Raw genomic sequence first — 115,343 nt, 5'->3', positions numbered from 1 at the left:
GTTTGCTAGAGGAATGGGCGATCGGGAAAATTGACCAATAAATAACTTTTGAAATTCCTGGATCGACTAAACGGTTATTAAATAGGAGCAACTAACAATGACTGACTCAGAAATACTTAATTCTGATACCATTAAAACACTAAATACTAGCATATCCGAAGTTACAGTTTACACCGATCGCGCTTTGGTGACGCGGCGCGGCACGGTGGCATTGACGGGAAACGAGCGAGAATTGGCGATCGCCTCTGTACCCGCAACCCTCGAAACAGAGTCAGTCAGGGCCACGGGTGCGGGTACAGTTGCAGTGCGATTGCTGGGAGTGCGAACCGAAACAGTGTTTAGCAGCGAACCTGTGGGCGATCGCACTGCCGAATTAACGCAACAAATTCAGGAATTACAAACCCAAAGACGGGGAATTAACGACAAAATAACCGCCCGAAAAATTCAGCTCAAATTTGTGGAAGGTTTGAGCGAAAAAAGCGTCGGTTTCTTTTCCAGCAGCATCGCCAAACAGCAGGTAGGTTTAAACGAAACTGGCGAATTGCTCAACTTTTTAGGAACTAATTACCTAAAATATGTAAGTGCGATCGCCCAGCACGAAAAACAGCAGCGCGAATTAGACAAGCAAATAGAAGCTTTGCTGCAGCAGTTGCGGCAAGTACAAACTCCCCATTCTCAGCAAAGTTTTAACATCATTGTTGCCATAGAACCCAGTGGCAGCGGCAATTTTGAACTAGAAGTTTCCTATGTAGTCATGGGAGCCCGCTGGACTCCCCTTTACGACTTGCGAGTCAACACTACCAACAACCAAATTAATCTCAATTACTTAGCCGAAGTCAATCAAAATACAGGGGAAGATTGGACGGAAGTAGGGCTGACTTTATCCACAGCAAAACCGGGAATGGGAACTTTGCCACCAAAACTCGAACCCTGGTTTATCGATACTGTTTACCCAAGATCTGCTCAAACCCGAGAACTTATGATGACACGCAGCCGACATCCTGCGGAAGCAGAAATAGCACTAGATTATACAAACTTAGAGTTAGATGAAAGTGGGCCACCTGCTGCTGCCGCACCCCAACTCATAGCAGCTCAAACCGCGACCACACAAGTATCGAAAGAAGGGGGCACCGTCTCATTTCAAGTAGGGGGAAATACCAAGATTCCCAGCGACGCTACACCCCACAAAGTGACGATTTTTAGCGAAAATTATCCGTTTAAACCAGAATATATAGCCGTCCCGCGATTAGTCAGTTTTGCCTATTTGCAAGCAGTTGTTGTGAATCCGCTGACAGGTGCAACTCTTCTGCCCGGTAAAGCAAATATCTTTCGCGACAACACTTTTGTCGGCAGTGTGCATTTAGAAAATGTTTCCCCCGGACAAGAATATAAACTGAATTTAGGAATAGATGAAGGTCTAAAAATAGAGCGGGAATTAGTAGAAAGACAAGTAGATAAAAAACTTATTGGCCAGCAGAGGCGCACGAGTTACGCTTATCGCTTAAATGTGACAAACTTGCATCATGTGCAGGTACACCTGACACTAAAAGAGCAATTGCCAGTCAGCCGTAATGAACAAATTAAAGTGCGATCGACTCTCACTAATCCGAAGATAGTAGCAGGTGAAATGGGACTGCTAGAATGGATAATGTCTCTGCCACCGCAAGCAAAGCAAGAGTTATATTACCAGTTTGTTGTCGAACATCCTCCAGATTTAGCAGTCACGGGTTTAGATATTTAATTAGGATTTACACTCTTAATCTGTAACGCCAGCTACAGCTTATACTAATTATGAAAAATATTGCTACATATCAATTAGAGACGAGCCTCTCTAGGGAAACGGTATTGCCGTGTTCGGCGAGGGGCTTGGCGCATGAAAGATAATTTTTATAAGATTGAAAATTGTAGCAAGATTATTTCCAATTGGTATTACTTATCCAAAATTTGACGCTCTGACTATCAACAAAAAACTACGATGAATTACAACTGGCGAAAAGTCCTGTCTAACGGTATAGTTCCCCCTTCCTCAAAAAAACGCCCCTATTTTTCAACAATTTGTACTCCAGCGATCGCGCCCCTGTTGTTTAGCGTCGTACAAAGCTTTGTCTGCATAGGCTACCAGTGTATCTGGTTGCACTTCCAAGGTGGGTATGAGTGAGGAAATACCCAAACTCACTGTGACGAGATCCTTCACGTCAGACTGTGCATGGGGAATCGCGAGATTGTGAAGTTCTTGCTGAATGTTTTGTGCCACCTTAATCCCTCCTTCTAAATCCGTATTCGGGAGGAGTAACACAAATTCTTCTCCACCGTAACGCGCTGCTAAATCGGTGGGACAACGGACTACTTTTTGTAATATTTGCCCTATTCTAATTAAGCAATCATCCCCAGCCAGATGACCATAGTAGTCGTTGTAGGATTTGAATTTATCAACGTCAAATAAAATTAGAGAAAGTGGCTGGTTTTCTGGCGCTAGGCGTTGCCATTCACTTTGAAGGCGATTGTTGAAACAGCGACGGTTAGCCACCTGAGTCAAACCATCTAGATTTGCCAGTTCTTTTAATTTTTGATTGGCATCTTGGAGTGCCAATTCTATTTGTTTGCGGGCGGTAATATCACGGATAGTAACAGAAAAACCATCTCCTAGCTTGACTGCTACGAAGTAAAACCAGCAAGACTTTCCTGATTCATAGTAAAAATCCTGTTCTAAAGATTCCCCCGTCTCGACAATATTAACGAAGCGATTAAATAGTTCGGGATCAATATTACTGAAAAAGTTTTTTAGTACCAATTTGCCAATTATCTCTTCACAACTGCTTTTAAAAGCTCTAGCAATCACGGGGTTGACGACTAAACACCGAAAATCTTCAATCTCCCCTGTTTCGGTATGACGAACAGCCTGCATTGCCACAATACCATCAAGGGAACTATTCAAAACACTAGCAAGTAAAGCCCTCGATTCATAAAGTACCTCTTCTGCTTCCCGGCGCTTAATGTTTTCTTGTTCCAGAAGCTGTTGCTGCCGTTGAATGATTAACTGATTTTCCAGACGCGCCACTACTTCTTCGATTTGAAATGGTTTGGTGATGTAGTCTATAGCCCCTGAATCAAAGGCGGTTACTTTGTCGAAGACATCATCTAAAGCACTAATGAAAATTACTGGAATGTGGCGGAAATCTGCATCAGCTTTGAGAGTTCTACAGACTTGATAACCATCCATTTCAGGCATCTTAACATCTAAAAGTATCACATCTGGTCGCTTTACCTTCACGGTTTTCAGTGCCATCCGCCCGCTGGTGACGCTGCGAACAGTGTAGCCGATTTTGAGGAGCGCATCGCTTAGTAATTGTAGATTTTCTAGAAGATCGTCTACTAATAGAATGTTACCTTTATTTTCGCTTTTAGAATTAAGATTCATTGCCGGTCGGGGGTTCTAATAAATCAATAATCTGCTCAAAGTTAAATTGACTGGCAAGTTTTGTCAGGGATTTTATCAAACGAGTTTCTGTTTTGGGAATTTCTCCGATAACTTGTAACACCAGGTTGGTATTTGCCTCAAGTGCCGCTGCGTATAGTTGACTAATCCATTCTTGAGTCATACAGCTTAAATCTTCCGATGTCAATGGGATTTTTTCTGTATCATCCAAGACAGGAGATATTGTTTCTGCATAGATATATTTGACTCCTAAATGCTTAGCTAGTGCATCAAAAATACTGTGTTCAATGAAGGGTTTGCGAAGGAAGTCATCACAACCGGCTGAAAGCACGATCGCCTTTTCTTCTTCCAACACACTCGCCGTTAACGCGATTACAGCCGTAGCACTGCCTTTAGTGGTAGATTTGATGTATTTTGTCGCTTCGTAGCCATCCATAACTGGCATCCTCATATCCATCCAGATTAGGTGCGGTTCCCATTCATCCCAAATTGCGATCGCCTCTTGTCCGTTACTAGCTTCTTTCACCTCAAATCCCAAGGGACTCAACAACTTAATTAGTAATTGTCGATTAATAGATTTATCATCGACTGTGAGAATTTTGTAGCTAAGTTGACCGGGCACCAGTCCCAGCACTCTTGGATATTCTCCTGTACTCTTGCTGTTTGTTTCGTGACCAAATTTGGTCTGAATATAAAATTGGAAACTTGTACCTTTTCCTAATTCGCTTTCTACGCAAATATCACCACCCATCAATTGCACAAATTTCCGGCTAATTGCTAAACCTAAACCCGTTCCTTCCTGCATATCTTTTCCAGCTTGAGCTTGACTAAAGGCATCAAATAGTTTGGGCACTTCTGCAGCTGCAATACCCACCCCTGTATCGCGAATACGGAAATGCAAATTAAAAACATCTGTGGTTTCTTGTTCTCCCATAAAGACATTCAAAGTGATTTGACCCTCGGAAGTAAATTTGATGGCATTGCTGAGTAAATTAATTAAAACCTGACGCAGTTTTACTTGATCGGTACAGATATAGCGCGGAACATTTTCTGTTCGCTGGAATACCAAATTCAATCCGGCATTATTAGCCCGCAGATGTAACATATCTTCTAAATCATTCAGCAAGATATGTAGGTCAAAGTCTGTAAGATTAAGGGTAGTTTTACCTGCTTCGATTTTTGATAAATCGAGTACATTATTAATTAACGTTAATAGATAATCACCACTGCGATAGATAATTCCCGCATTCTCGTATTGTTCAGGGGGCATATTTGTGGCGCGTACCATTAATTGCGAAAAGCCGAGAATAGCATTGAGGGGCGATCGCAATTCGTGGCTCATATTGGCAATAAATGTACTTTTGGCTTGATTAGCGGTTTCTGCTTTCACTGCCAACTCTCGCGAAATCTTCTCACTTTCCTGCAAAGCCATAGTACGCTGAATCACTCTTTCTTCTAATTCCGCATTAGCTTGTTGTAATTTTAAAGCCGCTTGACGATTTTCCGAAACAATCGCAGATGTCACCATCGTCGTAAGGGAAAGTACCCCCACAAATAAAAGTAGTAACAAAAGGGAATTACTAGCCAACGCGGCCTTATAAAAAATACCAATTTTATAAGCCGTAGTGATAAAAGCCAAACTACAAATGGCGGTGACTAAAATAGTAGTAACTTTCTGACTAAAACGAAAAACAGACCATAACAGAGGGGGTAAAAGTAAATATTCTACAGGTTGACTCTCAAATAAGGCAAATTTAATGACTATTCCCAAAAGAATAGCAATAATCATAAATTCTCCACTAAGCCAAGACTGCGGGGCAGAAAATTTATTTTTTTTAAAACAACAAATTAACAAGAAAGGTGTAAAAAGTAAGATACCTATACTATCACCAATCCACCAACCCGTGAAAGTTTTTAGAAAGTCAGACTGGGGGACAAGTTTCTGATAAGTGAATGAACAAGTCCCGATCACAGCGTTGGGTAAACTAACTCCCAAAAAACTAACGGCGATAAAAATTACTACATGATTGACTTTATTAAAAGGAAACTTTGTGCGAGTTAACCGTCGAATCACAAATACTGTCAATAAATTCCAAATTGTTACACTAATAGTATTTAAAACAATAGCCCATAAAGTTGGAGATATCGACCAGGTCATGATTAAGGTCGCAATAAATTGACCCATAAAGATACCTAACCAACGAGAATAACCCCACTCCAATAAAGTAGCGAACATCCATCCTGTTCCGGGCCAAACGGGTGAAATATATGGTGGAATAATCGTAAGACTGGACCATTCATGATTCGGGAGCAACCAACAAATCAAAGGATAAACAATAGAAATAATCAGAACTTGAAGCCACCAGTGGGGATTTTTTATTTCTAAACTGAGACCATTTAAGAGGTTAAATAATTGTTTTTTTGCGAGCATTTTTTAGGTATCAACTTGCTTTACAAAAACTCTCAACTATCAATCATGAACCATTAAAGGTTCAATTAAATCTAGAATTTGCTCAAATTGAAATTGACGTGCTAATTTAGTCAGGCTTTTGATTAAAAATAGTTCAGTTTCAGGAATTTCCTCAATTACTTTGATCGCTTTTTCTGTGTTTGCTTCTCACACAGCTTCAGATAAGCCGATCATCCATTCATGGGGCCTTAAGTAGGTCGGCGCTGTAAAACAAGTTGATTTGGTGCAAATATCTAGTCAGCATCAGCTTGCAACAAAGCAAGATTTGTGAATCCCAGCAAGTTTAAGGTAAGTTCAATCGCACTCAAAGAGGCGATCGCACAACTGGGAATCCCATACTTAGCTTTCAAAAATTTACCTGTAATTTGTAAACTGCAAAGCTACCGGATAATCTTCTTGCTTCAAGCGTTGAATCACCAACTGCAAATCATCTTTATCTTTAGCAGAAACCCGCACTGCATCTCCTTGAATCGAACCTTGAATCTTCTTAAATTCATCGCGAATCAATTTAGTAATCTGTTTCGCGATTTCCTGACTGATACCTTTTTTAAGTTTAATTTCTTGACGCACTCGACTGCCGCTAGCAGGTTCAGCTTTGCCGTAATCAAAAATTTTCAAAGATAAATTGCGCTTGGCGGCTTTAGTTTGCAAAACAGTGTGAATGGCATCGAGAGTAAATTCGCTGTCCGTATTGACAGTAATGGATTCAGCGCCCAATTCCACGGTTGTTTTGGTATCTTTCAAGTCGTAGCGGCTTTGAATTTCCCGCACAGTTTGGTCAACAGCGTTAACTAATTCTTGCCGATCGAACTCGCTGACAATATCAAAGGAATAACTAGCAGCCATAAATTAGTAATTGGTAATGGGTAATTGGTAGTTGGTAATGGGTAATTGGTAGTTAGTAGTTGGTAATTAGTCATTAATTAAGCGTCTCTTAACTAATGACTAATGACTAATGACCACTGACTAATAACAATTAACCATTAACAGCCATTAAACTGAAATAGAATAAAGTAGCTGTGCAAGAAGAACTAATCGCAAACATGAGCGATCGCGCCAGCGGCACATTCAGAATATAGAAAACCGAAAACAACAACCGGGCGATCGTAAAAGCGATCGCAGCCCAACCCGCCGGTTCCGAATCTACCCCCGTCACAAAAGCCATCAAAGCCGCCGCTGAAAACAGCATAAACGTCTCAAACGAATTTTGGTGAGCCCAAGTTGCCCGCTGAGCGTAAGCCGGCAACTTATCAAACATAGCGCGGGGGGCTGCTTGGTCATAGCCTAGCTGCAAGCGGGCGAACGCAACCACCAAAAACGGTGCGTAAACCAGCGCAGCAGCAGCAGCAATACAATCAAGCAGAATAACCGACACAGGTAATCCCAACAGCATCATCCGCCTCGCAGTTCAATCAAAATAGAACAGAGTAACTACCTTGCGCTGTTCCTCCGCATCCTGACAAGTTTTCAGCAAAGTGTGGCTTTCGTGAAAAGCAAAACATATCAGTTGCTGGCAGCGAGAAATAATCTCCTGATTGCACATGGCGCTTGCTTCCGGGAGAGACAAGCTATCATTTTTGGGATTTTCTACCAAATGTATCACTTGTTCGAGTTGGTCGCGAGACTCCCGAGGCTGGCGACTCATGCTTTGTGGCAAAATCACCGTCAGCAGATTAGGATCTGCTCGCATTGCCCCCCGAATTGCGGCTGAATTGGTGCCTGTAGCGCCAGAAGTGATGAGCTGATTGCCTCCCAGAACTATGGCGTAGCTCAGCATCTCAATTAGCTGCTGGTGGGTAATAGGAACGTGGCGAGAACCCAAAAGAGCAATCCGCTTGGAGCTGGTTTGCTGGATCGCCGCAAGTTCTTGTAAAAAATCATCTACTCTGGGTAGCTCAATTGATTGACTCAAAGAATTTATTAAATTAAATAAAACTACGTTGTGGATTTTAGCAGACTCACTAGCCATTGCCGCCAAAAAGAAGTTAAGAATTGCTGATTTACGGGTTCAGACTAGAGGATCTGGAGATTTGAGGAAGCCCGAAGGCAGAATGTCTGAAGACATTCGGCAGCCGGAGCTCAAGGTAGAATTCAAGAAAAATTGAGAATTTAAGAATTTTGGCTTTTTATTTATTTAAACAAAAAGTTCTCTCTGCCGAATACCTTCTTCCCTCAGCTCCGGCTCTGTTATTAATGGACTCGATCGCTCAGGCCCAAGGATGCCATCATGCCATCAAGGTCAAAATGTTCTGCCATTAGCTGAGTAACGCATTCCACCTTGATCGGTTCGTGCAGGCGCACGCTGCCAAAGGTGCTGTCGATAATTTCTACCGTGGTTAAGGTATCCAAATCAACAGACAAAACGGGAATTTCCATTTCTTCTGCCCTGCCAATCACTAGGGGAGAAGGAGGCAAGTGGCCTGTCAAAATTAAGCACTGAGTCGAGCTCTCCAGAGCTGCTAGCTGAATGTCCGTGCGATCGCCCCCCGTCACCACCGCCATATTTCTCGCTTTGCGGAAATACTTCAGAGCTGAGCTAACATTCATCGCGCCAATTGTCAAGGTTTCCACCATCAAGTCCAAACGGTCTCGACGGCACAGCACGTCAGCTTTCAATTGGTGCACCAATTCTTTGACGCTGACACTTCGCAGCAAAGCACTTCTCGGCAGCATTCCCAAAACTGGAATACCCGCAGCCTCCAGAAAAGGCCGCACAGTCGCCGTTACCGATTCGAGTTTGTCCGAGGGAACGTCATTAAGTACCACTCCCAGCAACCGCGAACCCAAACGCTGTTTAGCCGACAGCAAATCGTCTATATAAAGATCTATCGGGCGGGCTACCAACAGCACAGAGGCATCAACTGCCTCAGCGACTTGAGCCAAAGACAAGTCAAACAGACTGCCTTCCTCCAAATTAGCTGGGCCTTCTAACAGCACCAAGTCTCCGCTGGGAGCTTGCAAATATTGCGCTAAAGATTGGCGGTAATCTGTCTTGTCTTCTCTCCGCAAACGCTTGTGAACCGTCTCTTCATCCAAATACAGCAGTGTTGACGGCATCTGACTTTCTGAGAGCTTCAGCGTCTCTACCGCGAACCGTACATCTTCGTCCTCGATCCCAGCTCCCTCGGAGCTGAAACAGGTTCCCAGAGGTTTGCCGTAGGCGATGGCCAGTCCTTTTTCCCGGAGTCCGAGTGCCATCCCCAAGGCGATGGCAGACTTGCCGCTGTAAGCTTTTGTGGAACCGATCAGCAAATATTTAGTCAATTTGGGTACGCCTTCAATCCTCAATTTGCACCTGTCTATTTCAATAAATTTAGTTTTTTCTACAGTATTTGTGAACTGCGACTCAATTTGGCAATACTATTATACTCGATTTTGTCGCTTTTGGGCCAATTGTTTTTTTAGTAAAAAAAATATTCACCTGTTCGCAACTCTTTTCTTCCCATTCTTTTTACTTGATTTTGGGAAAGCTGTTTTTAAATTGTTTGTTTTATCCGCCGTTTTTGATAATAATTTATCACCCCTGCTTCCTTTGAAAACCGTTTTGATTGTAAAAATTTTAGCCCGTTATTTTATTACTGAATTTAGATAGTTATACCGACTTTTATAAAATAAAAATAACCAGTATAAGTTGTGATTTCACTAGAAACACCTATTGAGAGGGCTTGGTGAAGTTTTTGTTTGGTATATAGCAATTCTAAATCATTTGTCAATTTCTTACCCCCTCCCCTTCGTAAAGGGAGGGTTGGGCTGGGAAAAAAATACGACTCATTTATGATTGCTATCATACAGGTCTTTTGTAGGAATAAAGCCCGGTGCTTGCCCGATCATTTTTGCATATAATTGAAAATCGATAGGTTGTATTATTAGTTATTAATTATTAGTGCGATCACCCGCGTTCAAACCGAGCGGTGGCACTGCGAGCAATAAGCTGCTTAGGATCGGGCTTCGAGCTTCTAAACAAATAAATTGTCGGGCGGCGTGGGCTCGAATTTCGGCAGCCCAAAGGCTGATTGCGATGCTAGCCCGATCGCAGTTCAAGGGCTGTAGATTGATTTTCCTTGGGCGGATCTACAGCGCTTTCCTCTCAGCTACCGAGTCGCAAAATTTGAACGAAATCGGACGGCGCGATCGCACTGGCTTGCACCCCATTCAGAACAGCCAAGAGTTCGCCAGAATTCGCAATTTTGATTAAGGTTGCGCCATTGCTTTGGCTAATGCTCAGTTGAGCGAAAGTCAAACCGCCCGCTAAACTCACCAAATCTTCCCCTTTCCTGAAGTCGGATATGACATCACTTCCTTGTGCGGGTGTCAAGACAAATAAGTCGCCTCCGCTGCCGCCTAGCAAAGTATCGCTGCCCTCATCGCCAATCAACACGTCGTCGCCAGCACCGCCGACCAAACTGTCACTGTCTTTACCGCCCAAAATCGTATCGTTGCCACCATCACCGTTGATGGTATCGCTGCCTTCATTGCCGAACAGCACGTCATTGCCAGCACCGCCACACACTTGGTCTTGACCGCCAGCAACGCCGATCGGCAGGGGGCTGCCAATATCCCCATACACCGTGTCATCCCCGTCGCCACCGCAGATAGAGTCATTGCCTTGGTCGCCGAACAGTAAGTCGCTGCCCGAGTCGCCAAAAACTACATCGTTGCCCTTGCCGCCGCGCGCAGTATCGTTGCCGTCACCGCCAGAAAGGGTATCAGAGGCATCCTGACCGCAAAGGCTGTCGTTTCCCTTGGCACCCAATAACAAGTCGTTCCCGGCGCTATCGCGGTCAGATTCGCTGTTGGTGCCACCGTAGAGGCTGTCGTTTCCCTCCTCGCCCACAACAGTGTCAGAACCCCGTCCGCCCCAGATCAGGTCGTTATCTTTGCCACCGAAAGCAGCGTCGTTCCCCTGACCGCCGAAGAGGGTGTCGTAGCCGGCTTGACCGTTAAGGTAGTCGTCGCCGGGCCCGCCCAACAGCAAGTCGCGATCGACCTGCAATCCAACAGGAATGTTGCTGATCAATCCGCCAAATAGGTTGTCGTTGCCTGCCAAACCGATCAGAACATCGTCTCCGGCCAAACCGTTGATGCCGTCACCGCCACTGGTGCCAGCGAGGATCTCGTTTGTATCCGCACCAACCAGGTTGTTTTGAACAAGATTGAAACCGTGAAGAGGGCTGATTTCCGGTAAGGTAATTTGCGTGCAAATGCAATCTGCATCTTCAGTTTGCTGCGGGGTTGGGACGGGAGTTGGTTCCGGGAGCGGGGTTGGGATTGGGGTTGGGATTGGGGTGGGGATTGGGGTTGGGGCTGGAGTTGGTGCTGGTGTGGGCGTCGGCGTCGGCACGATAATTGTGGGCGAAAAATTGATGACTGGTGCTGGCGTCGGCGCTGGTGTGGGCGTCGGCACGATAATTGTGGGCGAAAAATTGATGACTGGTGTCGGCGTCGGCGCTGGTGTGGGCGTCGGCACGATAATTGTGGGCGAAAAATTGATGACTGGTGTCGGTGTCGGCGGGGCGATGTCGTTGTCGGCGATGGTGACGCTAACTGGTGCGATCGCCACTGGCAAGTATTCGGCAGCACTGTCGGCGGCAACGCTCGAAAGAATGAACCCGGTGTGCCCTCCTTCCACTATGCTGTCGTCGGTAGCTTTGACGGTGACAGTTTGCGCTGCATTCCAGTTAGCCGGAGTGAAAACGAGCGGCGCGATCGCATCTATTTGACTGCCCGCAGCGAAGTTGACCGTAACGTTAGCTGTCGGCGCTTTTGTCAGTACAATGCTGTAGCTGCCTGCTGAACCTCCTTCTGCTGCATTGGTGCTGTTAGGAGTGACGGCGATGCCGGGGGAGTCGTTATCGATAATTAAGACATCGACTTTGGAAATGCCGATATTGTTGTAAGCCAAATCCGTGCTGCTAGCGCTGGAGGCGATCGTGCTCAGGTGCGTTCCTTCAACAAGAGAGTCGTCGTTTGCTTTGACAGCGGCGATTTGCGGCACGTTCCAGTTGTCAGAGGTGAAGGTGAAGGAGGCGAGCGCTTCTATTTGACTGTCTGTGGCGAAGCTAACTTTAACGTCACTTGAAGGCTGCCCGGTTAATACCGCGGTGTAACTGCCATTGGCACCGCCTTCTGCTGCATAAGTTGTTGTCGGAGAAATTTTTACCCCTGCAGTCGAGGTAGCTGTGTCGTTGTCGGCGATGGTAACGCTGACGGGTGCGATCGCCACTGGCAAGTATTCGGCAGCGCTTCCTGCTGCCACGTTGTGGCTAATTGTGCCACTGTGGCTTCCTTCGACAACAGTGTCGTCGGTTGCTGTCACCGTTACTGTTTGTGGCACATCCCAGTTAGCCGGAGTGAAAACAAGCGGGGCGATCGCATTTATTTGACTGCCCGCAGCGAAGTTGACCGTAACGTTAGCTGTCGGCGCTTTGGTAAGGACAATATTGTAGCTGCCTGCTGCACCGCCTTCTGCTGCATTGGTGCTGTTAGGAGTGACGGCGATGCCGGGGGAGTCGTTATCGATAATCAAGACATCTACTTTGGGGATGCCGATATTGTTGTAAGCCAAATCCGTGCTGCTAGCGCTGGCTGCGATCGTGCTCAGGTGCGTTCCTTCAACAAGAGAGTCGTCGGTTGCTTTGACAGTGGGGGTTTGAGGCAGGTTCCAGTTGTCAGAGGTGAAGGTGAATGAGGCGATCGCTTCTATTTGATTGTCTGTCGCGAAGCTAACTTTAACGTCGCTTTTTGGCTGGCTGTTGAGGGCTACTTGATAGGTGTCGGTTGCGCCGCCTTCGGCGACTATGGTGCTGCCTGTTTGGGTAACAGTCACGCCAGCAGCAGCAGTAGTAGCTGTGTCGTTGTCGGCGATGGTGACGCTAACTGGTGCGATCGCCACTGGCAAGTATTCGGCAGCGCTGTCGGGGGCGACGCTGTGATTGATCGTGCCACTGTGCCCTCCTTCCACTATGCTGTCGTCGGTAGCTTTGACGGTGACAGTTTGCGCTGCATTCCAGTTAGCCGGAGTGAAAACGAGCGGCGCGATCGCATCTATTTGACTGCTCGCAGCGAAGTTGACCGTAACGTTAGCTGTCGGCGCTTTTGTCAGTACAATGCTGTAGCTGCCTGCTGAACCTCCTTCTGCTGCATTGGTGCTGTTAGGAGTGACGGCGATGCCGGGGGAGTCGTTATCGATAATTAAGACATCGACTTTGGAAATGCCGATATTGTTGTAAGCCAAATCCGTGCTGCTAGCGCTGGAGGCGATCGTGCTCAGGTGCGTTCCTTCAACAAGAGAGTCGTCGTTTGCTTTGACAGCGGCGGTTTGCGGCACGTTCCAGTTGTCAGAGGTGAAGGTGAAGGAGGCGATCGCTTCTATTTGACTGTCTGTGGCGAAGCTAACTTTAACGTCGCTGGAAGGCTGCCCGGTTAATACCGCGGTGTAACTGCCATTGGCACCGCCTTCTGCTGCATAAGTTGTTGTCGGAGAAATTTTTACCCCGGCAGTCGAGGTAGCTGTGTCGTTGTCGGCGATGGTGACGCTAACTGGTGCGATCGCCACTGGCAAGTATTCGGCAGCGCTGCCTGCTGCCACGTTGTGGCTAATTGTGCCGCTGTGGCTTCCTTCGACAACAGTGTCGTCGGTTGCTGTCACCGTTACTGTTTGCGGGACATCCCAGTTAGCCGGAGTGAAAACGAGCGGCGCGATCGCATTTATTTGACTGCCCGCAGCGAAGTTGACCGTAACGTTAGCTGTCGGTTGAGTGTTGAGGGAGACTGTGTAACTGTCTGTCGCGCCGCCTTCGGCAGCAGTCGTGCTCGCAGGAGTAATTGTGATGCTGGGCGTATTGGGAGTAGCGACATCGTTATCGGTGATGCTGACTGTTACCGGCGCGATCGTCACGGGCAGATATTCCGCCGCACTGCCGGCGGCGATGCTGTGGTCGATCGTACCCGTGTGCAGTCCTTCGACTAAACTGTCGTCGGTAGCTTTCACCGTGACTATTTGCGGTAGGTTCCAGTTATCTGAGGTGAAAGTAAATGTGGAAATCGAATCGATTTGAATGCCCGTATTAAAGTTGACATTAACAGGCGCAGTCGGTTTGCTCGTTAGCGCTACCTTGTAACTGCCTGTTGCGCCGCCTTCGCCAGCAGTCGTGCTGGTAGGAGTAATTGTGACTCCGGCGGTATCGTTGTCGGTAATTTGGGGAATAACCGAGGCAGTAGCAATCAGGTTGTATTTCGCGTCTGTACTGGTGACTTGGTGGGCGATCGTACTGGGGTGCGTGCCTTGAGCCACAGCATCGTCCACGGCTTGCACATTCACCAGTTGAGGCACGTTCCAGTTGTCGGGAGTAAATTTCAGAGCGATCGGGCTTCCGCCTCCAGCCCCCACGTCGCTTTGGGCGTCTGGGGAGGCGGTGACAGTAACATCGGCCACAGGCTGGCTGGTCAATACCGCGGTATAGCTATCCGAGTTGCCACCTTCGCCGATTTTGGTGGTGCCGCCAGTTTCGGTAATTTTTACCTGTGGCGTGTCGTTGTCGGTAATTGGCAAAGTCAGATTGGCAACAGCAGTGCCGTCCAGCGTCACGGGCACAGCGCCGTCGTAGTTAGCGTCTGCACTGGTGACACTGCCGGTAATCGTGCTGCTGTGAGGGCCTTCGGCTACGGCATCGTTAGCTGCTCGGACAGTGATAGTTTGAGGGACGTTCCAGTTGCTGGGAGTAAAGTTGAAGCTGACGGGGTTTCCAGCACCGGCCCCCAAGTCTGTCTGGGTGTCTGGTTTAAGAGTGAAGATTACCAGTTCGGTGGGCTGGCTTCTGAGCGCTACTCTGTAAGTGTTGGGGCTGCCACCTTCTGCCAGACCGGTGTTTGTAGGCTCTGAGGTGACAACAATGCCTCTGGTATCATTGTCCGCGATCGTCAGGCTGTCTGTATTTGGGGAGCCGATAATGTAGTTGGTGCTCGGAGCGATGGTGAATATGACATTTTCATTGGGGTCAAAAATATTGTCATCAATGGGAGTAATTGTCAGATCGACGCTTGTCTGCCCATCGGGAATAATCACTGTGCCGCTAGTTGGGGTGAAGTTGGTATTAGTACCCGTTGCAGTATAGTCGGTGGTGAAGGTGGCAGACCCCGCTACATTGAAATTGACAGAGAGCTGTCCGTTGCTGTTGGCGGCGCGGGTGATTCTAAAGGTGCCTGGAATCGAACCAGCTTCGGCCGGACTGCCCAGTGGGGAAATGCTGAGGACGGGGAGATTTAATTCATTTGGCGGTAGCGTCCCAAATATGGTGGTTGTGGCATAGCTAGTAGACTGATTACCTTCAAGCGAAAATCTATTTCGCAGGGCAAGGGTCAGGTCGTAGGGGCCTGTGCCAACTGGCAGAGGGTCGACAAATTGATCTGCATCCAGGTCGTCGCCGTATACTGAGTCGTCTAGCGCACCGCCGACGGTCTCAACAATTTTGTCCCGCAAGAGGGGGTATTGCTCGATTTCGTATCTGCCCGGTAAGCCAGTTGACCCCCCTATACCGGTAATCCCCACAAAGGTCACTGGTAGTGCAGGATCGTCTCCGCTGTCAGTTTCAAAGAGAATTTCCTCCGTACCTGAAACACGACGACCGCCAGTGTCTGCAATAGAGCCATCAAATTGCAAGTCGCCGTCAACATAGCGCATTAACTCAAAGTCTACTCTTGTATTTCCAGGGTTTGTAATCCTGTAGGTTTGAGTTAAAAGACTCCCTTTCCTTACCCCATTTACTACTAGGTCTGTAACCGTCTGAGTCAGTACAAAATTAAGACCACCAAAATTGAAGGTGCTTGTAGCAGTGGTTGCGGTTGAATTTGGGTTAAAGACTGGATTGAGTCCCCCTGTATTGCCGATAGAGCCGGTAGTCAGAAAAGTATATCCTCCTGTACCGCCCACCCTCATGGCTACCCCAGACTGAAAAGTGGTGCTCGCGGGTCCTGAGGGACCGAGGGGGTCATAATTCGCATAAGAAGCACCTCCACTGCCATTCACACTGGACCCAAAAGACCCGAAGGCATCTACTCCGACGACTGTAAGGCCTGCATCCCCTGCTGCTGTATTCAAGTCGACTAAGGTAAAGGCATAATTGTTCAGCGTCTCGGCTTGAATAGCTGGATTTATTGCTATTTCACCTGTGGTTGCCTGAAGCAGCCAATCTCCTCCTAAATCTGCACTGCCTGTCAGCGTTGTAGAAGCTGCGATTTTTGCTTTTGTAAGGTGGTTTATTTGCTCCACGAATGCTCGGCCGCGGCCTGCTGCAACACAGCAACCGTAAAGCAAAATCTCTGCTTTCGCACTCAGCGATGCTGCCCATTTTTGCAATTGGCTGGCGTAGCAGTTGAGAGTATCTAAGCTCAATTGAGCTGTGCCTAACTGCAAGCTGCCGGGACTGCCGTGGCAGATGATGTGCAGTGCAGATACCTCCTGACAATCGGCTAGATACTCGCTAATCTGGGCAATACCGTTTTGCTTCGAGTCCAGGATAACTGTTGCGATTCCGGGTTTGACTCCGGCAACTAAGCTTTGGTAATCTGCAACGGCTGTGTCTATAAAAACAATCTCTGAAATTTCTGTGCCCAAAGAGCCGATCGCCTGCTGAGAATCAGCAGGTTTTGCACTACCAGCGGCGACATTTGCTGCGTCTTCAATGGTAAATTGGACCGGGCGATCGCTAATTAAAGAATCTATATAGAGTTCGTGGGTGAGCGGAGTCATAATATACCTCTGGCAAAAATTGGTAGGTTTTCAATTGCGGTTAAGAAATTGTCTCAGAGCACCCCGAACAAAAAAATCAGGACTTATATTAAATCCCTTCGATCGCAACATTACTTAAAATTCTTGCTGAAGACAGGTTGGATTATTTAATCTATTTTCGTAGAAATTAACTCATCCTAATTTAGTTCTCATCCTCACATATCTCAGTAATATTGCTGAGGATCGTTACAAAGATTAATACATGAAAAAAGTTCGGAGTTTGGTGCGGGAAATGTGTCTTGCCTCACATCTTGCACCATGTCCGAAATAGGCTTTTGCGCTTGTTCCACAACAAATACAACAGTTTTCAATGGGATGAAATATAGGTAGGGAGTCACGCAAAGCCTGAGTCCCTACGCGAAATCTGTATCACGCTCAACTGAAAACTGCTGTAGATTTACTTAGCAATGGGGATAAGTGCTGACCCCCAAAGCGATTATTGAGAATGATCCAACAACTCACTTACTATTTCCGCTTCTCAAATAGGGCTGGCGCACCAATCATGTAATGTTGCCGTCGAGGCGTTACACTATTGGTGCGCCAGCTATAGCGCCCGTCAATCGATTTTAGATTTTAGATATTAGATTTTAGATAGAAGAAAGCGACCCCACTGATAAATCCGGGGGCTGGCGATCGGGAGCGAGGAGCTTTTTTCTCGATCCGCGAATCAATCCGGGGGCCCCGGATTAAATTGCTTGATTGTCAATTGCGGACTTTCGGGAGTGCGGCTGCGGTGAAAGTTATTCATCCATTCGCATCAGCTTGCGGTAAAACGTTTTAGAAAAATCCACAGTACGAGTCCGCTGAAAAGTCAGGAGTACCTCAATTAAGCAACTAACAAACTCAGAGCTTTGCATAGTCACTTCGTAGCTGAGTTCAGCATTGCCGTCAAACAACACCCGACAGCGGGTTAAGTCGATCGGCAGCGACGAGATATTCCAACTAGCGACAAACGGCACGCTCTCCCCACCGTCAATTTTTCTTGCCCCCTCCAAGCTTTTGAGCTTGTAGAGGCCAATAGCGTGCGGTAAAAACTTGCGCCTGGGCTCTTGACAGAAAGGCGCGTAGACTTTCACTTCTTTGTCATCGGCTGGCTTGAGTTGAGGAATAGACATATTTCCACCTCAGACAATTATTACTAACAGATAGTTTAGATCCCCAGAAAAAACTAACAGATATTCCTAGTCGATCGCAAGCAAAAGTCAACCAAAATACTCGATGCAGTACCCGTTTACCAGGGTAGTACAAGCACCGAACCCGCTGGTTGTCCTCCCGTCCGCTTTCGACAAAAGTCCAGAAACTGATACAGTAGATGCTTATATCTAAAATCAAAAACTATTGGTGGTTGAATCAAGTAACCTATGCAGGAGAGTTCTTGGCCAGAAAACGACGCTCGCAGCGAGCTTAACTTGGACATCTCTGATTTAGCTCAAGAAGAGCTCAAGAGTTTGACCTCGCACTCGAAGCTCAGCAAAGTATTTGCTATACCAGACATTGGCGACAGGGTGTTTGACGCGGAAACAAAAGCAGAGCTCCCGGTTGCGGTGTCTGTGCCGGGAACTCCTTCTTTTCCTCAAAATCTGTACCGGGGACGCCGCGGAAAAGCTGCCGCAGTGCTGACTGCGATTTGGGCCGGCACGATCGCCCTGCACTTGATTTCTTGGGGTGCGTGGGTAGTGTGGGGGTTGACGGGACTGCTGTGGATGCAAGCATTTCGAGTTTTGTTTGCTTCGCCCAAGCCCGCACTGCCGCCTCTTGCCGATGAAAGTCGAGAGGATTGGCCTTATGTGTCGCTGCTGGTGGCAGCGAAAAATGAGGAAGCGGTGATTGCCCGATTCGTAGAATCCATCTGCAATGTAGATTATCCGATCGACCGCTACGAAGTTTGGGCGATAGACGATCACAGCAGCGACACCACGCCGCTAGTATTGGAACAGCTAACCAAAAAGTACCCCCAGCTCAAAGTATTTCGCAGAGGAGCAAATGCCAGCGGCGGGAAGTCGGGAGCCCTGAATCAAGTGTTACCGCTGACTCGCGGGGAATTTGTGGGAATATTTGATGCCGACGCGACGGTAACGCCAGATTTGCTGCGCCGGGTGCTGCCAGTGTTCCATGGAGAAAAGGTAGGGGCTGTGCAAGTCAGAAAAGCCATCGCCAATGCTGCGGTAAATTTTTGGACTCGTGGCCAAGAAGCAGAAATGGCTCTCGACAGTTTTTTCCAGCAGCAGCGGATTGCGATCGGCGGCATTGGAGAATTGCGCGGTAACGGCCAATTCATGCGTCGCACCGCCTTGGAAAGCTGCGGAGGCTGGAACGAGGAGACGATTACCGACGACCTAGATTTGACGGTGAGGCTGCACCTAAACCGATGGGACATTGAATTTCTCGCTTTCCCAGCCGTGTCAGAAGAAGGAGTCACTAACGCTCGCGCTCTGTGGCACCAGCGCAATCGCTGGGCAGAAGGTGGCTATCAGCGTTATCTTGACTACTGGCGGCTAATTTTGCGGAACCGCATGGGAACTGGGAAAACTTGGGATTTATTTGGATTTTGGGTATCTCAATATTTCTTACCCACAGTAGCGCTACCCGACTTTGTGATGTCAATTGCGCTGCGCCGGATGCCGATCGCCAGTCCCATAACTTTTATGACCCTTACATTGTCGGTAGTGGGAATGTTCGTCGGTTTGCGCCGCACTCGCAAAGATACCAAATTTGACGTAAGGCGAGTTTTTGTCACCTTGCTGCAAACGCTGCGGGGTACTGTGTATATGTTCCACTGGCTGCTGGTAGGGACTGTGACGGCTCGGATTGCGGTACGGCCTAAGCGACTCAAATGGGTCAAAACCGTCCATCAAGGTGCTGCTAATAGCATCAAGTAAACAATTCGCAGAAATATCTAGGCACAGTATCGCCGAACGTCCAAAGATTTTCCGAGGCAAAAAAACACCAACGCTCGCCAAATACCTCGCCGCCATATCCTAAGAGTAAAATTGGGCAATTCCGAGAAAAAAACAATTGGAAATAGCTTAGGTAATAGGTAATCGGCGAGCGGTAATAGCGAATAAGTAATCGGCAATACAAAAGTCTAAAATTAAAAGATAAAAGCGAAAATTTTTAACTTTTAACTTGACAAAAAACCAATTAATATCTATTAATTATGAATTGCCAATTAGGACGAATTGCTTGTTGCCAACTACCCGTCACCCGTAATTGATAATGGATTTGTTAGAGTACCAAGCTAAATCTTTATTTCGCCAGATGGCAATTCCGATTTTGCCGTCGCAGCGGATTGACAATCCCGCCGACCTCAAAGGATTGAAAATTCCCTACCCAGTTGTACTCAAATCGCAAGTGCGGGCTGGGGGACGGGGCAGGGCGGGCGGTATCAAGTTTGTCGAAAATACGATCGATGCAGTAGCTGCCGCTCAAACAATTTTTAATTTGCCGATCGAGGATGAATATCCCCAAGTTCTACTGGCAGAAGCAAAGTACAACGCTGACCAAGAATTGTACTTAGCGGTACTCCTAGACCCCGTAGCCCGCCGCCCGGTGCTTCTGGGATCGAGACAAGGAGGTATGGATGTCGAAGGGTCGATCGAGCAAATGCAGCAAGTTGCCGTAGATCAAGAATTTTCCCCATTCTACGCGAGGCGTCTCACGCTGAAAATGGGATTGCAGGGAGACTTGATTCAATCGGTGAGCACCATTGTCGAAAAAATGTACCGGCTGTTTGTCGAAAAAGATTTAGATTTAGTAGAAATAAATCCTCTCGGCATCAGTCCTACGGGAGAGGTAATGGCTTTAGACGGTAAAGTCACCGCCAACGACGATGCCTTGGGGCGACATCCAGATTTGGCCACACTCTCAGGGAAGAGGCAAAGCAGCGGGTTGGCACGGGAAAGGAGAAGCCCCCATACCTCTGGCGATCGCTCCCATTCCCACTCGAAGGTTCAGCAGTTGCCGGAGTTTGACCCCAAATCTAAATCCCCAATCTCGAATTCCGAATCCCTGCAATTAATCGAACTAGACGGGAATATCGCAATTTTGTGCAACGGAGTGGGCCTGACAATGGCAACTCTAGATGCTGTAACCCACCAAGGAGGAAAACCAGCTAATTTTGTGAATATTGGTTCCCTAGACCGCTACGATGCAGCAAATGCGCTGCGCGATCGCGCGGATTTGGGTCTGGAGTTAGTCGCTCAGGATAAAAGCGTTAAGGTGATACTTGTAAATATTTTGGGCAGCGCCTCCAAGACCGAGGAAATAATCGCTGCAGTAGCCGGCTATTTGGAACGGAAAGCTCGCGCTAACCGCCACATCCAAGTTGTACTCCGGCTGGTAGAGATCGATGCTGATGCTGTTAAAAAGCGTTTGGGACAGTTGCCGGTGCAGCTAGCTAGCACTTTGGATGAGGCCGCGGCCGCTTCTGTATCCTCCGTCAAGTAGTGGCAGTCGATCGGCAAACAACGAGATTTCTGTACAGATGAAGGCCTTCTGCTTTTTACAGATCGAGTGTCAAGTGGGAAAAAATGAATTTAACTCCTGAAAGCAAAGTCCTAGTACAGGGCATTACAGAATCTCCCGCGTCAACCCGCGCCGCCCTGATGATGAAAGCATACGGCACGAATGTAGTCGCCGGTGTTAGTCCCGGTCGGGGGGGGCTGGAAGTGGAGGGAATTCCGATTTTTGATTTGGTAGAACAAGCAGTGGCGGCAGTGGGTCACGTTGACACTGCGGTAATTTTGGTAGACGCTTACTCGGTGCTGGATGCTGCTTTAGAAGCGATCGCCGGAGGAATTCGGCAAATCGCGATCGTTACTGGGGGAGTGCCTCCTCTGGATATGGTGCACTTAGTCAGAAAAGCAGAAGCCACCGAAACTTTGGTAATCGGGCCCAACAGTCCGGGGATTATTGTACCCGACAAACTGCTGCTGGGAACTCACCCCAAGGAATTTTACACTCCCGGCCCGGTGGGAGTGATCAGCCGCAGCAGCACTTTGACTTACGAAGTTGCCCTAGAACTAACGGAGGCTGGGTTGGGACAGTCGATGGCGGTTTGTATTGGCTGCGATGCGATTGTGGGTTCTTCTTTTATGCAGTGGCTGCAAATTTTGGACGAAGACGACAGTACCGAAGCGATGGTTTTGGTGGGGGAAGTTGGCGGGTGGAGTGAACAAGCTGCTGCTTCTTACATCGCTTCGGCGATCGACAAACCCGTGGTTGCTTATCTGGCCGGCCGCTACGCTCCCAAGGGGCCGTCTTTGGGCCACGCCGGCATCCTGATCAGTTCTCGGGCGGCTGCCCAAAAAGCCTTTGGAGTTACGGCCCCAAACAAAATGGCTGCCTTTGAAGAGGCGGACATACCTGTGGCGGCTCGACCTTCAGAGATTCCTAAGTTGCTCAAAAAATTGCTAAAGAAAAATTGATTGCTTTGGGAGTTTTCACAAAAGTCCTAACCCTTTTGGGGGTTGGGATAGGGGTAGGGCGGGGGCGGGTTTGGTCTCAAAAGTGTCAATAGAATGCCACAACAGCCGTTTCAACCCGCCTTTAGGACACATTTATGATTTTCTTACCAAAGCCCTCTGACCGGCGTCACCGGCTGCGGTGCGGGTGCTGGCAAGGGGGCGGCGCGGCGCGGCGCTGGAGGCGGAGTTGTTGGCTGTACGCTGCGGCGAGGTTCGATCGGAGTTTCGGTGCGAGTTGTCGATCTCGTCACATCTTGAAGCAGGCTTCGCAGAGTTCCAGCTATACTCTGAACTTTCCCAACAGCGGTGCGAAGGCTGGCAACATCTACGTAAACCTCGTTGAGAGGATACTTTTTCAGGATTTCCAGCAGCGATACCTTACCGTCATCCCCCGATGCCAGGATCACCGCTGCCCGCAAAGCTTTCCCGCTTTCTGTGCGGCGCTGAGTCCGAATGGCTTGACCGATGTCGTCAGTGATTTTTTCTCCTGGGGTGCTGTAAACTACCCTCGCCAGATTAGCAGGCTTTAAACCAATTTCTAAACCCATGAACCCCCGCAGTATTTGCGCGTCCATTTTGGAGAACCGGATAATTTGTTGGAGGGTTGGCGTGGTCGTGCCGTCTTTAGCAAAGTCTTCTAAGTCGCTGACATTGATGGCTTGTCTGATCGGGCCCAAGGTGAGAACCACTTTTTCTGCCCCTAATGCTCTACTGCTGCTAGATAATATGCTCCCGCTTGCTCCTAAAAATAGGACAATCCCGAGCGATACAAATTTTGTTAATTTCATATTCACCGCTACATTAAAATTATTTTTTCTAGATTTGTACATTTTTGTACATTATAGATGCAGCCGTTATATTCTACAAGGTCGCCCGTATAATTTGTGCCCGCGTCACACCCACAATCTCGACCGAGACTTTTTCTCGCTCTTGACTTTAAAAATAAGTAACGACATCTGCCGAAATCTTTTCGCTTATATTCCTTCTGTCTTCTACCTTCTACATCTCCAGCCTTCTACATCAGAGTGTCTTCCGCCTTCAACATAAGTACCTTATAAAAATTATAGGAACTGCCCTCACGGGAGGACTTTGTTAATTGCAGAAACATAATGGGTCGATTACTTCTTCTTTCTCTCTTAGGCAACTAAATCCCTCTTCCTTCTTCCCTCCTTCTTACTTCTTCCCTCTTCCTTCTTCCCTCTTCCTCTTCCCTCTTCCCTCTTCCTCTTCCCTCTTCCCTCTTCCTTCTTGCTTCTTCCCTCTTCCTTCTTCCTTCTGCTATATGCTGAAAACCAAGCGCAAATCCAAGAAATCCAAACACAAGCCCAGCGAAAAAACAACAGCACTCAGCAAAAAAGAAGTAGCTGCACAAAAACGCAAAATTTCAGAAAAGCGCAATGAATTGGTGCAGGCGATCGCCATAAGCTGCTTAGTCACCGTTGCTCTCAGCATCCCCCTGTTGTTCGTAGCCGGCCCTAAGATTGCTATTGCAGGAGGCGCAGCCGCAGCCATCTTGCTGCTTTCCTACAAATACCCCCGTCAAGCTTTGTGGACTTTTCTAATTTACCTGCCTTTGAGTGGTACAATTACTTACGCAATTGGCGGCGGAAATGCTGCATTTCAAGTAGCCAAAGATGCTTTCTACATACCAGCCCTCATCGCCCTAATTCAAAGCTGCAAAAAGAAACAGTTGCGCCTGTTCATTCCCAAACAAATGCTTTCTACCTTCAGCATCCTGTTGATGATGGCAATGCTGACTTTAATTTTTGTCAACGGGGAGATGCAGCTCAACCCTAGGGCGGGCGACAAACCAATTCTGCAAGGAATTCTCGGATTAAAAGTATTGATAGGTTACATACCGCTGATTGCTTGTACCTATTATCTGCTCCGCACTAAGAAGGATTTGGTATTTTTTAGTCGAATGCACATCGTTTTGGCTATCGTTTGCTGCCTTCTCGGTTTGATTCAGTACCTGTTGCTGCAAAGTGGAAAGTGTGCAGGAACCAGAGGAATGACCGGAGCCGAATTATATAAAGCAACGCTGGAAGCTAGATGTTTTGTCGGCGGTTCTTTGGTGTTCAGTCCAGAAGTCAAGATGGTCCGCTTGCCGGGAACTTTTGTCGCGCCTTGGCAGTGGGCGTGGTTTTTAATTTCTAATGCTTTTTTAACCTTTGCCTCTGCCTTTTGCGACCCTTCATTCTGGTGGCGAGTTATCGGTTTATTTGGCATGGCGTTAGTATTTGCCAATGCAGTTATTTCCGGTCAAAGAGCTGCTTTAGTTATGGTTCCCCTGGCTACGGCAATCCTGCTAGTTCTCACCGGTCAATTAGTTAATTTAAAACGATTTATTCCCATTGGTGCCGGACTGGCGATTCTGCTGTTTGTCGGTGCAGCTATTAACCCGGGAATTATCGAGCAGCGGTGGGAGAGTTTTGTTAGGCGCTGGAATGCTGCACCGCCCCAGCAGTTTCTCTTTAATCAGTTCGAGCAGAGCAACAATTTTATCATTGACAGACCTTTCGGTAGAGGTGTGGGACGAGCCACTAATTCAACGCGAATATTTGGTGCCACGCAGCTAATTGAAACTTTCCAACCTAAGTTGATATACGAACTCGGTTATCCGGGAATGATTAGTTTTCAGCTCATGCTTTTACACTTAGCTTTTCTAACTTTTAGAGCTTACAGATCAGTCAAGGACAAAAGTTTGCGGAGTTACGGAGCTAGTTTTTGGGTGTTTGTTGCATTTATTACGATCAATACTCAATACTATCCGCTGGATGTAGATCCAGTGTCCGTGTATTATTGGGTTTTAGCTGGGGCGATTTTAAAGTTGCCCAAAATTGATAAACAGGTGCAGGATGAAAAACACCAGGAAGTTGAGTCAAATGAATTGCAAGTTCACCAGCCATTAAAGGAGAAAAAAATTATTGCATCTTCCCCAATTTGAGAATAGTTTTGAGTGTTGAGTTTGGTGGATTCTTTCTTGTTCAGTAACCAGCTTTCGCTCCAAGGCGGTGCAAAGATAGCCCACCGTTATGGGTTTATCTGTGCTAAAACCCACCCCTACAGCATATTGTTGCTCTTAACTTTATTGCGGTTGCCAAACCGGATGGCTAGCATTCAAATCCTGGTCGTTTGTCAATTTATTCAAGGCCGAACCATCGCGATTAATTACATACAAGTTGCTTTTTTCTCCTTGGATTTCGTTAAATATAAAAGCGATTTGCTGGCTGTCACTAGACCAAGCTAATTCGGAAATTCCCGACGGTTTTAGCCGGGTAGCTAGTTGATTTAGCTGGTTCCCGTCAGCATTGATTGTGTAGAGTTTTTGATTATTGAACTCTCCGGCGACGAAACCCATAAATTGGCCATCCGGCGACCACGAAAGTTCATCGTAGTTTCTGGGTTGTTGGGTGAGGTTCTTGGCTGTTTCCCGGTTAATGTCTAGCAGGTAGATATCTTGCTGTTCACCTGCTGAATCGCCGGGTTTATTATAATAGTAAGCAATGCGGCTGCTGTCTGGAGACCAAAATAGTTTGACGTTGTAAACCTCATTTTGCGGATTGTTAGTCAAATTTTTGAGGTTGGTTCCATCGGCATTAATTGTGTAAATTTGCTGTTTCGGATAAGCGCCGAACAGGAAAGCAATTTTTGTGCGATCTGGCGACCAAACAAGTTGACTGCCGCCAGATATATATTCGCCGGGACTTTTAGTTAGTTTGGTCATTCCCGAACCGTCGGCATTCATTTTGTAAATATTTTTATCTTTGACAAATGCTACTTGCTGACCGTCCGGAGAAAGGTAAAATTCCGATGAAATTTCCGTTTGAGGCGGCTCTCCTCCTACTTCCAATTCCCTAACTAATTTAGTTCCTTTAATGCCAGAACTGTCGCTTATATAAAGTGATTGGCTACCGGGAGCATCAGAGGTAAAACCGTCGCATGAACGGGCAAAAACAAGTTTCTGGCTGTTGGAAAACCAAGCTATTTCAAAATTAGGTGCTTTGCAACCACCCTCAGCAAACTGTTTAGTTAGTCGAGAACCGTCAGCATTGACTGTATAAATGTCGGTATCGCCACTCACGAAAGCCAGTCGCTGACCGTTGGGCGACCACACTAGGGGAGCGCTAACATCTATATTAGGTGTAAGTTTGCGGCGAGCGGAACTGGTAGCATTGACCGCAAATAAATTGGATCTGGGCTCGCTGCCGCGCATCTGGAGGGCGGTAAACGCTAGTATCCTTGGTTTTTGGGTTGCGGTTGGGGGAGGGCTGTGAAGGCTCAAAAACAAGCTGATTAAGAGTGTTAGGGAGATGAGGGCGATCGAACTAAGTCGCAATAATTTATTCAAAAGCATTTTGTCAATATCATCTCCTTACTTTTAAATTTTCACAGTCTTCAGTCCTCATATCTCCGACTTCTTAAAGTCCTGCGGGGATATGGCAAATTCTAATTCCAAGCTATTACCAATGCCCAATTCGCAATGCCCGATTCAAAGTGTTTGTCTGTCGATATGTCTCGATAGCCTCAAACTCTGTTTAATTCTGCCAATAATTAGCTCGAACATTTTTTTGCGGGACGGATTCTTGCTGCTGGGCGGCATCCCTAACTCGCAACACATCAAGTTCAAGTCAGTTGCACTCATTGCCAACAACTTTTGCCTCACCTCTTCTTCATTACCCTTCTTAGCTTGTAAACGCAGTTCTTCATAAACTTCTAGAACATTTCTCGCCGATAAATTAGCAGGTTTATTAACATCAGCACTACTGGAAATATCCGAACTTTTTGAGCCAGCAGAAATCACTCCCCGCTTGACTTGAGTTTCAAGCCTGGTTAATTTTCTAGAAACGTCCCGCAAGATTTCCTTAAGTTCGCCAATTTCCTCAACTAACCCCCCGCTTTCTTGTTCGGAAGCAGCCAAAATTTCTTTTTTACTCATTTCAGATACTCCTCACACTCGCGCCATAGTTTTTCAAATTCTCTAACTAATTCTCGCGGCAGTTCTCCCTCATTAATCGCCCGTTTTAGCCCGACGCTTTCGCGAATAGTCGATTCTAAAAATCTAACTTCTATGTTATTATCTTTTGATATCTCATCGCAAAGTCTCTTTACTTCTCTCATGTAAAACTGAACTTCATTTGTCAGCAATCCTCCATAGGTTTTAGCTTTATTCATAAAGACTGCTATCTTGGGAAACGGATAAGGCTCAATCCGCTTCTGAAGCGAGTTTAAAACTAAACTCAATCCCCTAGAACCAAAATAATCGGGATTGACGGGAATTAATATTAAGTCGCAGCAAGAGAGTACGCTGTAGGTGAGGAGACTGAAGGAAGGCGAACAGTCAAAAAGCATCAAGTCGTATTTGGGGAGATTGGGAGAGTTGGCGATTTTGCCGATGAATCTGCGGATGAAGTCTTTAACACTTTTTCCCTCAAATCCATCGATATCTAACCAATACAATTCTTCAACTGAAGGGACAAAATGCAACTGTTCGTCAATCTGATAAATGGTCTCGAAACCAACTGGAAATTTAAAATTCTGTCCGGCTTTTTTAAAGACTTCTAGAGCGTCGTAAATTGTAAGTCTATGCTTGAGAGATTTTTCGTACCACTTACCAAACTTGTCATCTAAATGACCTGTATTTTCGTTAAGTCCGATCGCCTCTGTGAGCGACATTTGCGGATCTAAGTCTAACATCAAGACTTCTAAGTCTGTTCCTTGGGATATAATATTTCCCAGACTCCAAGTGACGGTGGTCTTTCCGACACCGCCTTTGAAGTTGATTACGGCTATTGATTTAGGACTCATGGCTGGCTTTGTTTGGATTTTGCTCAAATATAAATTAAAACATATTGTGGCAATTAGTCGATCGCGCGATCCGGCATCAGCCCGCTCTGCCAATTGACAGAAAAGGCCGACTATGATATAGAAATCAATAATAAAATAAATAGCCCATTCTGTAAAACCAACTGAGTTATTTGCAAATTATTCTGATATCAACCATATAGATTATAGCCAATTAGTTAGATGGGAATTTTGCAACCGCAGATATTAGCGGATGAACACAGATGGACGCTGATGGTGTTTTATCTGCGTTTATTTGCGGTTAAAAAACATTCTTATTGTTTCGGGTTGCTATGGATATATAAAGATGCTGAAAGAATTGGACTCCCAGCAAAAGATTACTTAAAAAAGCCATGTACTTTGGATAATATATAATTTTTTTAAGATCGGGCAGGTTTTTTGCCATAAAAAATAAGGTGCGCAATACGCACCCTACAATATGTTTTGCCTATAAAATGTAAGGTGCTATTCGGCGCACCCTACAATTTGTTTTAGCGTTTTACCAACTTCTTAGAAACCTTCCGCAAGCGAATTGATTTCGGTGTTACTTCCACCAATTCATCCGGGCCGATGTACTCCAAAGCGCGCTCCAAACTCATATCGACTGGTGCTTGCAATTGCGCCAATTCTTCACCGCCAGATGCGCGGTGGTTTGTCAACTGCTTCGACTTGCAGATATTCAGCTCCATGTCATCATCTCGGTTGTTTTCTCCGATAATCATCCCTCTGTAAACCTTTGTTCCAGGGGTAATGAAAAATACGCCGCGGTCTTCAGCATTTTTCAGTGAATAAGTAGTTGCAACTCCTTCTTCAAAGGAAATCAATACTCCGTTGCGACGGGCGACAATTTCTCCGCCGAGGGGGCGATAGTCGAGGAAGCTGTGGTTCATAATTCCAGCGCCGCGAGTCAAGCGCATAAACTCGCCTCGGAACCCGATCAAACCGCGGGCGGGAACTGAAAATTCTACTTGCGTGCGGCCCGTGCTGCTGACGTGCATATCTTGCATTTCTGCTTTCCGCTGACCGAGGCGTTCGATGCAGCCGCCGACTGCTTCTTCGGGTACGTCTAACACCAAACATTCAAAGGGTTCGCAGGGACGACCGCCGATTTCGCGGAAGATTACTTGCGGCTGGGATACTTGGAATTCGTATCCTTCGCGACGCATATTTTCGATCAGGATTCCGAGGTGGAGTTCGCCACGGCCGGATACGAGGAATTTGTCGGGAGATTCGGTTTCTTCGACGCGCAAGGCGACGTTGGTTTGGAGTTCTCGCATTAGCCGATCGCGAATTTGCCGAGATGTTACCAAACTACCTTCTTGACCGCAGAACGGCGAATCGTTCACAGAGAAAGTCATCTGCAAAGTTGGTTCGTCTACTTTGATTAAAGGCAGCGCTTGCGGGTCGTTGGGACAGGTAATTGTCTCGCCAATATACGCATCAGCAAAACCAGCAACGGCGACAAGATTACCAGCAGAAGATTCTGGGATATCAATCCGCTTCAGGCCTTCAAAGCCCATCAATTTGGTAATTTTTGATTTGACAATCGCGCCGCTTTCGGTGATTAAGACTGCTTGTTGACCGATTCTAATCGTGCCGTTGTGGATGCGGCCGATGACGATGCGACCGACGTATTCTGAGTAATCTAAGGTGGTTACTTGCAGTTGTAGTGGCTTGTTGGGGTCGCCGACGGGGGGTGGTACGTGGTCGAGGATTTCTTCAAAGAGGGGCTTCATATCTACCCCTTCGTCTTCGAGGTGTTTTTTGGCGTAACCGCTTAAGCCGGAACCGAAGAGATAGGGAAATTCGCACTGATCGTCGTCAGCACCTAGTTCGAGGAACAGATCCAAAACTTTATCGACGGCTTTGTGGGGGTCGGCTCGCTCGCGATCGATCTTATTGACAAAGACGATCGGGCGCAGTCCTTTTTCTAAGGCTTTTTTGAGCACGAAGCGGGTTTGCGGCATCGGGCCTTCGTTGGCGTCTACGATCAGCAGACAGCCGTCAACCATGCCGAGAACTCGTTCGACTTCTCCGCCGAAGTCCGCGTGTCCGGGGGTATCGACGATGTTGATCAGGGTTTCTCCGTACCTGACGGCGGTGTTTTTGGAAAGGATGGTAATGCCACGTTCGCGCTCGATGTCGTTGGAGTCCATGACGCAATCTGGGATTTCTTCCCCTTCGCGGAAGATCCCGGACTGTCTGAGGAGAGCGTCCACAAGGGTGGTTTTGCCGTGATCGACGTGAGCAATGATGGCGACGTTGCGAATGGGAAGACTCATAATGCGTCTGGAACGTTAAACGGATCTAACTAAAGATTTCTTAATAATTGTAGCGCATGGAGTCAAGGGCCGATCGGGCGCGGCTTTAAGATTGGAGTGCGATCGTGGCTAGAATCAAGATTATGGAAGCGCAATCCAGGGAAATGGAGCGTTACACCCCGCCTGACGGCAGAGTTTTTTTCGATCGGTGATCTTGAGTTGGCCCAGGTGAAGAAGGTTGGATACGGGGCGATCGCCGATATTAAGATGAGGGTGCAAGTACGATCGACTTTATGGAAGTACAACCGAGGGAAATTAGACGTTATATTACCTCAGACGGTAGAAATCCTTTCGCAGAGTGGCTTAGTTCCCTGCGAGATTTGAGTGCGGTAGTTAAAATTGAGCAAAGGCTTGACCGAGTTCGCTTAGGGAATTTAGGAAACAGCAAGTCTGTTGGGTAAGGAGTCTGCGAATTAAAAATTGATTTTGGGCCGGGGTATCGCGTGTACTTCGGACAATTGGGGTCAACAATAGTTCTTCTTCTCTGCGGTGGGGATAAAAGCACTCAAGAATCAAGATATCCGCAAAGCGTATGAGTATTGGAAAGAATATGGAGAACGCGAAAATGCCAACCAGCGATAGTTACCAGGGCTATCTGATAGAAGCGCTCAAGGATAAAATACACGCTGCGGCTTATTTAACAGCGCATTTGGAAGACGAAGAGCTTGAACCTGGTTTGCTGGAACTCGCACTTAGCAATGTATTTGAGGCTCTTGGCGAACCAAATATGTCTGCTGAGGATGCTAAAGTGCATTTGGAAAAATTAGATGTTTTGTTGTCGGGAGAAGGAAGTGCGACAATTTATGCTTTAGCCCATTGGCTGAATGCTCTGGGATTGAAGTTAACAGTTGCGGTTCATGAAGGGGAGAAAGCGGAAGACGAAGGTTCTGTTGGTGCTGCTGAGTTGACCAAAGTTGGTAATATTTGATTTGGGGTGATCGAGCCTTAAGCTACTAATTAGACCTTAACGGCGCTCGAACCGCGATCGCTAAAGGAAGTAGCCGATCGCTCCGGGGTATCCTACAATACTGTTAAAACTTATGCCCGATCGCCCGGTATGGTAATGGCTGACATCGGTGCTCTGCTAAAATTGGCCCGGACGTTTGATGTCTCGATCGAAGAATTCTGGGATTTTGTGGAACAGTAACAAATTACACTTAAAATAAACCAGCGCTACCAGCGCCAACCAGTTCTGCCTCGCAGGGACGATCGACTGTGGGCCCAAGCAACAGATGCGAGAGTTGGCGGATGGGACGGGGCGAAGTCTGAAAGAGATGATATATTCTCAGCGGCAATTGTAGCTGTTCGATCGCCCATATCGGTCTACAATTTTTAACGTTGAGCCTTATTGAAGTGCAGGAGTGGAGCTGGCTTGGATAACGCTAGTCTGTCAAGAAAACCCCCGCAAGCCTCGGAGCTTGTCGCCGACGAAATTCCCGAAGCAGTGCGAGACCACCCATACCCAGAAGCAGGGCAGAGTCAGTCCAAGAAAAAAGGGCTGATTTGGAAACTGCTAGGGTTGGCCGCACTAGCCTGTGGGGTCAGCATCTGGCTGCACCTCAACTTTAACTTGTTCCCAGCCACCAGTCAGGCAGAGCAAACTCAACAAAACTCAGCGCCGACAAGTTCCGCGTCTCCGTCTGTCGCGAGTCCAGCTAGCACCCCTAAAGTCCCCACAACCCCAGACAACCTCCTGGGACACTTGCCGTACCCAGAAGCACCAGCCAAAGACTTGGTAGGCGTCACCTCCGACGGTAGCGTCAAACTCCGCACCTCAGCAGCAGCAAAATATCAAGAAATGGCCAACGCCGCCGCCGCATCAGGCATCTACTTCGCTCCCATATCCGGCTTTCGCTCCCTGGAAGACCAACAGCACGTATTTTTTGACGTGAAAGCCGAACGCAGGCAAAACGCCAGCAAGAGAGCCGAAGTCAGCGCCCCTCCAGGTTACAGCGAACACCACACAGGTTACGCGATCGACATCGGCGACGGCAGCGCCCCGGATACCAACCTCAGCCCCAGTTTTGAAAATACCCAAGCATTCAAGTGGTTAGAAGCCAACGCCGTGGCCTTCAGTTTTGAGATGTCCTTCCCCAAAAACAATCGCCAAGGCGTCAGTTATGAGCCTTGGCATTGGCGGTTTGTCGGCGACAAGCAAAGCCTCGAAACTTTCTACAAAGCTCATTCCATGAAAAAGTAGAGGCAAGAAGGAAGAAGGAAGAGGGAAGAAGGAAGATTTTCCACATCTCCGGCTTTGCCACTCTCCCACTCTCCCACTGCCCCACTCTACCCAATCTCCCCTTCCCCCACTTCCCCCCACTCCGTTGAGCCAAACTCGTGATTGCAATCTATCCAGGCAGCTTTGACCCCATTACCTTCGGTCACGCAGACATTATCGAGCGGGGATCTAAACTGTTTGACCGGGTAATTGTTACGGTAGTCAGAAACCCCAGCAAAACCCCTCTCTTCACCGTAGAGGAACGGATCGAGCAGATCCTGCGCTCTACCCAACACTTGCCAAATGTAGAAGTAGACAGTTTTGAGGGTTTGACAGTAAACTATGCTAAGATTCGACAAGCCAAAGTGCTGCTGCGGGGGCTCCGGGTACTAACAGATTTTGAAATGGAACTCCAGATGGCCCACACCAATAAAACCCTTCTGGGCGAAATTGAAACAGTTTTTTTGGCAACTTCTAACGAGTACAGCTTTTTAAGTAGTAGTGTAGTTAAAGAAATAGCCAAGTTTGGTGGCTCCGTAGATCATCTTGTTCCGAAACACGTCGCCCTAGATATTTACAAATGTTACGCCAGCAGGAACCAACTCGCATCGAACCCGACAGTACCGGACGCGGCACTGAGAACGAATCGCCTCAGAACACATCCGCCTTCGGAGACCCCACCCGAACCGCAGGAGTAGACATCCAGCGGGAATTGAATCGGCTTGAGGAAATTGTTCTCGACAGTCCACGAATTCCCATGACCAGACGCACTCTGGTGGATGAAGAACAGTTGCTCGATCAGTTAGACTTGGTGAGGCTAAATTTGCCCATCGCTTTTCAGGAAGCCGAGACGATCATTCGGCACAAGGACGACTTGCTTCAAGAGGCGGAACTTTACGCTCAGGAAGTGATAGAAGCAGCAGAACAGAGAGCAGCAGAAATTTTAAACGATATGGGCCTGCTGCAGCAGGCGAAGATAGAGGCAGATCAGTTGCGGCAGCAAGTTTTGCTCGACTGTGAGGCAATTCAGCAGGCCACGCTGGCGGAAGTCGAACAAATTCGCTACCAGGCCCAAGAGGAATTGGAAGAGATGAGAGTCAGGGCGATGGCTGAATGCGAGGAAATTCAAAACGGAGCCGACGATTATGCCGACCAAGTGCTGGATAATATCGAGCACAAGTTGAGCGATATGCTGCGCGTGATCCGCAACGGGCGCGATCAGTTGGATAGTGTTTCTACGTCGCACATCCATCACAACAACGGTTAGCCCACAGTGAACTCATTTGTTGAACATTTCTAAAAGTCTACCTAATTTAGGTAGATTTTTTTTCGCATTTTATCTAGCTAGCATTTGGGAATATTACCTGATAAGTGGAGTTAATTCGGAGACATGGTTTCTCGGATCGTTTTTTAAACTATCTGCTCAAGGATACGCAATTTTGTTCGTATTATCGATCCTCGCATTTTCTAAGAGTATCGCACTTCCCAGTAGAGCATCGGGGTTAGTCAAAATATTGGCTGCTTATTCATTCTCTATATATCTCCTGGATTCGACAGTAGTGAAATATGTGTTGTTAGTGTTTTATAAGTTTATTGACGCGGTAAATCCCCTATTGAAGCTCGGCTTTTTAGTTACGGGACTTTGTTAGGTTGTTGGGCAATTATTTACCTGTTGGAAAAACTTTTTCCCAAAAATTACAGGCAGTACATTTTGGGAGTTTAATCAAATTTGGTGTTTCAGCGGATGTCTTCATAAAACTGCTTGAGATACCTTGGAGAAACGCCAAAACCCCACAAAAAACCAATCGAAAGATAGATCGCAATAGCTTTAAATTCGCCCCAATTCGCAACTCGCCGATCGCTACTTTCCACTACCCGATTGACTAACTTAAGTTTCCCCCGGCGCACTAACTTCAAACACAAATCCGCTTCCTCCATAATTGGCAGCGCAGCATCAAAACCCTCGCATTCCCAAAAATCGGTACGGCGACAAAAAATAACTTGGTCGCCAAACAGCAGGCGCAATCCTTGGACAAATAAATGAGGTCGAAATAACAGCGGCGCGTAATAAGTTTTCAGGTAATTGTGGAGGGAAAAACCCCATCTTGTTTGCTGCGAACCAGTCATCAGGGAGATAAACCCGCCGCCCACAATTTTGGCATCGGACAATGTTTTATGGATGACTGCTACAATGTCATCGGGAACTAAAGTATCGGCGTGCAGAAAGCACAGAATTTCACCGGTGGCGACTTGAGCACCTAAGTTCATTTGCAGGGATCGTCCCGCTATACTGCTAGAAATAACGCGGGTGGCGGCGGAAAGTGCGATCGTCACTGTTTCGTCTTGACTGCCGCCGTCTACCACCAACACTTCCCAAGCGGGAGGATTAAGAATGCTGAGTTGGCGGAGGGTGCGTTGCAGACAAGTCGCTTCGTTAAGGGCTGGGATGATAATAGAAACGCGATCCATCTTGTTGAAATTTGTGCCAGAGCTATTATAATAAAAAACTGGGGAGATTCACAACTAACGATAAAATAGAACTTACGCGCGCTGATTCAGGAACCTGGTGTCTGCCTGCGAATTTGCCACGAAACCTCGGGTTTTTTTACAAAAATTAGGTGTATTGGCGTCCTATAAAATCCCGCAAATGTGCAATCGCCATATATATTTTCCACTAATCAGGACTGAGAAAATCGTGCAGAAAACAGAAGTAAAAAATGATTTAGGATTTTATGAGGAAAATGCCGATAATTGGTGGGACGAAAATGCTAAAATTTATGCTTTATACCATCTAAACAAACCCAGATTTGAGTTTTTCGACAGACACGCGACTAATTGGCAAGGGCTGAAAACCTTAGATGTCGGGTGCGGCGGCGGCTTTTCTTGCGAGTTTATGGCCGAGAGAGGCGCTATTGTTTCTGGAATAGATCGATCGGAAAAATGTATTGTAGCAGCTCAAAATCACGCAGTTACCAGCGGTTTTGAGATTGACTACAGGCAAGGTTTTGCCGAAAATATGCCCTACGACGACAATACCTTTGATGTTGTCATCTGCGTGGATGTTTTGGAACACGTGGCCGATTACAAAAAAGTTGTGTCTGAGGTACACAGGATTCTGAAGCCTGGGGGACTGTTCTTTTTTGATACAATCAACCGAACTTTTTCCTCGCAAATTGTGATGATTGGGCTGATGGAAAATATTTTGCAGGAGATTAGGCGGGGCGTTCACGATTGGGAAAAATTTATTACCCCGGAGGAACTATCTGTGGTAATGCAGGATATTGGTTTTGGCAATATTCAAATTAAAGGTTTTGATATGTTTGGCGAAATTGGCGCTATGTTAGCCGCAATGCACGGGTTTTGGGAAGATTTTACACGCGGAAAGCAGGTGTTTCCTTCGGCGGGTATTTTCAAACAAGTATCTCAAACTCTAACATCTAATCTAGCTAACTATATGGATTACAAAAAGTCTGGGTTGTTTAAAATCAAAATTAATGAGGATCAGTCGATTATGTATGTTGGCGTTGGGGCGAAGAATTAGTCAGTTAATTGTTCACTGTTGTCATTTGGGGCGAGTTTGAGACGGATTTTTGCGATCGACAAATTCGGCTAAAACCCGCCTCTATTGCATTTTTTAGGGTACGCACGCAGCGGTAAACCTTATCCTGTTGAGTGCAATACACATATTCCGTAGGCACGGTGCCGTATCCTTACTGTATTGCGGGCAATTGAGAATTGCTATATTGGCGATCGCACGACAAACCTAAGCCTGGGCTGAGGGATACTGAGTATCGATCTAATTTTAATGACTCGCCCCAACTCCTAAAATAGCGATCTAGCAAGCATATATACTTAAATGTGAGGGCGAACACAGTGGCACCGTCCCTACCGATTCACAATTTATCAAGAATTATGCCAGCAAGTTTTCTCCCAAAATCGATCGCACAACTCACAGAATCTACCTCAATAGCCTTAGCCCAAAGCATTCAACGAGAGGCAATTACAACTCCCCTATCTTCTGACCCAATTGCCACAACCTACGTGCGCCAAGGCAGCGGCAACACACCAATTTTGCTAATTCATGGCTTCGACAGTTCCTTGTTTGAATTCCGCCGCCTGTTGCCGCTGCTGGCTGCCAAAAATGAAACTTGGGCCGTTGATTTGTTGGGTTTTGGCTTTACAGAAAGGCCGGCAGGTTTGGCATTCAGCGCGAGGGCAATTGAAAGTCACCTTTACTATTTTTGGAAAACGCTAATTTCGCAGCCTGTAATCTTAGTCGGTGCTTCAATGGGAGGTGCAGCAGCAATTGATTTCACTCTCAATTATCCCGAAGCTGTAAAACAATTAGTGTTAATAGATAGTGCAGGTTTTGCCATCAGTTCTAATAAGGGAAAGTTTTTAATTCCTCCTTTAGGATATCTGGCAACTTCATTTTTACGCAATCCCAAAATTCGCCAGCGAATTAGCGTCAATGCTTATTTCGATAAAAATTTGGCTTCTCTAGACGCTCAAACTTGTGCCGCTTTACACTTGGAAATGCCCAACTGGAATCAAGCTTTAATTGCGTTTACCAAAAGCGGCGGTTACGGTGGTTTTGGGGAAAAATTATCACAAATTCCGCAACAGACGCTGATTTTGTGGGGGAAACAAGACCGGATTTTGGGGACGGCGGATGCTGAAAAGTTTGCAAGGGCGATCGCCAATTCTCAACTAATTTGGATACCCGATTGCGGGCACGTTCCCCACTTAGAAAAGCCACAGACTACCGCCCAGCATATTTTAGAATTCATCACAAAAAGCGGACTCACGCAAAAAAATTAAACCTAGGGTGCGCTGTGGCGCACCTTACATATATGGTTTCCCTGGCAGATTTGGTATAGTTTGAGGCCAAATAGACAGGTTTCAAACTTTCGGCAAATACTTTTGTACTATCGTCCATCCTGTGAGCAACACAGTCACAAATCCCCCAAACAAGGCCAAATTAGTACCGATGTGGAGGGGACGGGCCCAAGGATGTTTAGGACCAATTTGCAGCCCGCTTCCAACAGAAACCAACACCAAAGCGACAACAGCTAACCCCGCCGGTAAATGAGCCGAGTGACCCAAATTGCCGTAGTATCCTAGCGTACCGACTACACCAATTCCCAGCAGTAAAATTACCAAAGTTGCCATCCCCGCACCAGTGGCTAAATGAAAGGGACGCAGCCATTTTGGGCGCGGTTGTTTGGTACTCCTAGCGGCAAACATCCACGTTCCAGTAACGGCCAGCAACAGGTAAGCCAACAGGGAAACACCCATTGACCAAGCCGCTATTTTCCACAACCACAAGAAAGAAGGCAGATTCATCCGTTGCATCCCTAATTAGGATTTTCCACAAAATGTTTCTTTCCGATTTTACCTGGATTTGAAAGCAAAAATGAATTATTTTGAGAGAAAGTGCGATCGGACTATCCACAGATGGCATCAGTCTTGCCTGGAAGTCAAACGCACTTTCTCCGATACTCAGCTTAATTTACGCTAGAGATTTGTCGCTGCCATTTTTAGGAGCCACCTTCCCATTTTAGATTGGTGGTTTTGCTGTCCATGAAAGGCATTTTATAAAACCCTAATTTTTGTTCTAAGATTAATCGGAAAAAAGGCAAACCTTCAATCAAATATCTTTTCCACAACCTTCTCGGTTCACTTAACAGTCGGTACGCCCATTCTATGCCGACTTCGCTCATCCATTTGGGAGCTCTTGCTTTGCAACCAGCTTCAAAATCAATGGTTGCACCTACGGCTAAGAATATTTTGACGTGTGTTAATTTGCTCTTGTATTTAATCAACCACTTCTCTTGCTTGGGAGCTCCCACTCCTATAGCGAGAACTGTAGCTCCTGATTTATTTATCTCGTCAATTATTTTTTCACATTCTTCTTCATTTTTTTCAAAGCCAAAAGAAGGAGAAAGTGCTTCAACTACTATTTCTCTTCCAATTTTTTGGTTAATTTTTTCCTGGGCTTTCCTAGCAATACCTTCAGCAGCTCCTAGCAAAAATATTTTAATCTTCTCGTTATCTTTGTGATACATATAAAATGCAGGGAACAAATCAGAACCAGAAATTTTTTCTTTGAGAGGAGTACCCAAAAACTTGGAGGCATACATCAATATTTGACTGTCGCAGACTCTATAAGTAGATGTATTGTAAGCTTCATAGAAGTCGCGGTCATACTGCAACTTAATCAAGTGGTCTACATTGGGTGTAAATACGACACCACCTTCGCAGTCGAGTTTTTCAAACAACTCTGTGATTGACAAGTTATCTATCGAGACATTCAATAAATTAACTGTTTTCATTTATGATGCCCTTCCCGCTTTATATTAAACTACAACTCAAACTATTATCACCCACAATACAGTTTCGTGTTTTAACTACCTGGGTGCTTCAGTGAACATACTTTTATCAGTATATCCTCCTACACCCTGCCTGTCTAGTGAGTATTTTTAAAGATTATGTAAAGAATCAGCTCGTTTTAGAAAAAGTGTATAAACCCCATTTTTAAGTTTATAACTCGCTACACAGTTTCAAGAAAAAAGCCACCCCGTGCTAATACTTGTTGAAGCATTGCAAATGAATGTAAAAAAGAGTTTATGAGATTAAAATTTTAACCTAGTGAGAATTATCTCGCCACTTCTGAACTGGATTTCATCCAAAAGTGGTAGATTTTTTAGTTGTTGTCTCCAGGAGTGGCAAGATAGTGTCAAGCTTGAAGTGAAGCAGCGATCGCATTTCCGAAAATCATCCTGATTTTTGGTGAACCAGCGACTGTCTTTTTGGTGGGGAACTGGTTTTCTTGGCCTTAAGACTTTCTGGAGCTTTTAAGACCAGACCTGATATTCCTCCTGCAATCAGCGCAAAAATCGGGTTAGTCATAGCATTCAAAACACAGTCAAACACGTACATAGTTAAGGCTATTCCCAGGGTGGCGGCAGGTGCTACTTTAGGATTAGACCAGGTTCTGGCGGGATATTTGAATACGGCAAAGACGATAACAGGAAGTAACATGGAAGAAAATAAACTAACTAAACCGACTGCACCGTTGACGCCAAATGCAATAATCCATAAGCTGTCGGTAACTGAGATATCATCACCGTATTCGTTATACACGCGGTTTCCGCCCGAATCTCCCCAGCCAAACATAAATCTTTGCCGCGCCTTTTCCCCCAAGATCTCTTCATTGTCAAATCTAAACTTCAAAGAGGCGGCTCGTTCTTCGCCAAATACTTGATTGATGAATCCAATCACGTCTTTGCTCGAAAATTGACCCGATGCAGCCACATACAGATAAAACACTATATATCCAATTATAAATAGCAATGGCAAAGAGGTGCGAAAAAACTTGGCAGAGTATAATACTAGCAACGCCATTACAAATAAACTGTAGGCGCCAGTTGAACGGCACAGGAAAAAAGCGATAGTTGATATAATTGCTAAAGTCTTGATGTTACGGCCCATAAACTTTTTAAGCGTCCCAGTTTGCCACAGCCAAACAGCAATTAAGGCGGCTGTCATCATCCACAGGCCCACCATCAAACCGTGCTGCATAAACACTACTGGTCTCCACCCCCCCAAACGCCTTGCTTGACCCCAGTCGTCAAAGGCATTGACGCCGTAAATCATTTGGTGGAGAATTGGGCCCCTAACTCCTTCAACTAAAGTAAAAGGAATGTAGGCTAACCCACCTGCAAAAATTCCGATCGCCAATTGTCGCAGCCCGTCTAAATTGCCCACATACAAGCGTCCTAAAAAATAAGGCAGACCCCAAGTAACGATTTGGTTGATAGTCGGAGAAATCGGGCTGCCGCCATTACTAACTTGTGAAACAATTGGACACAAACAGTAAATTACCATTGGCACGTCCAGCCAACCGGGCTTAAAAGATGTGAGGCGCGCAGTATCGTAGATCAGAGTCCCCAGCAAAATGCCGTAGCAAGCTGCAGAGATTTTGGTATACGGTGGCAATGAGGGGATGGGATAAGAAGCTTGCGGTAAAAAAAGCCACGCTGCCACAAAACTTATAATTACTGCCCGTTGAGCCGGAAACCTCACAAACAGGTAAAAAACGACTGGAATAAAGCCGAACATAGCAAGTGGGATTAATGCAACCATAGGTATTTTTTGGCAGTAAAATTATAGAAAGACAACTCAAATTGCCCGATAAAATTTCTCGTTTAAACGATCGCCCCACCCCAATCTTTTACATCAACCTCAATTTTACGTCTTGTTCGTTAATTGTACCTAACGTTCCAAAGCAGTGTACAGTGCCGCCTCGAAGAGATTAGTTGCATCCTCCCAAGTATAATTTATCACCCTTTCCAAAGCAGTCTCGGACATTGCGCGCCATTCGGCATCAGACAACTGACAAATCTGTTCGATCGCTTTTGCCATATTCTCTGGATCTTCTGGCTTGACAAGTATGCCACCCCCGCCAGCAAGTAGTTCCGGAGCCGCACCAGCAGGAGTGCCAGTGACTGGAGTGCCGCAAACCATAGTTTCTAAAATTGGCAAGCCGAAGCCTTCGGATCTGCTGGAAAACACCCAAGCATCGCATTTGCTGTAAAAATCTGTTAGTTGGTCTTGAGTAGGTTCTTTATTATACTCAGTACCCTCACGCAGCAAATTGGGATGAGAACTATCGTGGCCGGAACCAAATGCAACTAAACGAAGGTTAGGAATTTTTTTAGCAGCTATAGAGAAAGGTTTTAGCGCAATATCGCAGCCTTTCCAAGGAGTTGTAGTATAGTACAGCTCGACTGTGGGAACTAATTGCTTGCCTGGGCATCGGGGCTGCTTCCCTCGCGACAGGGGGTTGTAAAACTGTTTGGTGTCCACCGTAGGAGGGACGAGAGATACAGACAAATCGCCGTATTCATTCCGAGCTATGTCGGCTAGCCACTGGGCTACAGCGATTTTGTGCATCGGCAGCCGCCAAGTTGCCTCTAATCGACCTTTTGGTACGTAGTCAAAAGCCTCATAATGTTGCAGCAAAAAATATACTTTCGTTCCTTTCCTCGGAGAGAGTTTTGCCACCCACTCGGCAGTTTTCCACCAAGTAGCCATGACAATATCGGCATCAGGTACGTCAAGGTCAGTAATTGGACGGTTGGTTTCGATAACTCGACTTTCGACATCCACCTTGTCAAAGTTAAACTTTTGTGTTTAGGAGCGGACTGCCAACCCCTACCCCTCAGCAGCGATCGCAATTGTTGGATTAAAGTCGGTTGCGACAGGGGCATAGAGACAATAAATATTTTGTATCCTCTCTTTTGCAGCAGTTTTGTGTAGATAGATAACACCCTGATGCCACCTTTAAGACTAAGGATAGGCAGGACAAAAGTAATTTTCCTGAATAGATGCTGAAGATTGATACTGGTTAAAACTCCTCCTTATCCTTAAAGCAAGTTGGCACTTACCAGCCTTTGTTTGGCTTTTCTGCGGGGTGCGGATCTGTGCTGGAGGCGATCGTAACTCGATAGTCGAGCCGATCGATCTTACTTTGTCGTCAGGGACTTTTCCCATTTACAAATTGGCAGATGTTTGACGACTAGACAAGTTTAAACTGTAACGGAGCCAGCCTTAAAACCTCCGTTGCACTCTTGTTCAGATTTTGGCCGAGCAATTTATAACCAGTATTCCTTCCTCGCTGCGCTCAGAATTCGTGTCGAGACTGCTGCGTAGAAAACAGGACACGGGCAATTTATTTTACTTGTGGCAGAAGCACTCCACCAAAGGATATTGAGTTTCTGCCCAGAAATCCGGCGCCGAAAACGCGGGTAGCGCCGAATTTCAAATTGCAGCAGTTAGCCAACCGGAATTTTTCCATAGGGAGAAAACGAAACTATCTTAACGTCGCGCTGTTTAGATTTGTCTATAGCAACTTTCAAGCCCGCTTCAAAATGATCCGTGGCATCTTCCCACGTATAATTGTTCACCTTGGCATAGGCGGCTTCAGACATGGCTTGCCACTTGGAATTTCGCAACTGACAGATAGACTCTATGGCTTTTGCCATTTCTTGGGGATCTTCAGGTCTTACAAGTATGCCAGTACCCCCGCTCAAAATTTCAGGAGCAGCGCCTGCTGGGGTACTGATGACGGGAGTGCGGCACGCCATTGCTTCGATAATAGGCAAGCCGAAGCCTTCTGAGCGGCTCGCCAGCAGCCATGCATCGCATTTACTGTAATAGTCTTTGATTTTGTCTTGGTCGGGTTGAATTACATACTCGGCATTTGCCGGTAGTGGCAATTCCGGGGATGGGGCCTCTGTACCGAAGGCAACCAGACGCAGGTTGGGGATCTTTTCGGCGGCTAGGGAAAAAGCTTTGAGGGCGATGTCAGTTCCTTTCCAGTAGACTGTAGAGTACATTAGACCAACTGTAGGAACCGATTGTTTGTTGCGAGGACAGGCGTAAAATTGCTTCGTGTCCACGGTAGGAGGAGCTAAGGAAACTTGACGATCGCCATATTTAGTCCTAGCTAGCTCAACTAACCACTCAGAAATCGTAATTTTGTGCATGGGCAGCATCCAAGTTGCTTCTACTCTTCCTTGAGGTAGATAGTCAAAAATTTCGTGGTGCTGGATAAAATAAGCTTTTGCTCCTTTGCTAGGAGATAGTTTAGCTACCCACTCGGCGGTTTCCCACCAGGTTGCAACTACTACGTCAGCGTCAGGTACATCTTTGTCTTCTACCGGGCGGTAGCGATCGGTAATTTTGTGTTCTACACCTAAGTTATCGAAAAATGAGGGTTCGTTTTCAGGTGGGGAAATCCAACCCCCTCCCCGCAGCAGCGACTTGACTTGCTGGCGCATACTCGGCTGGGGAGGGGCTACAGAGATGACGAACACGGAGTGTCCTCGCTTTCTCAAAAGTTCTGCGAAAATAGATATTACTCGTATTCCACCAGTTAGAGACAGAGTAGGAAGAACAAAGGTGATTTTCATTTTTAAGTCCCGCTTAAGACTTGGAATCGCATTCGGCACTGCTACCAGCACTGATGTTAGAGCCCAAAAGGAAAGAGGGGCGGGTGAATATTAATTACCGCTTTCCTGGTGTTTACATAGAATCCAACCGACCGACTGTTCGCAACACCCCAATATCTATCTGCCAAAACTTCACTGTCGTTGCATTGATAATAAAGATTGATGCGATCGCGAAACAGTTCCTAGAGGGATAATTTGCAGGGAAGCGCAATTTCATCCTGAAGATAGATACCTCATGAAATAGTAGCTTTTCTCGCGACAAACACCAAGCTAGACAACACCGTATGTTAAAGATTACATCATTTAGTCTCAAACAGACAAGGATGTACGGTAAACCGAATGTCACCCAAATTTTAAGGTGGAATAAAGGTAACATTTGGAACAATATTCAGTAGATTGACATCGCCTTTGGCAAAATTTTATACTGAATTAAAGAGGGAGATTCTTACCGTGAGAATGTTGAGTCCTCCATCGCTGGAATAGATATAAACATCCATCGGTAGGTGGGATTTTTTGGTAACAGTCCTCTAGGTATTGCTTGACACAATATCCTATTTGGTCAGGATTCAGACATGGTAGTTTTCTCAGATACCAGCAGGGGCGCGATCGCGCGAATCACCGTCGTGGACGTGCGAATGAGGAAATAAAGCCTGTTTTTCAAGCGATATCTCTCGCCCTCACTTGTCGTATGTTCGTGTAAAAACCCGGTTGATGCGTCCGCTGTTTGAAAAAATAGGTTTCCCAATCCTGCTACAGAACATAGAGTTTCACCGATATAAATTTAATTAGCTGCCTGAGTTTTAAATTTGTTAATAAAAGGCGATCGCCGGAAAAATTTACCAAAAGAGACTGCCACTGCGGGGCAGAGTATATGTAGCGTTACTGACCAATTCCTGTCTAAGTAATTACCGTAACAATAATTCAGCAGCAAATTATCAAATGACCCTATAAAGATCAAAGGAATACTCAAGGTGGATCTGCCTATATCGTACAAACCTTGACTCCTAAGCAGTAGCAGCAACTTCGTGGTATGTATCAAACGATTTCGCGTACAAAAAATTTCATGTTATGAAAGCATCATTTTTCCTAAGTTTGCAATTCCGGATGACAATCGGTGTACTCTTGGGGGCTCGGCCACCGATGCTGATAGCGATATGTTGGCCAGTTTTCATGCAGCTAAAATTATGCGATCGCCAGCAAAACAAAACTTTGAATTTAAACCAGATACCTTAATGGAAAGCATCTGCCGGTGGGAAGATATAAACGTTCGATTATTGCACACCATCAGTCAAGAACCCAGTACAATCAGCATGAATGCCAGCAAACAGTTGTCGCTGCTAGTTGGCATGAAGCGCAGCTACAGCCACAAATACCTTGCAAAAGCTTACAATTTATCAGGGTGTACGATGCCTGCGGCAGTGGCACGCCATCCGGATGATGGGGGGAGAGATTAATCTAGAGAGTGAGTTGGGCCCAACGTCAAATTTTACTGTACAATTGCCAGGAATAGTCGCTGAAAAAGCAGCTAGTTAAAGAGGATTTTCCAACCAATACTTGCCAGGGCAAAATCTGCGATCGCGTGGCTGATATAACTAGGCCAAAGCGAACGGTAAGTCAGATAAGACTGAGACCAAATTATCCCGGCGGTGAAGACAGCTAAGGAACCTAAGAGAACAGCCTGCCAGTCGCTGTAAGCTGCTATTACAAAAATGTGGTGGATCGTGAAAAATAGCGAACTCAGAAATATTGCTTTTGTTCCCGGTATGAGAATTTGGCATTTGTTGCAGACAAACCACCGCCAAGTAAATTCTTCAATCAGCGAGTTAACCAGCACAAAATATGCTTCTACAATCAAGTAAATATTACGGCTGGTAATACCTAATTGGTACGATTTTTCTTTAGCAACTACAGGATCGATCCACTGCTGCCCAAAAAGGCTATAGATACCCACAATCACCGCAAACATGAATATTCCCCAAATAGATCCAGCCAGCAATTCTTGGCGCTTGGGTAGGGAGAAACTCAGCTTTTTGCGATCGACAAAAACAGACCACGCGATCGGAAAAACCAGCAACCAAACTTGACACAAGACTGACAGTGTTTGTCCCCAGCTTCCAGGGGCAATATACAAGCCTGCTATGATACCAATACTAGCAGCAGGGACAAGTAGTGTTAGAGCCAATAGTGCTTTTTTGCGATCGCCCATATCCAGCATTTTGCACGCTTCATTGGAAAATTGGATTAAGATCAAAGGTAAAATCTTGGTCACTGCAGACAGGCGCTACCACTTTCAAAAAACCAGGTAACTGTAGGGCGGTGATCCAAACCTTTATGCAGTTATTCATTCTCCATTTTTCAATCTAAAATTTAAAATGGTATGAGTTTTGTGTCGCTTATAAAAGTGGTGCTTATTTGTGGCATCGAAAAATATGCAGTTGCATAAAATTGAAGACTCCGCCGTTAAAGGAGTTTTTGTGGCAAACAAGTCTTTATTCAAGCACAATTTGATAATCTGTTGGCATTGGTGACTCGAAATACCATAATATGATTAAATCCCTAGTAGCTGTGTATTTTGGCTGAATGACGATCGCAATTGATTTTGGAACTAGCAACACCGTCGTCGCTCGCTGGAATCAAGTCCTCCAGCAGCCCGAAACTTTGAAATTACCGGGATTGTCGGCAATCTCGGCTCAAAATCCGCCCCTCATTCCTAGTTTACTCTACGTTGAGGACGCTGCTCAAAGTAAAGTCTTACTCGGTCAGCAAGTCCGCGATCAAGGCCGGGATTTGAGTGGAGATTCTCGGTTTTTTCGCAATTTTAAGCGGGGAATTGGCACTTCAGTTCAGGGTTTTGTGCCGGAACTTGACGGGCAAATTATTACTTTTGAACAAGTAGGTGAGTGGTATTTGAGTCAAATTGTTAATTCAATTCGCCAACTGCCCTTGCCGATCGATTCTTTGATTTTTACTGTGCCGGTAGATAGTTTTGAAGCTTACCGCCATTGGTTGGGCAAAGTGTCACAATCTCTGCAAGTAGAACAGGTGCGGATGTTGGACGAACCTACGGCGGCTGCTTTGGGTTACGGTTTGGCCGATCGCGAAAATCTGTTAGTCATTGATTTCGGTGGCGGAACTCTAGACCTTTCTTTAGTGCGTTTGGACGCTTCCGCCGACAAAAAGCCCCTCGGTTTTATTCTTAAGTGGGGCGAAAAGTTATTAGCTGAATCTTCAGCGCAAAAAACAAAAGTTGCGCGGGTTTTGGCTAAAGCCGGACAAAATTTAGGCGGTTCTGATATTGATAATTGGCTGGTTGACTATTTTTTCAAAACAAAAGGGCTGGCAAAATCTCCGATTACAACAAGATTGGCAGAACGGTTAAAAATTCAGTTGTCTTTAGTAAATCAGGCGGTTGAGGTTTATTTTGATGACGAAAATTTTGAGAGTTACGAATTAGAATTAGACCGAACTCGTTTTGAATCTATCCTTGCGGAACATCAATTTTTTGACAAACTCGACGAGTGCATGAATCAAGTATTGCAGCAAGCGCGGCGTCAAGGCTTAGAAATTGGGGATATCGACGCAGTTTTGCTAGTTGGCGGTACTGTACAAATTCCCGCTGTCGGGCGTTGGGTGCAGCAATATTTCGATCCTGCAAAAATTCGCTGCGACAAACCCTTTGAGGCGATCGCCCAAGGTGCTCTGCAACTGAGTCAAGGGCTAGAAATCAAAGATTTTCTCTATCACAGTTACGGCATTCGCTACTGGAACCGCCGCGACAATTGCCACAGTTGGCACAGTTTAATTAAATCCGGCCAGTCCTATCCGATGAGCGAACCGGTAGAATTAGTCTTGGGAGCTTCTTTAGAAAATCAGCCGAGTATAGAATTAATTATCGGCGAATTGGGAGCGGAAAATGGCGGCACGGAGATATATTTTGACGGCGACAGGCTAATTACTCGGCAACTCGCTGGTCAAACATCGGTACAGCCCTTAAATGATAAAGAAGGAGCACGCAGCATCGCGCAATTGACGCCGCCTGGGTATCCGGGGAGCGATCGTATCAAAATCTTCTTCCGCGTTGACGAACAGCGCTTTTTGCGAATTACCGTGGAAGATTTGCTGACAAATGCAAATTTGTTAGAGGATAAACCCGTGGTGCAGCTAAGTTAGGAATTAAGCACGCCTAAAAAAAACCAGGACTTATGCACTCCGACCAAGAAACCGGGTTTTTGACCGAATCTACGGCTATAACGCAGTATTTCGCAAAAAAACCCGGTTTCTGACCACCGGTGCATAAGTTCTAATAATGTTTGACTATCTCCGATGCCCGCTCCCCCATGCCCTAAACCTGAGATTTGTGCACCACCACCGGTGTTCCCACCGAGGCCCATTCAAATAGCCATTTAGCGTGATTGACAGCTACATTTGTGCAGCCGTGAGTAACGGGATTGCCAAACAAATTGTGCCAGTAAGCGCCGTGAATTGCCATGCCTCCGTCATAATACATTGTATAGGGAACGTCGGGCACGTCGTAGTCCGGCCCAGTCATTCTAGCAACGCGGTATTTGGTTTCAACGGCAAAGGTTCCCGTGCGGGTGGGAGTCGATGATTTGCCGCTGGAAATAACCACCGCGTAAACAGGTATATTTCCTTCCCAAGCTATTAACCTTTGTCTTGACAAATCTATTTCAATCCAGCGTTCGCTGGATTGCTGCAACTGCATAATTTTATTGGCAATTATGTTGTGCTGTTCGCCGGCAATTACAGGAATTGAACCGCCGCAGAATACAGCAAAACTGAGGGCGAAGCCGGCACAGAAAGTTCCAGCGCGACGGAAGTAAGTTGAGTTAATAATCCTGTTCATTTCTCACACCTCGTACTATTTTAGATTTTAGGTTTTAGATTTTAGATTGGCTTGTCCTATTTTAGATTTTAGATTTGAAATGTTGGATTGGGAAACTGGACTTAACAAGTTGTTAAGTTTTGGGCGAGAGTTCTGGCAATTTGGGCGATCGCCCGCCAATCTCGATTTTCCACTAAGTGTTTAGGAAATAAGTCTCCGGCCAAACCAACGGCGATCGCCCCAGCGTCAATAAATACTTTGGCATTTTCCAGCGTCACCCCGCCAGTGGGAATTAAAGGAATGTCTCCCAGGGGGCCTTGCAAGCTTTTCAGGTAAGCCGCGCCTCCCAAAGCCGATATCGGAAACACTTTAACGCAGGTAGCGCCCGCTTGCCACGCGGTGACAATTTCCGTGGGAGAAAAAGCACCAGGGACGATCGGCACTCCGGCATCAACTGCTGTTTTAATCATAGCTACATCGGTGTGCGGAGTAAACAGAAACTGAGCCCCGCAGTCTATTGCTTGCTGCAACTGTTCTAAGTTTAATAAAGTGCCGGTGCCAATACTAAAAGTAGGGAATTCCGAGCGGAGTTCGGCAATTAATTCAGCGGCTTTATGGGTGTTCCAAGTAATTTCAATAAACTGGATTCCGCCTGCTGCTACCGCTGATGCCATCTGCCAAGCAAGTTCCTTTTCTGAGGAACGGATGACTGCGATAGCCCGATGTTTTTTTAGTAGTGTCAACCAAGATTGATGATTCATGCTAACTGATTTTGCCCCCAGATTATTCAATACAGTTCATATCGGAAGACCGAGCGGTTTCAACCGCGTCTATACAAACAAAACCCACCTCCGTGGGTTTCCGAGGGGGCGGTTAAAATTGCGTTATTTTCTTTACACCACAGGCGAGTGGACTGCGTTTTACTCGCTAGCGAGAGTAAGTAAAGCCTCAGCATCGCTCGGTTTTGCCATCCATATTACCGCCATTTGCATAACCTCGCTCTACCCGTTGTAATGAGCAACAACTTTAGTCACTTTTCCGGTTGAACTGACTTCCATAAACTCACCTGCCTTCGTGCCTTTTTGGTTGATGTAGTAAAGGACAACACTGGAAACTCCCCACATCACATCAAGCAACTCAAACTTGAGGTCAGGATAAACTTCCAGCCCCTTTTTGAAGTAGTTTCGTAGCGCTTCTTTGCCTCTCACTGTCCCAGATGGTTCGTTTAGCAGTTGCGCTGCGACAGGCGATATCAGAATTACATCTTCTCCGTAATGGGACATGATTCGATCGAGGTTATGAGTATTCCAAGCTTCTACCCAATCAAGTGCAAGTTCACGCGCTCTATCTTCAGTTACGATCATGGTTTGCTACTCCAATGCTTTTTTTGGCTGCTTCCTGTGTGTCCACAAAAAAATCGGGGCGATTCCAGACAATCCCAGAATCACCCCAATTATCGATTTCAAATTTTAGATTAAATCTAAAATCCCAAATCTAAATTGTAAAATCGATTAGGCGATCGTCGCCATTTTCACATCGCTATTAGCTAACAAATTTTGCAATTCATCAGCATCGACAGTTTCCTTTTCAACTAGCATATCTGCCAAAGCATTAAGGACGTGGCGGTTGCCGACGAGTACATCTTTAGCGCGGCGGTAAGCTTGCTCTACCAACAAACGCACTTCATCGTCGATCGTGGCGGCGGTTTCTTCGGAGAAATCGCGTTCAGCCATGATATCGCGACCCATGAACATATTGCCTTGTTGGCGACCGAGAGCTACAGGGCCTAGCCGATCGCTCATTCCGAAGCGAGTCACCATTTGGCGCGCTACTCTTGCCACTTGCTGCAAGTCGTTCGACGCACCGGTTGTTACTTCTTCTTCGCCGAAGACAATTTCTTCAGCAATGCGGCCGCCCAAAGCTACCGCCATTTGATTTTGTAAGTAAGACCGAGAATACAAGCCAGAATCCATCCGATCTTCGCTGGGTGTGAACCAAGTCAAACCGCCAGCGCGGCCGCGGGGGATAATGCTAATTTTCTGCACGGGGTCATAATCCGGCATCAGTGCGCCGACTAAAGCGTGACCGGCTTCGTGGTAAGCTACCAAAGTTTTGCGCTTTTCGCTCATCACGCGGTCTTTCTTTTCCGGGCCTGCGAGCACGCGGTCGATCGCGTCGTTGACTTCATCCATCGAGACTTCGGTCAAGTTGCGGCGGGCGGCTAAAATTGCTGCTTCGTTCAGTAGGTTGGACAAATCCGCACCTGTGAAACCGGGTGTCCGGCGGGCGATTTTTTCCAAGTCCACGTCTTTCGACAAAGTTTTGCCGCGGGCGTGAACGTTGAGAATTTCTAGGCGGCCTCCGAAGTCGGGGCGATCGACTACAACTTGGCGATCGAAGCGACCCGGACGCAGCAGCGCGGCATCGAGCACGTCGGGGCGGTTCGTGGCAGCAATCAGAATGATGCCAGTATTGCCCTCAAAGCCGTCCATTTCTGTCAGCAACTGGTTGAGGGTTTGTTCCCGTTCGTCGTTACCACCGCCCAAACCAGCTCCCCGCTGGCGGCCTACCGCGTCAATTTCATCGATAAATACGATACAAGGAGCGTTAGATTTAGCTTGTTCAAACAAGTCGCGGACGCGGGAAGCACCGACACCCACGAACATTTCGACAAATTCTGAACCGGAAATCGAGAAGAAGGGAACGCCTGCTTCTCCAGCCACTGCTTTTGCCAGCAGGGTTTTGCCTGTTCCGGGAGGGCCGACCAGCAGCACGCCTTTGGGGATTTTTGCTCCGACTGCGGTGAAGCGGTCTGCATTTTTCAGGAAGTCCACGACTTCTGCGAGCTCTAGCTTGGCTTGTTCGATGCCGGCCACGTCGCCAAAAGTCACCTGAGTTTGCGGCTCCATTTGGACTCTAGCTTTGGATTTGCCGAAGTTCATGGCTTGGTTGCCGGGCCCGTTTTGGGCGCGCCGCACCAGGAAAAACAGTCCGACCAAAAGCAGAATCGGGAAGAACAGGCTGCTGAGGGCTTTTACCCAGAAGCCTTCGTCGCTTTGGGGCAGAACTGAAATATCTACGTTATTTTTGGTCAGGATGTTGATCAGTTCGGGGTCGTTCGGCAGGTTAACGAGTACCTTGTTGCCGTCCTGGGCTGTGACCAGGGCTTTGCTGCGATCGGAACTGATATTTATTTTGTCTACTCTCTTGCCTTCGACTTCCTGAATGAATTGACTGTACTTCCAAACTTCGCGGCTTGGGGGCTGTTTGTCAAAAAAAGCCGTTGCTAAGGCAATGACTACAATAGCCAGCAGTGCGTACAGGCCAGCGTTTCTCCACCGTTTATTCACCGAGGTCGATCCTCCTAATTTTTAGTCCCTGTGATTTGGGAATTTTTATTTATGTTCATCAATCTTAACGTAATTGTAACTTGTTTTTGTGTGGTGAGGAATCCCGGCCATGCTGCGGCGGTCTCAGGTCGCGGGAACGGAACTGCCCTGCGCGGCGTCAGGAGATTCGGGTGTTGTCCTAATTTTTGTGTTTCCTCATACACTATAAGACACAATTTGTCAATATTTTAAAAAGTGGTGGCGATCGCGTTAATCCCTTTTTCGGTTAAATAGCCATGCAGAAACCGGGTTTGTTGACGGAAATACTGCACTTGAGTCTTTAATTGGAGTGAAAAATCCGGTTTCTTTGGTAGTGATGCGTAAGTTCTCTTAAACTCTTAAGTAAGTAAAGTAGGACTGACCCAGAAACCAAGTGCGTTTACCAAAAATCGTCATTTACCTCAATAGTCTGAGCTCAAAAGCCAGCTTTCTTTCGTAACTAAATTTAACTTCAAGGTTTTTTTTAGAAAACGCATTCCTAGATTAATAGCACAATGAATTAAGGAGAAAATTTTATCATGACTTCAGAAATTAATCAAATCATTCCCGCAGAGATTAAGTACGATCAATTTTATCAGGCTATTAAACAAATAGCGAAAGAAGAAGATATCCAAACCATTTTAGAAATAGGGTCATCTTCCGGCGAGGGAAGTACAGAAGCATTTGTCACAGGAATTAGAGAAAATCCCCATCATCCTCAACTTTTTTGCATGGAAATTTCCCAGGCAAGATTTACCGCATTACAAAACAGATATGCTAAGGACGGCTTTGTAAAATGTTATAATGTTTCATCAGTAGGAATTAATAAATTTGCTCAACAAAAAGAAGTTATTGATTTTTATAATTCTTACCAAACTGCACTGAACCAATACCCCCTAGAACAAGTTTTAGAGTGGCTCAGACAAGACCTAAAATATCTCCAAGATTCTGGAGTATCTCAGGCAGGAATTAAGCAAATAAAATCAGAAAATAACATCATTTTTTTTGATGTTGTCTTAATAGATGGTTCGGAATTTACCGGGGAAGCTGAATTAGATGAAGTCTATGGGGCTAAATTTATATTGCTAGATGATATTAATACCTTTAAAAACCATAAAAATTACCATAGACTTCTAAAAGATCCTAATTATAAACTCTTATTGCATAATCTTCATCTGCGAAATGGTTATGCCATTTTCCAGCAAGAAAAATTTGCGTTTAATGAAGAACAAATCGAACAACGGCTTGTACAAAGATTAGTTCGTCAAGGGATGACTGTTTTCGATATTGGAGCAAATATTGGTAACTATTCTCTTTTGTTTAGTAATTTAGTCGGAGGGGAAGGAAAAGTATATTCATTTGAGCCGACTTCAACTACTTTTAATACACTTAAACGACGAACAGAAAATAATCAAAATGTTTTCGTGTTTCAGAATGCAGTATTTTCCGAGAACAAACTGATTGAATTTAATGAATTTCCTGATGAGTTTTCGGTTTGGAACAGCATCGGCAGACCGCAGATGGAAAATCCCGAAAATCCCCAGGAATATGTACCTATTGTAAAAAGCGAAACCGTTAGCGCGATTACAGTTGATTCATTTTGTCAAAAACATAATATTGAGAAAATTGATTACTTAAAAATCGATGTAGAAGGAGCTGAAAGTGATGTTCTTAATGGTTGCCTGAATCTTTTAGCAAGAAAAGCAATTGAGTTTATTCAGTTTGAAATATCTCAAAAAATGTTAGAGGGAATGCAGCACACCGCCAAAGAAACTTTTGATTTACTCATGGCTAATGGTTATGAGTGTCATTGTATAGAAAAAACTGGTGCGATTGGTGCAGCAGTTGTCAACTCTAATGCTTTCTATGAAAATTATATTGCGTTTCCATCACTTCCCCTTCATTTCTTTACCATCGTTCTCAATGGTGAACCATTCATCCGTTATCATATTGATGTTTTGAAAAAATTACCCTTTCGATGGCACTGGCATATTGTCGAGGGGGTGGCAGATTTAAAACATGATACGGCTTGGAGTGTCACTCTGGGCGGTAACATTTCTGATGATGTTCATCGCGACGGACGCAGCCTGGATGGGACTACCGAATATTTAGATGAACTGGCTCGTCTTTATCCCCAAAATATTAGCATTTATCGTAAGCCAGAAGGCGAATTTTGGGAAGGGAAACGAGAAATGATAAATTCTCCTCTTTCCCGGATTTCTGAAGAGTGTTTATTGTGGCAAATTGATGTAGATGAACTCTGGACTTTTGAGCAGATTTGCCAAACTCGACAGATGTTTATTGAACATCCTGAAAAAACAGCGGCTTTTTATTGGTGTTGGTATTTTGTTGGGGAAAAGTTAGTTATTAGCACTCGGAATTGTTATGCAAATAATCCTCAATATGAATGGCTACGCACTTGGCGTTTTAAACCAGGTATGGTATGGGCAACCCATGAACCGCCCAGATTAGCGGAACCATTAGCTAGCGGTAAATGGCGTGATGTCGCGTTTGTTAATCCTTTTCGACATCAAGAAACCGAAAAAGAGGGGTTAGTTTTCCAACATTTTGCCTATGTTACCCCGAATCAATTGCGCTTTAAAGAGCAATATTATGGTTATAAAAATGCGACTTCCCAATGGTTAAATCTGCAACAACAGACTCAATTTCCTGTGTTATTGCGTCAATACTTTGATTGGGTTAACGATGAGAGTCAAGTCAATAGCGCGATCGCCTGTGGAGTCGAACCCCTTGCACAACCAGATATTAGTACAAAAACTTGGCACTTTAAAACTGTGTCTGCTTTACCTGCACTTGCTGTTAACCCTAGTCAAAAATATCCGACAATTCTCATTGATGGTGTATTTTTTCAACATAATAATACAGGCATTGCTCGCGTTTGGAAATCCCTCTGGCAAGAATGGGCAAATACGAACTTTGCTCAAAATATTATCATTTTAGATCGAAACGGAACTGCCCCAAAAATTCCCGGTATCCGTTATCGACCTATTCCCCTTTACGATTATGGTAATACCGATCGCGATCGCGCGATGCTCCAACAAATCTGCGATGAAGAAAAAGCCGATTTATTTATTTCTACTTATTATACAACCCCTTTGTCAACGCGATCGGTATTCATGGCCTATGACATGATCCCAGAGTTGATGGGGCAAAATATTGGTCATTCCGAGTGGAGAGAAAAGCATTGCGGTATCCGCCACGCCTCGGCATACATCACCATTTCGGAAAATACAGCGCGAGATTTAATTAAGGTTTTTCCGCAGATTTCTTCAAATTCTATCGCTGTAGCCCACTGTGGGATTGATGCCAATTTTGCGCCAGCCGATAGAGAAGAAATTTCAGCCTTTAAGTCAAAATACAGCATTACCAAGCCCTATTTTCTTTTGGTAGGCGAAAGGGTAGGCTGGCATGGTTACAAGAACGGGACATTATTCTTCAAAGCCTTTTCTCAACTTGCCAACAAGTTTGACTTTGATATAGTCTGTGCAGGCGGCAAACCTGTATTAGAACCAGAGCTGAAATTGTACTGTTCTGGGAATACTGTCCACACGCTACAACTAAGCGACAGCGAACTGAGAACTGCTTACTCTGGTGCTTCAGTGTTAGTTTATCCGTCGAAATATGAAGGCTTTGGGTTGCCAGTCCTTGAGGCAATGGCTTGCGGTTGTCCAGTCATCACCTGTCCAAACGGTTCGATTCCAGAAGTAGCAGGACAAGCAGCGGTTTATGTGGACGGGGATGATGTTATTGGGCTTGTCAATGCTTTAGGGGAAATACAGAAGCCCGCTGTCCGCAACTCATTAATTGCGGCGGGGTTAGAGCAAGCTAAGAAGTTTTCCTGGTCGAAAATGGCTGCAATTGTTAGCTCAGTTTTGGTTCAAGTATCTGAGCGCGCACATTCGGAAAATGCTGCCGTTAAACAGCCAACTGATGCAGCATTGCAGGGGGAATTAGGGAATGGTGAGAACTCCCAGCCTGTCCCGTCGGCTTTTAAAGTATCTGCGATCGTTTCTACTTACAATTCCGAAAAATTTATCCGGGGCTGCTTGCAGGACTTGGTAGAGCAAACGCTGTACAAACAAGGCCAACTCGAAATCATAGTAATTGAAAGCGGTTCCCAAGAAAATGAACAGTCTGTTGTGCGGGAATTTCAAGCGAAATATCCGAATATTGTGTACGATCGCACTTCTGACCGCGAGACATTATATGCAGCCTGGAACCGAGGCATTAAGATGTCGCGCGGAGCTTACATAACTAATGCTAATACCGATGACAGACACCGCCCCGATGCCCTAGAACTCATGGCGAAATACTTGGATGAAAATGCCACAGTAAGTCTGGTTTATGCTGACCAATTAATCACCAGCACAGCTAACGATACTTTTGCAAAAACCCAAGCACAAAAAGCCTGGAATTGGCCAGCCTTTGACTACAGCGAACTAGAACGACGCTGCATTATTGGCCCTCAGCCGATGTGGAGAAAATTGCTGAACGAAAAATACGGCTATTTCCGAACTGAATTTACGGCGGCTGGCGATTACGAATTTTGGCTGCGGATTGGCAAAAGCGAAAATATTGTGCACCTGCCCCAAATTCTCGGCTTGTACTACGAAAATCAACAAGGTTTGCAACATTCATCGCCAATATCGTACCAAGAAACTCGGCAAATATGGGATGAATATGGGATCACTCGCCGAGGTGTAAAACCAGCCACTACATTACCTGTTTCACTCTCTCCATCACAGCTAAATGCCATGCCCTACCGCACCTCCGCAGAAACACTCGTCAGTGTAATCATTCCCTGCTACAATCACGCAACTTTACTCAGAGAAGCTGTTGAAAGTGTGGTCAGTCAAACTTATCCCAACTGGGAGTGCATAATTGTCAATGATGGCAGCACTGATGATACCAGCAACTTCGCCAATTATTTAATTAAACTGTATCCTCAAAAATCGCTTCGCCTCATAGATAAACCCAACACCGGGCCGGCTGATTCGAGAAATGTTGGCGTTCAGCAGTCGTCAGGAAAGTTTATTTTATTCCTAGATGCGGATGATAAACTTCATCCCAAATTTCTAGAGGAGTGCGTCGAAATTTTATTAGCAAAACCGAATGTTGGTTTTGTCTATACAGATGTGCAGCACTTCGGAGCAAACTGCGATTTAGTTGTTCACGGTGACTTTGATGCCAATCGGTTTTTGAGAGACAATCAAGCCCCCGCTACTTCCCTATTTAGAAGGGAGATTTACGAGCAAGTAGGCGGATTGAAAAAAGTGATGAAGCTGGGATGCGAAGATTGGGAATTTTGGGTGTCTGCCTATGAAAAAGGCTGGTTAGGCGATCGATTACCTAAGCCTTATCTCTATTACAGGCAGCACGGCGACGGCTCTAGCAGGACCCAAAAAATGGCAGGCGATCGCCCAAAATTAGACTTAATGAGAGCCACACTTATTCACCTCCACTCTCAACTTTACAAACCCGAAGAAGTGCGTTGGTCACAGCAGATTTTGCAGCAACACGGCAATTTAATAGCTAATGAGTTAGTTGAATTTAGCAAACCCGAACAATTTTTAACTGTGCTGTCCCAATATGTGGGAGAGTATCAAAAAGACCAAGCTAATGAAGTAAACCTCGCTAACATCCGCCAATCCCGCCAGCAACTTGCCAATTATTGGCTGAATCTGCCCGCAGAACAACTGGCAAATGCCTATGGCGGTGATGCAGGTAAGGCGCATCAGCTACTGCTCAAAAGTAACATCAAAGATGAAGCGCTGACAGATGCCGAAAAGAGTGTTATCGATCGACTAACATCGCATCTCTCCCAGGGAATTAAAAATCCCAAAGATATTAACTACCTACTAGCAGCCGCCCTCTATCGTCGTGCAGATCAGTTACTGCTGAAGTATGAAAGTGCAGCTATACCTAATTGGTTTGTCAACGACTATCTCAAATTTATGTTTGCTGCGCCTACTCTCTTTCAAGAAATAGGAGAGGCTGACAATTATTGCCGGTATGTGCAGGGATGGGTCAGTTATTTGCATAGCAATATCTTCAAGAACCCAAACTCACAAGTGTGGCAGGACATCGCTTGGTTTTTCACTCAAAGTGCTAACTTTATTCCTCTGTACTTCAATAGTAAAAATCTCAAGGATATCTACACAAAGCGGGCAGATATTATTGAGTATGCCGTGAAAAATCGTGGGGCTGCGATTGATTGCATTTTTCCGGCTCGACCTGCAAACAGGCAGAAAATTCGCCTCGGTGTCCTGACTAAACATTTTGGGGCGATGACGGAAACTTTCGCCACGTTACCCGCTTTTGAATATCTGAATCGAGAGCAATTTGAAATTATTTTATACGCTCTCAATCTCGACGGGAATAAACTAGAACAGTATTGTCAGAGTCGCGCTGACAGACTGGTTAAACTGTCTAATGACTTGCCAAGTCAAGTTCAGACAATCCGCGCTGATGACTTAGATATTCTGCTGATTGCTACCAATATTACTGCGGTTACTCATCCGATTAGTTTACTGGCGCTACATCGATTGGCGCGGGTACAAACTACCTGTTTTAATTCTCCCATTACCACAGGAATGCGACACATTGACTATTACATTGCTGGTAAGTTGATGGAACCTGCACCTGAAGGACAGGAGCATTATCGCGAGCAATTAGCAACTATTGACGGGCCTGGCTGCTGTTTTAGCTATACCCTCGAACCTTACACTCCTAACATTAATTTCACCCGAAATAGTATCGGCATTTCCGAGGAATCGGTGGTCTTTATTTCGAGTGCGAATTTGTATAAGCTAGTGCCGGAGTTAAGGGAAACATGGGCAAAGATTATGGCGGCTGTTCCTAATTCTGTGCTGTTTTTAATGCCCTTCGGCCCTAGCTGGACTAATCATTATCCTGGGGGGGCTTTTGTAAATAATATGAAAGCCGTTTTTGCTAAGTATGGCATTGAGAGTAATCGTTTGCGGGTGTTGAAGAGTTTTCCTAACCGTGCGGATGTTAAAGAAGTTTTGAAGTTGGGGGATGTTTATTTGGATTCCTATCCCTATGCGGGGACTACTTCTCTTGTAGATCCGTTAGAGGTGGGACTTCCAACTGTGGTTAGGGATGGCGATACTTTGCGATCGCGCATGGGAGCTGCAGTGGTACGATCGCTCTCTATGCCTGATTTAATTGCGTATGACGAAGCATCTTACATTCAGCTAGCCGTTAGTCTCGGCACTAACCCGCAATTGCGACAGCAAAAACGGCAGGAAATTCAGCAAAAAATGCAAGCTAATCCGGCTTGTTTTGACAGTGTGGCATACTCTGGGGCGATCGGCAAATTATTCCAAGAACTCTTTGCCAACTGGCAAACCAGCCACCTGGAAGCATCGCGCAGCTTAGAGGATAGCATTCCCAAGCAGCCAGATTTGGGCGAGATGCTCTCGAATGCCGTCAAGCTTTACCAAAGAAACTCATCAAACATCTCAGCAATATCCGAACTGCGTCCAATCCGCAAACAAATCGCTGATTTTTGGCTGAACGTTCCCGCCGAAAACCTCGAAACCGCCTACAGAAGCGCCTCAGGTAACAGCTATCAAATCCTGCTCAAGAGCGGTTTCCAACGTCAACCGATGATCGAAAGCGAACAAATATTTTTGCAGCAATTAACCCTGATTAGCAAAGGATTAGTGCATCCCAAAGCGGTCAACGCCTTGCTCGCCGCGATGCTGTATTTCCCGCCGGGAACCATGCGAATTCCCGACGCTCGCAACCGTTTGCCGCACTGGTTAATTGGGGATTACGAACAAGTTTTTGAGACTGAAGCTGCCGTAAATTCTGAGTCAACTTCTGACTTGCTAGCTCAATACATTCACTCCCCGCAATTTGCGAATCAACTGTTAGGATGCGTCAATCTTTACCGCATCGATCCGTCTGACGAATCGGTAGTTTTGGAACTCCGCCAAATCAGAAAACAAATGGCTGATTTTTGGCTGACTGTTCCTTCAGAGAAACTCGAAAGTTTTTACCGAGGAGAAGTTCGCAAGGGATATCAAGCAATACTTAGCTGCGGCTTGCAAGCAGAATCGATGACTGAAGCCGAACAGCAGTTTTTGCAGAAATTGACTGAAATGAGCAAAGGGTTGGTGCAGCCTCAAGCTATCAATGCTTTGCTTGGTGCGATGCTGTATTTTGTTCCGGGAAAAATGCGGGTTCCCGATGCTCGCACCCGCTTGCCACAGTGGTTACTTGAAGATTACGAAAAGGTGTTTGAAAGCGTATTCGCGACAACAGAACCAACACTTGCAAAACCCGATTATCTGCCACAGTTTCTCAATCAATTAACTGCTGCTGTCAATCTTTATGAAATCGACCCAACGGATGAATTAGTGATAGCAGATTTGCGGCATATTCGCAAGCAAATTGCTGATTTGTGGCTGAGCGTTTCCGGCGAACAAGTAGAACTTTTGTACCGGAGCGATTTTGGCAAGGGTTACAAAGCAATGTTGGGCAGCGGGTTTATTAACGAGCCGCTGAATGAGAGCGATCGCAAGTTTTTTAAATCGTTGGTTGCTGAGTTGAGTAAAGGGTTTGGAACGCCTAAAGCTGTGAATAATTTGTTGGCGGCGATGCTGTATTGTCGCGCTGGACAGTTGCGGGTTCAGGATGCGAATACTTGTTTGCCTCCGTGGTTGTTGGAGGATTACGAGCAGTTTGTTGGGGGTGCGGTTAAGGTGGCTGTGAAGTAAACAGATCGCGCTTGGCGCGCAGCGGCTCGCCCAGCGCGATCGATTAGTTAGGGAATTGAATCTTGATTTTGATTAGAAAAGGCATTAGCAAGAGCTACGTATTCTTTAACAAGGTCTGCTAACTCTGTAAACGACATTGTGACTCCGCTTGCACAAATACCATTGTTGGAAATCCAAACATGGTGTAAATTTCCTTCAGGTATAGTTGACGGTTCAAGATGCTTGCTAATATTGGAAAGTCTATTAAGCTTTTCATGAGAGCTACCGTCTCCTTTCTCAAACAAATTCGTTTCCTTTGACTCTATCTTGATTCCTAGTTTTCTCCAAAAGTCGTAAGCCTGATATAATTGTGTAACTGCTATTTCAAAATGAGAAAGCGCTTGAAAATATAAAGATGTGTTCTTTTTGCTCTCAGTTAAAAATAAAAGCAGTAGAGTACGACCATTTTGATACTCAACTAAAGCCATTTGTACGCGACGGATGATTCCAAAAATATAAGGTTTTTCCTCCGTTTTAATAGGAAATATGAATATAGAATTAAGGATAAAGTTATGAATCAAATCTGCTACCTCAGCGAAGTGCTCTGCTAGATCCGGAGCATTACACTCAGACAATTCTGAAATTCCCTGAGCGAAGTAGTTATCTAAGCCATAGTTTGTAAAAGGCATAATTTGTTACTCAATGACCACTTCTCAAGTCTAACGCCTGCTAAAAAGCTCTGCTTAGGGACAACCGAACCCATCGGGTAGTAAATACTACACTACTCTTACCTTAGAACTAGACAAGTTTGAAAAGGGATATCTAACTAAAATTATGTCATTTTTAGAGGAGCTGGGCATAGACATCATCCTCAGTATTGTCCCAAACTCTATCGAGTCAGGTTTGACTGGCTTGAAGCCAAAACTCAGCTTCTTCATCAGGTAAAACTGTTACTAATACTTTTGCCCCTTCGGGTAATTCTGATAACTCCAGCAGTTCAATTTTCCCTTGTCGGACAGTAACCCAAAGTGTTTTTAGCATATCCGCCTCATAAACTGTGCTTTATGCAATTTGCAGATTTATGGTAGGTTGTCGCACTGAGCAACTAATTACAACCTCACACACATAGATCGAGGCAGTATTTAAGCTTGATTTAGGCTCAATTTAACACAAGTTCTGGCTGCTGAGTCTCAAATAAAGGGCGAGTTACCTGACGCAGTAGCACTGTTTCTAAACTGCCTTCTACCACATTTTCTGCTTCTATTTCTAACTCGCCCCACAATAGCCGATCGCCTTGATTGGGCATTTTACCTAAATTGTGGATCACGAATCCGGCGATTGTTTGGTAAGCTTGGTTAGTCGGCAGGTTTAACCCGAGTTTTTCGTTAACTGCTGTCACTTCCCATAGGCCTGAAATTAGTGCCGAATGAGCATCTTTTTGAACGAGAGTTGCCTCGGAAGCTAACAGCAGGGGTTGAGACTCTTTACTGGTAATCCAACCTGTCAGCAGCCGCACGGTACCGTTGAGAATTGCTAGCAGCGGCCACAGTAATTTTGAGCAGAGTTCGAGGGCCGGCATCAACAGCAAAGCGGTGCGTTCTGGGGCGTGGGTTGCTAATACTTTGGGGATTAGTTCTCCTAAGACTATTTCTACGTAAGTTACTAAGATAAAAGCTGCGGGAACTGCGATCGAATGAGCAGTCAGCACGGCCGACCAATGACCGATCGGCAATTTGTCGATCCACGGTTCGATCCAGTGTACAGTCGCTCCCTCACCCAACCAACCCAACAGCAAACTACCTGCTGTTGTGCCAGTTTGAGTCACAGACAGGTAATGCGGTATGTTGTTTTGAGCTTGATGGACGAGTTCGGCGGTTTTGGCGGTTGGGCGATCGTCCAAGTGAGCGAGTTGGCGGATTTGATGGCGATCGGCTGATACTAATGCTAGTTCTGACGCCACAAAAAAGGCGATTAAAAGCGTTAAGCCCAGCAACATTGCTAATCTCAGCATTGTTTGAGCGACTTCTATTTCCAGGCAAGTAAGGTTGTTCAAGATAGATATCTAATATGATAGATGTTTTACGTTATTTCTTTTATTTTAGCTTGGGATTCAGATAGGTTTATCCCCCGATATTTCGGATATCCCCACTACCCTTATTCGTAGGTGCGCCGAGGAGGCGGACCTTACCCGTAGAACTTGTAAACTCTTTCTCTTCTCTTATCTTCCTTCGCCATAATAGGGCTAAGGCGAGTTTCATCGGTTCGTTCACAACCATGGAATTTACAAAACCGGAACTCATTGCTGTATCAACTCTCCCTTACTCCCCGGAGTGAGTTCATTTCCGTAAACGTCTGCACCGGATCGGACTTCAACCCGCCTTGAATGTAATTCAACTTCACTTCTTCCAACAAATCCGACAGCAGCGACTGCAATTCCCCGAGAGTTTTCTCATCTTGCAATTCCCGCCGCAAACTTTGATTAAATTCTTGGCTGAAATTATCGAGAATTTTTCTACCTTTATCGTCTTCGTAAGTAGTAGATACCACATCCACAGCAGTTTGAGCCAAATAATTCGCTAGCTGTTCCGTCATCTCCGTCGGCAAAATGTTAATCGGAGAGAAAGTTTGCAGGATTTGATAAAAATCCGACTGTTTGATTGTTGTTTCCAAATTGTGGTGCAGCAATTCTTCCAAATCCGGTTGCACCTGTGGCAAAACTTTGTAAATTGTCAGATCCAAAATCCGCTTGGTAATTTGTTCGATCGTATTTTCCTGATTGACATGAAGGTACGGCTGCTGCGACAGCAACATCTGCGCCGCGTCGCCCTGTTTGATCGAACTTTTAGCTTGATTTATAAACCGCACCATCATGTATTCCGAGATCGTATTGGCTAAATAAGCCATCGGTTCGTAGGTAACTTGAGCAACTACACGATCGAGATTCACCAAACCCGACTTGTGAAGCCGCACCAATACCGGCAGAATCCGCCACCCCTGCCAAATCGGTATCACCAGAAACACCTCGTACCAGCGCCTCAGCACAAAATCCAACCAAGTTACCCCCGGTTTGCGGCGGGTATGGAACAGACTTTTAATCAAAAATTCCGCCCCAAAAAAACCGATAAACAACGCATCAATTCGCCAAAACTGGTCAGCGCTTTTCAAATATTCTGGATTTTGTAAACTTGAATCAATGCCTTTAATCGGGTCATAAATTTTAACTAAACCTGGAAAATAGCTCTGATAAACAGGCCGCAACTGAAGGTAACTGAAATGGAAAAGTACCAGCAAAAAATTGACCAGCGCTACTAGGGCGCTCAATTTTGCCCAAGAAATTGCTTTTTTGGACAATGTTATATCGGTGCTGTTAACAGTTGTGTTGGAATCAGACATAAAAGTAATCTTCCGAATTTGCTAATCGATAAATCTATCTTGTGGCTGAGGCTAAAAAACTCTTAACCTATTAAGATCCCTTGGACGATAAGTATAAGGAAACCAAAGACCGTGAACTTAAAAACAGTCATATCGCTGCTCAAACAAACTTTTACTGAATGGCAAGAAGATAAAGCGCCAACCTTAGCCGCCGCCCTAGCCTATTACACAGTCTTCTCCCTCGCCCCGCTGCTAATTATCGTAATTGCGATCGCCGGTTTAGTATTTGGTGCAGAAGCAGCCCAAGGTCAAATCGTCGCCCAACTCCAAAGTTTAATCGGTAAAGATGGCGCCGAAACCATCCAAGAACTCATCCTCAAAGCCTCCGAACCAAAGTCGGGAATGATTGCTACTTTAGTCGGTATCGCTACACTTTTGTGGGGCGCTTCCAACGTGTTTACTAATCTCAAAGAAGCCCTCAATACTATTTGGAATGTTTCACCGCCCCCCGGACGAGGAATTTGGGGATTTCTGCAAGACCGCGTATTGTCTTTTGCAATGATTTTAGGCATAGGCTTTCTACTGCTAGTGTCTTTAGTAATAAGTGCCATTTTAGCCGCCGTTAGCTATTGGTTGAACGGCTTGCTGCAATTACCAATCAACATTTGGCAGATTGTGGACTTTGCTATCTCCTTTGGCGTAGTTACGCTGCTTTTTGCGTTAATTTACAAGCTTTTGCCCGATGTCAATCTTGCCTGGAATGATGTGTGGATCGGCGCCGCCATCACCTCAGTGCTGTTTACGATCGGCAAATCCCTAATTGGAGTTTACCTCGGAGGTAGCGGTATCGCCTCTACCTACGGTGCTGCGGGATCGTTCGTAATTATCCTGCTTTGGATTAATTATTCCGCTCAAATTCTCTTCTTAGGTGCCGAGTTTACCCAAGTTTGGGCTAACCGATACGGATCTCTAATGCCAGGTTCGCGAAAGAATATCCTAAACAGTGAAAACGGTGAATCCTCCGCACGCAAACATCGGAAGAACTCTTAACATTATACAAACGGGAAATTTGAGGTTAAACTCGCACTCCGGGTTTGACACAAGAAGCAAGAGGGAAAAAGGCAGAAGGTGCAAGGCGGAACGAAAGAAAAATTTTGAAAGCAATAACTTTGCTTTTTTTTCGCTTCCCCTGTAACATTCGGTCTTCAGGACGACCGACTTCTGCTTTCTCGAAAGCCCTACTTATTTATTCATAGGGGTAAAATTCTACCTTCTGCTGACCTCGCATCTCTAGCAGCAAGCTGAAAGCAGGCTCTAGTTATAGAGGGCTAGAAGGTGCGAGTTTGACACAGGCAAGAATACGGAAAATTCCCTTCACCCTCGTTCATTTCCATTTAGATTATCTAGAGTTTTAGCTGCTGCACGTCTCTGTCAGCAGAAGGAAGTCGTATGTAAATTTTTCCCTGCAACTTATCCCTGAAGGATGATTTATCGATCCCGCCTTTTGACTTTAATACAAATTAGCTAGAAGATTCCAGTCCCGGCGCAGCAGCCAAAATTGCACTTCAATCTTCTCCTGAAATATTTTTAATTTTTGGTAAACAATCATGATTTCATTAACTAAAAAACGCATCGCCCTCATCTCGGTACACGGCGATCCCGCTGTGGAAATTGGCAAAGAAGAAGCGGGCGGGCAAAATGTTTACGTGCGTCAAGTAGGAGAATCTCTGGCGAAACAAGGGTGGCAAGTTGATATGTTCACCCGCTCATCCGATCGCCAACAAGCAAGAATTGTACAGCACAGTCCCAATTGCCGGACAATTCGGCTAGTAGCAGGGCCACAAGAATTTATTCCCCGCGACGAACTATACGGATATTTACCAATCTTTGTTCAAGAATTTCAGAAGTTTCAGTTAGAGTCAGGCTTTCAATATCCCTTAGTTCACACTAATTACTGGCTGTCTTCTTGGGTGGGAATGGAGTTGAAAAAATCGCAACCTCTGCTGCAAGTTCACACTTACCATTCTTTGGCAGCAATTAAATACAAGTCGGTTTCGACAATTCCGATGATTGCCAAAACCAGGCTGCAAGTAGAAAAAACACTTTTGGAAACAGCCGATCGCGTAGTGGCTACCAGTCCCCAAGAAAAAGAACACATGAGGTCTCTGGTTTCCTCAAAAGGCAATATTGACATCATTCCCTGCGGTACCGACACTGAAAGGTTCGGCTCGATCGCGCGATCGACGGCCCGCCGCCACTTGGGCATAGCTCCCGAAACCAAAGTCGTGTTGTACGTCGGCCGTTTCGACCCCCGCAAGGGCATAGAAACCTTAGTCCGCGCCGTCAGTCTGTCGGCGGTGCCCAAAACCGATTTAAAACTCATAATTGGCGGCGGGTGGCGTGAGGGGGAAAGCGACGGTAAAGAGCGCGATCGTATCGGCAGCATCGTTGAAGAACTCGGCCTGAGCGACATTACCAGTTTTCCCGGCGCCTTGAGCCGAGACATTCTCCCCGGGTACTACGCCGCCGCCGATGTGTGCGTCGTTCCCAGCCACTACGAACCCTTCGGTTTAGTCGCCATTGAAGCGATGGCCTGTGGCACACCGGTAATCGCCTCCGACGTGGGAGGGCTCAAATATACTGTAGTGCCCCAAGAAACAGGTTTGCTCGCGCCGCCGAAAAATGAAGCAGCCTTTGCCGATGCGATCGATGGCTTGTTAATGGACTCAGTATGGTGCCAGCAACTCGGACACACAGGCCGCCAGCGCGTCGAAACCTATTTCAGTTGGGACGGTATCGCCTCCCAACTGGGTCAACTATACACTCAACTGCTCGAACAATCGGCCCTTGAGCTTGACCCGGTGAGCGCTTAGTAGTATCACTTAGTATGGTTGAAGCCAGTTTCCCTCGATCCCTGTTTCACTCATCCGTTCTCACTGGGAACCTTCAACTAGAAGTGATATCAGGAGGTACTCTTGTACGCGCCAGAACATCTGGGAAGCCATCTGCAACCCATTTCAGACATCGAGCTAATTCGCCTGTGGGTGGAGCGCAAATCCACCCGCAGCAAGCGCTTTAGCTGGCAGGCGGCCAACCGTTTTCGGCTGTTTGTAGAAAAACCGCTGGCAGAAGTGACTCTGACAGATGTCGAGACTTTCGCCGCAGCTATGAGAGCTCGAAAACTTGCACCCGGTTTCTACAAGCAAACCTTGCTAGCGCTGAAATCGCTGTTCGCCTTCGGCCAGCAAACGGGAATCTTGCCCGCAGTCCTCCCCCTGCACGGGTGGCCTGTGCGCCAGCGCACGCAACTGTCCAAACGCCTCCGTTTTAAACTTTCATGGAGTTTGTGCATCTGTTTGTGCTTTTTTTTGGGTCGAATGGCCCCGAAACTGTGGGGGCAATCGGTCTCGGCAGAAAGCTCACCAACCCCGAAACGCCTGCCGGAAGTTGCGGCCCTAGATTCACCAGACAAAGGAGAGGATAACATCGAGCGCGATCGGGAATCGCAAACTGCAACCCTGAATTCACCAGAGCCCCTACAGGATAACAGACTCGATAGCATCGGCCCGGAACGTCGAGTAAAAGCCTTTCTCGACACAATTGCCACCGCCGAAGGAACCGCTAGCGCCGACGGCTACCGCACCCAGTACACAGGCACGAAATTTGTCAGCTTTCAAGATCATCCTAGGGAAATGAGGTGCGGCCGCCGCTATGGCAAAAAACTATGTTCCGACGCAGCAGGGCGATATCAGTTTCTCAGCACCACTTGGGACAGATTTGCCAAAAAATTTAGCATCAGCGATTTCAGCCCCCAAAATCAAGACCTTGTAGCTGTAGAGTTAATCCGAGAAAAAGGTGCATTAGAAGATATAGAAGCGGGTCGATTGGAGCCAGCAGTCAGAAAACTCGCTTACATCTGGCCTTCTTTTCGGCGTTATGGCGGTTCCGTGGAATCGTCGATGCCCAAACTCGAAGCAATGTACCTGCAAAATTTGGGGATTGACCGCCCAGGATTGGTTGTTAGCAATTAGTGAATAGTCCTCGGACGAGTTTAGATTGGGGTTTGGCAATTTTGGATTAAATTTTGACATCCAAAATTGAGAATGAGGGAGTTATGGGTGATGTCTATTCTTCGGAAATTTAAAAATTAGGCTAATTTTCCATCTTCCATGTGAACGATGCGATCGGCAATATCCAAAATTCGGTTATCGTGGGTTACTAACAAAATAGTACAACCCTGTTCTTTGGCTAATTGCTGCATCAAATTCACCACTTCGCGACCGGATTTGCTGTCCAGGGCGGCTGTTGGTTCGTCAGCTAAAACAATTTGCGGTTGACTGACCAAAGCGCGGGCGATCGCAATTCTTTGTTTCTGTCCTCCCGACAAATCATCTGGATAATAGTTAATCCGCTGTTCCAGTCCTACTAACTCTAGCATTTTTGCAGAGCGATCGCGCATTTGGGAACGCGACAAATTGCCGTGAACTTCCAAACCCATTTGCACGTTTTGCAGGGCCGTCAAACTACGATGTAAATTATGCGCCTGAAAAATATAGCCAATTTTGCGCCGCGCCTTTACCAATTGGTCTGAACTTGCTTTGCACATTTCTTGACCGAGAATTTGGAGACTTCCCGATTGACCGGATCTCAATCCGCCAATCAAAGTTAAAAGCGTAGTTTTTCCAGAACCGGAAGGCCCCGTCATCAGCACGATTTCACCTGCTTTAATTTCGAGATTAATGTCAAAAAGTACCTGTTTTCGCAGTTGACCTTGACCGAAGTAGTGGTCGAGGTGGTGCGCGGAAATTACAGGTGCAGGAATCTGTAATGCGTTGGTTGTTGGGTAGAGAGTAGTAGAATTCATATGTTATTGGTTTGAGGTTGGAGATTTAATTAAGAGACAAGGTTGCCTAAATCTTTGATTAAGAGGGAAACAGCAGATGAACGCAGATGAAGGCAGATGGATTTCAAGATTGGGCAATTGTTCACTTCAAGTCTAATAAACCGTTTTTGTCGCCAACAAGGCAGAGGAAAAAGAAGAGAAAGATTGCAAAAATATGTTTTTAGTCAGGGCTTTAGTCTTTCATAATCTCTGATTAATTTTCCCTTAAAACATATCTGCTGGATCGGCTGCTTGCAGTTTGCGAGTGGCAATTGCTCCCGAAATAGTGCACATAATCACGTTCAAAAGTAATACAATAAATGCTCTAAGCAACGTCATGTACAGGGGTAAATTGGTAGCTTTGCGAGTTAAAGAGTAGAGTCCGACAGATACTCCTACTCCTGGCAAAAAACCGAGGACGGAAAGAATTAGAGCTTCTTCAAAAACGATGCCGAGTAAATAAACATTGCGGTAGCCCATCGCTTTGAAAGTAGCGTATTCTCCCATGTGATCGCTGACATCGGTTGAGAGAACTTGATAAACAATAATCACACCAACTACAAAACCCATCGCGACGCCTAAGTTAAATACAAAGCCGATCGCAGTATTCTTAGCCCAATAGTTTTTCTCAAAATCGATAAATTCTTGTTTGGTTAGTACCTTGACATCAGGCGGTAAATATGCTTTCAAAACTTGTTGAACTTCCACGGGGTCAGCACCCGGTTGCAGTTGAATTAATCCGGCATTAACACTCGCGGCGTTTTGTCTGGGAAACAGGCGCAGGTAATTTTGATCGCTAGTCATCAAAATACCGTCGGCGGCAAAAGATGCCCCAACTGTGAATAAACCGCTGACGTTAATTGTGCGTCGCTCGACCTCAGCTTTAACGGCTTTGCCTTCAGCAATTTGCGCGATCGTTCCTTGGTACTCTCCCCTAGAAGCTCGATCGAACAACACGGTATCCGGCAATTTAATCGCGCTCAAATTTTGGTTAACTTCGGGAAGCGCAAACGCAGGGCGATCGGGATTGAAACCCACGACCATCAGCGACGTTTCGCGCCGAGTTTCGGGATTTTTCCAGTTAGCAATTTTCACGTAAAGCGGCTCGGCTGATTTCACGCCCGGTACGTTCATTGCTTGATACAATCGGCGCCTGGGGAAGGAAGACAAATTAATCAAATTTCGCGCTTGGGGGTGAATTAAAACTAAGTCTGTTTGCAAGGTTTGGTGCAGGCGCGTATTGCTGGTGTAAAGCGCATTTTGGAAGCCTAACTGCATGAACATCAAAACGTCAGCAAAGGCAATTCCTGCTACTGCAACGGCCATTCGCCCTTTGTCGTGACTCAGTTGGAGCCATCCGAGGGAAGTTCTGCGTCTTAATTGTTCTAAAGGTTTTATTAGTCCAATCATAGGATTTAGATTTGAGATTTTGGATGTTGGATTGAAGCAAGCGACCCTGCGGTTTAAGACTTCTTAATCTTTAATTTCTCCGATCGCCACTTTGACTTGCAAATTGGTTAATCCCGCTACTTTCTGGCTGGAAGCTTCATCTAAGCGCACTTTTACTTCCACAATTCGACCATCAATATTCGCAGAAGGATCGGTGTTAACAATGTTTTGCCGCTGCACTTGCAAACCAATATGTTCGACAGTTCCCCGTAATTCGCCTGTCAAAGCATCGCTAGTAATTTTGGCGGTTTGTCCGAGGCGTACTTTGTCCACATCGCTTTCGTAGATTTCCGCAACAGCTAGCATCTCGCGAGTTTGTCCGAGTTCGACAATGCCGTCGCTTCCCACCCTTTCCCCCGGATGCGTGTGAATTTTCAGGACTTGGGCGTCTCTGGGAGCACGGACGTAAGCTAGATCCAGGTTGGCTTGGGCTTGTTTGGCTGCAGAAGCGGCGGAACTGACTTCGGCGGCGGCTGCTGCTATGTCAACGGGACGCACTTCGGCGATGCGATCGAGATTTGCCGCTGCTTCATTAATCTGCTGTTGTCGGGATTCCTGAATTTGGCTGAGTTTGGCTTGGGCTTCGTTAATTTGTTGTTGGCCGGATTGCTGAATTTGGTTGAGTTTGGCTTGGGCTTCGTTAATTTGTTGTTGGCGGGATTGGCGAATTTGATTCAGTTTTGCCTTTCCTTCGTTGAGTTGCTGTTGGGCTGTTTCGGCTGCGAGGCTTTTGCTGTCGCTAGTTGAGGCGGAAATTGCTCCCTGTTCATACAGTTGGGAGTAGCGCCGATCCTCGCTTATGGCGTTGCGGAGTTCGGCTTGTAGACGGGCAATTGCGGCTTGTTGGGTTTGAATTTCACCTTGTTGTTCGGCCCTGATGCGGGCAATTGTGGCTTGTTGCGCTGCAATTTCGGTGCTGCGATCAATTTCTAGACGGGCAACGATCGCCTGTTGCGCTGCGATCTCGTTGCTGCGATCGGCGGATAAACGGCTAATAGTCGCTTTCTGGGCTTGGATTTCGCCGTTTTTGGCTCCTGCTTTCACTTTTGCTAGGTTTGCTTCAGCGACGCGCACCTGTTCTTGAGCTTGGTCGAGGGCGGCTTGCTGGCGATCGCGGCTGTCCAAAATAGCGATCGCTTGACCTGTTTTCACCCTGTCTCCCTCTTTTACCAACAGTCGATCGATGCGGTTTCCTTCCGTGGCACCGGAGGCGGAGACTTTAATTACTTCTCCTCTGGGTTCGAGTCGCCCCAAGGCTGTAACTGTCGTTAATTTGGATGCCGCCACGGATGCTGCTGCGGCTACTGCGTTGGGATCGGGTATGCGCGATCGCCAGATCGTGTAGCCTGTGGTTCCCCCTGCAGCCAGGGTTGCTAGTGCTGCCACAACTAGGAGTTGTTTAACTAGGGATGGAGTTGAGGATAAGCCGTCTGCTGTTGGTTGGTGTACCATGACATACCTCTTTTAGAGTAATAAAACTAAACCGTTTAGTTCTAATGTGTCTTAATACTAAACCGTTCAGTATAATGATGTCAAGAGCCCCAATAAAAATTACAGAAGCAAGGTATGGCAAGGACAAAACCGATCGAACCAGACGCAACAGGAGGTGACAAGAGCGAGCAAATCCTCCAAGGTGCGATGCAAGAATTTTTAGCCCACGGCTACGCGGGCACGAGTATGGACAAGGTAGCGAAGACGGGGGGAGTTTCCAAAGCCACGGTTTACAGCTATTTTGCAGATAAAGAAGGATTATTCGTGGCCTTGGTACAGCGGCTGGCGCGAGAAAAAGTCCATTTTACAGTTTTGGATGAAGAACCCGCCGTAGCGCTGCGATTCGTTGCCACCAATCTATTAGAGCAGGTGACGCAGGAACCTGAATTCCTGAATTTTGTGAGGCTAGTGATTGCGGAGTCGGGGCGTTTTCCCCAGCTAGCGCAGACTTTTGTGAAAAACTTAGCTAAACCGGGTATTGAGCGGCTTACTCAATATTTTGCATCGCATCCAGAGTTAAAATTGCCCGATCCGGAGGCAACGGCGCGGATTTTTATTGGATCGGTGGTATATTTCCAGTTAACGCAGCATATGATGCACGGCAAAGATATTATTCCAATGGAGCGCGATCGACTGATCGACGGTCTGCTGCACTTGATTTTGTCGCCGCAGTCCAATTCCTAAAGTGCGAGCGACACAATCGAGGAATTTTATGTGAGAATTATCGCAGCCATAAAGAGCGAGATCCCTTTATGGCTGCGATCGCAGGTTTTAGTCAGGTGTTTTTCCTAACCTGTCCCTCAATTCCTCAGCCGATAACTGCGGCAGTTGTTCTACAAACAATGTCAATTCTGTCACAGTCAAAGCCAATAAATTAGTAACGGCTGTAGGCAGAAGATCGCCCAATTCAGGCGATCGTATTTGCAACGCACTTTCAGCTAACAATTTAACCGCTGATTCCCGCCCAGCTTCATCAACGGTCAGCATCGATATTGCCAGCAACAGCACTGTAAATTCCGCCGCAGCCAACTTGGATATTGGAGATAGAAATACTGTCATTTTTGGACTTAATTCTCCAAATCTAACTCGCAGAAAGTTTTCTAAGATTAAGCGCTGTTGTTCTTGTCTGCCTCGTTCTAGCCCTTGTTCTAGCCCTTGTTCTAGTCCTTGTTCTCTAGCTTGTTGCTGTGCTGCTTGTATTTGTTGTTGAAAAAGTGGTGCAATGGCCATAATTAACTCCCGCTCTTCTGGCTCTAATTCTTGTGGCGCATCGGTTACTAAATTTGACTGTAACCGATACAGCAATTCTAGCGCGATAATCCGCAACGGATCGTCTGTTGCTAAAGCGCTCAATTGGGAAATAGCCCTTTGCTGCACTCCCCCTTTGCCCAAAATCCTCAACCACAGGGTTTCTGGAGTTTCTGGCAACTGGTGAATCGCCACAATTGCCGATCGCAAAGATTCACCCAAAAAATAAATTCCCTGCATCCAGTTTTCTGTGTCTGGTATCGCATTAAAGCTATCTACCAATGCTTTCGATGCTGTGGGCATCAAAATCCACAGTTTGGGTAACTGAGCATCATCATAGCGAGTATTTTCTCTCCTGAATTTTCGCTCCAATTCACCTCGCACATCCAATAATTTGCCCAGACAGCTACAAATTTCGCTGACGTTCGCCGGATTGCGAAACGGTTCAAAAATTGCAGTTGTGCTTGCCATTTTTCCCAACAATCCCAGGGTTTCTGAGTATTCGGGAATTGCGGTGCTAGGAGTGAAATAAACATCGATTTCTCGGACTTCGGAAGTCACATCGCGCCCGACATTAACCGTTCCGATCGGCGACAGCAATTCCTCCAGGTATTCTTTGGCAAAAAGATCGTGAATAAATCGCGTCATATAAATAATTTTAAACACTAAAGAGATTTGTTAGCCGTTTTCTCACCCATTCTACAGGATTTTCATCCTCTTCTGCTGCATCTACTAATTCCATTTCTCGCAATAATTTTTGTCTCTCGCTTAGTTCTTCTTTGTGTTTGACTATTTCTCGAATAATCTGTTCGTATAAATCCGGTCGTTCAGTTAAAACTTTCTGGAAACCTTCTTTATTGATGGCAAACAAAATTGTTTCTTCTAAAGCTCTCACAGAAGCAGTTCTGGGGATTCCCAGCATCAAAGAAAGTTCCCCGAAAAACTGACCAGTGCTGAGGTTATTCAGGTGTTTGTCAATAGCTTCCACAAAAACTTCGACTGAACCTGAAAGAATCATGTAAAAAGCATCTCCCGGGTCGTTTTCGTGAAATAAAAATTCTTGCGATCGCAGCCGTTTGCGGTATCCAACTTCAATCAATTGGCGCAATTCAAGATCCGTCAGATTTTCAAAGTATTCCACCTCTCGCAGCAAACAGCTAAGGGACGATCGCTGTTTCAGTTCCTCAAAAATTGGCATTTTTTGCTTATTTTCCGAGGAACTGTCCGTCGTGTCAATTGCAGTTTCTTTTTTGTTGAATAACGACAACAAAAATTCGGGATTTCGCAAATAAATTTGTCTGTCATTGAACGGAAAGTCGATTTTCTGGTGGCGAAAATTGTACTCGATCGCAAAATTTAAAGCACTTTTAATTACTTCTCTTTCAGTCGGCTTGTCCGTCCAAACTAAAAGTTCAAATTTAAAACTATCATCGCCAAACTCGACAAACAATACTTTTGGATTCGGTTCGTATAAAACTCCCGCTTCCGCGTAAGCAATATTTAACAGAGTTTCTGTCACTAACAGCGGGTTACTATTCTCCGCTACTTCTACGGGAACTCGCAGACAGAGTAGCGAGTTTTCGTAACTCCAATTAACAATTTGGTTGCTAATCATTTTGCTGTTGGGAACTATGACGCTGGAGTCCTCAATGGTTTGGATGATTGTCGATCGAATCGAGATTTTTTTGACTATTCCCATTAATCCTTCTAGTTCTACAAAGTCTCCGACTTTCACGGGTCTGTCTAAAAGCAGCGTTAAGCCGCTGACAAAATTAGTTGTTAAATCTTGGATGCCAAAGCCAATTCCGACTCCCAGCCCCCCCGCAACTACTGCAAAAGAAGCGAGGTTGAAGCCAATGCTTTGGATGGCAACTATCACCCCCAAACCTACTATTAAATACCCAATAATTACTGCGATCGCTTCCCGATTTCCCTCGTCAATTCCCAGTCTGACAAGCAAGCTTTCCTTAAGAAAGTTGGTAAAATATCGTGCTATCACAAGGATAGCCATAAACAATACAATCAGTTCCACCAGTGACTGCAAGGATACAGGATTTTCACCTATTTTAAATAGGGTAGCGGTAAATATTTGCGAAATCTGTGTGAATACTTCTTCTGGTATTGTATTTAATTTAAATTCAGGCCCTAAGGTTGTTTGTGTTGTCATTTTTCAAGGGGAGTAGTAAAAAATAAAGTCCTCAGTACCCAATGTAAAAATAAAATACTGAACTCGCAATCATAAATTTTAACCTATTTTTAGGGGCAAAAAAAGTGAAGTCGTAACATAGAGATGTGGTTGCTCATACTACGCAGTTCTCCCTATTGCCAATTTTTAGGATACCTGGTCTTTGCAGGCCTGCGGTTAGTGTGCCACTTTTGCGCCATCCAAGAGCAAACTCATCTATTATTAAAGCGATCGCTCTGCTAACTTTAGTCAACATTAACTCGATTCGAGTTTATCATACTCTCCACTAATTTTTTTTGAAGTCCCGTTATCAACTTAAGCAGGGATTATTGAATGACTCTTTAAGTGGACAAGTCAAATATCCAAGTATTACAATGACTTTAACTGGTGGGAGACATATTGCTATTACTCTGCTAGTTGCGTGCGTTTTGTGTATTTATAAGTGAAAATTTAACGGATATAGCTAAAATTGATAACGTTCCAAGAATACTTGGCATTCTACCGACATGGAGGACAAACTATAACTTAATCACATTTGTCAATCAGTAAAATTACTGAAAATACTTGCTTGTTCAGGAGTGGAAAATTGGCGGTTTGGGGTTGGGTAGAAATAAATATGGCGCGAGACATGATTGCTCGATCGCCCAAATCTAAGTTCTCCACCCAAAACCTGAGTAAATGCTGAGCATAATTGCTGGTTGGCAAACGCTTCCCTAGCTTATGTTGTCACCAAGGTTCTACCAATAGGATTGATTAGGAATAGAATTGATGAGCAATAGAGCTGCTTGGCGATACATCCGAAGAATTAACCGCTATTGTCGCCAGATATACATATATCGCCGATTGAAAACCGAATGGTCGCCCTACTGAACGTTTTCTTCAGTACCCAAATAGGAAACAAGGAAAACCTTGCGATCGCAATTGGAAAGAAGTTTTAGAATAATAGCTGAAATGCACGAGCCAACATGAGCAAATTCCCACCAGAGAAAACCCAACCGCAACAGCAAGAGAGCACAACAGCAGAGAGATTGCGACAGGCTCACTTCGACGCTTTTTTTGCAGGTGCCAACGCCGGACTGCTGATTTTTGACCGCCAACTCCGGTACGTCCAAATTAACGAAGTTTTGGCCCAGATGAATGGCGTTTGTGTGGCAGACCATATTGGTAGGTCAGTGCGTGAAGTGCTGCCAGAATTGGCTCCGACTGTGGAACCAATGCTGCAAGGAATTCTGGATACGGGCAAGCCCATTCTCGACCATGAATTAGTGGGTGAAACGCCGAAAGAACCAGGAATCGTGCGCTACTGGCAAGGATCTTACTATCCTTTGCGGGACGAAAATGGCTTGGTTTTTGGTGTTGGTGGGATTGTAATTGAAATTACCGATCGCAAGCTGGCCGAACAAAAGCAGGCAAGACTGACGGCAATTTTAGAAGCAACTTCCGACTTCGTAGGGATTGCGGATGCAACAGGGCATAACGTCTACCTTAACAAAGCCGGACAGAAAATGATGGGGGTAGCTCCAGAAGAGGCACGCTCTCCGTTTAGTGTAGATTTTGTATTAGCTCCCTCGGCAACGACAAAATTCCAAAATGAAGTCTTTCCAACCGCCTTAAGAGAGGGTAGCTGGGCTGGTGAAACCGTGTTTTTGTCACGCGATGGGAAAGAAATTCCAGTTTCCCAAGTTTTAATCGTCCACAAAACGGAAACAGGCGAAGTCGAGTTTGTTTCCACTATTGCACGGGACATTAGCGATCGCAAAAAAGCAGAGGAAGAACGGCAATTGCTCGCTACAACGATCGAGAACAGCCGTGACTTTATTGGCGTTGCCTCAATGGATGGTCGCCCGATGCTACTGAATCAGGCTGGTCTGGATTTGGTTGGACTCAGTAGTTTGGACGAAGCCAGAACTAAACACATTACCGACTTCTTCATACCAGAAGATTTGGACTTTGTACAGCAGCGTGTTCTGCCTACTCTAATGCAAGAGGGGGGGTGGCGGAGTGATTTCCGCTTCAGAAATTTCGTGACAGGTCAACCCATTGCGGTAGACTACACCCTATTTCTGGTCAACCATCCAGAGACTAATGAACCCGTAGGGATTGCCACTATTACGCGGGATATTCGCGATCGCAAAACCGCAGAAGATGTCCTCAAACAAAGCGAAGAACGATTTCGTTCTTTAATGGAAGCCACTGCTCAAATTATTTGGATCTGCAATGCCGACGGCGAAATGGCGATCGAGCAACCTACTTGGAGTGCATTTACAGGACAGACATTTGATGATTACAAGGGAGGCGGTGGGATCAACGCTATCCATCCAGACGATCGCTCGTCTATGCTCGCTGTCTGGTTAACTGCTGTTGCCAATCGATCGTTCTATGAAATTGAATTCCGTATGCGCCGCTATGACGGGGAATATCGCTACATGAGTTGTCGTGGTGTACCAATTCTGAATGCGGATGGTTCAATTCGGGAATGGGTTGGGGCTAATACAGATATTACCGATCGCAAACAAGCTGAAGAAGCTCTGCGCGAACAGCAAGCTGTGTTGCGAGATCGCAACCTCTTGCTGAGTTCTATTTTGGAAAGTACGCCAGACATAATAGTTGTTAAAGACCGGGAAGGTCGATATGTTGCCCTTAATTCGTTTGTGGCAAACTCCTTCTTTGACGGTAAACCCATAGAGGAGATTGTGGGTAAAGATGATTCGGAACTGATGCCCCCGGAGGCCGCCGTTCCAATAATGGCCAAAGACCGCGAGATTATGGAAGCAGGCACTACTGAAACCTACGAAGAAGAAATTTCTAATGGTGAGCGCAGCAATTATTTTTTAACCACAAAAGCCGCTTGGCGGGACGGTCAAGGCAATATTCTCGGTATTATCGCCATAGCGCGAAACATTAACGATCGCAAACAAGCTGAAGCCCAGATGCGCGATCGTAATGCACTGCTAAACTCTATTTTGGAAAGTACACCCGACTTCATTGTCGTTAAAGATCGGGAAGGGCGTCATGTTGCCCTTAACTCCAATTTGGCAAACTTCATAGGCAAGCCAATTGAGGAAATCATCGGCAAAGATGATTTGGAATTACTGCCGCCTGAGAGTGCCCGTGCAATTATGGCGAAAGATCGTCAAGTCATGGCAGCAGGAATCACTGAGACTTACGAGGAAGATGTCTCTGACGGTGAAAAAATCGCGACTTTTTTCACTACAAAAGCTCCTTGGCGAGATGCTAATGGTAATATCTTGGGCATCATCGCTACCACACGAGATATTACCGATCGCAAACAAGTCGAGCAAAGACTCCGCCAAACCTTAGAAATACTAGACTTAGCCAGTAATAGTATCATGATTAAGGATATGGATGACCGCATCACATACTGGAATCAAGGTGCAGAAAAGCTCTATGGTTGGACAAAAGCGGAAGTAGTAGGGCACCACATTCACACATTATTGGAAACCGTCTTCTCTCAACCGTTAGAAACCGTAATGGCAGAGTTTTTCCAGCAGGGAAGTTGGGAAGGAGAAGTGCAGCACACCACCCGTGACGGTCGGCATATTATTGTGGCAAGTCGCTGGACTTTACAGCGCGATGGCGAAGGAAAGCCTTGTGCCCAACTCGAAATTAATAATGACATTAGCGATCGCAAACAAGCCGAAGATGCTATCAAACAAAGCGAAGAACGCTATCGTTCGCTAATCGCTGCTACGTCCCAACTTGTCTGGACAGCGGATGCTGAAGGAAGATGCGTGGATCAACCGGCTTGGAGAGCTTACACCGGACAAACCGAAGCTGAGATGGCTGATGGTTTTGGCTGGTTAGATGCAATTCACCCGGACGATCGCGAACGAACGGCTCAGGTGTGGATGGAAGCAGTGCAAACGCGAAGCCTGTATGACACAGAATATCGAATCCGGGGAGCGGATGGAAACTATCGTTATTTTCAACTTAGAGGGGTACCAATTCTGGATGAAGATGGCAGCATCCAAGAGTGGATTGGCACTTGTAGCGATATCCACGATCGCAAACAAGCGGAAGATGCTCTCAAACAAAGCGAAGAACGCTATCGTTCGCTAATCGCTGCTACGTCCCAAATGGTCTGGATAACGGATGCAGAAGGAAGATGCCCAGATCTACCAACTTTCAGAGCTTACACTGGACAAACTGTAGACGAAGTGGTTGGTTTTGGCTGGTTAGATGCAATTCACCCGGACGATCGCGAACGAACGAGTCAGGTGTGGATGGAAGCAGTGCAAACGAAAACCCTGTATGACATACAATATCGAATCCGGGGAGCGGATGGAAACTATCGTTATTTTCAAGCTAGAGCGGTGCCAATTCTGAATGAAGATGGCCGCATCCAGGAGTGGATTGGCACTTCCAGCGATATCCACGATCGCAAACAAGCGGAAGATGCTCTCAAACAAAGCGAAGAACGCTATCGTTCGCTAATCGCTGCCACGTCCCAAATTGTCTGGATATCGGATGCTGAAGGAAGATGCCCGGATCTACCAAGTTGGAGAGCTTACACCGGACAAACCGTAGACGAAGTGCTTGGTTTTGGCTGGTTAGATGCAATTCACCCGGACGATCGCGAACGAACGGCTCAGGTGTGGATGGAAGCAGCGCAAACGAGAAGCGTGTATGACATACAGTATCGAATGCGCGCAGCGGATGGAAACTATCGTTATTTTCAAGTTAGAGGGGTACCCATTCTGGATGAAAATGGCAGCGTCCGGGAGTGGGTTGGCACTTGCACCGATATCCACGATCGCAAACAAGCCGAAGATGCGATCAAACAAAGCGAAGAACGCTATCGTTCCCTAATTCTTGCCATCTCCCAAATTGTCTGGACAACGGATGCTGAAGGAAGATGCCAGGATTCGCCGAGTATGAGAGCTTACACCGGACAAACGGAAGCTGAGGGGGTTGGTTTTGGCTGGTTAGATACAATCCACCCGGACGATCGTGAACGAACAGTTCAGGTGTGGATGGAAGCAGTGCAAACGAGAAGCCTGTTTGAGATGGAATATCGAATGCGCGGAACGGATGGAAACTATCGTTATTTCCAAGCTAGAGGGGTGCCACTTCTGGATGAAGATGGCCGCCTCCGGGAGTGGGTTGGCACTTGTATCGATATCCACGATCGCAAACAAGCAGAATTCGTAATGGCAAAAGCCAGGGAAGCCGCAGAAGCAGCTAGTCGGGCCAAAAGTGAATTCCTTGCTAACATGAGCCACGAGTTGCGGACTCCGCTTAATGGCATCATGGGCTACGCGCAGATTCTTCAGCGTTCCAAAGTCTTGAATGAAGAAGAGCGATCGCGCATTGATGTCATTTATCAGTGCGGTTCCCATTTACTGACCTTAATCAATGATATTCTCGATTTGTCGAAGATTGAAGCACAGAAAGTGGAACTCATGCCCACGGATTTTCATTTCCCGGCGTTCCTGCAAGGTGTCGCAGAAATGTGCCGTATCCGAGCTGAACTAAAGGGAATTCAGTTTCATTTTCCATCAAGCCCCGAACTCCCGATCGGTATTCGTGCGGATGAAAAACGCTTGCGACAAGTGTTAATTAATCTTTTAAGCAACGCTATTAAATTTACGGATAAGGGCACTGTTACTTTTATAGTCAGTTTTGCCACAGAAGAAAAAATTCGCTTTGAAATACGCGATACAGGTACCGGCATTGCACAAGATCAACTCCAAGCTATCTTTCAGCCCTTCGAGCAGGTAGGAGATCGCAGGCGGCAGACGGAAGGTACGGGATTGGGACTGGCAATTAGCCAAAGGATTGTAGAACTAATGGGCAGTACCATTCAGGTTAAAAGTGAGATGAATGTTGGCAGTATTTTCTGGTTTGATGTCAATCTATCTCAAGCCGATGAATGGGTAAAAACATCTCAAATCGACCATCGTGGGCAGATTATCGGCATCAAAGACCGCCAACCTAAGATTGTGGTTATTGATGACAAATGGGCTAACCGTTCGGTAATTAGCAATTTGCTCAGTCCGATCGGCTTTGAGGTGTCTGAAGCCAACGATGGGCTCGAAGGCTGGGAAAAAATTCTGGAGGTACAGCCAGATTTAATCGTTACCGACTTACTAATGCCCGAACTAGATGGCTTCGAGCTAATTAAGCGGGTTCGAGAATCGGAAAATTTCAAAGACATCATCATTATTGTCTCTTCGGCCAGCGTATTTGAAACCGATCAATACAGAAGTTTAGAAGCAGGAGGCAACACTTTTATTCCCAAACCTGTTCAAGCCACGGAACTCCTGCAAAAATTACAACAGTATCTTGATTTGGAATGGATTTATGAAGCTAATGAAGATCCACGGGCGAGAGCCTCAGACACCGATGAGCTAATTGCCCCGCCTGCTACAGAAATGGAAATGCTATACGAGCTGGCTATGGAAGGAAATTTCCTAGAAATAGTTAAGCAAGCGGTATTGCTTGAAGAAATAGACCCAAAATACATTCCTTTTGCTAAAATATTGCATCAGATGGCAAAGGACTTTCAAGACGAAGAGATTATAACGTTTATTCAGTCCTACAAGTAAGGTTTATGAATTCTGAAATTCAAGCAAACGGTACAATTCTTATAGTTGATGACAATTCAGCCAACTTAGGTGTATTATCTGATGCCTTAAGCCAAGCAGGATTTGAAGTTCGGGTTGCGAAATCTGGAAAAATGGCACTAGAGCGAGTTAAATATGCTCTACCAGATCTAATCTTACTAGATGTCATGATGCCAGAGATTGATGGATTTGAAACCTGTCGTCGATTACAGGCTAATCCAGAAACTAAACAGATTCCCGTTATATTTATGACTGCGCTGTCGGATACGGCTAATAAAGTTGAGGGGTTTAAGCTTGGGGCTGTAGATTATATTACCAAACCCTTCCAACAGGAGGAAGTATTAGCTCGCGTCAAGCTGCATTTAAAGCTTCATGTTCTAGCTGATAAATTAGAAGAAAAAAATACCTTATTGGAGCAGAAAGTTTTAGAAGTAAGCCAAGCCTATGAAGATTTACAACAAATGCAACTTAAGTTAATCCAAAGCGAGAAAATGTCCGGCTTAGGGCAAATGGCCGCTGGGATTGCTCATGAAATAAACAACCCTATAAATTTCATATCGGGCAATCTGGGTTATGCCCAAGAGTATGCTCATAACTTACTAAAAATTATACACCTCTATCAAGAAGATTATGTAAATCCCACCCCTCGGATTCAAGCAGCAATGGATGAAATAGAACTGGAATTCGTGGAGGAAGATTTTATAAAAGTTCTTAACTCAATCAACTTAGGAACGCAGCGCATCCAGGAAATTGTCAAGTCTATGCGAATCTTTTCTCGCCTAGACGAGGCTGAGGTGAAAGCTGTAAATATTCATGAAGGAATTGATAGTACACTCACCATCCTGCATCATCGTTTAAAAGCAAAACCAGAGCATCCTGAGATTGAACTAATAAAAAAGTACGGTCAGCTTCCACCAGTAGAATGCCATGCCGGACAATTAAATCAAGTGTTTATGAATATTATTTCCAATGCCATTGATGCTTTAGATGAATCAAATCAGCAGCGTTCCTTTGCAGAAATCAAACAACACCCGAACCGAATTCAAATTTCTACACAAGTAATTGATGAGAATTGGGTGGCTATTCATATTAGTGACAACGGTCGAGGAGTTTGCGAAACTTTACAACCGAAAATATTTGATCCTTTTTTTACCACCAAACCGATCGGTAAAGGAACTGGGTTGGGGTTATCTATCAGTTACCAAATTATCGTTGAAAAGCATGGCGGCAGATTATACTGCCAGCCTGGATTAGGAAAGGGAATAGAATTCGTCATTGAAATTCCAATTAGGCAGCAAGCTTGTAAAGCTGCTTAGTTTCCCGGTGCAATGTCTCTTATGAACTTTGGTTAATTTCTCGCCGATAGCGGGGACGACAAGGTGTTCCTGTGCAAATAAAGCCTGCAGGCATATTTTTAAAGACGCTGCTGCGAGCTCCAATTAACGCATTTGCACCGATTTCGACACCTGGGCCAATGAAGCAGTCGGCGGCAATCCAAACGCCGTTATTAATGATTACAGGTCCTGTTATTAAGCTAAAGGCTGGGTCTTGAGGGTCATGAGTACCGGTGCAAAGGTAGCTTTTTTGAGAAATGACGCAGTGTTTGCCGATCGCAATTCGATCGAGACTGTACAATACAACATCATCTCCGATCCAACTGTAGTCTCCGATTTCAACTTTCCAAGGATAGGTAAAACGAGCCGTGGGACGAATCAACACACCCCGACCTATTTTCGCTCCAAATAACCGCAGCAAGCCGCTTCTGATGCCGTTAAAAGGGTGTGGAGTGAGAGGAAATGCGATCGCCTGCACGAACCACCAAAGCAAAATTAGCCAACCAGGCTTTCCCCGATCGAACTTTGATTGGTTGTACCGCCGCAAATCAACCAAAGATTCGCCTGTTAAAATATTTGCCTGGTTGTCGCTAATTGAACGATCGTTTATTCCCGAATTTGGGGAATTTGCGATCAAATTTTCCGGATCTTGGTTCGGATTTGGTATATAATCGGTCATTGATAGTTAATTTAATGTTTAATTTAAAATCGAGTTTAACCTTAAGGGCTGCTGCATGACATTTCTAGTTAAGGAAAATTTTGACTCTGAAAACGCCAAGGATACCGCACAATGCGAGAATATAAATCCCAGAATTGGCAAAGTGCGACTTTTACAAACAGCATTGGTACTGCTTAGCAGCTTTTTTGTAGCAGAGTTAATCGCCGCACTTAATTCTCATAGTTTGTCCCTACTAGCAGATGCGGGTCACGTTTTTTCGGATGTAGCAGCTTTAGCAATAACTTTGACAGCGACTTGGTACTCCTCAGTCAAACGCAAAAGTAAATCCGTAGATTGTACGATCGCACAATCGTCAATCCCTGAACGAGGAGAAATCATTGCTGCTTTAATTAATAGTATCAGTTTAGTAGCGATCGCCCTGTGGATTGCAGCAGAGTCGATCGCTCGTTTGCAGTCCCCAACTCCCGAAGTAGAAGGGCTGCCGATGTTAATTACCGCCATAGTCGGTTTAAGCATCAACTCAATCAATGCTTGTTGCTTGCATTCCTGCTGTCACGGCGACTTGAACCTCAAAAGCGCGTTTCTGCACGCCGTGGCAGACATATTTTCGTCGGTTGGAGTAATTTTAGCGGCGATCGCCGTGGCGTGGCTGCACTGGAATTGGGCTGACGGCTTGATTAGCTTGCTAGTATCAGCATCAATAATTTTATTAACTCTACCATTGCTAATAGAAAGCATCCAATTGCTGCGAGGAAAAGTATCAGCAATATCCGCAATTCAACAAGGTTGCGATTGCGAAAAAGTGAGCGCACAAAAATTGCTTTTTCCATCCCTCGAAGAACTCATCAAATAACATCTCTTCATCTGCGTCCATCTGCGTATATCCGCTGACATCGGCGGTTAAAATACCTAAGTAATTAACAAGGGCGATATCTAGATTGTAAAGATATCATAAACCTTATTATCTGCTCATCACAAAGACAAAGATCCGACTTTTCCGACTTTACGATCTGACTTTTCCGACTTTACAGAGGCAGGGGCCCGAAGCAATGATTAGAGATAAGGAAAGCCAACCCACGATGTCTAGATTGTAAAGATATCGTAAACCTGGATGTTGTATTACGAACTGTTAAAGAAAAATCTGCTATAAAAGATATGTCTTTAGTATGATACATTGAAGTTATATTTATGTTTAACTCACCCATTCCCACGCGAGGCCAGTGAAAGCCCACTTCATATCAGGATTACCGCGATCGGGCTCTACTTTACTGGCAGCATTACTCCGGCAAAATCCGCGATTTCACGCCGCCATGACCTCCCCTGTCGGGGGTTTAGTGGAGCGAATGTTGGAAGCCATGAGCGAAGATAATAATGAGTTTTCCGTGTTCATTTCCTCTGAACAAAAACGGGCACTGATTATGAGCATCTTTTCAGCCTATTACCACCCCCAAGCTGAAAAAGAAGTGATCTTCGACACCAATCGTCTTTGGTGCAGTAAATTGCCATTAATTCGGGAACTATTTCCCGAAGCAAAAGTCATCTGCTGCGTCAGAAACATTGCTTGGATTATGGATAGCATTGAGCTACTGATTCGGCGCAATGCCTTTGATGTTTCCAGGTTATTTAATAATCCAGCGGAACGGGCTACAGTTTATAGCCGCACGGAGGCATTAAGTCAAGGTTCCCGTTTAGTTGGTTATGCTTATAACGCTCTTAAAGAAGCATTTTACAGCGAACAGAGTGCATCTCTTCTACTGGTAGATTACGACCTATTAACCATAAAGCCGGCTAAAACAATGTCGTTGATTTATCAATTTCTCGACGAAGAGCCTTTTGAGCATGATTTCGAGAATGTTCAATATCAAGAACCGGAATTTGATAATAAACTGAAAACACAAGGATTACATCAAGTGCGTGCTCAAGTCGAGTTTAAACCGAGAAAAACGATTTTACCCCCCGACTTGTTTGAGCGATTTGATGGCTTATCTTTTTGGATAGATTCAACAAATAGTCGTGCTAGTGCGATTGTAGCGAAAGCTCAATAAACCGCAAAACCTTAGCCTCGATCCCCCCTAACCCCCCTTAAAAAGGGGGGAACCGGAATATTCTCTAAGTCCCCCTTCTTAAGGGGGATTTAGGGGGATCGAGACTCGGCTAAAAACGAGATTTTCACCCCCTGCCGGACTTAAATGTAAACCATAGATATCAAGGATTTCAGCAATTATGAACTCATCCACCGCCCACAAACAAATTATTTTTGTTGACTCTTCTGTACAGAATTATCAAAACTTGATAGAGGGCGCAGATGCTAACGCCAAAATAGTTGTTTTAGATGACAAGCGTAGTGGCATTGAACAGATTACCCAAGCACTGGCTAGTGAAAGTGGCATTGAAGCTGTTCATGTAGTTTCTCACGGCAACCAAGGCAGTTTAAAACTCGGTGCAGACGTACTTAATGGGAATGACCTCGAAAATTTCAACACTCAGCTAAAACAGTGGGGAAATGCTCTGACAGAGAACGGAGATATTCTACTTTATGGATGCGATGTAGCCGCCACAGAAACTGGCAATAATTTTGTCAAGCGATTGAGTGAACTCACAGGTGCAGATGTCGCAGCCTCTAACAACTTGACAGGAAATGCAGCTAAAGGAGGCGACTGGGATTTAGAAATAGTAACGGGCCAGATTGAATCCGCCGTGCCGTTTAATCGGCAGGCGATGGAAGATTATGACTATACACTGGCTAACTTTGATGTCACAGAGGCAAGGGATTCTGGTGCTGGCGATGTAGCAGGCACATTAAGCAAAGCAATTTTAGATGCGAATGTCGCACCAGGGGATGACACCATTACCCTTACCACAGATGTCAACTTTGAAGGAATTCCGAATCAGCTAATTGACAGCAATATTGCTTTTATTGGTGGCGGTTTCACAGTCTCGGGAAGTAATGCATTTCGCCCCTTCTTTGTGAAGTCTGGAACCGTCAGTTTCACCAACATGACCATGAGCTTTTGTTCCGCCCGGGGCGACTCTGGTGGTGGTGGGGGAGCAGGTATGGGGGGTGGCTTGTTTGTTTATAACGGCACAGTCAGCCTGAATTCTGTCACCTTTTCTAATAACTCTGCCATTGGTGGAAACGGTAGCACTTCTATCGAAGGTGGGGAGGCTAGTGTTCTGCCTTACAATTCGGCTAATGATGGTGCCACCGTTGTCGGCGACGGCGGTAGATTCAGAGACGGTGGCATCGGTCGCGGCGGCAACGCCGGCTTCGGCGGCTGGGGCGGCCGAGGCTTCGGCGGCGGTGGCAGCAACGGCACCTACGGCAGCTACGGTTACAGCAACGGCTTCGATGGCGGCAACGGCTTCGGCGGCAACGGCGGCTTCGGCGGCTGGGGCGGCCGAGGCTACGGCGGCAACGGCGGCTACGCCAGCAGCATCAGCTACGCCGACGGCAACGGCGGCAACGGCTTCGGCGGCGGTGGCGGCTTCGGCGGCGGTGGCGGCTTCGGCATGGCCGGTGGCAGCGGCGGCAACATCGGCAGCCCCCGAGGCGCCGGCGGCAGCGCCCGAGGCTACGGCGGCGGCGGCGGCTTCGGTGGCGGTGGCGGCTTCGGCCTAGGCTACGGCGGCGGCAGCGGCGGCAGTGGCGGCTACGGTGGCGGCGGCGGCAACGGTAGTGGCGGCAACATCAACGGCAGCTTCGGCAGCGGCGGCGGCAGCTTCTTCGGCAGCGGCGGCAGCGGCGGCTTCGGTGGCGGCAGCGGCAACGGTGGCAACGGCTACGCCGACAACGGTGGCGACAGCGGCGGCGGTGCGGGTATGGGGGGTGCAGTATTCATCCGTCAAGGTAATCTCATCCTTAACAACGCCACATTTACCGACAACACTGCTACAGGCGGCACGGGTAGCAACCCCGGTCAAGGCAAAGGTGGGGCCATTTTTGCCATGCGTTCTCTCACCAACACCAATGGCAACAACCAAGGAATGCCCACCGCGCTACCTACTGTCACGTCATTTGGAGCAACTTTCACCAACAACACCGCAGCCAACCAAGCAGGCACTCCTGCTGCCACCACCCCCGCCAACGGTGTCGGCAGCAGCCAAGACAATAACGATGTTTACGGTACGATTTTAGGCAGCCCCCCCGTCAACCTCTCACTCAGCAATAACGCAGGCACTGAAGCAGGAACAACCGCCATCACCGTCACCGCCACCGTTGAGAGTGCCGTGGAGGGCGCTCAAACCGTTGACTTAGGCGTAGCAGGAACAGGTATCACCTCCGGCGACTACAACCTCAGCGGCACAACCATCACCATTCCCAGCGGACAAACTACGGGAACAGTTACATTTACAGTTGCCGATGATGCGTTAATTGAAGGAAACGAAACTGCAACTTTAACCATTAGTAATCCTTCGGCTGGGATATTGTTGGGAGCCAACACCAGTCAAAATATTGCGATTACTGACAACGACTTCCCCAACGTCAACCTCTCACTCAGCAGCAACACTGGCACTGAAGCCGGAACAACCGCCATCACCGTCACCGCCACCGCAGAGAGTGCCGTTACAAGCCCTCAAACCGTTGACTTAGGCGTAGCAGGAACAGGTATAACCTCCGGCGACTACAACCTCAGCGGCACAACCATCACCATTCCCAGCGGAGAAACTACGGGAACAGTTACATTTACAGTTGTCGATGATGCGTTAATTGAAGGAAACGAAACTTCCACTTTAACCATTAGTAATCCTTCGGCCGGGATAGTGTTGGGAGCGAACACCAGTCAAAATATTGCGATTACTGACAACGACTTCCCCAACGTCAACCTCTCACTCAGCAGTAACACTGGCACTGAAGCCGGAACAACCAGCATCACCGTCACAGCCACCGCCGCCGCACCTGTAGTCGGCAACCAAACCGTTGACCTCGCCTTAACTGGAGATGCCACGGCTGCTGATTTCACCGGCAACATTCCCACCCAAATTACCATCGCCGATGGAGCAAGCAGCGGTTCTGTCACCTTCACCATTACCGACGACCAAATTGCCGAAATTGACGAAACTGCCAACCTAACTATTAGCAATCCATCGGCAGGCTTTCAATTAGGAACCACTACCACAGGTAGTTTTTCCATCACCGACAACGACACCGCTGGAATTGATATCCTCCCGATTAGCGGCAATACCAGCGAAGTCGGTGGCCAAGCCACGTTTGACATCCGCTTAACCAGCCAGCCTACAGCAGATGTCAGCATCGGGATGACTTCTGATAATACGGCTGAAGGTACTGTAGATAAACCGAGTTTAACTTTCACTTCGGCTAACTGGAATACTCCCCAAACCGTCACCGTTACCGGAGTAAATGACTTAGTAGTAGATGGGAATGTTGCTTACAACATTGTCACTGCTGCTGCTACCAGTACGGATACTAATTACAGCGGTGTTAATGCGGATGATGTCGCAGTCACTAATATTGACAACGACACCGCACCTGTACCCGCGCCCTCACCGACACCATCGGTAACACCGACACCATCGGGAACACCGACCCCAACGGGAACACCGACCCCAACGGGAACACCGACCCCAACGGAAACACCGACCCCAACGGGAACACCGACACCAACGGAAACACCGACCCCAACGGGAACACCGACACCAACGGGAACACCGACACCATCGGTAACACCGACACCATCGGTAACACCGACACCAACGGGAACACCGACACCATCGGTAACACCGACACCATCGGTAACACCGACACCATCGGGAACACCGACACCATCGGTAACACCGACACCAACGGGAACACCGACACCAACGGGAACACCGACCCCAACGGGAACACCGACACCATCGGTAACACCGACACCATCGGTAACACCGACACCATCGGTAACACCGACACCATCGTTAACACCGACACCATCACCATCGGGAACACCGACACCAACGGAAACACCAACACCATCGGTAACACCGACACCATCGGTAACACCGACACCATCGGTAACACCGACACCAACGGGAACACCGACACCAACGGGAACACCAACTTTAAACCAACCTAACTCAATTGAAAACACCATACTTGGTGTATCGGGAATTCAAATAGGCACTGCCCAAAACGATGAATTTCTCGGCACTAACAACGGCAATATATTCAATGGCAAATCCGGGGATGACAACTTATATGGTGGTGCCGGCAATGACATCTTTAATGGCAATCAAGGCAACGACTTCATCACCGGAGGCAAAGGTGACGACATCCTCTATGGAGAAGAAGGAAACGACATCGTTCTTGGCGAGTCGGGCAACGATTTAATCTTCGGAGGCAAAGGCAATGACTCGTTATATGGCGGCAAAGGCAATGACTCGTTATATGGCGACAAAGATGATGACTTCATCGATGGCGGCAAGGATAATGACGTTTTATATGGAGGCAAAGGTAACGACATCATCCTTGGTAGTCAAGGTAATGATACTCTTTACGGAAACCTAGATAACGATACTCTCACGGGTGGGAAGGGCGACGATATCCTTGACGGAGGCATGGGAAATGATAGTTTGATTGGCGGTAGCGGCAACGATATTTTTGTCTTAAAAGCTGGTCAAGGATTTGACACGATCGCTGATTTTACCGTCGGTCAAGATTTGATTGGATTAAGCGGTGGTTTGAGTTTTGGTCAGTTAGCAATAACTCAAAATACTCAGGGAACTCTCATCAAAAATGTCTTGACAGGGGAGCAGTTAGGCGTGATGATTGGAGTGAGTGCCAATGCGATTACATCTGCTAATTTCAGGCTGATTTAAGGAAAGGAAGGAAAAGTGCGATCGCCCATTCGATCCAAAAGGGTGAGCGCACTTAACCCTAATCAACATTTATCTGCGTTCAGCGGCGTCAATCCGCCGCCATCTGCGGTTAAAATTTCATACCTACTATTACGGCAATTTCACTTCTGTCTCTTGACTGATAACTACTGGTGGCGACAGAGGCGGTTGAGATTCGGCCACATTCAACTGACCGCCACAACAACGCAATTCATAAAGTTTTGCATTAATTTGATACTCATATTGACTCAATAACCTTGCATAAATATAGCCAGCTTTCCCATCCAAAAAGCCGAGCTGAATGAAGTAAAATAACATAAATCTGAGCAGAGGTTTAAAAGGCAGCCACACCCAAACTTTTTTGAGAAAGCGTTTCCGCTGCACTGCATCTCCAAATAGGTGAGCGCCAATAGTGCCGCTGTCGTCGCGCCCTTCAATAATATTGAAATAAACACGAGCTTCCCAATTAGAATAGCGGTTGTGCCGTTCTATCCAGTGAAATAAATCGCGGTAATCCTCGTGGATCATGTCATTTTTTAAGTAGCCGACTTGACCAGCTAAAATGACGTGTTCGTGAACTTCGTTGTCGCCAGTATTGGGGACAGATTCAGTGCCGAGATTTTCGTAACGTCCTTTTTGATGCTTGAACAAACGCAAATTCCAGTCGGGATATCTGCCGCCGTAACGCAGCCACTGGCCTAAAAAGAAGACTTTGCGGTTGAGGTAGTAGCCGTCAAAATTGGGGTCTTCGATCGCCTGCGCGATTTCGTCCCAAAGTTCCGGCGGAATGCGCTCGTCGCAATCGACAATTAATACCCATTCGTTGCGAAAGGGCAGATTGTCCAAAGACCAATTTTTCTTTTTCGGCCAGCGGTTGTCGAAGTAGAATTGCACTACTTTTGCGCCGGTGCTGATGGCAATTTCTACCGTGCGATCGCTGCTTTGGGAATCAACCATGAAAACTTCATCCGCCCTGGCAATGCTGGCCAGACACGCAGGTAGATTAAGTTCTTCGTCTTTTGCCGGAATGAGAACTGAAACCGGAATCTTGGATGAACTAGATGTCATAATCGAGTGCTTGAACCTAAATGCGGTCGAGTTTTGGTGGATGAAGTGCGATCGGCACAGCGGCGCCGACGACTTGAGCAGCGAGGGATATTGCCTATAGCCTAATGCCTGCTGGTAGATTTCGGTGCAAAAATTAGCCCGCGGATGGCTGCGCTCAAATAACCGATTTGACCCCAGGCAAAAACGAAATTTTCAAAGCGCAGCCCTGGATCTCTAATATATTTAAAAGACTTCCAGACACCCCTCAAGATTCTTTCACCCCCCCGCCCAAGCTGAGCAATACCGGCTCGATCGGACAATTGTTCGCGATAACACTCGCTGATGCCTTGCCACCACCCGCGCTCTAGAAACCAAGCTTTGTTGAGCCGTTCTGTGGCGACATGGTGAAGCACCAGGGCCTCCGGTAGATAAACTACTTGCCAACCTAGCTCTAATGCTAATTCTGTGGCGCGCAATTCTTCATTTGACAGCAACTTTTTGCCGACTCTACCAAGTTTGACATCGAAGCCGCCAATTTTTTCGAGAAAAGCGCGCCGGATCGAGTAGTTTACACCCCTGGGAGTCAAACCGGCAGCAGTCACGTACAGATAAGTATTGCCTAAATCGTAAACTCCCAAGTTCTGGGCTAATCCCGGTGACAGCCATGCGGGCGGGCTGACTCCAGAAGGCCAGAGCAAATTGACTTTGCCACCAGCTACGGCGAGTTTGTGATTGCTTTGATAAGCGCTGTGTAGCACTCTGAGCCAATTCGGCTCAGCAATAGCGTCGTCGTCGAGATAAGCTAATATTTCGCTGCGGGCTTGCTTAGCGCCGGTGTTCCGGGCTACTGACAGACCGATTTCGGGTTCCCAGACGTACTTGAGGCGCCGATCGCCCTGTCTTGCTTCTACGATCTCGCGGGTGCGCGAAATCGAACTTTCGGGGCTTGCATAATCGCTAGAAGCGTTATCCACTACTACTACTTCAAAGTTGTCGGGAAAATCCTGTACCAGCAAGCTGTCGATCGCCTCACCTAAATAGGCGGCGCGATTGTGGGTGCAAATAATCGCTGATATCTGAGGATGATCTGGCATAAATAACAGCTTGGGAAATACGGGAGTTCTCGATCGACTTACTCTGATATTGTCTCATCAATGCTATTATCGCTTAAAAAGCATTTGGTAGTTGGCCGTTTAAATGATCATTGGTAATTGGTAATTGGTAATTGGTAATTGTGTTTAATCATTTGTATCTGACTAATGACTGCTGACTAATAACTAATGACTAACTCAGAACCCACCACATCGAGACAATTAATCTTAGTAACTGGGCCTGCCCGAAGTGGCAAAAGTGAATGGGCCGAAACTCTGGCGGCGGGTTCGGGCAAACAAATAATCTATGTGGCTACCAGTCGCGTTGATGAAACGGATTTGGAGTGGCTTCGTCGCCTTGAACAGCACCGAAATCGCCGTCCAGTTGATTGGACAACTCTAGAAGTGCCGATCGAATTACCGGCAGTTGTGCGGGCCAGCCAGCCCTCAGATTGCTTGTTGATTGATTCCCTGGGAACTTGGACGGCAAATCTTTTGGAACAAGAAGCTGCTGTTTGGGCGACTACGCAGCAAGATTTGCTAGCTAGTTTGAAGTCGGCGGCGGCTGATGTAATTTTGGTAGGGGAAGAAACCGGATGGGGTGTTGTGCCTGCTTATCCGGCGGGGCGGCTGTTTCGCGATCGCCTCGGCAATCTCGTCCGCCACATCGGGGCGATCGCCGATACTGTTTATCTCGCCACCGGAGGCTACGCCTTGGATCTAAGGGCTCTGGGTACCCCGCTGCCGCCCGTAGCGAAAAATTAACAGCCGGAGTCGCGATCGACAAGAGAGAAAACATATCGGTTTTCCGGTGGACAATTTTAACTGAAACTTAGGTATAATATTAACTAAGATTGAAAACTCAAGAGTTACATAAATTAGTCAAAAAACCGACTCTTGAGGGGGGGAATGCCCAACAATGTGACATGAGAAATAGCAAAATTTTGAAAGTATGTAAAAGCTAAAATGTCTCTTAAGAAAGAGTGCTAATTTCAAATTCAAAGTCTAAAATAATCAATTAGTTGAAGGGTTGACTAAAAGTTATGGCATCAGATAGTGAAGTAAGAAAATATATTGCTTACTGGTTTCAGTTAGGCAAAAAAGTATTAATTCGCAACGGTTCCGAAGCGCTGCTGCCCAAATCGGTAAATGCGGGCGATCGCTACAGCCAGGAATTTGAAGAGTGCTGGCAAAAAATCATCTCCCGCGACAGCGGAGACTGTTACCTCGAAGGCACAAACGAAACAATTGGGCAACTGCTGACACCAGCTTGGGAAATCAGTCCCTGCGCGCGCTGCGCTATGCCCGTAGTGTTCAAACAAACCGGAATGCCCCCGGAGTTCTGTCCCTGTAACGACTTACCGAACTGGCCCGATACCGAAATGCCCCAACCCCGATCGCCCGTCAGCAGCCAATCGCAATTGTCAGGCATTCGCGATCGACTCAAAAGATCCAGCGGCGAGTAAGTATATAAGAAGGAAGAAGGGTCTTCTTCCTTAAATTGTTACAATATATTTACAATGCTTCACACTAGGTCTGATTTATGAATGTCAAGACAGTATCGCCAGCCTCCCCGCAAACTTATGTAAATTCAGGGACTCAGGCTGTACTCGGCAATTTCCAAGATGCAAATACAATTCCCCTGCAAGCAGTACCAGTATCACTAGAGACCGAGGTCGTAACGGGCGATCGGCTCAAATCAGCCAGAGACATAGCTTTCGAGTTGGCCGGAGATGCTGTTCGGTACGATCCAGTGGCGATCGCAGCCGAGTACCGAAATCGACCTCTACAAGTCTGGGGAAGGCTGTCGAGCGTTGTTTGGACATTTTTTAGCTTTGCCTTCAGTGTGTGGTTCGACGGCAAAACAGGTCGTACCGCCACCAATCAAAAGCGTCGCGCCGTCCGACTGCGAGAAATTCTGGCCCAACTCGGCCCAGCTTTCATCAAAATTGGACAAGCACTCTCAACACGGCCCGACTTAGTACCGCCAGTATATTTAGAAGAACTAACCACGCTGCAAGATCAATTGCCAGCCTTTCCGAACGAAGTAGCATATCAATTCATCCAAGAAGAATTGGGCGCCCACCCCAAAGACATCTACGCAGAAATCAGCCCCGATCCGATCGCAGCAGCGTCTCTCGGACAAGTCTACAAAGGCAAACTCAAAACCGGAGAAACAGTCGCAATCAAAGTCCAGCGACCGGGTTTAGCCGAAAACATCGGCTTAGATATCTACATCCTGCGGCGCGTTGCAGTTTGGGCACAAAACAACTTCAAAGTAATTCGCAGTGACCTCGCAAGCATTATGGACGAGTTGGGTGAGCGCATTTACGAAGAAATGGACTACACCCACGAAGGTCAAAATGCCGAACGGTTTGCCAAACTCTACGGCCACATCAAAGACATTTATGTTCCCAGCATCTACTGGGAATATACCCGCCGCCGCGTCTTAACAATGGAGTGGATCACCGGCATCAAACTTACGAATTTAGAAGCCGTTAAAGCTCAAGGAATCGATGCTCCTTACTTAATTGAAGTGGGGGTGCAGTGTTCTCTCAGACAACTCCTAGAACACGGTTTCTTTCACGCAGACCCGCATCCAGGCAATCTTTTGGCAACTCCTGACGGTCAATTGGCTTATCTCGATTTCGGGATGATGAGCGAAGTTAAACCTTATCAGCGATACGGCTTGTTGGAAGCTGTGGTGCATTTGGTGAACCGCGACTTTGAAGGTTTAGCAAAAGATTATGTCAAGTTGGAGTTTTTAACGCCTGACACCGATTTAACGCCAATTATTCCAGCTTTGGCGGGGGTATTTAACAATGCTTTGGGTGCTAGCGTTGCCGAACTCAATTTCAAAAGCATTACTGACGAGCTTTCGGCGGTAATGTACGAATATCCTTTCCGGGTTCCAGCTTACTATGCTTTGATTATTCGATCGCTCGTCACCTTAGAAGGGATTGCCATCAACGTTGACCCCGAATTCAAAGTGTTGAGCAAAGCTTATCCTTACGTTGCAAAACGGCTGTTGAGCGACCCCGCACCGGAATTGAGAGCATCGCTGCAAGATTTGCTGTTCAAACAAGGCGAATTCCGCTGGAACCGCTTAGAAAACTTGCTCAACAATGCCCGCGAGAGCGAGGATTACGATGTCAGCAAAATCTTGAACCAGGCATTAGAATATTTATTTTCCGAAAGAGGAGATTTCATTCGCGATCGTATTGTCCTGGAATTAGTCAAGAGTCTCGACACACTTTCCAGCAATGCTTTCGCTAACGCCAAATCTGTAGTCGGCGAATGGTTTGGAGTCAAGGCAAATCAACCTGTGGTTTCACCAACTGAACAAAAAAACTTAGAACACATCAAGCGGATTTGGGATATTTTGCAATCAACTCCCGGTTTTGACACGATGAAAGTATTGCAGCTAATTCCGCAGTTGTTGGTGAAACCCGAAGTGCAGAACATGGGCCAGAAAGTAGTCGGCGGTTTAGCTCAAAGAGCAGTTGCTAGGGTAATTCGCGAATTTTTGCTTTCCTCCGAACCCGCTGCGATTCCTGAGAATGCAAGCTATCCTAAAACTTCGCCTCAGTTGTCTTTACCTGCTGCGAAGTAGTTTGATAGGGCTTTTTCTTGACCGCAGATATTAGCAGATAAACACAGATGAACGCAGATGAAATTTCGTCTGCGTTCTTTTAATTAAGCTTGAATCCTTTAGCGGCTAACTGCTGGCGGAGACTCTGAATCATCACGCGATCGAGAGTATTTTCACCACTATTGGTACTAGATTGGCGCTGTTGTTCAATGTATGCTGTACGCTTTTGAGATAAGTCGCGAATCGTCTTTTTAATCGCCTCTCTTTCGGTTTTCTTTCCAGCGACATATGCTCTTTTTTCTGTTAGCGTCATCCCTCGCATGATTTCTGGTAAATTATCATCTGATATTGCCTCTAGTTTAACGGTTCCGTTTTCGAGGGCATCCAGCAAGTCCCAAGAAGAATTATCATAGTATTCAGAAGCTTTGGACGCACTACGCAAAACTGTATTGCTGCCAGCATTACTATCTTCAACTGCTTGACGTTGTTGTCCTATTCTTCCTTCTCTACCGTAGGGAATGTAGGTTTGATTGAGTTTAGTATTCCAAGTAGAAATTTCGTCGTCGTAAGGGGACTTAATTACCACAATTTGTTGGTTTTGATTAATGTTGAAGCTACTGCCTTTTGCTAACTCTGCTCCTGATGCCCAAAGTCTTCGCTCCTGACTTTCGGCTGAACCACAGTAAATTGTATTAACGAGAGTATCTCCTTTGACAGCGAGATTGACAGATTGATTCCAAACTATTGGACCTTGATCGAATGGTTCATTACCCGCAATAAAAATCACGCGAAAATCTTCCTGATTTTTACTCCAGTTTAATTCTTGCATTGCCGAACGAATTACCCAGCCAGCATATTCTTGACCGCCGTTGGTTTTGATACTAAATAGCTTTTCGGAAACTAAATCTAATTCAGGAGTAAATCCAGTTAATAATCTGACAAAACCTTCTGAGGAAGGTAAGCTGTCATTACCATAATGGTAAAGGGCCACCTCTAAATCTGGCACTTCGCCATCTTTGGTTACTTTAGTTAAAAAATTAACAACTTGCCAAAGTTGAGTACGAGTCTGGTCAATCAGTCCATCCATGCTATTACTAGAATCTAAAAGGATGGCTATCTGAATTTTTGCTTTGGCGAAAGCTGCTGTGGGAAAACACAAAATACTTAGGGTTAATGCTGTAGTGAATAACTTTCGAGCTAGTTTTTTCATGGAATTTCCCCTAAAAAATGATTTTTTTTCCAATTATAGTCAGTGGGAAATGGATTTAGTCACTGGTGTCAAGTTACTTGTAACAACATTTTACATTTTTCAGAAACGGGCAAGATGCCCGTTCCACAAAAGTTATTAGTAGGGTGTGTCAGCTATGATTATTTTCGGTTTAAACTAAAAATCTAATAGCTGACGCACCACACAAAACTCAAGGTGCGTCAGAATTATATTTTGGGTGATGATTCATAATTTCGCAACACGCACCCTACCACTATTCGCAAAAAACTCGGTTTCTGGGCACTAATGAGAAAATATTGGTAAGATGGTAATCCTCGGTATTGAGACTGGTGATTGCGAAATTGACCAAAATGGCTTGCACGCATCAAATAGTGTCAATGAAAAACATCCAAATGCTCAATTATTTGGAATTCGCATTGGTGACAACGTAGCAGATTCTCTTGGTGGCGTGATGGATTGGTGTAAAATAAAAGTCCGTTTGTTCTAAAACACGTCGGTCATGGATGGTGCTTTATGTCTCACGCTAATCTAGACGATTGAGAATTCAGATCGTTTCCTCGGAGCAAAATCATCCAATGCTAACCCTAGACCAGCTTATTTCCGAAGCAACTGCCCTACCCGATACCGCCAAGGCTATCCTCCTCGACAAGATCCTAGAAAGCATGACAGAACAGATCGAGATGTTTTGAACGAGGGGTACAGAAAGCTCAAGACCGCATTGCCGAGATTGATAGTGGCACAGTCCAATCCATTCCAGGCGATGTTGCCTTGGCACAAGTTCGACAATTGCTAGGAAAATGAAAGAGGATCGTAAATCTCACATCTCCAAGCTCAAATCGAGGTAACTTACGTAAGTTTACCAGATAGTGTCACTTTTTATCGAGTTGTGAGTTGGTATTATTAACTTTTGATTAATGGAGTATTGTGATGATAGCAGCACAAGATAACGATCGGCACTTTACACCGGAAGAGTATTTTAGTTGGGAAGAAAAGCAGCTAGAAAGACACGAACTGATCGGTGGTCGGGTTTATGCGATGAGTGGTGGAACGCAAAATCATAGCGCGATTAAATTAAATGTTGGTAGTTTAATCAGAACGCAGTTGCGGGGAAATCCTTGTCGTGTTTTTAATTCAGATTTAAAGATTAACATTCTCAATACACCCAACTATACCTATCCCGATCTAAGCGTGACTTGTGACGATCGAGATAGGGAGCATCCTCTCTATATTACCTATCCCTGCTTAATTGTGGAGGTTTTATCGGATAGCACCGAAGCTTACGATCGAGGTAAGAAGTTTGAGAAGTATCGCCGCAATCCGAATCTGGTTGATTATGTGTTAGTCAGTTCGGATGAAATGGCGATCGATATTTATCATAAAAATGATGCTGGTGAATGGGTGATTTTGAGCTATCGGGAGGGCGATCGGGTTGAGTTTCAAAGTATCAATCTAAGTTTGCCTATCGAGCAATTATATGAGGAAATTATTTTCGATCTACAGCCCTAAATATACGATCCTTACAGGTTATATTTTAGAGGCAATTCTGGTAGAGCCATTCGAGCGATTTTTCAGAGGAGGTAATTTTTGATGAAATTATGTGAGGATTTGGCGATCCGTAAGGTTAATTCCAAAATCTCAAATCTCAAATCGATAGAGGTAATTTACATAAGTTTACAAAATCGTGTCACTTTTTCTCATCAGCAGGGCGATCGGGGTGGTTTATTTTTTGCGTCAAGGCAGACAACAAGCTGTTCAGAATGTTCGGAGTTAAAGCGCAGATGTGCGGGATAAGCCAACTAGGAATAGTATTGTACCGCATCTGCGACACAATTATAAGTTAGGTAGCTTGATCCGCTGGCTAGAGCAGTACGGTAAACTCACTTGTTGAGAGTAAAACATAGGTGAATGTTAGTGGCGCTTTTCAGTCGGCTCCTAAATCTCAATACAGGTAGTATTCCGCTAGAAGATTTCTTCACTGAGTTGGTCGCTTACCTCTTCAGTACAGACAAGGAAATTCTATATTCTTGGCTCAAAAATATAAACTTATTGGATATAAACATTTATTTTGATGCCTATGTTTCAACACAGAGGGAGTTTGAGCCTCTTGATGATCATCGTTTAGCTAGCCGCCCAGATATCTTAATTGAGCTAGTAGATACTAAAAGTCGTAGCATCATCTTTGTCGAAAGTAAGATTGGCTCTCAGGAAGGCTACGAGCAGCTTTCAAGGTATGCCGAGATTTTGCATGGAATTTCAGGGTTCCAGCACAAATTTCTTTTGTACATTACTCGTGATTTCGATCCAAAAGATCAAAAAGATATTTTCAAGAATATTTCTCAATCTACCGTTCAGTTCAGGCAATTGAGATGGCATCAGTTCTATCGATTTTTGAAATCTCAGGCAGATACAATGCTTGTTCAAGAAATTGTGACATTTATGGATGAGTATCGCATGGCACATAACAATCAGTTCTCTTCTATTGACGTGATTGCGTTAGCAAATTTCACAAAATCACTAAAACTTATGGAAGAGACAATGTGGGGAGAAGTCAGTCAGCGCTTTGAGAAAGTTCTGGGAGCACTTAAGCAAAAGTCTACAGCTCTTACCCAGGTTCAATGGCATGGGCGGTATTTAATGACTGCCTCAATGCCAAGTGGAAGATGGTGGTGTGGTCTAGGCTTTATTCTAAAGACATCACATTTAACTGATTATCCAATAGTACGTCTCGTACTTGAAGTAGATCCTAATTCACCGCGTCGAGCAGAAATTATTGAAGCGATGAAAGATATTTGCGAACAGTACGGTTGGAGGGGTTATAACTTAGATAGCTCAAAAGACTGGGCAGGAATAGTTCGAGACAAAAGTTTACAGGACTTTCTTTCTGAAGAAGACCATGTGGTAGCTATCAAAAGATTTTTCCTGCAAGCACTAGATGAGTTAGAAAAGATCAAAGATCAGTATTCAAAACTTCCTTGGGTAGCAATTCAAGGCAATGGAGAAAGCTCTGATGATACGTTGCCAGCTACCTAACAAATCGTTGCAACGGCGGAATAAAGATAATCGGTGGGGATGCCAGGGTTACTAACCGCCGTTGAACTCAATCGTTAGACCGCTAGGTTATCTGTCAGGGGGCAATCGAAAATTGTCGTTGGGGTGAGATTTCCGGAGTGGGTTTGCATCACTGTTTAATGAGCGATCGCAAAGTTACTTGTGAAGATCCTGAGCCAATTTATCAGACTAATTGGTAAAATCAATAGACGCTAGCGATCGCCCCCCTGCGACAAGCTAACACCTCCAATACTTTCACCGATTCTCAGACAAAGAGATGCTCAAAATTACTGCAAAAAACCCGGTTTATTCAAGAAACCGGGTTTTTATCTATTCGATCGCCCTCAGCCCAACCTACAATTACTACAAGCTAGAAATGCCAGTAAAATCGCTATTTGCGAGTGGGTTGCTGGGACTTGCAGCCGGAGTAATTAAGAGGCCGCTGTCCTGAGTAGAAGTATTAGCAGTAGGATCGATCGCAGTACCAATACTCGCGGCTTGCAAAGGAATAATTGGCTGAGTTTGAGCGCTGGTTAGAGATGTTAACAAGCTGTTAGAGTCGTAGATGAGAATGTCATCATCGATGCCGCTAAAGCTGTTCATCGTTGGAATTGAACCGCCATTCAGCAAGATGTCATCGGTAGTAGTTGTGACAGAAGTTACTGTCAAACTACCTGGATTAGTAGCTGTTGTTAGCGGTGGGAAACTTATGGCTGCTGGTGCAGTAGTCGTACTGTTTGGCTGACTAATTGATTCAGTAGTCGTGCTGTTTGGCTGACTAATTGATTCAGTAGTCGTGCTGTTTGACTGGCTAATTGATGCAGTAGTCGTGCTGTTTGGCTGACTCATTACTGTTGCAGTCGTGTTTGATAAGCCAGCGGTAGAACTGTTATCAATCAACTCATCATCCTCACTATCAACAGGTTCGCCAGTTAAAGAATCGACAGGCGAAGGAGTATTGAAAACTCCAGGCAGCGGGTCTCCGGGGGTGATGGAAATAAAGCGAGAACTGTCGATCGCACTGAATTGAGTGTCTTTCACCCAAGCTAAATGTTCGCCGGTGCCTGCGATGCTAATCAAAGCATCGTTAGTATAATTTTCGCCGCCTTGAACGATTTGCAATTGGTCATAAGTGAGGTTTTGTGCGAGTCCGAAGTAATCGCGATCGCCCTGGAAGTAGAAAATGTTATCAAGTCCCGAACTTGGTGATAGCACAAATATGTCGGAACTACTGCCTCCAATCAGCGAATCTTGGCCGTTCCCGCCCTTGAGCACGTTGTTACCTTCGCCACCGTAGAGACTGTCATCGCCATCGTTACCGTTCAGGCTGTCATTGCCACTGCCACCATTTAAGAAGTCGTTGCCATTACCGCCATCAAGGGTATCGTTGCTGCTGCCACCATCGAGACTGTCATCGCCTTCGTTACCCAAGAGGTTGTCGCTGCCAGCTTCCCCAGTTAGCAAGTCGTTGCCACAACCGCCGTCAAGGGTGTCCTGACCGGCACCTCCGAGCATGGTGTCGTCCTCGCATTCGCCGAACATTAAGTCGTCGCCGTTACCACCGCCCATCCAGTCGTTGCCACCACCACCTGTGAGGGTATCGTGGCCGGAATCGCCTGTGAGGGTGTCGTCGCCGGAGTCGCCGACAACCATGTCGTTACTGGCCCCGCCGTCCATCAAGTCAGTTTCGTCGCCGCCGTAGAGGGTGTCTTCACCAACTTCGCCTAACATCGTGTCTTGCCCTTGACTGCCAAACATCAAGTCGTTGCCGGCACCTCCGAACAGTTTGTCGTCGTCGATGCTGCCGTCAATTTTGTCGTTGCCAGCGCCGCCGAACAGTTGGTCGTTGCCCGTACCGCCGAACAGTTGGTCATTGCCAGCGCCGCCGTCTATGCTGTCGTAGCCGGAACCGCCATCGATTTTGTCTTCACCTGCTTCTCCAAAAATCAGGTCGTCGTCTTCGTCGCCCCAAATGTTGTCGTTGCCGGCGTTGGCGAAAATCGAGTCGTTGCCGGCTTTTGCCCAAATGTTGTCGTTGCCATCGCCGCCGAGAATCGAGTCTGCGCCGGAACCACCGTCTATGTTATCCTCTCCGGTTTGTCCGAGGAGGGTGTCGGCTGCATCTCCGCCGTAGATTTGGTCGTTGCCACGACCGCCGTCGATCAAATCTTGGTCTTCACGGCCGTACAGTTCGTCGTCGCCGTCGTTGCCCCACAGCGTGTCATTTCCGGTGCCGCTATCGAGGAAGTCGTTGTCGTCGTTACCTTCGAGGCTGTCGTTGCCGGATTGACCGAAAATTCGATCGCGCCCTTCTCCCCCTGCTAAAGTATCGTTGTTCGCCCCGCCGTCGATGTAGTCGTCGCCGCTGTTACCGTCGGCGATATCGTTGCCGTCGTTGCCGAAAATTCGATCGCGCCCTGCGCCGCCAGTTAAGCTATCATCGTCTGCGCCGCCTTCTAGGTAGTCGTCGCCATTGTTACCGGAGAGGGTATCTTTGCCGATTTGACCGAAAAGTCGATCGGCCCCTTCGCCACCATCAAGGCTGTCATTGCCGGATTCGCCCCACAGTTGGTCGTCTCCAGTTTGTCCTAACAGCGTATCCTCGTTATCTCCACCCCACAGTTGGTCATTATCGGCATTGCCTTCTAACAAGTCATTGCCTTGGCGACCGTATAATTTGTCACTGCCATCATTGCCGGAGAGAGTGTCGTTTTCGGTACCGCCATCTACAAAATCGTCGCCTGTTCCGCCAGCTAGGGTATCATCGCCACCTTCCCCGTAGAGGCTGTCATTATTTTCGCCGCCGTCGAGTTGGTCGTTGCCGAAACCGCCGAACAGGGTATCGCTGCCGGATTCTCCCAGCAAATTGTCGTTGTCGTCTCCTCCCCAAAGAGTGTCGCTATCGTCGCCACCGAACAGGGTATCGAGGCCGGATTGACCGTAGAGGCGATCGCGCCCTTCGTTGCCCTGAAGCAAATCATTGCCGGAACCGCCGTCAACAATGTCATCGCCCCGGTTGCCGATAACCGTGTCATCACCGACTTGTCCGAACAGACTGTCGTTATTATCACCACCGTCGAGAATGTCGTTACCGTCGCCACCTTCGAGGGTATCGTTTTCAGTACCGCCGTCGAGGGAGTCGTTGCCGAGTTCCCCAAAAAGTCGGTCTGTTCCTGAGTTGCCTTCCAGGATGTCATCGCCACCGAAGCCGTACAGAGTGTCGCTGTCAGCTTGACCGAGAAGGGTATCGCTGCCGTCGCCTGCTAAAAGTGAGTCGTCGCCGAAACCGCCTTGCAATAAGTCGTTGCCAGCTTCGCCGAACAGGGTATCTTTGCCGTCGCCACCGTAGAGGGAATCGTTGCCTTCGCCAGCATCGAGGATGTCATTGCCAGATTCCCCAAACAAGTTGTCATCGCCGGCTTTGGCTGATAAAGTGTCATCGTCTTGACCTCCCCACAGATAGTCATTGCCATTTCCGGCATCTAAAATGTCTTTGCCGTCGCCGCCGTAGAGGGAATCGTTGCCTTCGCCAGCATCGAGGATGTCATCGCCGTTTTCGCCGTAGAGGTAGTCGTCGCCAGCTTGGGCTGATAAAGTGTCATCGTCTTGACCACCCCAGAGGTAATCGTTACCTGCGCCAGCATTGAGAAAGTCTTTGCCACTATCGCCGTAAAGGGAATCGTTGCCTTCGGCTGCATCGAGGCTGTCGTTGCCGCCTTCGCCAAACAGGTAGTCGTCGCCAGCTTGGGCGGATAAAGTATCGTCGTCTTGACCACCCCAGAGATAGTCGTTGCCAACTCCGGCATCGAGAATGTCTTTGCCGTCGCCGCCGTAGAGACTGTCGTTGCCTTCTGCTGCGTTGAGGCTGTCGTTGCCGCCTTCCCCAAACAGGTAGTCATCGCCGGCTTGGGCGGATAAAGTGTCATCGTCTTGACCACCCCAGAGATAGTCGTTGCCAACTCCGGCATCGAGAATGTCTTTGCCGTCGCCGCCGTAGAGGTTGTCGTTGCCTTCGGCTGCATCGAGGCTGTCGTCGCCCGCTTTGCCAAACAGGTTGTCGTCGCCTTCTTTGCCGAGGAGGATGTCGGCATCGTCGCCACCGTAGAGTTGGTCGTTGCCGAGGCCGGCATTTAGGGTGTCTTTGCCGCTGCCACCGTAGAGATAGTCGTTGCCTGTTCCGGCGTCTAGGGTGTCGTCGCCTGCATCGCCTGCGAGAGTGTCGTTGCCGGCTTCGCCGATTAGGGTGTCATTTTCGTCGCCGCCGGAGAGTTCGTCGTCGCCGATGCCGCCGTAGATGAGGTCGGTGCCTCCTTCTCCGTAGAGTTTGTCGTTTTCGCCTTCGCCGTAGATGATGTCTTTGTCGTCGCCGCCGTACACAAAGTCGTCGCCAGCGCCGCCGTAGAGTAAGTCTTTGCCTGTTTCGCCGAAAATCGTGTCGTTGCCGTAACCAGCGTCTCCGGCAACGGTGTCGTCATCGCTACCGGCATAAATTAAGTCGTCGGCGTCGCCGCCTCGGATGTAGTCTTGACCGGCTTCGCCGTATAGGGTGTCTCTGTCTTGGTTGCCGTAGATGCTGTCGCCGCCTTCGCCGCCGTAGATTAGGTCGTTGCCGAATTCGCCGTAGAGTTGGTCGTCGCCACCGAGTCCGTTGATGCGATCGTCCCCAGCATCGCCGATGATAACATTAACCGTATCGTCGCCGGTAATATTATCGTCATGCCGAGAACCGGCGACGTTTTCAATGTCGGCAATTTTGTCTTGATTTCCCCAACCGTCGGTAGCATCGCCTGTTTGTAAGTTGACAGTAACGCCGTTCGGGTCGCGGCGGTAGCTGAGAATGTCGATGCCTTCTCCGCCGTAAAATGAGTCATTGCCGGCATTGCCAATTAATAAATCGTTGCCTTCTAAGGCCCAAATTCGGTTATCTTTTTCGTTGCCAATTAAGATGTCTTCAAAGCGAGTACCGATGATATCTTCTAAGTTTCTCAAAGCATCGGTAGTGCCAAAACCGTCTTTACCAGTACCAGCAGCAATTTCAAAATCCCGTTCGAGTTCCGTGTAGTATTCGCTGGGATTAACTGCGGTGACGAATTCTTTGAAACGTTGATTGGTATTAGTTTCGTAGTCGCTATTTTCGTCAATATTAACGATAACCCCACTGGGAGAATTGATGTAATTAACGAGGTCGATTCCTTCGCCGCCGTCAATTAAATCATCGCCGATTTCTCCGATTAACGAGTCATTGCCAGTACCGCCAAATAATTCGTCATTGCCAGCGTTGCCGTTGAGAGTGTCATCGCCTGCTTGGCCTAAAAGTACGTCGTCATCGAAGCCGCCAAACAGGGTATCTTTGCCGTCGCCACCGTCTATGTAGTCTTGGCCTTGACTGCCGAAAAGGTTGTCTTCGCCTGCTTGTCCGTAAATATCATCATCGTCAGTTCCCCCATCAATAATGTCTTGGCCGTCGCCACCTTCCAGCCAGTCATTATTTTCGTTGCCTTGGATGACATCGTTGCCGGCTTGTCCGTAAATTCTGTCATCTCCGGTATTGCCCAGAAGCGAGTCTTGGCCGCTGCCGCCATCGATGAAGTCGTTGTCTGCGTTGCCTTCTATGGTGTCGCTGCCGTCTTGTCCGTAGAGGATGTCTTCGCCTTCGTTGCCTTGGATGAAGTCGCGGCCACTGCCACCTTCGGCGTAGTCTTCGCCTTGGTTGCCTTGGATGATGTCGTTGTCTGCGCGGCCGTAGAGTTTGTCATCCCCACTGCCTCCGATGAGGATATCGTTTTCGCTACCGCCGTCTAGGATGTCGTCGCCATCTTCACCAAAAAGTTGGTCGCTGCCAGCTTCGCCGTAGAGTAAGTCGGCATTTAATCCACCGTAAAGTTGGTCTTGGTCTTCGCCACCATATAAAGAGTCGTTTCCGGCTTCTCCTTGTAACAAATCATCGCCTTGTTCGCCTCGCAAGTCGTCATTTCCAGCGCCGCCATTGAGGGTATCTTTGCCAGTTCCGCCGTAAAGAGAATCGTTGTTTTCTTCTCCTTTTAAATCATCGTCTCCTTCTTCGCCATAAAGTTTGTCTTCACCTTGGCCGCCGTACAAGGAATCATTTTCGGTGCCGCCGTAGAGAGAGTCGTTGCCATTTTCTCCTCGGAGGTCATCGGCACCTTGTTCGCCGCGAAGTTCGTCTTCGCCATCGCCACCGTATAGGAAATCATTATCTTGGCCGCCGTAAAGGGTGTCGTTGCCGTTTTCTCCTCTTAAATCGTCGCTGCCTTCATCACCTCGAAGGTCATCATTGTCATCGCCGCCGTAAGCTGTGTCATTATCAGTGCCACCGTAGAATGTATCGTCTCCTTTTTGTCCCCAAAAAAGGTCGTTTGCGCCTTGACCGTAGAAGATATCGCTGTAGTCACCGCCAGTCATTTCATCAGCAAAATTTGAGCCGCTGATGATTTCGATATTTCCAAGGATATCTTCAGTACCGAAACCATCCTGAACTTTGTAAACATCGGAACCATCCAGCATCATGGTTGCTTCAACCTTGATTCCACTTAAGCTACTGGAGTAATCAGCGGTATCAATTCCTTCTCCTCCATCGAAAAAGTCGTAGCCGGAGTCACCTCTTAATTTATCGTTGCTGCCTCCACCTCGCAAAACATCGTTGCGATCGCCTCCTACCATTTCATCATCCGTTTCGCTGCCTTCCATCCAGTCATCATCTGTGGTTCCGGCAACACTGGCTTGACCTGGCGCTTCGATCGCTGAATTGGGAAAGTAGAAACCCTGAGAGTGAAGGTTGTAGACTGTGTTTTTGAAGTAACTTTGAACGTCCGATCGACTTTGATAATTTTCGATAAGATGCGAATCACCTAAGCCGCCAATGCTAGGAAGCATACTAAAAATCTTGACAATTTTGTCCCAGAAAAACGGATGTGAGTCAAATTGCAGTAACGGAACTGGATCGCCAGGATTTTTAATATTGTTTTCGGCAACACTATTCCCTTTAAAAGAGTGAATGCCACCCGCATAAAGATAACTTGTCGGCGAACCCAACGCTAATACGCGAATGCGATTGCTGCCCCCAGAATTCATATCAATGAGTCCATCTTCTAGGAAAAAGTTTCCCTGAGAATGACCTAGGAGAATCAAGGAATTATTTAAATTTTCAGATAGCCAGGTTTGAGCATCTTTTGTCCAATCATTAATACTCTGAAACAGTGGTTTATTGTCCCAATATTGCTTCAGCGCTTCCTTAATATCTTCCGGGGCAGCGTAAATTAAACGATCTATGAAAGTATCGATTGCCTCCCCATATACAGGAATCAGCTTAATTGCATTTTTAATGAAATCAAATATCTGAGCAGTAAAATCAGGATCTTTTAGGGCATCTTTAGGACTATCGAGCTTGATAAACTTCTCTGCTAGCTCCCAACCTGATTTAATAACTTCAAAAACATCCAAAAATTTCGAGAAGTTATCGAATATTTTTCCAATATCTGCGCCATTTTTCAATTTATCCAAATCTTGTTTAAGCTCAGTGACATCTTCACCAGCATTTTGCAAAGTCTCTATTTGTTGTTGCAAATCCTTGTATTGATCTACCTTATTTTTAGCTAAGTCAAATGGTAAATCTTTAATTGATTCGATGATATCACCCACTAAAAACTTGATAGCAAAAACTCCTATGTCAGCCCAATCATTACCCGTACTATCCGAAGTGTTACGGTACTTAACATCGAGATTGATAGCGCCTTTTGAGATAGAATCAAAATTTTTAAGAAGAACATCTTTCTGATGTTGTCCGGCAGGAGCCAAAAGATTGCCATGAAAATTCCAAATGCCATCAAAACCTCGAATATCTTTTTTATATTTGTCTTCGACTGTCCGGATTCCATTGATATATACCACAGAAATTTTCCCTGAATCTTCAAGGCGTTGATTCCAGACTGCATCGAAATCAAATTTTTTAGAAGTAGCCATGATTTTTATCCTCGCGTGGTAGATACTATGTGTGCTGAAAATTGACAAAGCGACTCTATCGACAAGCCCGATCGCACTTCTGCACTTCTGCACTTCTGCACTTCTGCACTTTCGTACTCTCTAGCTGTCGTATATCCGTCATTTACCCAAACTGAAGTCTCGCGAAATGCGATCGGATCGCACTTCAACTCTGTTGTCGCAATTACCAGTTCAAATCAACTCAATAAATGCAACCGTGGAAATAGACTAAACCAACATCGGAAGAAGCCCTTTCCAATATCCGTTGGGATGTTGGTTCGGATTTCGATCGGGAAGTTACGGGTGATGCGACTTTTGAATAAATCTCAACAAGTGCGATGAACTTCGGAATTTCCCTTACGTTTATTTATCAGGGTGATCTCAGTGGTTTTATGCAAAACTCTCAAGTTTTTTTTGATAAAGTTTTGCAAACACTGGTGAAAGTACGGAATCACGGATGTTTTTGGGATTTAAGGGCGATCGAATCACCCGCTTTCCCCACGATCCGGCAGGGAATGAATTCCCCGCCTCATAGCCAAAGTCCTCTGAAAGAGGACTGGTAAATTCTTCAGTCGTCTTCAGACGACTTTCGCTTTGAGGCAGGGGTTTCAACCCTTGCCGGACTTGGGGATTGCGAGATAGCCGGATGGCGCGATCGATCTGGTTGTTAACACCAAAGATCGATCGCCCCTAAAGCCTGTTTGTTGTTCCTGTTTATTTATCAGGGTGAGCTCAGTAGTTTTATGCAAAAGTCTCAAGTTGTTTTGGTCAAGTTTTGCAAACACTGGTGAAAGTACGGAACAACGGGTGTTTTCGGGATTTAATGGCGATCGAATAACGCGCTTCCCCACATTCCGGCAGGGAATGAATTCCCTGCCTCATAGCCAAAGTCCTCTGAAAGAGGACTGGTAAATTCTTCAGTCGTCTTCAGACGACTTTCGCTATGAGGCAGGGGTTTCAACCCTTGCCGGACTTGCCAGACTTCGGGATTGCGAGATTGCCGAATTGCCCGATCGATCTGGTTGTTAACACCAAAGGGCGATCGCCCCAACCGCCTAACTGTCCCTCGTACTTATCTATCAGGGTGAGCTCGGTAGTTTTATGCAAAACTCTCAAGTTTTTTTGATAAAGTTTTGCAAACACTGGTGAAAGTACGGAAAAACGGGTGTTTTTGGGATTTAAGGGCGATCGCCCCTCCAGCCTTTTTGTTCTTCCTATTTACTTATCAGGGTGAACTCAGTAGTTTTATGCAAAACTCTCAAGTTGTTTTGGTCGAGTTTGGCAAAGACTGGGTGAAAGTACGGAATCACGGGTGTTTTCGGGATTTAAGGGCGATCGATGTTACGCACTGGTGGTCAGAAACCGGGTTTTTCGCAGAATACTTCGTTAAAAACCTGCATAAATCGCAAAAACCCGGTTTATGCAGGTTTTGATGGGTCTTAACAAAAATTCACATCTAATTTAACGGCCAAATCCACCGCACAGCAAGACTTTCAAGCATCCCCTCAAAAAAATTTCAGAATTTCGCATAAATTCCTCCAACTTACCCTGATAAGTAAATGTAGGAACAAAGTTGCGGCCGCACTTAACTATGACTGATAAATCCAACCCCTCCGAGGGAGAAGACCACTTATCCGACGAATCCGATGCTGTTGAGTGCTCAGTAAAATCGGAAAAGTTCGATCGATCTCCCGCCCACCAGCAAATCCTCGAACTCGTCACCAAAGCTTGCCAGCATCCCCCCGGCAGTCTCCAGCGAGGTCATTTGTTGAATCAACTAATTCGAGAGATTCTCAAATCCGGCAAACTCTGGAAACAAAAAACACCTTACTATGAAGAGGCATTGCAAGAAACATGGATCTATCTCAATCGAAATTTATGTGAAGCTACCACAGCAAAACGACCTTACGATCCCGAAGAAAGCCTGATTACGACTTGGTTAAATCGCTATCTTCAAATGCGGCTGTTAGATTGTCGTCAGGCCCCAATCAAAGAAAGTGACACACCAAACCGCCGTCGAATAGCGTCCTCAGAAGGAAAAGAAGACGAAAAAACTATCAATCCCATTGACTATCTCGCCGCCGATCCTGATGTAACTTTCTATGTAGACGAAGTTCTCGCATGGATAGAAACCGATCCAAATAACGATTTAAAAAGCAGACACGTTAGAGGCAAACCGCAGATAAATTGTCAATTTTTATTGCAGCGAAAATGTTTGTACGGTCAAAGTCTTCAAGAACTCGCAAAAGAGTTTGGCTGCGCGCAGTCTACTTTATATCAATTGTTCAACAATGACTGTCGTCATCTGCTGCAAAAATTTTGCGAAGACCAAGGATATCAAACTTTAAATATACCAGGAGTGTACCATAACAATGAACCATAACAACCTTTGGGAAATCGAATCTTTGCCGATGCCAATTACTCAGAAGGCACTGCAACTTGCTCAGCAGTTTGCCACCCAACAGCGCCACCCGCAAAGGCACGAGCAAGTTTATCTCAATACTTTGGCAGTGCTGGCAGTTCGCGATTATCTAAAAATCATTGATATTGAAACTGACTTGACTGAATGCGATAGCTGGAATCCCGTAATTCGCCTGTTTGCAGATGCAGGAGATTTGTATGTTACAGGATTGGGAAAAATCGAATGCCGTCCGATTAAAAATCGGCATCAAAATCAAGAAACTAGCAACCAGAATTCATCTGCACATCCGCCTGAGATTTGCCCGGTGCCAGTAGAAGCAAGGGCAGAACGCATCGGCTATATTGCTGTAGAAATTGATGAGGAGGAAAAGGAAGCGAGATTGCTTGGTTTTTATCCAAATGCGGATGCGGGGGAATTAGTATTGAGCGAATTGTATTCCCTGGATGATTTCTTAGGGCATCTAGAACATTTGTTGGAGTCTAAGATTAACCTCAGTCAGTGGTTTATGAATGTATTTACGGCTGATTGGCAGCCTTTTGAAGCGGTATTTAACCAGCAGGCACAAACTTCTCCTGTTGAGATTGAAAATCCGGTTAAATCTAACTTAGGCAATTGGTGGCAAAATTTTGTAGACATATGTTTGCAGCAATTGGATCGAGGTAAACAAAATTTAAAAAACCTGAGTTTCCCTGACGAAACCCCCAGTTTTGCATTACGAGGAGGTGGAAATTCGAGAGAAGAATCTGCGTTACAGGGCAGTCAAAGTAGCATCAATAGGTTTCCCGAAGCCGATGTCACGCGGGCTAAGTTGATTGACTTGGGAATGCGACTGGGAAGGACAACGGTTGCTTTGTTGGTGGCGATTGCTGAAGAGAGCGATCGCACTGTCAGAGTTCACGTTCAACTGCATCCGGCTATCGGAGAACGTTACCTTCCCCAGAATATTAAACTTTCCTTAATATCCGACATCGGTAAAAATCTAACCGAGTCACAATCAAGGATTCAGGAGAGGTACATTTTGCTGAGGGATATTGAGGTCGAGCGAGACGAGAGCTTTAGTATTCGAGTAGCTTTAGATGATTTCAGCGTCACAGAAAATTTTGTGGTATGATATCTCGATTAACTCTACTCGCGTCTAATTTATGAGCTTAAGATTTATCTTGGGTTTAGGGATTGGGGATCTACACAAGGGTTTTCCCGACATCACAGGAGAGTTTCAAGAAAACCAAACAACAGTTCATAAATTTAAAGGAAGTTTGCCACCAGCCCCGGAAGTTGACGATCTGCAAAAAAGATGGCAACTTATTTGTCGTGCGGGACAATCTAGCAACATCCTTTCTAGAATTAAAGTTAAGGCTACAGGGACAACCAATATTTCTGAAGATAATCCTCAATTGATCTATCAATATTTGAATGAATCTATGAGGCTGTGGCTGAGTAGTGAGGAATTTTATGGGGGAATAGAGGAAAATTTTAGAAGTGTAGTCGATGCAGTTGGTGGCAAAACTCAGTGCTTTGAAGTATTTCTCGAAATCAAAGATTCGGAAAATTGGCATCTGCCTTGGGATGCGTGGAAATTTCGCGAAGATTACAAAAATTGTGAGATAATCAAAAGTCCGTCACAGTATAGAAAAGCTCTAAAAAAGGCAACTGCAGGAGGAATGCCTCTGCCTTCGCGAGGTAGAATTTTATGTGTATCCGGTAATAGTGACGGACTCGATCTGCGACAAGATGAGAAAAGTCTTCAAAGGTCTTTTGGCGATCGCTGCGAGTTAGAATTTATGCAACAGCCAACACCTCAACAGTTGCGCGATCATCTTTCACAGGATGAAAAAAACTGGCAAATTTTATATTACGGCGGACATAGCGATAGCAATGCTGTCAATGGATGGCTCCAGATCAATCAAGCAAATTGTGATAATAATGTCACAATAGACTATTTAAAAGAGGGATTAGAAAAATCAATTTTTCAAGGATTGGAGTTGCTAATTTTAAACTCTTGTTCGAGCCTCCAATTGGCAGCAGATTTAGTTGCGGGAGGCTTGCCTTTACCGTCAATGATTGTGATGCGTGCGCCGATACCAGATAAAATTGCTCACGATTTTGTTAAGTCTTTATTCGGATATTTAAGCAAAGAATATCCTTTGTTTTTAGCAGTACGAAAAGCTAAGGATGATTTGCAGAAGTGGGAATCTGAGTTTCCCGGCGCGAGTGCGATACCAGTGCTCTGTCAGCAGCCAACTTTTGAGGGGTTGACTTTACTATTAAAGCGCGTGAAGCGCAGTTATCCCCTAGGGAATCGCCCGCTGGTTGCTGTGGCAGATGTTTTGGGTGATACTGGGGGCGATCGCCCAAACAACGATATCTCTATTTTTATTTCTAAATTGATGCCGCGCCTGGGAATCGGTTTAGCTACTACCGCTAGCAGTTATATGTTAATGGGTCCGATACTTGCCCCAGTTGCCAATCAAATTGGCATGGAAAACCACCGTCAAAATAAACCTTTAATTGCTAAAATATTCTACAAATTAGCAAGCTTAATTAACCTAAATTATGCTCAGCCTTACTATAATTTAGCTGTGTTGTGCGACGAATTAAATGACGATAGAGGTGCCTTAGAGGCAATGCAAAATGCTGTATTGCGAGGACTTCCTGATGCTTCTGCTCAAATATCTAAATTATTCATTCGCAATGATAAACACCAACCAGCTTTAAAGGCGATTAACCTTTGTTTAGAACACGCTAAATACGACGGAGTAAAAGCTGCTTGTATCAAAAATCGCGGCTGGATAAGATTCAAAGAACAGCAATATGACGATGCAGCAATAGATTTTAAAACAGCAATTGGATTGACAGACAAGAGCCCAGAAGCTCACTGTTTTTTAGCACAGGTCCTGGAAACTAAAGGTAAACCTCATCAAGCGTTATATCACTGGAAAAAAACGATTAAATATTCTAAATCTAGCGTACCAGAACAAGATAAATGTATCCAGATTGCCAAACAACATTTACGAATAAAAGGAAATATCAAGTGAAAATCAGGATTTCAACTTTTATAGCTTTAAGTTCGATCGCAACTACCGCACTAGCAGCCAGTAACAGAATATCCAACGGACTGATTATCCATACTAGCGGGGAAGTTGCGATCGAGCGCCAAAACGGGCTAATTGTCCGCCCTACTAGCGGTACGCCGATTTATCCGGGAGACACACTGCGAACAGCACAAAACGCCCAACTGACCATCCAATGTGCAGATTTGGGAATTAAGTCGATCGCACCGGGTGAAAATCAATTGAATAGCTGTTTGTTAGCCAAAGAAGAGTCGAAATCTGATTGTAGCGCCGACTTGATTAAATGTCCCGATCGCGGCGACGGTAAAATTGCTTGGAATAGCGCGCCAATTCCTTATATTATCAGTCCGCGGCGGACGAAATTGCTCGACAGCAAACCAATTTTGCGGTGGAATCCGGTTGCTGGTGCGACTAGCTATAAGTTGAGCCTCCGCGAAAATGGAGCGAAATTAAACTGGGAAATGACTGTTAGCGGTACTGAGGCTGTGTATCCGGGGGAACCGGCGCTGAAACCGGGTGTTAAGTACAGATTGATTGTCGAGGCGAATACGGGTGCTTCTTCAGAAAGTGCCGTGGGAGAAGGAGATACAGAGTTTAGCTTGCTGGATGAGGGTGAGGTGGAAAGGGTGAAAAGTGAGGTTGGGGCGATCGACAAACAAGTACCTAACGAAAATGCTAAAAAATTAGCAATTTCTACCATTTATCTTAACACAAACTTGATTGCCGAAGCAAGAGAAATTTTAGAAAAGTTACAAGAAACAGGCGTGGAAACACCGCCCATTTATCGCACGTTGGGCGATTTGTATCTGGAAAAGCTACAACTGGTTCCCCAGGCTGAAGTTTACTATTCCAAGGCGATTAATACGGCGAAACCTGACGATATTGAGGAGTTGACAGCGGCTCGATACGGATTGGGGCAAGTTCATTCAGCGATGAGAAACAATCTGGAAGCTATGAAATATTTGCAAATGGCAAAAGATGGATATACAACTTTGGGAGATTTGCCAATGGCCCAAAAGGTAGAGAAGCAATTGCGAGATTTGCAAAGGAGAGAACAGAGGAAATAGTAACTGGCTGTGACGTTAATTCCGGCAGGGGTTGTGACGTTAATTCCGGCAGGGAATGAATTCCCTGCCTCAAAGCAAAAGTCCACTTTAGTGGACTGATATCAAAGTTTTTTCTACAGTCTTCTTCAGTTGTGACGTTAATTCCGGCAGGGAATGAATTCCCTGCCTCAAAGCAAAAGTCCACTTTAGTGGACTGATATCAAAG

General features: G+C 46.1%; 78 protein-coding genes and 3 pseudogenes (1 of these 81 only partly in view). 39 read left to right on the top strand and 42 right to left on the bottom strand.

What is annotated here, in order from left to right; all coding sequences use genetic code 11:
- On the top strand, positions 1 to 34 hold the 3' portion of the coding sequence (locus tag QUA27_RS10455; protein ID WP_333067834.1) for a hypothetical protein. 167 nt of this gene lie to the left of the window's left edge; only the last 34 of its 201 coding nucleotides appear in the window; the start codon falls outside the window, past its left edge; the stop codon is at positions 32 to 34.
- 63 nt (positions 35 to 97) lie between these two features.
- Positions 98 to 1,741: a mucoidy inhibitor MuiA family protein gene (locus tag QUA27_RS10450; protein WP_333067832.1), complete on the top strand. Its 1,644-nt coding sequence runs from the start codon at positions 98 to 100 to the stop codon at positions 1,739 to 1,741.
- 306 nt (positions 1,742 to 2,047) lie between these two features.
- Here QUA27_RS10450 and QUA27_RS10445 read toward each other — a convergent pair whose 3' ends face one another.
- From QUA27_RS10445 to ebsA, 9 genes and pseudogenes are all read right to left on the bottom strand, one after another.
- Entirely contained in the window at positions 2,048 to 3,418 is a 1,371-nt protein-coding gene (locus QUA27_RS10445; protein ID WP_333067831.1) for a diguanylate cyclase domain-containing protein, read from the bottom strand.
- Positions 3,408 to 5,867, bottom strand: a complete 2,460-nt coding sequence (locus tag QUA27_RS10440; protein ID WP_333067830.1) for an MASE1 domain-containing protein — start codon at positions 5,865 to 5,867, stop codon at positions 3,408 to 3,410. Before QUA27_RS10440 ends, QUA27_RS10445 begins: the two co-directional genes overlap by 11 nt.
- A gap of 39 nt (positions 5,868 to 5,906) precedes the next feature.
- A pseudogene (locus tag QUA27_RS27625) lies at positions 5,907 to 6,041 on the bottom strand (hypothetical protein); the annotation flags it as partial.
- Positions 6,042 to 6,260: 219 nt separating this feature from the next.
- Entirely contained in the window at positions 6,261 to 6,752 is a 492-nt protein-coding gene (locus tag QUA27_RS10435; protein ID WP_006634691.1) for a YajQ family cyclic di-GMP-binding protein, read from the bottom strand.
- A gap of 130 nt (positions 6,753 to 6,882) precedes the next feature.
- On the bottom strand, positions 6,883 to 7,299 hold the full coding sequence (locus QUA27_RS10430) for an MAPEG family protein (RefSeq protein ID WP_333067857.1): 417 nt from the start codon (positions 7,297 to 7,299) through the stop codon (positions 6,883 to 6,885).
- Positions 7,300 to 7,314: 15 nt separating this feature from the next.
- On the bottom strand, positions 7,315 to 7,818 hold the full coding sequence (locus QUA27_RS10425) for a hypothetical protein (protein WP_039887610.1): 504 nt from the start codon (positions 7,816 to 7,818) through the stop codon (positions 7,315 to 7,317).
- 278 nt (positions 7,819 to 8,096) lie between these two features.
- Complete coding sequence (locus QUA27_RS10420) at positions 8,097 to 9,194, bottom strand: phosphotransacetylase family protein (RefSeq protein ID WP_333067827.1); 1,098 nt, start codon at positions 9,192 to 9,194, stop codon at positions 8,097 to 8,099.
- 799 nt (positions 9,195 to 9,993) lie between these two features.
- On the bottom strand, positions 9,994 to 16,653 hold the full coding sequence (locus tag QUA27_RS10415) for a DUF4347 domain-containing protein (protein WP_333067826.1): 6,660 nt from the start codon (positions 16,651 to 16,653) through the stop codon (positions 9,994 to 9,996).
- Between the two features lie 779 nt (positions 16,654 to 17,432).
- The gene (ebsA, locus tag QUA27_RS10410; protein ID WP_006634686.1) at positions 17,433 to 17,807 is read right to left on the bottom strand and encodes a type IV pilus biogenesis protein EbsA; all 375 of its coding nucleotides are present in this window, start codon (positions 17,805 to 17,807) and stop codon (positions 17,433 to 17,435) included.
- A 246-nt stretch (positions 17,808 to 18,053) separates the two neighbouring features.
- On the opposite strand from ebsA, the gene QUA27_RS10405 reads away from it, so the two are divergent.
- The 3 genes from QUA27_RS10405 (at position 18,054) to QUA27_RS10395 (ending at position 22,118) form a co-directional block, all read left to right on the top strand.
- Positions 18,054 to 19,571 carry a glycosyltransferase family 2 protein gene (locus QUA27_RS10405; RefSeq protein ID WP_333067825.1) on the top strand — a complete coding sequence of 506 codons (1,518 nt, stop codon included), beginning with the start codon at positions 18,054 to 18,056 and terminating at the stop codon, positions 19,569 to 19,571.
- Between the two features lie 337 nt (positions 19,572 to 19,908).
- Positions 19,909 to 21,138, top strand: coding sequence for an ATP-grasp domain-containing protein (locus tag QUA27_RS10400; protein WP_333067823.1), 1,230 nt, complete (start codon positions 19,909 to 19,911; stop codon positions 21,136 to 21,138).
- Between the two features lie 83 nt (positions 21,139 to 21,221).
- Positions 21,222 to 22,118, top strand: a complete 897-nt coding sequence (locus tag QUA27_RS10395; protein ID WP_190737145.1) for a succinate--CoA ligase subunit alpha — start codon at positions 21,222 to 21,224, stop codon at positions 22,116 to 22,118.
- 143 nt (positions 22,119 to 22,261) lie between these two features.
- On the opposite strand, the gene QUA27_RS10390 is transcribed toward QUA27_RS10395, so the two are convergent.
- Positions 22,262 to 22,945: an alpha/beta hydrolase gene (locus QUA27_RS10390; protein WP_333067820.1), complete on the bottom strand. Its 684-nt coding sequence runs from the start codon at positions 22,943 to 22,945 to the stop codon at positions 22,262 to 22,264.
- A gap of 494 nt (positions 22,946 to 23,439) precedes the next feature.
- Between QUA27_RS10390 and hpsL the strand changes: the two genes are divergently transcribed.
- A complete protein-coding gene (gene hpsL / locus QUA27_RS10385) occupies positions 23,440 to 25,104 on the top strand; it encodes a hormogonium polysaccharide biosynthesis protein HpsL (protein ID WP_333067818.1) in 1,665 nt (554 codons plus the stop codon).
- 141 nt (positions 25,105 to 25,245) lie between these two features.
- Here hpsL and QUA27_RS10380 read toward each other — a convergent pair whose 3' ends face one another.
- The 4 genes from QUA27_RS10380 to typA all read right to left on the bottom strand — a co-directional run bounded on the left by QUA27_RS10380 (position 25,246) and on the right by typA (position 30,283).
- Positions 25,246 to 26,514: a TolB family protein gene (locus QUA27_RS10380; RefSeq protein WP_333067817.1), complete on the bottom strand. Its 1,269-nt coding sequence runs from the start codon at positions 26,512 to 26,514 to the stop codon at positions 25,246 to 25,248.
- Positions 26,515 to 26,649: 135 nt separating this feature from the next.
- Complete coding sequence (locus QUA27_RS10375) at positions 26,650 to 27,096, bottom strand: hypothetical protein (protein ID WP_333067815.1); 447 nt, start codon at positions 27,094 to 27,096, stop codon at positions 26,650 to 26,652.
- Positions 27,093 to 27,965, bottom strand: a complete 873-nt coding sequence (locus QUA27_RS10370; RefSeq protein ID WP_333067813.1) for a ParA family protein — start codon at positions 27,963 to 27,965, stop codon at positions 27,093 to 27,095. Before QUA27_RS10370 ends, QUA27_RS10375 begins: the two co-directional genes overlap by 4 nt.
- A gap of 527 nt (positions 27,966 to 28,492) precedes the next feature.
- Positions 28,493 to 30,283, bottom strand: coding sequence for a translational GTPase TypA (gene typA / locus QUA27_RS10365; protein WP_333067811.1), 1,791 nt, complete (start codon positions 30,281 to 30,283; stop codon positions 28,493 to 28,495).
- 96 nt (positions 30,284 to 30,379) lie between these two features.
- On the opposite strand from typA, the gene QUA27_RS10360 reads away from it, so the two are divergent.
- From QUA27_RS10360 to QUA27_RS10345, 4 genes and pseudogenes are all read left to right on the top strand, one after another.
- Positions 30,380 to 30,646 carry a hypothetical protein gene (locus QUA27_RS10360; RefSeq protein ID WP_333067861.1) on the top strand — a complete coding sequence of 89 codons (267 nt, stop codon included), beginning with the start codon at positions 30,380 to 30,382 and terminating at the stop codon, positions 30,644 to 30,646.
- Positions 30,556 to 30,904, top strand: a pseudogene (locus QUA27_RS10355) (type II toxin-antitoxin system RelE/ParE family toxin). Before QUA27_RS10360 ends, QUA27_RS10355 begins: the two are co-directional and overlap by 91 nt.
- On the top strand, positions 30,888 to 31,250 hold the full coding sequence (locus QUA27_RS10350) for a transcriptional regulator (protein ID WP_333067809.1): 363 nt from the start codon (positions 30,888 to 30,890) through the stop codon (positions 31,248 to 31,250). Before QUA27_RS10355 ends, QUA27_RS10350 begins: the two are co-directional and overlap by 17 nt.
- Positions 31,251 to 31,319: 69 nt before the next feature.
- A pseudogene (locus QUA27_RS10345) lies at positions 31,320 to 31,469 on the top strand (helix-turn-helix domain-containing protein); the annotation flags it as partial.
- Between the two features lie 26 nt (positions 31,470 to 31,495).
- Here QUA27_RS10345 and QUA27_RS10340 read toward each other — a convergent pair.
- A complete protein-coding gene (locus QUA27_RS10340; protein WP_333067808.1) occupies positions 31,496 to 31,639 on the bottom strand; it encodes a hypothetical protein in 144 nt (47 codons plus the stop codon).
- Positions 31,640 to 31,694: 55 nt separating this feature from the next.
- On the opposite strand from QUA27_RS10340, the gene QUA27_RS10335 reads away from it, so the two are divergent.
- The 3 genes from QUA27_RS10335 to QUA27_RS10325 all read left to right on the top strand — a co-directional run bounded on the left by QUA27_RS10335 (position 31,695) and on the right by QUA27_RS10325 (position 33,807).
- Positions 31,695 to 32,522, top strand: coding sequence for a M15 family metallopeptidase (locus tag QUA27_RS10335; RefSeq protein ID WP_333067807.1), 828 nt, complete (start codon positions 31,695 to 31,697; stop codon positions 32,520 to 32,522).
- 137 nt (positions 32,523 to 32,659) lie between these two features.
- Positions 32,660 to 33,238, top strand: coding sequence for a pantetheine-phosphate adenylyltransferase (gene coaD / locus QUA27_RS10330; RefSeq protein WP_333067806.1), 579 nt, complete (start codon positions 32,660 to 32,662; stop codon positions 33,236 to 33,238).
- Positions 33,121 to 33,807: a DivIVA domain-containing protein gene (locus tag QUA27_RS10325; protein ID WP_333067804.1), complete on the top strand. Its 687-nt coding sequence runs from the start codon at positions 33,121 to 33,123 to the stop codon at positions 33,805 to 33,807. The genes coaD and QUA27_RS10325 overlap by 118 nt, the downstream gene beginning before the upstream one ends.
- A 470-nt stretch (positions 33,808 to 34,277) precedes the next feature.
- Here the strand turns inward: QUA27_RS10325 and QUA27_RS10320 are convergent, their stop codons facing one another.
- Positions 34,278 to 35,009, bottom strand: a complete 732-nt coding sequence (locus QUA27_RS10320; protein WP_333067802.1) for a TIGR04283 family arsenosugar biosynthesis glycosyltransferase — start codon at positions 35,007 to 35,009, stop codon at positions 34,278 to 34,280.
- Between the two features lie 226 nt (positions 35,010 to 35,235).
- Between QUA27_RS10320 and ubiG the strand changes: the two genes are divergently transcribed.
- Both ubiG and QUA27_RS10310 read left to right on the top strand, forming a co-directional pair.
- Complete coding sequence (gene ubiG / locus QUA27_RS10315) at positions 35,236 to 36,081, top strand: bifunctional 2-polyprenyl-6-hydroxyphenol methylase/3-demethylubiquinol 3-O-methyltransferase UbiG (RefSeq protein ID WP_333067800.1); 846 nt, start codon at positions 35,236 to 35,238, stop codon at positions 36,079 to 36,081.
- A 371-nt stretch (positions 36,082 to 36,452) separates the two neighbouring features.
- A complete protein-coding gene (locus QUA27_RS10310) occupies positions 36,453 to 37,361 on the top strand; it encodes an alpha/beta fold hydrolase (protein WP_333067798.1) in 909 nt (302 codons plus the stop codon).
- 81 nt (positions 37,362 to 37,442) lie between these two features.
- On the opposite strand, the gene QUA27_RS10305 is transcribed toward QUA27_RS10310, so the two are convergent.
- The 5 genes from QUA27_RS10305 to QUA27_RS10285 all read right to left on the bottom strand — a co-directional run bounded on the left by QUA27_RS10305 (position 37,443) and on the right by QUA27_RS10285 (position 43,519).
- Positions 37,443 to 37,886 (bottom strand): DUF4079 domain-containing protein, encoded by a 444-nt coding sequence (locus tag QUA27_RS10305; protein ID WP_333067855.1) that lies wholly within the window; start codon positions 37,884 to 37,886, stop codon positions 37,443 to 37,445.
- Between the two features lie 194 nt (positions 37,887 to 38,080).
- On the bottom strand, positions 38,081 to 38,875 hold the full coding sequence (locus QUA27_RS10300; RefSeq protein WP_333067796.1) for a WecB/TagA/CpsF family glycosyltransferase: 795 nt from the start codon (positions 38,873 to 38,875) through the stop codon (positions 38,081 to 38,083).
- 442 nt (positions 38,876 to 39,317) lie between these two features.
- Positions 39,318 to 40,688: an O-antigen ligase domain-containing protein gene (locus QUA27_RS10295; RefSeq protein WP_333067794.1), complete on the bottom strand. Its 1,371-nt coding sequence runs from the start codon at positions 40,686 to 40,688 to the stop codon at positions 39,318 to 39,320.
- A gap of 129 nt (positions 40,689 to 40,817) precedes the next feature.
- Positions 40,818 to 41,714 carry a glycosyltransferase family 4 protein gene (locus QUA27_RS10290; RefSeq protein WP_333067793.1) on the bottom strand — a complete coding sequence of 299 codons (897 nt, stop codon included), beginning with the start codon at positions 41,712 to 41,714 and terminating at the stop codon, positions 40,818 to 40,820.
- Between the two features lie 665 nt (positions 41,715 to 42,379).
- Positions 42,380 to 43,519 carry a glycosyltransferase family 4 protein gene (locus QUA27_RS10285; RefSeq protein ID WP_333067791.1) on the bottom strand — a complete coding sequence of 380 codons (1,140 nt, stop codon included), beginning with the start codon at positions 43,517 to 43,519 and terminating at the stop codon, positions 42,380 to 42,382.
- 1,064 nt (positions 43,520 to 44,583) lie between these two features.
- On the opposite strand from QUA27_RS10285, the gene QUA27_RS10280 reads away from it, so the two are divergent.
- Positions 44,584 to 45,012, top strand: a complete 429-nt coding sequence (locus tag QUA27_RS10280; RefSeq protein WP_333067790.1) for a hypothetical protein — start codon at positions 44,584 to 44,586, stop codon at positions 45,010 to 45,012.
- Positions 45,013 to 45,083: 71 nt separating this feature from the next.
- Here the strand turns inward: QUA27_RS10280 and QUA27_RS10275 are convergent, their stop codons facing one another.
- Positions 45,084 to 45,809 carry a CPBP family intramembrane glutamic endopeptidase gene (locus tag QUA27_RS10275; protein ID WP_333067789.1) on the bottom strand — a complete coding sequence of 242 codons (726 nt, stop codon included), beginning with the start codon at positions 45,807 to 45,809 and terminating at the stop codon, positions 45,084 to 45,086.
- A 329-nt stretch (positions 45,810 to 46,138) separates the two neighbouring features.
- Here QUA27_RS10275 and QUA27_RS10270 point away from each other — a divergent pair, with 329 nt between their 5' ends.
- Positions 46,139 to 47,728, top strand: coding sequence for an Hsp70 family protein (locus tag QUA27_RS10270; RefSeq protein WP_333067788.1), 1,590 nt, complete (start codon positions 46,139 to 46,141; stop codon positions 47,726 to 47,728).
- Positions 47,729 to 47,900: 172 nt separating this feature from the next.
- On the opposite strand, the gene QUA27_RS10265 is transcribed toward QUA27_RS10270, so the two are convergent.
- From QUA27_RS10265 to ftsH3, 4 genes are all read right to left on the bottom strand, one after another.
- Entirely contained in the window at positions 47,901 to 48,422 is a 522-nt protein-coding gene (locus QUA27_RS10265) for a L,D-transpeptidase (protein WP_333067787.1), read from the bottom strand.
- A 101-nt stretch (positions 48,423 to 48,523) separates the two neighbouring features.
- Complete coding sequence (locus tag QUA27_RS10260) at positions 48,524 to 49,162, bottom strand: bifunctional 4-hydroxy-2-oxoglutarate aldolase/2-dehydro-3-deoxy-phosphogluconate aldolase (RefSeq protein ID WP_333067786.1); 639 nt, start codon at positions 49,160 to 49,162, stop codon at positions 48,524 to 48,526.
- Positions 49,163 to 49,402: 240 nt separating this feature from the next.
- Complete coding sequence (locus QUA27_RS10255) at positions 49,403 to 49,765, bottom strand: YybH family protein (protein WP_333067784.1); 363 nt, start codon at positions 49,763 to 49,765, stop codon at positions 49,403 to 49,405.
- Positions 49,766 to 49,912: 147 nt separating this feature from the next.
- Positions 49,913 to 51,751, bottom strand: coding sequence for an ATP-dependent zinc metalloprotease FtsH3 (gene ftsH3, locus QUA27_RS10250; protein WP_006633639.1), 1,839 nt, complete (start codon positions 51,749 to 51,751; stop codon positions 49,913 to 49,915).
- A gap of 557 nt (positions 51,752 to 52,308) precedes the next feature.
- Between ftsH3 and QUA27_RS10245 the strand changes: the two genes are divergently transcribed.
- Entirely contained in the window at positions 52,309 to 60,537 is an 8,229-nt protein-coding gene (locus tag QUA27_RS10245; RefSeq protein ID WP_333067782.1) for an FkbM family methyltransferase, read from the top strand.
- Positions 60,538 to 60,584: 47 nt separating this feature from the next.
- On the opposite strand, the gene QUA27_RS10240 is transcribed toward QUA27_RS10245, so the two are convergent.
- From QUA27_RS10240 to QUA27_RS10225, 4 genes are all read right to left on the bottom strand, one after another.
- Positions 60,585 to 61,205, bottom strand: a complete 621-nt coding sequence (locus tag QUA27_RS10240) for a hypothetical protein (RefSeq protein WP_333067781.1) — start codon at positions 61,203 to 61,205, stop codon at positions 60,585 to 60,587.
- 208 nt (positions 61,206 to 61,413) lie between these two features.
- Positions 61,414 to 61,557, bottom strand: coding sequence for a hypothetical protein (locus QUA27_RS10235; protein WP_333067779.1), 144 nt, complete (start codon positions 61,555 to 61,557; stop codon positions 61,414 to 61,416).
- A gap of 118 nt (positions 61,558 to 61,675) precedes the next feature.
- Positions 61,676 to 62,569, bottom strand: coding sequence for a CNNM domain-containing protein (locus tag QUA27_RS10230; RefSeq protein WP_333067778.1), 894 nt, complete (start codon positions 62,567 to 62,569; stop codon positions 61,676 to 61,678).
- A 254-nt stretch (positions 62,570 to 62,823) separates the two neighbouring features.
- A complete protein-coding gene (locus QUA27_RS10225; RefSeq protein WP_333067777.1) occupies positions 62,824 to 63,909 on the bottom strand; it encodes a hypothetical protein in 1,086 nt (361 codons plus the stop codon).
- Between the two features lie 111 nt (positions 63,910 to 64,020).
- Here QUA27_RS10225 and QUA27_RS10220 point away from each other — a divergent pair, with 111 nt between their 5' ends.
- The 3 genes from QUA27_RS10220 (at position 64,021) to QUA27_RS10210 (ending at position 67,919) form a co-directional block, all read left to right on the top strand.
- A complete protein-coding gene (locus QUA27_RS10220; RefSeq protein ID WP_333067774.1) occupies positions 64,021 to 64,938 on the top strand; it encodes a YihY/virulence factor BrkB family protein in 918 nt (305 codons plus the stop codon).
- A 557-nt stretch (positions 64,939 to 65,495) separates the two neighbouring features.
- Positions 65,496 to 66,761, top strand: a complete 1,266-nt coding sequence (locus tag QUA27_RS10215) for a glycosyltransferase family 4 protein (RefSeq protein WP_333067773.1) — start codon at positions 65,496 to 65,498, stop codon at positions 66,759 to 66,761.
- A 102-nt stretch (positions 66,762 to 66,863) separates the two neighbouring features.
- The gene (locus tag QUA27_RS10210; RefSeq protein ID WP_333067771.1) at positions 66,864 to 67,919 is read left to right on the top strand and encodes a glycoside hydrolase family 24 protein; all 1,056 of its coding nucleotides are present in this window, start codon (positions 66,864 to 66,866) and stop codon (positions 67,917 to 67,919) included.
- 116 nt (positions 67,920 to 68,035) lie between these two features.
- Here QUA27_RS10210 and QUA27_RS10205 read toward each other — a convergent pair whose 3' ends face one another.
- The 3 genes from QUA27_RS10205 to QUA27_RS10195 form a co-directional block, all read right to left on the bottom strand.
- Positions 68,036 to 68,752, bottom strand: coding sequence for a DevA family ABC transporter ATP-binding protein (locus QUA27_RS10205; RefSeq protein WP_333067770.1), 717 nt, complete (start codon positions 68,750 to 68,752; stop codon positions 68,036 to 68,038).
- Positions 68,753 to 68,995: 243 nt separating this feature from the next.
- A complete protein-coding gene (gene devC / locus QUA27_RS10200; protein ID WP_333067768.1) occupies positions 68,996 to 70,180 on the bottom strand; it encodes an ABC transporter permease DevC in 1,185 nt (394 codons plus the stop codon).
- Positions 70,181 to 70,243: 63 nt separating this feature from the next.
- On the bottom strand, positions 70,244 to 71,671 hold the full coding sequence (locus QUA27_RS10195) for an HlyD family efflux transporter periplasmic adaptor subunit (protein WP_333067766.1): 1,428 nt from the start codon (positions 71,669 to 71,671) through the stop codon (positions 70,244 to 70,246).
- A 114-nt stretch (positions 71,672 to 71,785) separates the two neighbouring features.
- On the opposite strand from QUA27_RS10195, the gene QUA27_RS10190 reads away from it, so the two are divergent.
- Positions 71,786 to 72,394 (top strand): TetR/AcrR family transcriptional regulator, encoded by a 609-nt coding sequence (locus tag QUA27_RS10190; protein ID WP_333067765.1) that lies wholly within the window; start codon positions 71,786 to 71,788, stop codon positions 72,392 to 72,394.
- Between the two features lie 87 nt (positions 72,395 to 72,481).
- Here the strand turns inward: QUA27_RS10190 and QUA27_RS10185 are convergent, their stop codons facing one another.
- From QUA27_RS10185 to QUA27_RS10175, 3 genes are all read right to left on the bottom strand, one after another.
- A complete protein-coding gene (locus QUA27_RS10185; protein ID WP_333067764.1) occupies positions 72,482 to 73,606 on the bottom strand; it encodes a flagellar assembly protein H in 1,125 nt (374 codons plus the stop codon).
- 10 nt (positions 73,607 to 73,616) lie between these two features.
- Positions 73,617 to 75,125 carry a mechanosensitive ion channel domain-containing protein gene (locus QUA27_RS10180; RefSeq protein WP_333067763.1) on the bottom strand — a complete coding sequence of 503 codons (1,509 nt, stop codon included), beginning with the start codon at positions 75,123 to 75,125 and terminating at the stop codon, positions 73,617 to 73,619.
- A 543-nt stretch (positions 75,126 to 75,668) separates the two neighbouring features.
- Positions 75,669 to 75,848: a hypothetical protein gene (locus QUA27_RS10175; protein WP_333067761.1), complete on the bottom strand. Its 180-nt coding sequence runs from the start codon at positions 75,846 to 75,848 to the stop codon at positions 75,669 to 75,671.
- 260 nt (positions 75,849 to 76,108) lie between these two features.
- Between QUA27_RS10175 and QUA27_RS10170 the strand changes: the two genes are divergently transcribed.
- Entirely contained in the window at positions 76,109 to 81,712 is a 5,604-nt protein-coding gene (locus QUA27_RS10170) for a PAS domain S-box protein (RefSeq protein ID WP_333067759.1), read from the top strand.
- Positions 81,713 to 81,717: 5 nt separating this feature from the next.
- Positions 81,718 to 83,046 (top strand): hybrid sensor histidine kinase/response regulator, encoded by a 1,329-nt coding sequence (locus QUA27_RS10165; protein WP_333067758.1) that lies wholly within the window; start codon positions 81,718 to 81,720, stop codon positions 83,044 to 83,046.
- 19 nt (positions 83,047 to 83,065) lie between these two features.
- On the opposite strand, the gene hpsU is transcribed toward QUA27_RS10165, so the two are convergent.
- Positions 83,066 to 83,743: a hormogonium polysaccharide biosynthesis acetyltransferase HpsU gene (gene hpsU, locus QUA27_RS10160; protein ID WP_333067757.1), complete on the bottom strand. Its 678-nt coding sequence runs from the start codon at positions 83,741 to 83,743 to the stop codon at positions 83,066 to 83,068.
- Between the two features lie 55 nt (positions 83,744 to 83,798).
- On the opposite strand from hpsU, the gene QUA27_RS10155 reads away from it, so the two are divergent.
- The 3 genes from QUA27_RS10155 to QUA27_RS10145 all read left to right on the top strand — a co-directional run bounded on the left by QUA27_RS10155 (position 83,799) and on the right by QUA27_RS10145 (position 90,556).
- The gene (locus QUA27_RS10155; RefSeq protein ID WP_333067756.1) at positions 83,799 to 84,596 is read left to right on the top strand and encodes a cation diffusion facilitator family transporter; all 798 of its coding nucleotides are present in this window, start codon (positions 83,799 to 83,801) and stop codon (positions 84,594 to 84,596) included.
- A gap of 367 nt (positions 84,597 to 84,963) precedes the next feature.
- Complete coding sequence (locus QUA27_RS10150; RefSeq protein WP_333067755.1) at positions 84,964 to 85,788, top strand: sulfotransferase family protein; 825 nt, start codon at positions 84,964 to 84,966, stop codon at positions 85,786 to 85,788.
- A 178-nt stretch (positions 85,789 to 85,966) separates the two neighbouring features.
- Complete coding sequence (locus tag QUA27_RS10145) at positions 85,967 to 90,556, top strand: DUF4347 domain-containing protein (RefSeq protein ID WP_333067754.1); 4,590 nt, start codon at positions 85,967 to 85,969, stop codon at positions 90,554 to 90,556.
- Between the two features lie 129 nt (positions 90,557 to 90,685).
- On the opposite strand, the gene QUA27_RS10140 is transcribed toward QUA27_RS10145, so the two are convergent.
- Positions 90,686 to 91,603 carry a glycosyltransferase family 2 protein gene (locus tag QUA27_RS10140; protein WP_333067854.1) on the bottom strand — a complete coding sequence of 306 codons (918 nt, stop codon included), beginning with the start codon at positions 91,601 to 91,603 and terminating at the stop codon, positions 90,686 to 90,688.
- Between QUA27_RS10140 and QUA27_RS10135 the strand changes: the two genes are divergently transcribed.
- The gene (locus QUA27_RS10135) at positions 91,530 to 91,742 is read left to right on the top strand and encodes a hypothetical protein (protein WP_333067860.1); all 213 of its coding nucleotides are present in this window, start codon (positions 91,530 to 91,532) and stop codon (positions 91,740 to 91,742) included. The two genes, QUA27_RS10140 and QUA27_RS10135, sit on opposite strands and share 74 nt — an antisense overlap.
- Before the next feature lies 1 nt (position 91,743).
- Here the strand turns inward: QUA27_RS10135 and QUA27_RS10130 are convergent, their stop codons facing one another.
- Entirely contained in the window at positions 91,744 to 92,715 is a 972-nt protein-coding gene (locus tag QUA27_RS10130) for a glycosyltransferase family 2 protein (RefSeq protein WP_333067753.1), read from the bottom strand.
- A gap of 186 nt (positions 92,716 to 92,901) precedes the next feature.
- Between QUA27_RS10130 and cobU the strand changes: the two genes are divergently transcribed.
- The 3 genes from cobU to QUA27_RS10115 all read left to right on the top strand — a co-directional run bounded on the left by cobU (position 92,902) and on the right by QUA27_RS10115 (position 96,325).
- Complete coding sequence (cobU, locus tag QUA27_RS10125) at positions 92,902 to 93,477, top strand: bifunctional adenosylcobinamide kinase/adenosylcobinamide-phosphate guanylyltransferase (protein WP_333067752.1); 576 nt, start codon at positions 92,902 to 92,904, stop codon at positions 93,475 to 93,477.
- Positions 93,478 to 93,755: 278 nt separating this feature from the next.
- The gene (locus tag QUA27_RS10120; RefSeq protein WP_333067751.1) at positions 93,756 to 94,178 is read left to right on the top strand and encodes a hypothetical protein; all 423 of its coding nucleotides are present in this window, start codon (positions 93,756 to 93,758) and stop codon (positions 94,176 to 94,178) included.
- Between the two features lie 77 nt (positions 94,179 to 94,255).
- Positions 94,256 to 96,325, top strand: coding sequence for an ABC1 kinase family protein (locus tag QUA27_RS10115; RefSeq protein ID WP_333067750.1), 2,070 nt, complete (start codon positions 94,256 to 94,258; stop codon positions 96,323 to 96,325).
- A gap of 79 nt (positions 96,326 to 96,404) precedes the next feature.
- Here the strand turns inward: QUA27_RS10115 and QUA27_RS10110 are convergent, their stop codons facing one another.
- Positions 96,405 to 97,514 (bottom strand): vWA domain-containing protein, encoded by a 1,110-nt coding sequence (locus QUA27_RS10110; protein WP_333067749.1) that lies wholly within the window; start codon positions 97,512 to 97,514, stop codon positions 96,405 to 96,407.
- Between the two features lie 322 nt (positions 97,515 to 97,836).
- Here QUA27_RS10110 and QUA27_RS10105 point away from each other — a divergent pair, with 322 nt between their 5' ends.
- The 3 genes from QUA27_RS10105 (at position 97,837) to QUA27_RS10095 (ending at position 100,562) form a co-directional block, all read left to right on the top strand.
- Positions 97,837 to 98,019 (top strand): hypothetical protein, encoded by a 183-nt coding sequence (locus QUA27_RS10105; RefSeq protein WP_333067748.1) that lies wholly within the window; start codon positions 97,837 to 97,839, stop codon positions 98,017 to 98,019.
- Between the two features lie 440 nt (positions 98,020 to 98,459).
- A complete protein-coding gene (locus QUA27_RS10100; protein ID WP_333067747.1) occupies positions 98,460 to 99,038 on the top strand; it encodes a Uma2 family endonuclease in 579 nt (192 codons plus the stop codon).
- Between the two features lie 399 nt (positions 99,039 to 99,437).
- On the top strand, positions 99,438 to 100,562 hold the full coding sequence (locus tag QUA27_RS10095; protein ID WP_333067746.1) for a PD-(D/E)XK nuclease family protein: 1,125 nt from the start codon (positions 99,438 to 99,440) through the stop codon (positions 100,560 to 100,562).
- Positions 100,563 to 100,943: 381 nt separating this feature from the next.
- Here the strand turns inward: QUA27_RS10095 and QUA27_RS10090 are convergent, their stop codons facing one another.
- Positions 100,944 to 108,560: a hypothetical protein gene (locus QUA27_RS10090; protein ID WP_333067745.1), complete on the bottom strand. Its 7,617-nt coding sequence runs from the start codon at positions 108,558 to 108,560 to the stop codon at positions 100,944 to 100,946.
- A gap of 975 nt (positions 108,561 to 109,535) precedes the next feature.
- Positions 109,536 to 109,685, bottom strand: a complete 150-nt coding sequence (locus tag QUA27_RS10085) for a hypothetical protein (RefSeq protein ID WP_333067744.1) — start codon at positions 109,683 to 109,685, stop codon at positions 109,536 to 109,538.
- A gap of 38 nt (positions 109,686 to 109,723) precedes the next feature.
- Between QUA27_RS10085 and QUA27_RS10080 the strand changes: the two genes are divergently transcribed.
- The 5 genes from QUA27_RS10080 to QUA27_RS10060 all read left to right on the top strand — a co-directional run bounded on the left by QUA27_RS10080 (position 109,724) and on the right by QUA27_RS10060 (position 115,138).
- Complete coding sequence (locus QUA27_RS10080; protein ID WP_333067742.1) at positions 109,724 to 110,011, top strand: hypothetical protein; 288 nt, start codon at positions 109,724 to 109,726, stop codon at positions 110,009 to 110,011.
- A 158-nt stretch (positions 110,012 to 110,169) separates the two neighbouring features.
- The gene (locus tag QUA27_RS10075; protein ID WP_333067741.1) at positions 110,170 to 110,961 is read left to right on the top strand and encodes a sigma-70 family RNA polymerase sigma factor; all 792 of its coding nucleotides are present in this window, start codon (positions 110,170 to 110,172) and stop codon (positions 110,959 to 110,961) included.
- The gene (locus QUA27_RS10070; protein ID WP_333067740.1) at positions 110,951 to 112,111 is read left to right on the top strand and encodes a DUF1822 family protein; all 1,161 of its coding nucleotides are present in this window, start codon (positions 110,951 to 110,953) and stop codon (positions 112,109 to 112,111) included. The genes QUA27_RS10075 and QUA27_RS10070 overlap by 11 nt, the downstream gene beginning before the upstream one ends.
- 31 nt (positions 112,112 to 112,142) lie before the next feature.
- Positions 112,143 to 114,035, top strand: a complete 1,893-nt coding sequence (locus QUA27_RS10065; RefSeq protein ID WP_333067739.1) for a CHAT domain-containing tetratricopeptide repeat protein — start codon at positions 112,143 to 112,145, stop codon at positions 114,033 to 114,035.
- Positions 114,032 to 115,138: a hypothetical protein gene (locus tag QUA27_RS10060; protein ID WP_333067737.1), complete on the top strand. Its 1,107-nt coding sequence runs from the start codon at positions 114,032 to 114,034 to the stop codon at positions 115,136 to 115,138. The genes QUA27_RS10065 and QUA27_RS10060 overlap by 4 nt, the downstream gene beginning before the upstream one ends.
- Positions 115,139 to 115,343: the final 205 nt, after the last annotated feature.

The sequence above is a fragment of the Microcoleus harperi Pol14_C6 genome (assembly GCF_036701295.1).
GTDB lineage: Bacteria > Cyanobacteriota > Cyanobacteriia > Cyanobacteriales > Microcoleaceae > Microcoleus.
Note: the sequence above shows the minus strand (reverse complement) of the source record. Positions and strands in the feature narration are given on the sequence as shown.

Coding starts and splice junctions, on each gene's coding strand:
- QUA27_RS10450 (WP_333067832.1), top strand. CDS start 98: ATGACTGACTCAGAAATACTTAATTCTGATACCATTAAAACACTAAAT.
- QUA27_RS10445 (WP_333067831.1), bottom strand. CDS start 3,418: ATGAATCTTAATTCTAAAAGCGAAAATAAAGGTAACATTCTATTAGTA.
- QUA27_RS10440 (WP_333067830.1), bottom strand. CDS start 5,867: ATGCTCGCAAAAAAACAATTATTTAACCTCTTAAATGGTCTCAGTTTA.
- QUA27_RS10435 (WP_006634691.1), bottom strand. CDS start 6,752: ATGGCTGCTAGTTATTCCTTTGATATTGTCAGCGAGTTCGATCGGCAA.
- QUA27_RS10430 (WP_333067857.1), bottom strand. CDS start 7,299: ATGCTGTTGGGATTACCTGTGTCGGTTATTCTGCTTGATTGTATTGCT.
- QUA27_RS10415 (WP_333067826.1), bottom strand. CDS start 16,653: ATGACTCCGCTCACCCACGAACTCTATATAGATTCTTTAATTAGCGAT.
- ebsA (WP_006634686.1), bottom strand. CDS start 17,807: ATGTCTATTCCTCAACTCAAGCCAGCCGATGACAAAGAAGTGAAAGTC.
- QUA27_RS10405 (WP_333067825.1), top strand. CDS start 18,054: ATGCAGGAGAGTTCTTGGCCAGAAAACGACGCTCGCAGCGAGCTTAAC.
- QUA27_RS10400 (WP_333067823.1), top strand. CDS start 19,909: ATGGATTTGTTAGAGTACCAAGCTAAATCTTTATTTCGCCAGATGGCA.
- QUA27_RS10395 (WP_190737145.1), top strand. CDS start 21,222: ATGAATTTAACTCCTGAAAGCAAAGTCCTAGTACAGGGCATTACAGAA.
- QUA27_RS10390 (WP_333067820.1), bottom strand. CDS start 22,945: ATGAAATTAACAAAATTTGTATCGCTCGGGATTGTCCTATTTTTAGGA.
- hpsL (WP_333067818.1), top strand. CDS start 23,440: ATGCTGAAAACCAAGCGCAAATCCAAGAAATCCAAACACAAGCCCAGC.
- QUA27_RS10380 (WP_333067817.1), bottom strand. CDS start 26,514: ATGCTTTTGAATAAATTATTGCGACTTAGTTCGATCGCCCTCATCTCC.
- QUA27_RS10375 (WP_333067815.1), bottom strand. CDS start 27,096: ATGAGTAAAAAAGAAATTTTGGCTGCTTCCGAACAAGAAAGCGGGGGG.
- QUA27_RS10370 (WP_333067813.1), bottom strand. CDS start 27,965: ATGAGTCCTAAATCAATAGCCGTAATCAACTTCAAAGGCGGTGTCGGA.
- typA (WP_333067811.1), bottom strand. CDS start 30,283: ATGAGTCTTCCCATTCGCAACGTCGCCATCATTGCTCACGTCGATCAC.
- QUA27_RS10350 (WP_333067809.1), top strand. CDS start 30,888: ATGCCAACCAGCGATAGTTACCAGGGCTATCTGATAGAAGCGCTCAAG.
- QUA27_RS10340 (WP_333067808.1), bottom strand. CDS start 31,639: ATGGGCGATCGAACAGCTACAATTGCCGCTGAGAATATATCATCTCTT.
- QUA27_RS10325 (WP_333067804.1), top strand. CDS start 33,121: ATGTTACGCCAGCAGGAACCAACTCGCATCGAACCCGACAGTACCGGA.
- QUA27_RS10320 (WP_333067802.1), bottom strand. CDS start 35,009: ATGGATCGCGTTTCTATTATCATCCCAGCCCTTAACGAAGCGACTTGT.
- QUA27_RS10310 (WP_333067798.1), top strand. CDS start 36,453: ATGCCAGCAAGTTTTCTCCCAAAATCGATCGCACAACTCACAGAATCT.
- QUA27_RS10305 (WP_333067855.1), bottom strand. CDS start 37,886: ATGAATCTGCCTTCTTTCTTGTGGTTGTGGAAAATAGCGGCTTGGTCA.
- QUA27_RS10300 (WP_333067796.1), bottom strand. CDS start 38,875: ATGAAAACAGTTAATTTATTGAATGTCTCGATAGATAACTTGTCAATC.
- QUA27_RS10295 (WP_333067794.1), bottom strand. CDS start 40,688: ATGGTTGCATTAATCCCACTTGCTATGTTCGGCTTTATTCCAGTCGTT.
- QUA27_RS10285 (WP_333067791.1), bottom strand. CDS start 43,519: ATGAAAATCACCTTTGTTCTTCCTACTCTGTCTCTAACTGGTGGAATA.
- QUA27_RS10270 (WP_333067788.1), top strand. CDS start 46,139: ATGACGATCGCAATTGATTTTGGAACTAGCAACACCGTCGTCGCTCGC.
- QUA27_RS10265 (WP_333067787.1), bottom strand. CDS start 48,422: ATGAACAGGATTATTAACTCAACTTACTTCCGTCGCGCTGGAACTTTC.
- QUA27_RS10260 (WP_333067786.1), bottom strand. CDS start 49,162: ATGAATCATCAATCTTGGTTGACACTACTAAAAAAACATCGGGCTATC.
- QUA27_RS10255 (WP_333067784.1), bottom strand. CDS start 49,765: ATGATCGTAACTGAAGATAGAGCGCGTGAACTTGCACTTGATTGGGTA.
- QUA27_RS10245 (WP_333067782.1), top strand. CDS start 52,309: ATGACTTCAGAAATTAATCAAATCATTCCCGCAGAGATTAAGTACGAT.
- QUA27_RS10240 (WP_333067781.1), bottom strand. CDS start 61,205: ATGCCTTTTACAAACTATGGCTTAGATAACTACTTCGCTCAGGGAATT.
- QUA27_RS10235 (WP_333067779.1), bottom strand. CDS start 61,557: ATGCTAAAAACACTTTGGGTTACTGTCCGACAAGGGAAAATTGAACTG.
- QUA27_RS10225 (WP_333067777.1), bottom strand. CDS start 63,909: ATGTCTGATTCCAACACAACTGTTAACAGCACCGATATAACATTGTCC.
- QUA27_RS10215 (WP_333067773.1), top strand. CDS start 65,496: ATGATTTCATTAACTAAAAAACGCATCGCCCTCATCTCGGTACACGGC.
- QUA27_RS10205 (WP_333067770.1), bottom strand. CDS start 68,752: ATGAATTCTACTACTCTCTACCCAACAACCAACGCATTACAGATTCCT.
- devC (WP_333067768.1), bottom strand. CDS start 70,180: ATGATTGGACTAATAAAACCTTTAGAACAATTAAGACGCAGAACTTCC.
- QUA27_RS10195 (WP_333067766.1), bottom strand. CDS start 71,671: ATGGTACACCAACCAACAGCAGACGGCTTATCCTCAACTCCATCCCTA.
- QUA27_RS10190 (WP_333067765.1), top strand. CDS start 71,786: ATGGCAAGGACAAAACCGATCGAACCAGACGCAACAGGAGGTGACAAG.
- QUA27_RS10185 (WP_333067764.1), bottom strand. CDS start 73,606: ATGACGCGATTTATTCACGATCTTTTTGCCAAAGAATACCTGGAGGAA.
- QUA27_RS10180 (WP_333067763.1), bottom strand. CDS start 75,125: ATGACAACACAAACAACCTTAGGGCCTGAATTTAAATTAAATACAATA.
- QUA27_RS10170 (WP_333067759.1), top strand. CDS start 76,109: ATGAGCAAATTCCCACCAGAGAAAACCCAACCGCAACAGCAAGAGAGC.
- QUA27_RS10165 (WP_333067758.1), top strand. CDS start 81,718: ATGAATTCTGAAATTCAAGCAAACGGTACAATTCTTATAGTTGATGAC.
- hpsU (WP_333067757.1), bottom strand. CDS start 83,743: ATGACCGATTATATACCAAATCCGAACCAAGATCCGGAAAATTTGATC.
- QUA27_RS10155 (WP_333067756.1), top strand. CDS start 83,799: ATGACATTTCTAGTTAAGGAAAATTTTGACTCTGAAAACGCCAAGGAT.
- QUA27_RS10145 (WP_333067754.1), top strand. CDS start 85,967: ATGAACTCATCCACCGCCCACAAACAAATTATTTTTGTTGACTCTTCT.
- QUA27_RS10135 (WP_333067860.1), top strand. CDS start 91,530: ATGAAAACTTCATCCGCCCTGGCAATGCTGGCCAGACACGCAGGTAGA.
- QUA27_RS10130 (WP_333067753.1), bottom strand. CDS start 92,715: ATGCCAGATCATCCTCAGATATCAGCGATTATTTGCACCCACAATCGC.
- cobU (WP_333067752.1), top strand. CDS start 92,902: ATGACTAACTCAGAACCCACCACATCGAGACAATTAATCTTAGTAACT.
- QUA27_RS10120 (WP_333067751.1), top strand. CDS start 93,756: ATGGCATCAGATAGTGAAGTAAGAAAATATATTGCTTACTGGTTTCAG.
- QUA27_RS10115 (WP_333067750.1), top strand. CDS start 94,256: ATGAATGTCAAGACAGTATCGCCAGCCTCCCCGCAAACTTATGTAAAT.
- QUA27_RS10110 (WP_333067749.1), bottom strand. CDS start 97,514: ATGAAAAAACTAGCTCGAAAGTTATTCACTACAGCATTAACCCTAAGT.
- QUA27_RS10105 (WP_333067748.1), top strand. CDS start 97,837: ATGGTAATCCTCGGTATTGAGACTGGTGATTGCGAAATTGACCAAAAT.
- QUA27_RS10100 (WP_333067747.1), top strand. CDS start 98,460: ATGATAGCAGCACAAGATAACGATCGGCACTTTACACCGGAAGAGTAT.
- QUA27_RS10095 (WP_333067746.1), top strand. CDS start 99,438: ATGTTAGTGGCGCTTTTCAGTCGGCTCCTAAATCTCAATACAGGTAGT.
- QUA27_RS10090 (WP_333067745.1), bottom strand. CDS start 108,560: ATGGCTACTTCTAAAAAATTTGATTTCGATGCAGTCTGGAATCAACGC.
- QUA27_RS10075 (WP_333067741.1), top strand. CDS start 110,170: ATGACTGATAAATCCAACCCCTCCGAGGGAGAAGACCACTTATCCGAC.
- QUA27_RS10070 (WP_333067740.1), top strand. CDS start 110,951: ATGAACCATAACAACCTTTGGGAAATCGAATCTTTGCCGATGCCAATT.
- QUA27_RS10065 (WP_333067739.1), top strand. CDS start 112,143: ATGAGCTTAAGATTTATCTTGGGTTTAGGGATTGGGGATCTACACAAG.